Origin of the sequence: Avibacterium sp. 20-132 (genome assembly GCF_023611925.1) — a bacterium.
In the GTDB taxonomy this organism is placed as follows: domain Bacteria; phylum Pseudomonadota; class Gammaproteobacteria; order Enterobacterales; family Pasteurellaceae; genus Avibacterium.
Genome location: NZ_CP091456.1, coordinates 864321 through 979663, shown reverse-complemented (window position 1 = coordinate 979663; position 115343 = coordinate 864321). Strand labels below are relative to the sequence as shown.

The window sequence follows — 115343 nt, the reverse complement described above, 5'->3', positions numbered from 1 at the left end:
CCAAGACAAAAAACCAATTTTTATTAAAAATAAAAAAACAATGGTTGATAACCTGATTTTTTTGACTTAGTATATACACCATCAAGCAGATTACAAACGAGGTCTTCTATGAACACCATCACCGCTGAACAGATTAAAGAGGCAATCAACGCCTTTTTAACCGCCCAATACCACAAGAAAAGCGAAAAAGAACAAAAACAGCTTGCCAAAGCTGAGCAAGAAAATGATCCCATCGCCATTGCCGAAGCCCGTGAAGCCCTGCGTCCGATTCAAGAAAAATACCAAGCAGACCATTGGTTTCAGGCTGCTGAAAAAATGGCGGGGCAGTTAAATTTTGGCACCCACACCTCTAAAGGCATTCACAGCGATGCCAAAGGCGACAACATTATCTTTAGCGGCAGCTCAGTACACAGCTATATCGGCACGCACAGCATAGACAGTACACAGCTTGATGCCAGCGGTAATGCCGCCGCACTGCCGTTAGCCGCCTTTTTTGAACAGCCCGTCAGCGGGTCATACCTGATGCGTGATGTGATTCTTGCCCAACTGCCTGCACTTCACGGCTGTTTTGGTACAGATGCTGAACACTCCAAGCACTATCAGCAAGTATTTTACCGCTGCTTAACCGCCCAGCCCGATACGCCAAGTACCCACGAACGCAACAAGCAAATCCTCTGGGCAATCCACCCCGATGAAAACGAATATTGCACACTGGTACCGCTGCACCCTTCCAAATTAACCCATGAGGTCTATCTCAACATCAATCACCGCCGTTATAGTGATGAGCAAAAAACCGCACGCGAAAACCGCTACAAACACCCAGACAAACCGCAAGCCCCTTATCAAGAACTGCAAAATCTTGCCGCAACCCAGCTTGGCGGTACTAAGCCGCAGAACATCAGCCTGCTTAACAGCCGTCAGGGCGGCCGCCAATATCTTCTGCCGTCTATTCCGCCTATTTTTCAAAAACGGGCCTTTGGAACGGTGCAGCTTACCAAGCACGACAGCAGCTTATTTAAAAGCCGTGCTTACCGCCATAAAATGCGTTATAAAATCAAAAGGCTGGCTGAAATTATCAAAGACAGACGCAACAACGTTTCTTTGCGTGAACAACGTGATGATTTACTTGCCGAAATCCTGATGGAAACCTTTGCCATCGCAGCCGCCATACAGCAGCAGCCTGCAGGCTGGAGCGAGGATAGCAAACTTAATTTTGAGCAAAGCCTCTGGCTTGATCCAAACAATCCCGATGAAGACCACCAGCAAGACCGTGAAGAAGAGGACTGGCAAAATGTTGTTGCTACACAATTCGCCGATTGGTTGCAAAGCAGCCTGAAAGAAATCTTTGAAAAAGACGGCCAAATCCAAAGCAGTGATTTTGGTACACCAGAATATCTGTATTGGAAAACTGCGATTGAAGATGCCATTAAAGCCTCACAGCGTCTTGGTGAAGGAGTATTTCAATGAGCCACATTTACCCCAATTATCCGCAGGCAGGCTACCTGATTATTAAAAATTTGCGTATTGAGAATGCCAATACCCTGTCAAGTCCGCTCACCTATGGATTCCCTGCCATCAGCGGCTTTGTCGGTGCCGTACATGCCTTAAGCCGCACCCTTGCCCAAAGCCAAGATTTTTCCCATCTGCGGTTAGATGGCACGCTGATTGCCTGCCGTGATATCCATATCCAGCGTTACCGCGACAGCCGTTACAGCAACTACAGTTTTAACCAAACACGCAATCCGATTTTAAAAGACGGCAGCAGTGCCGCCATTATTGAATCAGGACGCTGCCATCTCACCGTCAGCCTTGCCATTGGCATTTACGGCAACTTTGAACAGCAGCAGATGGACGGCTTAAAACGTTTTATCGCTGAAAAAATTCAGCAGCAACGGATAGCTGGCGGCAGCGTGGTTGGCATTGATGCCAAAGCCCCTGTTAGCTACAGCGAAACCATCAATGAATGCAAAAAAGATTTTCTGCCTGCTTTCATTTTGATGAATGCCCACGAAGAACTGACCACCATTTGCGAAGAAAAACAGCTCTCGCCCCTTGATGCGCTGATTGAAACCGCTGTTATCCACCAAATTCCAGATGATGACGGTACATGGCACAGTGAAAGCATTAAAACAGGACGTGGCTGGCTTGTGCCGATTCCTGTTGGCTATCAAGGCATCAGCCCTGTGATAGCAGCAGGCAAACTCAACAACAGCCGCAACCCCGAATACCCAGCTCAATACGTTGAAACCATTTACAGTCTTGGCAAATGGGTCTTCCCGAACCGTATTGCCGACTTACAACACGCCTTTTGGTATCAAACCTATGATGCCGAACACAATCTTTATCTTGTCCAACAGCCTTAAGAGGAAAACATCATGGCAAAAATTGACAGCAAAGTTACCGTACTCGCCTTTGAACGCAAAATTGATATTTCTGACGCCTATCTCTGGCAAACGAACAGCCAAAAAGAAAATGCGGTCAAAGAACCCGTTATCGTGCGGGAAAAATCCGTACGCGGCACCATCAGCAACCGCTTAAAAAATGCGATTGCCAGCAACCCTGCGAAACTTGATGCAGAAATTGAAAAAGCCAACCTGCAGCGTGTAGATGCCGCCTTCTTAAATGAAGACTGCGATACCCTCATTGCCAGCTTTACCTGCAAAATCTTACCCTTTACGGGCAAACCCAGTGTCTGCAACAACCAAGACTTTCAGGCAGCATTAGAAGAAACCGTTGCCCAGTACAAACAAGAACAAGGTTTTGCCGAACTTGCCAAACGCTATGCCATCAACCTGATTAACGCCCGTTGGCTGTGGCGTAACCGTATCGGTGCCGAAAGCATCACCGTAACCATCAAAAACGGTGAGGACACCTTAACCTTTAACCAAGCCCGTGATATTTCGCTCAATGATTTTGACTTTGCAAGCCCAGATTTGACAAAGCTTGCCGCTTGGATAGAAGCAGGATTTAACGGCGAAGCCTTTACCCTCTTGCAGGTTGAAGCCCAAGCCAACATCGGCAACGGACAAGAAGTCTTCCCAAGCCAAGAACTGGTGCTAGACACGGGCAAAAACAAAAGCAAAATCCTCTACACCGTCGGACGTGAACAAAATCAAGCAGGTATCCATTCGCAAAAAATTGGCAACGCCATCCGCACCATAGATAACTGGTATCCCAACGCAGCATTCCCCATTGCCGCCGAACCCTATGGTGCGGTTACCACACTGGGTACCGCCTACCGCCAGCCAAAAGACAAACAAGATTTTTACAGCCTGTTTGACCCTTGGATAAAAGAAGGCAAAGCCCCCAAAAAAGATGAGCAACACTACGTTATCGCGATTCTTATCCGTGGTGGCGTCTTTGGTGAAAGCGGTAAGGAGTAACCATGATTTACCAAGAGCTTACCCTGCTTCCCTCAGCAGAAATACCGCTGCACGCCCTTTGGGAAGCCCTCTACAAACAACTGCACATTGGTTTGGCTGATGTGCAGAACCGTGAAGGCATGAACCGCATCGGGGTGAGTTTTCCCCGCTATGAACTGGGGCAACATAGCCTCGGCAATCAAATCCGCCTCATCGCTCCAGATGAGGCGACCCTTGCAACGCTGAATTTAGAAAAATGGCTGGCAAGATTGACGGACTATATCCACATCAAAAAGCCAGCTGCCGTGCCTAACCACGCAGTGCCAGTTACGGTTAAACGCTACCGTTTCCGCCCAATTGACCAGCAGGCCAAAGCCCACGCAAAACGCCGCCAAATCAGCTATGAAGAGGCACTGACACATTGCAAAACCCACCGCAGAGCAGAGCTTCACCCGCCCTTTATCAGAATGACGAGTGAGACCAACGCCCAACCCTATCCGCTTGTAATTCTGCAAAAACCAGCTGATGCCGCCGTTCATGGCAGCTACAACAGCTATGGGCTTAGCCATCAAGGCAGCACCGTACCGCATTGGTGAGCATTTCAGGCAGCAGACCCTTTTTTGCGAGCAATTTAACAAATCAAACAAAAACAATGAGTTAAAAATAAGGAGAAAAATATGGGGTAAACACAATAAAATCGGGGCAAACCTTTGCAGCTAGGGCATTTGCACGGCAAAAATTGCAGTTATCCGCCGCATAGGCGGCTTAGAAATTTCCCCTGTTCAGCAGGGGAAATTTTGATAAGTTATCCGCCGCATAGGCGGCTTAGAAATTAATGAGATAACCACAGACGGCAATTATTATGTTATCCGCCGCATAGGCGGCTTAGAAATTGCCACAGGCGCACGTTGGAGCGAAGCAGAAGTTATCCGCCGCATAGGCGGCTTAGAAAATAGCCACAGTGAAAAACGGCAAGCTATTATTGTTATCCGCCGCATAGGCGGCTTAGAAATGCGGGCAATGGTAATGTTTGATTGTGATTGAGTTATCCGCCGCATAGGCGGCTTAGAAAAATGCGATTAATTCAGCAAGTAGCGACACAGTGTTATCCGCCGCATAGGCGGCTTAGAAACCATTGGGCGACCGTAGGAATCGCCCCACCAGGTTATCCGTCGCATAGGCGGCTTAGAAACAAATATATCCAGCTTATCCACATCGCTAAGCGTTATCCGCCGCATAGGCGGATTAGAAATACAAGCCACCTTAACCCGTGATTTGGTTTACCGTTATCCATCGCATAGATGGCTTAGAAAGAAAAAATTATCCGTCATTTTGGCGGGATATGATTATCCATCACATAGATAGCTTAGAAATCATAATTATTATGGGGCTGCCCTAGATAACGACTAAAAACTCTGTTTAGGTTAAAATGACCAAATGAGAAAAAGTCGCTTAAGTCAGCATAAACAAAATAAACTCATTGAGCTGTTTGTCGCAGGTGTTACTGCAAGAACAGCAGCTGAGCGAGTAAATGTAAACAAAACGACGGCAGCGTATTACTTTCATCGCTTGCGATTACTTATCTATCAAAACAGCTCCCATTTGGAAATGTTCGATGGCGAAATTGAAGCTGATGAAAGCTATTTCTGTGGCATTCGCAAAGGCAAGCAGGGGTGAGGCGCAGCAGGTAAAACGGCTGTATTTGGGCTTTTAAAGCGCAATGGTAAGGTTTACACCGTCGCGGTGCCAAATACTCAATCTGCGACATTGTTGCCAATCATTCGTGAGCAAGTAAAGCCTGATAGTCTTGTTTACACTGATTTCTACCGAAGTTATGATGTACTTGACGTGAATGAATTTAACCGTTTTCGCATCAATCACAGTACACACTTTGCAGAAAAACAAAATCACATTAACGGAATTGAGAATTTCTGGAATCAAGCGAAACGCCATTTACGCAAATTTAACGGTATTCCTAAAGCGCATTTTGAGCTTTATTTGAAGGAATGCGCATGGCGTTTTAATAACAGTAACTTAAAATCTCAAATTTCTATTTTAAAACAATTAGTTAAAGGGGATTTAGCCTAGTTATCTAGGACAGCCCCTAATTAAATATTAAGGGATACCTAGTTTGATATTTAGAAATTTTACGTAATGTAACAGTAATGAGAAATAATATAACAATAACTATGAAAATAATAAGATAGATATTATTATTTATTCCACTTTGAATAAAGGTGCCATTATTTACTAAATATAATATAGGCTCAACTATCAATTTATAAATAGGCAATATCCCTATTAAAGAAATAAGAAAACTAGCCCATGTGAGTCACGCCATTGTAACAGGACTTCTCCAAATTGGTTCGGGAGTGTATGTGGCTATTTCATTTGTTTGAGCAGATTCATTCTGGATGTTTACATTATGAACATCCCCGTTAACTATTTGAGTGTTCCCATAAAAATTAGCATTTTTAAAATTATTTTTCTGTATCATATTTTTTCCGCATTAGATTTCAAATGATTAGTCAATAAACTATAAAACCATTCTATGAAAAATCCCCCAACTCTGTCCCCAAAAAATCCGCCACATCACGGACGCTTTGGCTATGGCGGACGTCTTCGTGCATGATGAGATAAAGCGGTGTGCTAAGGCTTGGCATGGTGGTAAGTTCGGTCATCGCCTCTGTGTGGTAATCACAAGGCAAAAGCCCAATGCCAAGTTTGTGGACAATGGCGGTCTGCATTATCTGAAAATCATTGCACACAAAGCAAACAGGCTTTTCCGCCAGCTGTTCCTCCACCCATTTGACCTGCGTACCGCCTAAGTGCAAGCCCAGATATTGCCAAGCATCTTTGGGCGTGTCGGCAAGATAATCTTGATGCCCATACCAGCGGTAATCAATATCGCATAGACGGCGGGCAACAAGGTCGTTTTGCTCGGGCTGGGTAATCCTTAGGGCAATGTCTGCCTGACGCTGATGCAGGCTGCTTAAGGTCGGGTCGCTGGTCAATACCAAGCGAATATGAGAAAAACGCTGATAAAAGAGCGGCAACAGCGGGGCAATCAAGGCATGAGCAACAAAGGGCGAAACCGACAGCAACACCTCGCTGACCGCCTGCTGGCTATCTTCGGCGGTTTGGTGGAACTGGCGGATATTAAATTGCAGTTTTTTCGCTTCAGGATAAAGCCGTTCCCCTGCTGCCGTGAGCAAATAGCGTTTATTGATGCGGTCAAAAAGATGCAGATTGAGCTGTTTTTCCAAGCGTTCAATACGGCGGGCGACCGTGCTGTGCTCTACACCCAAAGCCTCGGCGGTGGCGGTGAGCGTCTGTTTTTCAACCAGCAACAAAAAATAGTGAATATCGTTCCAATCAAGTTGCATAAGAATGTGCATAAATCGTCATTGTTTTGCATTTTATCCATATTATTGAACAATAACAAGCGGTAAAATAACCCCACATCAAATAATTTTTGGAGAAAAAACCATGAAAAAACCGCTGATTACCGCTGCCTTACTGTTTGGATTGACCGCTTTGCCTGCGATGGCACAGCCCGTCCATCAGCCCAAAGCCAACCTCGTTCCCATGCAAAAAACACAGGTTGCAGGCTACTTTCGCCAAATGGTCGGCGATTACGAAGTTACCGCCCTTTATGACGGCGTAGGCAATCTGGACACCGCCCTGATGGCAAAGCACACCGACCTTAGCGAACAAACACTCAACCAACTGCTTGATGATGCCTTTGTTCCCCGAACCCATCTTGGCGGCATGGAAGGCACCATCATTGGCTTTTTAATCAACACAGGCCGCCACCTTATCCTCATTGATGCAGGCAAAGGCGAAGTCCAAGCCCCCATCTTTTTGGACAAACAAGGGAGGCTCCTTGACAGCCTGCGCGCCTCAGGCTACCGCCCCGAACAAATCGACATCATCTTGCCCACCCACATGCACGCCGACCACCTAAACGGCATCGTCCACAAAGGCAAACGCACCTTCAAAAACGCAACCCTCTATCTGGCAGAACAAGAAAAAGCCTTTTGGCTTGACACACCCATAAACAGGCTGCCTGAAACCGTCCGCCCCTATGTTGAACTGGCACGCCAAGCCGTCCGACCCTATGCCAAAGCAGGGCGGGTCAAATACTACCCATCGGGCAAAGAAATCTTTGAAAACCTAACCGCCATACCGCTCTTTGGGCATACCGCAGGGCATAGCGGCTTTCTCATTGAATCCAAAGGCGAAAAACTGCTTATCTGGGGCGACCTCATGCACAGCCCAGCCATACAAATGCCGCACCCAGAAGTCGCCATAGACTTTGATGCCAATGCCGAGCAAGCCCGAAAAACCCGTCAGACCATGCTCAAAAACATCGTGGCGGAAAAAACACTCATCGCAGGTGCACATCTGCCATTTCCAGGGCTTGGACACCTACAAAAAGACGGCGAAGGCTACCGCTTTATCCCCGTACAATACCGCCCCCTTGACCAACACTAAACACCCAAGGAGAACACCATGAACGACCGTTACGCACCGCTCTTTACCCCCTTTACCCTTAATAACGGCATCACCATCAAAAACCGCCTTGCTGTTGCCCCGATGACCCACTTCGGAGCCAACCCAGATGGCAGCCTAGGCGAAGAAGAAGCCCGCTTCATTGAAGGCAGAGCCGCTGACTTTGGACTCTTCATCACCGCCGCCACCCTTGTCGCCGAAAACGGCAAAACCTTTCCTGGCCAGCCCCACGCCATCGGACAAGAAAACCTGCCACGGCTGACCGCTCTTGCCGAACGGATTAAAAAACAAAACGCCAAAGCCATCTTACAAATCCACCACGGCGGAGCTCGTGCAGCAGACTTTGGACTCATCAAACACCCCCTTGCCCCAAGTGCCATCAACCAAGCCAAAGCCCTAGAAGACAGCGAAATTCACGCCATCATCAACGCCTTTGGACAAGCCACCGAACTTGCCCTGCAAGCAGGCTTTGACGGCATAGAAATCCACGGTGCCAACGACTACCTATTGCAACAATTTTACTCAGCCAAAACCAACCGCCGCACCGACCAATGGGGCGGCAGCCCAGAAAACCGCATGCGGTTTCCGCTTGCCGTGATTGACGCTGCCGTTGCCGCCAAACAACGCCATCAGCGAGACGACTTCATCATCGGCTACCGCTTCTCACCCGAAGAAGCAGGCGAAGACGGACTCACCATGCACGACACCTTGCAGCTCATCGACCGCCTCCTTGACAAACCCCTGCAATACCTGCACGTATCCCTATGGGACTTCTACAAAAAAGCCCGCCGAGGTGCCGACACAAACCAAAGCCGCATGCAGCTTATCCACGAACGCATTGGCGGCAAACTCCCGCTTATCGGCGTAGGCAACCTCTTTACCGCAGACGACCTCATCGCCGCCTACCAAACAGGCTGGGCAGAATTTTTGGCGGTAGGCAAAGCCTCGCTCATCAACCCAAACTTTGCCACCCTTATCAAAACAGGCAAAGAAGAGCAAATACAAACCGCCATTGACCCCGAAAGAAAAACCGCCTACCGCTACCCAGAAGCCCTATGGCAACAGCAACTGCAAGGCCCATCATGGCTGCCGCCGCTAAAAGGTGCCGACTGGCAGCCAAGAGATGTGTAAGCGGTGATGGGATAAGGAGATTGTGTTAGAAAAGGCTGCCTGAAAGTCAAATGTAAGTTTTCAGGTAGCCTTTTTATTGTTGAAGAATAAAAGAGCGGTCAAAAATCTTGAAGTTTTTATCGCTCTTTAAGGGAAAGCATGGCTTTTGCCATAAAAACTTATCTAAAAACTTTCACCCAGCCCCTTCATTTAGCCTTGATGCTTTTCGCCCCATCACAAAGCTAATCGGCAAGCATTTCAATCAGAAAATCGGCCACCGTCCGCACTTTTTTTGACGCACGAACGTCCTCATGCATCACCAAATAAAGCGGGGCGGTGAAGTCTTCCATCTCCTCAACGGCAGCAAAATCAGGGTGGTCGGCATGGCAAATCGGCAATAAACCAATGCCCATTTTTTGGGCAATCGCCGCCTTCATCACCTGAAAATCATTGCAGGCAAAGCGAATCGGCTTGCTGTTAAGCTCGGTTTGCAGCCATTTTTCGTGCGTGCCAGCAAGCTGTAGGCTTAAGTATTGCCAGCTTTCTTGCGGCTCGTGCTGAAGATAGGAGCGATGGGCAAACCAGCGGTATTTGACGTAGCACAAACGGCGTGCCACCAAGTCTTCTTGCAGCGGCTCGGCAATCCTTAGGGCGATGTCGGCTTGGCGGGCGTGCAGATTGCTGATGACCGAATCGCTCTGGATAATCAAGCGGATATGCGAAAACCGCTGATAAAAGACGGCAAGGGTGGGTGCCAGCAGGCTGTTGGCGACAAAGGGCGGTGCCGAAACCGCCACTTCACCCACCGATTCCCGCTTATCCTGTGCCGTTTGGGCAAATTGCTTGATGTTTAGCTGCAATTTTTTGGCTTCTTGGTACAGCTCTCTGCCATCATCGGTCGGCAGATAACGCTTGTTGATGCGGTCAAAGAGGTGTAGTCCAAGCTGTTTTTCCAGACGTTCAATCCGCCGTGATACCGTACCATGTTCGACATTTAGGGCATTTGCCGCCGCCGTTAAGGTCTCTTTTTCCATCAGTAAGATGAAATAATGCACATCGTTCCAGTCTAAATTCATCGCTTAATCGTGAAAAAATAAACATTACTGTCAATTTTAAGTCTATTTATGTGAAAAAACAACGGATAAAATACGCTTAAATCTTTGATTGTTCTAGTCGCTTAAATTCAAATGAAGACAAGGCGAAGGCGGTCGAAAGTGTACAGATGGTCCATGAGGAAGCTTTAAACGCCGTATTTGCTTGAATTTAAATGACGCTACTGAAAAACAGGAAAAACCATGTTCTTAAAACATTATTTTACACATTACCGTGGTGAGTGGATTTTGCTGCTTGCCACCCTTGCCGCCGCCTTTGGCTGGCTGTTTTCCAAAAGTGCGATCGCCGAATTGCCAGCGGTAACCTTTGTGAGCTTGCGTTTTGGTGCGGCGGCCCTTATCTTTTTTCCCTTTGCTTTTCGTGGACTTGGGCGGTTAAGCCGTAAACAGTGGCAGCAAAGCCTGCTTGTTGGCTTATCTTTTAGCCTGTATCTTTTTTTCTGGGTGCTTGGTGTCAAGCACACCCAAGAGCTCGGCAAAGGGGCGTTTTTGTTAAGCCTTGCGATGCTTGCCGCCCCGTTGATTGCGTGGCTGATTTATCAAGAGCGACCCGTAAGGCGGTTTTGGCTTGCCCTGCCGATTGCCGTTTTGGGCATGATTTTTTTGGCATCAAGCGGTCTTTCTTCGGGCGGCGGATTTGGGCTTGATACGCTGTTCTTTTTATTGACGGCACTTTGGGCGGGTATTCAGTTTGTGTTAAACAGCCGCTACGCAAAGTCGGTGCCGATTTTACCGCTGACCTTTATCCAGCTTGCGATGGTTGGGCTGTCAAGCGGTTTTTATGCACTGTTGGCAGAAGATATGCCGTCTTCTGTTGGCTTGATGACGTGGCTTTGGCTTGCCCTTAGCGTCTTGATTGGCACCAATGCCCGCTTTTTGCTGCAAACCTTTGGGCAAAAATTAAGCGATGTCGGCAATGGGGCGTTAATCATGATTTTAGAACCCGTTTGGACAATGCTGCTTAGCGTGATGTTTATGCAAGAAATGCTTGGCACGTCAAAAATCATCGGCTGCGTGCTGATTTTGCTTGCGTTGCTGCTCTACCGTGTGAAACGGCTGCCCAAAGCTGCAAGCCTGCATGGCAAAAAATCCCGTAAACAAGTGGGCATTTCGCTCTCTTCAGCAAGCCCTTGTATCAAAAAAGGGGATTAAAAGTGCGGTCAAAAATCTTTAAGTTTTTATCCTGATTTGATGGATTTTTGGCTCTTATCTTTAAACCCTTTTTCTAATCACTCGGGTGGAAATTCCTATTGAATAAAACCGCTATTTAAAAGCATTTTCTAAATCAGGCTGCCTGAAAGTTTGATATTTTCAGGCAGCCTTTTTATGGCCAAAACTTGGGCATTTTATACGGCTGCCATCAGCTGGTTAATCAGCTCTTTGACCGATACGATGCGGTTGATTCTGCTCACACCTGTGCCAACGGAAACATAGCCCTGTTCAAAATCGCCCTCCAGCATACCAAGACGCATACCTGTACCGCCATTCATCAGCTTGGCAATCTCGGCACGGCTTGCTCCCTCTTCGCTCATGGCGTGCAGTTTTTTGCCAAGGGCGGTCGGCAGTGAGCGATAGTAGTAAGGCTCTGTGCGATACAGCAGCAAATCGTCCGCACTGGCTTGAGTCAGCCATTCTTTGACACTTTGGGCGGCACGGCATTCATGGGTGGCAATAAAGGCGGTGCCAACATAAACACCCTCTGCACCCAAAACCATGGCCGCACGCACGCTATCGGCATCGGCAATACCGCCAGCCAGCATCAAGGGCAATTTGACTTTGCCGACAAAATCCGCCAGCGCGCTAAAGCTGCCCACCTCTTTTTGCGGCAGCGTACCGCCTTCATCAAAGCCTGTAACAACCAAAATATCTGCCCCCAGTGCTTCGGCTTTTTGGGCATCTTGAAGGTTTGGGTTGCCAAGACGGCAGATGATGGTCATGCCAGCATCTTTAAAACGCCGATACAGTGTTTCATCTAAATAACCATTATCAAGCACCACAGGCACCTGCTCTTCAATCAGCAAATCGGCCATACGTGGCATCAAAGACAAATCATAAGAAACCACCACAGGCACGCCAAAGGGCTTGTCGGTCAAAGTCCGAACCTTGGCAATTTCGGCACGCATACGGCTTAAGACTTCATCGTTTGAGCTTGGATTGCTGTTTTGTCCCGCATGGGGAGCCAAAAAGCCAAGCCCGCCCGCTTCATTGACGGCGGCAACCAGCTTGGCATCGGTCAGCCACGACATGGGGGCTTGGATAATGGGGTGGGTGATGTGCAGAAGGTCGCAAATACGGTTCATGGGAAGACTCCTTGTTGATGTAGATGATTATGATGAGATTATATATTCTTGAAATTAAAAAGATAACCCATTAAAATAAGAACCAAATTTTCATTTATGGAAAGATAATGGATTTAAATGCTCTGCGTTTATTTGTGGCGGCGGTGCAGTGCGGCAGTCTTTCTAAAGCCAGTCAGCAGCTTGATATTCCGCTTGCGACCTTAAGCCGTCAGATTGTCAAATTGGAAGCTGCGTTGCAGGTGCAGCTATTTAATCGCTTTAAGGCAGGCGTTAAGCCGACTGAAGCGGGTTTGAGGCTTTATGAACAGGTGCATTTGCCGATGGATAATCTGCTCAACGCCCAAGAGGCCTTGTTTCACGAACAAAACGAGCTGGCAGGCAGGCTACGGCTTTCGGCGATACCGACCTGCACCCCTTTGCTTGCGTGGGTTGATGAATTTTGTCAGCGTTATCCCAAGGTGCAGGTGCATTGCCAATTGACCGAGAGGGTTTTGGATTTGGCGGCCGATGGCATTGACATTGCCTTTCGCGTGGGCAATTTGCAGGCCGATCATCTGATTGCCAAGCCCATTTTGCAAAGCCGTGCCAAGCTGGTTGCCCACCCAAGTCTTTTGGCAAAATGGGGTGTGCCTCAAGACCCGCAGGCCTTGAGCCGCTTGCCTTGTGCAGGCTGGGGCAGGGGTGATGCCATGATGACTTGGCAGCTGGGCGATGAGCGGTTAAACCTTAACTATCGCTTTGCAAGCAATGATTCTTACGCTTTGGTTTTTGCGGCCAAAGCAGGCATGGCGATTTGTCAGCTGCCTGACTTTCTTGCCGATGATTTGATACAAAAAGAGGGGTTGGTCGAGGTGTTGGTGGATTATCCGCAGCCTGCCCATGAGCTGTATATGCTTTATGCCGCCCACCGCTACCCATCAAGAACGATTAAGACCTTTATTGATTTTGTCAAACACAAAAGCCCGCTCTATAAGCAAAAGGCTGCTTACTAAAGCGGGGATTGGCTTGGGTAAGTGTTTGGATTAAAGAGCGGTCAAAAATCTTGAAGTTTTTATCGCTGTTTTGATGATTTTTTTAATAACTTGGGTGAAAATTCCTACTGAATAAAACCGCTATTTAAAGGCGTATTTTTTTAATTAGGCTGCCTGAAAGTTTGATATTTCCAGGCGGTTTTTTTATGAAATGAAATAAAAAAATCAGTGAAAAAACGGGTATTTTTCGCTTTAATCTTTAACCCCTTTTTCTCATAACTCGGGTGAAAATTCCTATTGAATAAAACCGCTATTTAAAGGCGTATTTTTTTAATTAGGCTACCTGAAAGTTTTTATTTTAAGTTTTCAGGTAGCCTTTTTTATTGTCAAAGGATAAAAAATCGGTCAAAAATCTTTAAGTTTTTATCCTGATTTGATGGATTGTTGGCTTTTATCTTTAACCCCTTTTTCTAATAACTCGGGTGAAAATTCCTATTGAATAAAATTCCCGTTTAAAAGTATTTTTTTAATTAGGCTGCCTGAAAGTTTACATTTTCAGGCAGCCTAAAATCCTAAACAATCCTGCCAAACTGCATTTCATTGTCTTTGAGCCGCTGTATATCACGGTGGGGCGGTTCGCCAAACAGTCGGGCGTATTCACGGTTAAATTGGGTCGGGCTTTCATAGCCCACGGCAAAGGCGGCGGTGGTGGCATCTTGATTTTCTTTAAACATCAGCCGTCTGGCGTGCTGGAGGCGAAGCTGCTTTTGGTATTGCAAGGGGCTTACGCCTGTCAGTTTTCTAAAGTGCTGGCGAAAGGACGATGGGCTCATGTGTGCCTGTTCTGCCAGTTGGTTGATGTCGGTCTTTTGGGTGTAATGCTCGTTAAAATAGGCAATAATTTTGGCAATGTTGCGTTCGGCACTGCCTTGCATCAAGAGCCTTTTTAGCATGGGCTGATGCACGCCGTTTAAGAGGCGTACGGCGATTTCACGTTCAATCAAGGGGGCAAGGTGCGGCTGCCATTGGGGTTCGTCAAGCAGGGCGGTGTAACGCACCACCGCATCAAGCAATCCCTCATCAATCGGGGCGACCGATAGGCTATCCGAAAGGCTTGATTGCTTGGTCTGCCAGTCGGTCTGTTCGGCAAGTTCACGCAAGAGCATCACATCAAGTTCAATTCTTAAGCTGAGGTAGGGCGTGTTTTGGCTTGCCTGCAAAACGTGCGATACCACAGGCAAATCAAGGGTGGTCAATGCGGCATCGCCTTGGGCAAGCTGCATGATTTCGTTGCCAAAATTGACGTGTTGCACGCCTTGCACGACCACAAACAGGCTAAGCGGATAGATGCAAGGCACGGGGTGGGTGCGGTGGTTGCGGCGGCAGAGGTTTAAGGCGGGCAGGGCGGTGTCAGAAAAGCTGCCTTCTTTCTGGGTGAAGCGTTTGATGAGGCTGGCAAGTTTTTCCCATGGGTCTTGATACATGATGCGGCTTCCTAAATGTTTTTAGGGTGATTTTAAGGGAATTTGTCAAATTAGGCAAGAATTGGCTTCGTTTTGGCAAATATGGCGGCAGGATTTAACCGATAATAACGCCATCAAAGCTTTTCAACATGAAAGCTTTTCAACATCAAAACTTTTTAAGCGGAGTATTTTTTATGATTTATGCCACAGACAAGACCTTTTCTGATGAAGTGTTAAATGCAAACACGCCCGTGCTGGTTGATTTTTATGCCGATTGGTGTCCGCCTTGCCAAATGATTGCCCCTTTGCTTGATGAATTGGCAGAGGATTACGCAGGCAAGGCCAAGGTGGTGAAAGTCAATGTTGATGACAATCCTAAGCTTTCTGCCCAATATGGCATTCGCAATATCCCAACGCTGATGACCTTTAAAGCAGGGCAAATGACAGCACGCCACGCAGGTGCGATGCCCAAATCTGCCCTTGCACAATTGATTGATAAAGAACTTTAAGGAGAACACGATGACCCCTTTTGCTGATGTTACAAAAATTAACGAGCTTGCCGCCCGTATTCAAAACGATGCCAAACTTGGCGAATTTACCCTGCACATGAGCAGTGAATCAAACGGCGGTGTTGGCGTAAAAACCGCAACAGGCATCACGGTGCAAGGCGGTGTTGCCGATAACAGCCGTGTGAATAAATTCATCACGCTTGGCGATGAACCGCAGGCGGTGCTGGGCGAAGACCGTGCCTTAAGCCCGATGGAGTATGTTTTGCAGGCGTTGGCAGGCTGTTATACCGCAACCCTCACGCTGCTTGCTGCTGGCAAGGGCATTGAATTAAGCCGTATTGATTTAAAGCTTAGCGTGGATTTTGATTTAAATGGCTTTTTGAAGTTTAAAGACGTTCGCAGCGGTGCAAGCCAAATCCGTGTGGATATTCACCTAGAAAGTCCAAATACCGATAAAGAAAAGCTTGATGCCTTGGTTGATGAAATCGCCAATCATTCGCCCGTGTATGACACGCTGGTCAATCCCGTTAACGTGATTAACCGCTCGGTGTAAGGACAATAAAGAAAGCCTGAGCTTGGCTTTGGCTTTCTTTGCCGATGGCTTTTTAACTTTTATCGTGTGAACTTTTATCACGTGAACCTCATATTTTTTTAAGGAAAATCATGTCAAACCGTATTGTATCGCTGCTTAATATTGAAAAACCCTTTATCCAAGCCCCGATGTCTTGGGTAACCAATGCCGAATTTGTCGCCGCCGTCAGCAACGCAGGCGGACTGGGCGTACTTGGGCCCAACGCAGGACAAACCACCTTGACCACAAGCCCCGAAGAGACGGCAGAACGTATGCGTCAAGAAATCCGCAAAACCAAAGCCTTGACCGACAAGCCCTTTGGCGTCAACCTCGCCCCCAATGCCGACCAAGCCAAAGACCCATGGACACGCCCCATTCTCAACGTCATCAAAGAAGAAGGCGTTCATGCCGTGGTGTGGATGGGCATGGGCGAAGGCACGGTGCTGCCTGAAATCTTTGCCGAACTCAAACAGGCAGGCATCAAAATACTCTATCGGGCCATCACCCCAACCGTCCAAAACACCCGTCAGGCAGAAGAGGCAGGTGCCGACATCATCGTTGCCACAGGCTTTGATGAAGGCGGATTGATGCCAGAACGTGCCATTGGCACCTTTGCCATTGTGCCCATGATTGCCGATGCCGTGCGTCAAGCCCCCGTGCTGGCAGCAGGCGGTATCGCCGATGCACGAACCGCCAAAGCCGCCTTTGCCTTGGGGGCAGAAGGCATCTTTGTTGGCACCGCCCTGCTGGCAACCCACGAAAACCCAGCCCACCCCAAGGTCAAACAAGCACTCATAGACAGCCAGCCGACCGATCTCTTGCTCTTTCGGGCACCGCCAAGCTTTGTCCGCTCAACCGCTGGCAAACTGGCCAAAGAACTTGCCGAAAAATCCCTAAACGGTGCAGATGATGCCGAAATCAGCCAGCGTCTGGCAGGTTTATCAGGATTTGGCACAGGCATGATGCAAGGCGACCTTGACAGCGGTTGGGGCAGCTTTGGCTTAGGCGTTGGCCATATCCACCGCATTAAAAGCGTGGCAGAGGCGATGGCCGATATGCTCTCATGGCAGAATACATGAAAAAAGCCACAAGCCTTGCCGAGGTTGAGCGTCATATCACGGAGCATGATTTAAGTCTTGTTTATATCACTGCCCCAAAATGCGGCGTGTGCAGCGTCTTGCATCACAAGCTCAAAAACTTTGCCGAACGTGAACAGCTTGCCGTCATAGAAGCAGACATCGCACAGTTGCCAAGTCTTGCAGGGCGGTTTTTGGTCTTTACCGCCCCCACGCTGCTGCTTTTTTGGAAGCAACAAGAAATCTTACGGCAGGCACATTTTATCCGCCTAAACGACTTTGGAGCAAAACTTAGCAGCTACCAAGATTTATCATATTAGGCAAGAAAAAGCTTCTTTTGGGCAAATCAAGATAGCAGAAAAACGCTATTATAGCCGCTTAAATTCACACGAAGACAAGGCGAAGGCGACCGAGGTGTACAGGCAGTACATGAGGGAGCCTTCAACTCTGTATTCGTTTGAAGTTAAATGACGAGATTTGACCCTAACGCAGATAACACATCTGCCAAACATCACTTACTTTTAAGAGGAATAACCCATGAAAAACTTTGAAAACCGCAAATTATTGGTCGTTGGCGGCACAAGCGGCGTAGGACTTGCCATTGCTGAAGCCATTTTGGCACAGGGCGGTAAAGCCGTTATTTTAGGCAATAATCCCGACAAAGCCGAAACCGCCCGTCAAACCTTAGCCGAACGCTACGGACAAGAAAAAGTCAGTGCCTTAACCGCCAACCTGCTCTCAATGACAAGCGTGCAAGCATTGATAGCCAAGCTCAACGCCGAACACAGCGACATAGATTTATTGGTCAATAGTGCAGGCGTGTACTTCCCCAACCGCTTCTTGGAAACCGATGAAGCCCAGTATGACGGCTATCTAGGCATCAACAAAGCCATCTTTTTCATCACCCAAGCGGTTGCCAAACTGATGATTGACAACAAAAAAGCAGGCTCAATCGTCAACATCACCGCCGCCTTATCGCACTTGCCCATCAAATCCACACCGATGGCGGCCTACTCCATGGCCAAATGGGGGCTTGAGGCACTCACCAAAAACGCCGCCGCCGAACTTGCCGAATACGGTATCCGTGTCAATGCTCTGCCGATTGGCATCATTGAAACCCGCATTTTTGAACGCTTTGCAAGCGGCGAACAGGTAAAAGACACCCTAGAAAACTTCAAAAAATACCACGCCTTAGGACGCAACGGCACGGTAGAAGATGTTGCGGCTACAGCTGTTTTCCTGCTCTCCGACCAAGCAAGCTGGGTTACAGGCAGCATTTGGCATGTGGACGGCGGTGCCATGACACGCCGTGATGACGTATAGCAAGCCCCGCAAATTGCCCTTTGCTGCAAAAAGCTGCCTGAATGTTTTAGGATTTTCAGGCAGCGTTTTTATTGGGAAAGGGGGATTAAAAGTGCGGTCAAAAATCCTGCTATTTTTGCCGTAATTTGATGGATTTTTGCTTTTATCTTTAAACCCTTTTTCTACTGACTCGGGTGAAAATTTATATTAAACAAAACCGCTGTTTAAAAGCGTTTTCCAAATCAGGCTACCTGAAAGTTTGATATTTTCAGGCTGCATTTTTATTGGAAAAAGGGGATTAAAAGTGCGGTCAAAAATCTTCAAGGTTTTTAGCCTGATTTGATGATTATTTCTAATAACTCAGGTGAAAATTCCTATTGAATAAAACCGCTATTTAAAAGCATTTGCCCAATCAGGCAGCCTGAAAGTTTGATATTTTCAGGCTGCATTTTTATTGGAAAAAGGGGATTAAAAGTGCGGTCAAAAATCTTCAAGGTTTTTAGCCTGATTTGATGGGTTTTTGTTTTGATTTTTGAATGATTTTTCTACTGGCTTGGGTGGAAATCTTGTGTTTTGATTGAATAAAAGGCTACTTGAATATCCTAAACTTTCAGTAAAGCATTTTCTATATCGGAAGCATCTTATCAATAAACTTTCTCATCAAAAAATCAATCGCTGCCTGCACAGGTTTGATTTGTTGCAGATTTGCGGGTAGTAGATAGACTTTGGGGCTATGTCGCTAATGATGTTGCATAGGAGTATAAAGACTAATTATCAAACAAAACGATCCTCAAAAAAACATATTTACAAATCTATTTTTATAGATATAATATTCCCCATCAACTAACTAATCAGACAACACTATGCCAATTACCGATACCCTTAAAGTGCTTGCCAACGAAGGCCGCCTGCAAATGCTGCAATGGCTCAAATCACCGCACGCACATTTCACCTCTGCTGAGTTTTCCGCTGAAGCCATCAATGCCGAAGGCGGTGTCTGCGTGCAGGCGGTGGTCATCAAAAGCGGTTTGGCACAATCAGTGGTTTCTGCTTATTTAAACAGCTTAAAACAAGCAGGGTTGCTGACCATGAAACGAGAAGGCAAATGGACGTATTACCGCTATGATGCGAGCGCCGCCACACAGTTTTTAAGTCAGTTACAGCAAGTTTTGTAAGCATTTAACCGCCCTTTACGGGGCGTTTTTACAACCTAATATTCAAACAAATTTAAAGTAAGACAAGGAAAACGAGCGAAGCTGTATGCCGTAATACTGCAAGCGAGTTTGACACCGTATTACTTTAAATTTGGCAGAATATATCTAAATTTCTAGATTTAACGAATTAAAAAATACAGGAGCAACCCATGCAAATCACCCTCTTTTCCGACTATGCTTGCCCTTTCTGCTACATCGGCAAACGCTATCTTGAACAGGCACTTGCCCAATTTGAGCATGCCGACCAAGTGCAAATCCATCACAAAGCCTTTGAACTCTATCCGCAGGCAGGCAAAACCGTTACCAACACCACGCAAGGACGGATTGAATGGAAATACCAAAAAAGCCCAAGCGATGCCCTCGCGATGATTCGCGGCATTGAACAAAAAGCCAATCTCGCAGGCATCAATATGCGCTACGCCGAAGCCCAAAACACCAATATGTTTGATGCACACCGCTTAACCAAACTGGCCGCCACGCTGGGTAAAGAAGAACAAATGGCCGAACGTCTGTTTGCCGCCTATTTCACCGACAGCCTGATTCTTGCCGACCACGAAACGCTCTGCCGCCTTGCCGAAGAAGTGGGCATTGAGCGCAGCCGTGTGGAGCAAATGCTTGCCTCTGATGAATTTGCCGAAGCGGTGCGTGCCGATGAAACTGCCGCCCAGCAAAAAGGCGTACACGCGGTGCCATATTTTGAAGTGGACGGCATACCCATCAACGGTGCTTTGCCAGTATCACATTTCTTGGCGGTACTGCAAGACGCTTGGCAGCAGCAAAATCAGCAAGCTATTGAAGGGGCTTCATGCGGAGTAGATGGATGCCATTAATCCCACGTACCGAACCGCTCGTCATTGCCCCTGACGCTGCTCAATCCTGCGTGATTTTTCTGCATGGATTGACCACAAGCGGACAACATTTCCGTTCGCTGGCTGAATATTTGCAGCAAAAACTGCCGCATACCGCCTTTATCCTGCCGCACGCCCCGATTCGCCCAGTTACTTGGGCTGGCGGCAACACTTCAGGCTGGTATGACTTACGCGGTGATAATTTTTTGCAAAATGAAGATAAAGACGGATTGCAAGAGGCAGCCGCCTACGTGCATCGCCTGATTGCAGAAGTGCAGCGGCAAGGCATTGCCAGTCAAAACATCGTGCTGGGCGGTTTTTCGCAAGGTGGTGCGGTTTCCTTACTGGCAGGACTGACTGCCATACAGCCGCTTGGCGGATTGTTTAGCCTATCGGGCTACCTGCCGCTTGCAGAATCCCGCAAAGATTATGAAACGGACGCCAATCTGCACACGCCGATTTTTATGGCACAGGGGCAATACGATAAGCTTATCACTGAAACGCAGATACAGCCTGCCGTCAATGCCCTTGCCAAACGGGAAAACTTCAGCTTCCACAGCTATCCGATTGGTCATGAAATCAGCCAGATGGAAATTGATGATTTAGCGGCGTGGCTAATAAATATCACGCAGTGATCTTAAATCATACGGAACAGGCTTGCTTTGCTATTTTTCACCATAACAGCAAGCCTTATTGGGTTATTTCAAATAACAAAAAATCGAAAACGCAACTACATTAACACCAAAAGTTGATTATCTTATAAGATGAACAATGAACTTTGATTTATTACCGTTTATCCCAAAAGCAGAGAAACCAGTACGATTTAAAAGGCACCGCTAATACATCAGGAACAGAAAACAGCCTTGCTAAGCAATCGCCTAAAATGTAAAAAAATCTCTCAAAAAACCACCGCACTTGATTTTAATCACAAAACGTCACTAGAAGCGAGGAAAGAAACAACGTACAATCATCACGCTTTTAGTGAACATCAAAAGGAGAAAAAAATGGATAGACGACATTTCTTACGCGTAGGGGCATTAAGTTTATTTGCGATAAATAGTTTAAAATTAAGCGCGGCTGAACAAAATAATGCGTTGTCTTTGCGCATTATTGCGACAACAGATATTCACGGTTTTTTAACCGATTTTGATTATTATAAAGATGCACCAACCGATAAATTTGGTTTTACACGTGCTGCCAGTTTAATCGCAGCAGCACGGCAAGAAGTGAAAAATTCCGTGTTAGTCGATAATGGCGATTTAATTCAAGGCAACCCGATCGCAGATTATCAAGCCGCAAAAGGTGATAAAGAGGGGAAACCTAACCCCGCTATTTTAGCCTTAAATGCGATGCATTATGATGTGGGAACAATTGGTAATCACGAATTTAATTATGGTTTAGCCTATTTAGATCGCGCCATTAAGCAAGCTGATTTTCCAATTATTAATGCAAATGTCGTCAATGCCAACGATGAAAAACCGTATTTCCAACCTTATTTTATTCAAGAAAAAACCGTGACAGATAATGCCGGAAAATCGCATCAGATTAAGATTGGTTATATTGGTTTCGTTCCACCACAGGTTATGGTGTGGGATAAAGCAAATTTAGAAGGTAAAGTCAAAGCCTATGATATTAAGAAAACCGCAGAACACTATGTCCCTATTGTAAAAGCAAAAGGGGCAGATATTATTGTGGCGTTGGCACATACAGGGCCTTCCGATGAACCTTATAAAGAAGGGGAAGAAAATGCCGCATTCCATTTAGCTGATGTAAAAGGAATTGATGCGATTATCTTTGGGCATTCACACCGTTTATTCCCGAATAAAGAATTTGCCCACAGTAAAGGCGCAGATATTGAAAAAGGCACAATGAACGGCGTACCTGAAAGTATGGCGGGTTACTGGGCAAATAATATCAGTGTGGTTGATTTAACCTTAAACCAACATAATGGCAAATGGTTTGTGACTGACGGTAAAGCGGCATTGCGCCCAATTTATGATGCGGATAAAAAGAAAGCCCTCATAGGCAACCATCCTGAAATTGCGGCATTACTTGCACCTATTCATCAAGCAACGCGTGAATTTGTTGCACAACCGATTGGTAAAGCATCAGACAATATGTATAGTTTCCTCGCGCTATTCCAAGATGATCCAACGGTACAAATTGTTAATCAAGCACAGAAAGCCTATGCTGAAAATGTCGTTAAAAACCTACCAGAGCTGGCAGGAATTCCCGTGTTAAGCGCGGCTGCCCCTTTTAAAGTTGGCGGACGTAAAAACGATCCAACCGCCTATGTTGAGGTAGATAAAGGGAATTTAACCTTCCGCAACGCCGCCGATCTCTACCTTTATCCCAACACCTTAGTGATCGTAAAAGTGAGTGGGGCAGAACTTAAACAATGGCTTGAATGCAGTGCGGGAATGTTTAATCAGATTGATCCACAGAGTGATAAAGCACAACCTTTATTAAACTGGAATGGCTTCCGCACCTATAATTTTGACGTCATTGATGGGGTTAATTATCAAATTGATGTGAGCCAACCCGCACGTTATGATGGAGAATGCAAACTCATCAATCCTACCGCCTCGCGCATTGTCAACCTGACTTACCAAGGTAAGCCCGTGCAAGAGAGCGATCAGTTTTTAATCGCAACGAATAATTATCGCGCATATTCTGGCAAATTCCCGGGAACGGGGGATGCGCATATTGTCTTTGCCGCACCAGATGAAAATCGCCAAATTTTAGCGAACTATATCAGCCAAACCACAAAAGAAAAAGGCGAGGTGATACCTTCAGCAGACAATAACTGGCGATTAGCCCCTATTGCAACAAAGATACCACTCAATATCCAAGTGGAAACGTCACCAAGTGAGAAAGCCAATACGTTTATCAAAGAAAAAGCCCAATACCCTATGGATTATATCGGTCAAGATGAACTTGGTTTTGCAGTCTATAAAATAAATTTAAGCCAAAAATAGACCGCACTTTCTAATATGGCGATGTTTTCGCATCGCCATATACACTTACATATTGATTAAGGTGATTCTTCCCTCTCAGTAATCAATAACGATTAAATCTAAAGTGCGGTGAAAATTTTCCACATTTTCAATGAGTAATTTTTCAATCTGTGATCTACATCACAGGCACTTTATGATTCTCATCATATTTCCTCTCTTACCATTTTCTCTAAACTGCTATTAGCGATGAAAAATATCGTCAGGCAATGTTGAAATAAAACACACTTAGATCGCGTTGTTTTATTCCCAACTTCAACAACTATAGTTTCTATATATCACAGGGAGAAAAATATGCAATTTAACTGGAGTATAGATGGCAGTATTGTTGGACTTTATATTTTATTAAGTCTTGTTGTCGGCATTATTGTGCGTAAATATGTCAAAAATGTGAATGATTTCCTCGTTGCAGGTAGAAATGTAGATTTACACGTAGGGATTGCCTCTTTGGCTGCCACGGAATTTGGCATCATTACCTGTATGGCTGCAGCTCAACTAGGCTATAAATATGGTTTTGCGGGGGCAACGGTGGGATTAATTATGACTATCGTGATGTTCACTGTAGGGAAAACAGGATTTTGTATTGAACCTTTACGTAAAGCAGGCGTGGTAACTATTCCCGAGTTCTTTGAGCATAAGTTTGGTAAAAAAGTGCGATGGGCTGCTGGTGTCGTTATTGTTCTTGGTGGCTTACTTAATATGGGCGTTTTCTTGCGTACAGGCGGGGAATTTTTAGTTGCGGTAGCAGGACTTAAGCCTGAATATTTAGAAATTACGATGACGATTTTATTACTTGTTGTTGCGTTATATACCATATTGGGCGGTATGCTTTCTGTTTTAGTGACAGATTATATGCAATTTATTTTAATGAGTGTTGGCTTAGTTCTTACCACTTGCACTATTTTTTATCAAATTGGTTGGGATACTTTATTTGATACGGCTATTTCAAATTATGGTATGGGAGGAATTAACCCTTTTGTTAATCCAAATTTAGGTTGGCAATATGTGCTTTACACCGCTTTAGTCTTAACTGCCACCGTGCTAACTTGGCAAACGATGGTTTCACGTGTCCTGTCAGCAAAAGATGAGAAAGTGGCGAAACAAATGTACACCCGTACAAGTTTATTTTATATCGTTCGTTCTTTAATTCCTGTGATGTGGGGTGTTGCCGCTTTATCATTAGTTAGTTTAGAAAGTGTAGGAGGCAAACCGATTCAAGCGATGCCAACAATGCTATCCATTGTGATTCCAACAGGTATTATCGGTTTGCTTGTTGCGGCTATGTTGGCGGCAGATATGTCCACGAATTCATCATATTTATTAGGTTGGGCAAGTGTTATTTATAATGATGTTTTGATCATTTTCCATCAAAATAAATGGTCCGAACGTAAATCTATTGCCGTGAATCGAGTATTAGTCGCTTTAATTGGTATTTTCTTGCTCTTTTATGGATTATGGTATCCATTGAAAAGTGATCTTTGGGTCTATATGACCTTAACGGCGACAATCTATTCTGTGGCGGTATCAACATTACTTATTTCAGCTTGTTATTTCAAAAAAGCCAATAACTGGGGGGCGTATGCAACAATTGTGGTCGGTGCATTAACGCCACTTTCATACTTAGTTGCACAGCAAATTCCCGCCCTTGAACCGATTGCGAGTCAAATTGGTCCTTATTATTCAGGTATTGCAGCATTTGTTTTTGCTTGGATTGCAATGATTGTGGGTTCATTGCTAAAAAATGCATTGCGTAAATAGGGGGAAATATGACAGAGATACTCATTTTATTTTGGAAAGGATTAATTCTTTGTGGATTAATTTGGTATGTATGTACTATTTTTATCGTAGGTAAAAAAGGATTTCAAAATATTAAAACAATGTTAGGGGTCAGCAAAGATGAAAAAAACGAATGTTGTAATGATAATCGCTGATGATTTGGGGTATTGGGCATTAGGTTGTTATGGCAATAAAGACGCGATTACCCCAAATATTGATCGCCTTGCTCAGCAAGGAAAAAAATTTGAAAACTTTTTCTGCGTATCGCCAGTATGTTCTCCAGCTCGAGCATCTATTTTTACGGGGAGAATACCTTCCCAGCACGGTATTCACGATTGGTTAGAAGAATGGGAAAATGGCGCTACCACAGAACATTATTTAAAAGGGCAATCCACTTTTGTTGATCAATTAAAACAGCACGGATACCACTGTGCAATGAGTGGAAAATGGCATTTAGGAATGGCAGATATGCCACAATGTGGTTTTGATCATTGGTATTCCCATCAGCGTGGTGGTGGTCCTTATTTTAATGCGCCAATGTATCAAGATGGCGTATTCATTGAAGAACCTGAATATATTACGGATAAAATTACCGACTATGGGCTAGACTTTATTGAAAAGGTACATAATGCGAAACAGCCATTTTTTCTTAATTTAAGTTATACCGCACCGCATTCTCCTTGGGATAGAAAAAATCATCCACAGGAAATGCTTGATCTTTATGCTGATTGTCAATTTGAATCTTGCCCACGGGATCCTTATCATCCATGGAAAATTTATGAAACCTTTGAAGGTGATGAAACAGCACGTTTAGAGATATTACGCGGCTATTTTGCAGCATTGACTTCAATGGATTTTAATATTGGACGAATTCTTCATTCGCTTGAAGAAAAAGGAATTTTAGAAAATACACTGATTATTTTTACCAGTGATAATGGTATGAATATGGGGCATCACGGTATTTTTGGTAAAGGCAATGGCACAAGCCCTGTGAATATGTTCGATACCTCTGTAAAAGTACCGTTTATTCTCTATCACAAAAATCATTTATCCACAGATACCGTAGATAATCTGTTAAGCCATTATGATTTCCGCCATACCTTGTTGGAATATCTCAATATCAATGATGAACAGCAAGCACAGGTACGCTATCCCGGAAAAAGTTTTGCTTCCCTACTGAAGCAAGATTCCTCAAATCCGTTAGAAGAAAATCATCTAGTGATCTTTGATGAATATGGACCAACTAGAATGATCCGTAATCGCTCGTTTAAATATATTCATCGTTATCCTGATGGGCCTTATGAATTTTATGATCTGCGTAATGATCTTGATGAACGTCATAATCAAATAAACAATCCCGATTATCAACAACAGATCACTGAAATGCGGCGAGAATTAAACAGGTGGTTTAATCAATATATTAATAAGGAAATAGATGGGGCCACCTTGCCTGTTTATGGCGGTGGACAGCGTACGTTTGCGGGAGAATGGGGAGGCTATGCAGAAAACACGTTCAACAAATACACCAGTAAATTTATTTTTTCTGCAGAAGCGGAATTGCAGGAAAAAGTGGATGTAAAGGTGAAAGAAAAAATTCAGTAAACTGATAGCATAAATGCAAAAAATAAAAAGTAGGAAATCATTTCCTACTTTTTTATTGTGTCATAGCACTATTTTATCACCAATGCCGCTGCCCCTTTTACGCCTGCGGAATCAAGTAATTGGCTTGGTTTGATTTGTAAGTTTTGTAAGGAAACGCCTAGGGCATAGTGCGGTAGAAATTTTTGTACTTTTTCAATGATGAACTCAGCGGATTTTGCGACTCCACCAGCGAGGACGATAAGTTCAGGGTTAAAAATATTGATCAGCACGCCTAAACCGTAAGCTAAATATTTTGCAAAATTATCCACCACTTGTAGGGCTAGTTCATCTCCTTTTTTGGCGTATTCAAAAATATGATGTGCTTGAAGGGCATCTAAATCAGTGGAAAAACGCTGAAAAAACTCACCGCACTTCATTTCAAGTAATAATTTTTTTGCTTCTCTAACTAACCCCGGTGCAGAGGTATAGGTTTCTAAGCAACCTGTTAATCCGCACCCACATTTCATTCCTTGTTCGTTCACCATTATATGCCCAAATTCGCCTGCGCAGCCGCCAGAACCAGACAATACCTTGCCATTTAACAAAATACCTGAAGCAATGCCAGTACCAATGGGGACAACGATAAGATTCGCAATTCCTTTTCCCGCACCAAATAAATGTTCTCCTAAGGTAATGGCGCGTACATCGTTTTCCACCACCACATTTTTATGAGAGATGTCTTCCATTAATTGTTTGGCATTAAAATCATCTCCCCAAGAAAAGTTAGCCGCAATTTTGACTACCGCTTGATTCACTACGGGGCCGGGAATGCCCAAACCAATCCCTTCTAATTGGGTTTCTGAAAGCTGGTTTTGTGCAAGCAAAGCCAAAATAGTCTGCCAAATGCGAGAAAAAGTGGTTCTTGCACCTTGCTGAGATAGTGTTGCAATGCTTTGTTCTGCGAGAATATTAAAATGGCTATCTAAAATACCAATTTTTGTGTTTGTACCGCCAATATCCACACCTGCGTAATATTTCATCCTCAACTCCATTTATTTTATAAACCTAAATTCCAACATAACTGATTTACCCAAAGCAGACTATGATAAATATCATAGTTATGCAGTGATAGGGATCACAATTTTGCAAACTTGTGTGCGGAATTTGTTTTAAATGCTTAAAGGCTAGACTTACTGTGTAAGTAAAATTGAGAGATAAAAAAATCTGCCCGAGATGAGCAGATTTAATGAAAAGGAAAATGGAATTAGTTTTTTGCCGCCGCAGCTGCTTTTACAATCACCGCAAAAGCAGGGGCTTTTAGTGAAGCACCACCAACTAATGCACCATCAATATCTGGCTGAGTAAATAATTCCGCCGCATTGGCATCATTTACTGATCCACCATATTGAATAATTACTTGATCGGCAACAGCTTGTGATTTGGCAGCAATATGCCCACGAATAAAGGCGTGAACCGCTTGTGCTTGTGCAGGCGTTGCTGATTTCCCTGTACCGATCGCCCAAATTGGTTCATAGGCAATCACCGCACCATTAAAGGCTTCTACGCCTAGCGCATTGATCACAGCATCAATTTGGCGAGCACATACTTCTTCTGTTTTGCCTGCTTCATTTTCAGCCTCTGATTCCCCAATACATAACACAGGGATTAAACCAGCTTCTTTTAATGCCGCAAATTTTTTCGCAATAAATTCATCGCTTTCTTTGTGATAAGTACGGCGTTCAGAATGTCCGATAATGATGTACTTCGCGCCAAAATCTTTTAACATTGCGGTTGAAATATCGCCTGTAAATGCACCTTGCACGTTCACATCAACGTTTTGTGCGCCTAACGCAATTTGGCTACCCGCTAACGCCGCTTCCGCTTCCGCTAAATACATCACAGGTGGCGCAATTGCCACATCACAACCATTCACACCGGCAAGTTCCGCTTTTAAACCCTCAATTAATTCTTTGGTAAACGCTTTACTACCATTTAATTTCCAGTTACCCATAACTAAAGGACGACGTGCCATAATTTTTCTCCATAGTAATTAATAAAAAATAACCGCATTACTATATCAAATTTTTTATGTTCTACCGTTGATTTTAGGCAAATTTGAAAAAAATTTTTCCGAAAAGATGATTATTTTGTGTTAAAAAGATACAATTCACTGTATAAATTTCACAAAAAATCATCAATATGAAAATATTTAAAGCTGAACAATGGAATCTAGAGCTATTGCTCCCCCTCTTTGAGCAATATCGTCTTTCACAAGGTATGGTGGAAAACCCAGAACGAACCTTAATTTTTCTGACCAATCGAATTCGCTTCAGTGAAAGTATTTTTTTCCTTGCTGTCGATGAACAAAATCAAGCACTGGGTTTTATTCAACTTTACCCGCGTCTTTCTTCGTTACAACTTCAACGTTATTGGCAACTTACCGATATTTTTGTACAGCAACACGCAAATTCATCAAAAATTTATACCGCACTTATTGCGAAAGCAACGGAGTTTGTTCGTTATACGCAAGCCACTCGACTTATTGTAGAACAACGTAGTCAACAGCATAATTTGTTAGAAATGGCAGGCTTTAAAGTAAACCCAGATAAACAAATTTTTGAACTTCGTTTGTAGGGCAAAGTCTAACAATAGGCTTATCAAAAACACATTTAGGAGCTATTTATGAAAGCGATAAAAACCTTGGCTTCAGCCATTGTCATTGGTTCAGCCATTTTAGCAACGGTACCAAGTTATGCGGCTGATTGTCCTGTTACCAATGTGAAATTTAAAAAGGGTGCGTCTTCAGCCAGTTACAATGGAAAAATTAAAGGCTGGCAATGTCGCACTTATGCGTTTTATGCCAAAGCAGGGCAAACCTTAACCTTTAACTTAAACACAAAAGGCGCAGCGGAAGCGATTATTTATGGTAACGATGATTTTGTACAAAATGAACCTTATACGCTACCAAAAACAGGACGTTATGAAGTCCGCGTACTCCAGCCTAAAGCTCAATCCATTAAAAATTTAACTTCACGTTATAAAGTGAATATTCAAATCAAATAAGAGGATTTATGGAACGAAAAAGTGCGGTGAAAACATACCGCACTTTTTGTTATTCTTCAGGTTTAAGCTTAATAAGCTACTAAGATTTCTTTTTCACTGATGGTATCACCATAAACAGGCAACAAGGTTTTATCATAAGCTTGTTTTAAAATGCCTTCTTTGCTTAATTTCTCGATTTCCTGATCTAGCCACGCACGCAATGCGCTGTCCCCTTTTTTCACTGCAGGCGCAATAACATCTTGATCACCCAGGTTTTTTATCCCAACGGTAAAGCCCGGATTTTCTTTTGCCCAAGCAAAGAGCAAGGTGTTATCGTGGGCAAGTGCATCGCCACGTCCATCTCTTAAAGCGTCAAAGGTTTCTGTATTTTGTTCAAATTTTAATAATTTGATATTGGGGTAGTTTTTGCTGAAGTAAGCATCTGCCGTTGTGCCTTTATTGACTAACAAGGTTTTGCCTGCTAATTGATTGATGTCAGTGATAACCGCGCCATCTTTTGATACCACGCCCAACGCGACTTGCATATAAGGTTTGGCGAAATCCACCGCTTCTTTTCGAGCTGGGGTAACGGTAAAGTTGGCGAGAATAATATCTACTTTGTTAGACTGTAAATATTCCACGCGATTTGCCGCTTCCACTAAAACATATTGCACTTTGTTTTCATCACCAAGCAAATCTTTTCCAATGGCTTTAGCAATTTCCACATCAAAACCTTGGCTTTTACCTTGATTATCTACATAGCCAAAAGGCGGTTTATCACTAAAAACGCCAATGCGTATGCTATCAGCTTTCTGTAACTGCTGAAGACGATTTTGTGCGTTATTACTTTCGTTGTCATTACACGCCGTTAAGCTAACTGCAAGCAATGTGGTGGCAAAAAGTGCGGTGATTTTTTTAAATGTTTTCTGCATAGTCTATTCCTCTTGGTTCATAGTTTAAGATGTTTAAAAAGGCTTTTGCCCGATCGGAAGTCGGGTTAGTGAAAAATAAGTCTGGCGTGTTTTCCTCCACAATTTTTCCTGCATCCATAAAAATAATGCGATCCGCCACTTGGCGAGCAAACGCCATTTCGTGCGTAACAATGAGCATTGTCATTCCTTCTTTAGCAAGTGCTAAAATCACATCTAACACTTCACGCACCATTTCGGGATCAAGGGCTGCGGTAACTTCATCAAACAACATAATTTCTGGGTTCATACATAAAGAACGTACAATCGCGATACGCTGTTTTTGCCCACCAGAAAGCTCACGCGGATAGGCATTTTTGCGATCTTGCAACCCTACTCGTTTAAGTAATTCATCAGCCTGCTTTTCTACTTCCGTACGCAAGCGTTTCTGAACTTTTATTGGCCCAAGCAAAATATTGTCAATCACTGAAAGATGAGAAAATAATTCATAGTTTTGAAAAACCATTCCAATATGCTGGCGCGCTTTTACCCAAGGCACGTGTTTGCCTAATACACCTTGATCTTGCAAGGTAATTTCGCCACTTTGAATGGATTCCAGCCCATTAATGCAACGTAGTAAGGTGCTTTTTCCGCAGCCTGAAGGCCCAAGCAAAACCACAACTTCGCCCTTTTTTATAGCTAAATTAATTCCTTGAAGTGCGGTAGTTTTTTCATATTTTTTTATCAGTTGTTTTATTTCTAATAATGCCATTTTGATTTCCTTTTACTGTTCCCAATGATTTTCCATATAGCGAGAAAATCGAGATAAGGGATAACAAATTGCGAAATATAAAAGAAAAATAAGTCCATAAATCCAAAATGCAGCAGAAGGATCAGTAAATAAGGAGGTTTCGATAATTTGTTGCCCTACTTTTACTACATCTAACACGCCAATTAACATTGCTAATGAACTGGTTTTAATCATTCGGGTAAATAAATTAATTGCACTTGGTGTAACCCGTTTTAAACTTTGCGGAAGCAATACATATAGGAAGGTTTGTGTTGCGTTCAATCCTAGGGCATAAGCAGATTCTCTTTGATGTTTTTCAATAGAACTTAATGCCCCACGCATTAAATCGCCCATTTCAGCAGTTCCCCAAAAAATAAATACTAAAATACATACTGCCATTCCATTTAAATGAATATTGAACCACTTAGCTAAACCAAAATACGCAATAAATAACCAAACTAATAAAGGAATAATTCGCACTATTTCCAAATATAAACGACAAACTCCTCGTATTATTTTTTGCTGGCTTGTCATTGCAATGCCAAGTAATATGCCTAAAACGCAAGAAAATAATACGGAAAGAAATGCAATTTCTGCGGTTACGGCTAAACCATTTAATAACCGTTGAAGGTTATTTCCATCTAATAAAATAGCTAATCCCATTAAATCCTCCCATATTTAGCGTAACGGCTACGTTTTTCTAAATAATGAATAAAAAATGAAACTGGCAATAAGATAATGAGATAAAAGGTGACTAATAAAAATAATGCTTCGTTCGTTTTATAATCTAAGCCAATTAACTCTTTTGCCATAAACATTAATTCTGCAATGGCAATCGCACTGGCAATAGAGGTTTCTTTCATTAAAAAAAGACAGTTTGCCCCAATCGCAGGCAGTGAAAGGCTTAAGGCTTGCGGCGTGATGACATAAATAAAAGCTTGTGTGGGTGTTAATCCTAAGCTCAAAGCCGATTCAACTTGCCCTTTTGGAACACCTTCAATCCCCGCTCGAATCGCCTCAGCCATATAGCTTCCCCCAAGAAAACTTAAGCCCACAACGGCGCAAGTAAATCCCTCTAACTTAATTCCTAATTTGGATAATCCAAAATAAAGGAAGAAAAGCTGGATCAACAATGGGGTATTACGAGAAAGTTCAATATAGACTTTAGCGAAGGAATGCAAAAAACGAACGTTATAGCTGGTTACCACAGCACACAAAAACCCAATAAGGAGAGAACACACAATACTCAAAAACGATAGCTGTAAAGTGATAATGCTGGCATCAATAAATTTTGGAATATTGTCAAAAACATACTGCCAATTCATTTTTCTTCCCTATTGAAGTCATAAACGAGCAATCATTTTAAACAATAAAATTGCTGATTGAAAAAGAATAAAAATTTATTGGTTAGATTTTTTAGTTATATAAAAAGTGCGGTGAAAATATACCGCACTTTTGTTTCGTAGAACAAATCCTCTGTTGCTCAATTCCTCAATATCATCCTTCATTAACTTTCACGACCGTTTAGTGTGCCATTCAATAATCATATCTTTGTAATGTATTATTCTCTTATATTTGATATCTGATGCACAAAAATAAAAAATCGTTTTATTTTTATTGTGATCTTGTTCATATTTTCAAAACAGAGAAATTGAGTTCTCTTTTTCATCCGCGTAGCATAACGTGCATTACTACTATTAGTTAAGGAGAAAAAAATGCCTCAATTTCGTTTATCAAAAGTGATGTGTATGCTAGCTCCCGTGATGTTAGCCGCCATTCCAACTTTCCCTGTCCAAGCTGTAACAAATTCTGTTTTAACCGTAGAACAGGGCAAAACACAAAATACCTATGATCAAATCTTGCAAAACTGGAAAACTCACCTTACAGGGATATCAGTAGATACCACAAATAATATCGCTAGCAATGCACAACAGGCATTATTAAATAAGGATACGTTTGATTTTAGTGAACAAAAAACAGCTGGCGCAAAAATTCGCTCAACAGTGAATACAATCAGAGATTTAGCCGTAGGCTATAATAAATCTGGTTCACAATTTTACCAAAACCAAGAGACTAAACAGTTAATTATTTCTTCTTTGGAAAAAATTCATACGGGCGGTTATCAAGTCGGCGGTAAAGAATATGGTAACTGGTGGCACTGGGAAATTGGTATTCCCAAATCGTTAAATGATGTCTTAATTTTGATGAACGATGACATACCAGCTGATTTGAAAGAAAAATTAATCGCTGCGACAACGTATTTCCAACCAGATCCAACAAAAAGTGGCGCAAATGCTGAAGCGGCGAAATATTCCACATCAAAATATGAAAGAACAAGTACAGGTGGAAACCGCACGGATACTTCAACTGTATCACTGGCACGCGGTTTATTAACTCATAATAATGCGGAGGTTCAACAGGCTATTCAAGCAATTTATGATGTGGGCGAGCTTAAAAATGGAATCAGAGATACAGATGATGCAACATTAAATGATGGATTTTATGCTGATGGTTCATTTATTCAACACTCTTCTGTGGCTTACAATGGCACTTATGCCTCTGTCTTAATTGAAGGATTAGGACTTTTTGCTTATATGCTTAAAGATTCACCAAACTTTGTTTTTAGTGATCCCAAAATGGATAATATTTATGAGTCACTTCTTAAAGGATATAGCTGGTTATTAGTAAATGGAGGAATGAATGACGCTGTAAATGGACGTGCTATAACCCGAGAAAATAGTAGTGATATTACCCGTGCAAAACGCTTTATTAGTGATATTTCCTTATTAATTGATAGTGCGCCAGAAAAATACAAACCAGCATTACAAGGACTATTAAAGCGCACGCTACTTGAACAGCATTATTCTATTGAGGATGCGCCAAACAATACAGTGCGGAATATTTTAAAAAATATCCTTGATAACCCAAATATTAAACCAACCGAAACCATTGGGGTAAAACGCTTTTCTTTTATGGATCGTGCTGTGCAAAAAAGTCCTAAGGGAACAGTGATTATTGCAATGCATTCTAATCGGACTGCTGCCTATGAAAGTATGAATGGTGAGAACCTTCAAGGTTGGTACACTGGTGATGGAATGACCTATATTTATGATAACCAACGTACCGATTCATTTACAAATTATTGGCATAATGTCGATACCTATATGCTACCGGGAACGACCGAAAGCACCGCTATTCGGAAAGATGGCTCTAAGCAACGTCGATATTTAAAAGATCGTAGTAGTAAAACCTTTGTAGGTGGTGTAGATAATGGTATTAAGGCAGATGGTTCACAAGGCAATGCCACTAAAGCCATTATTGCAATGGATTTCACGTCTTATAATGATAAGACGACTGCGAAAAAATCTTGGGTTCTGCTAGGTGATATGGTACTCGCGCTAGGCTCAAATATTGCTAGCACAGATAAAGGTGAAGTATTAACAACAATTGATAATAGAGTCATCAATGGCAAGCAAACTTTATCTCAGGTTGGTGATACCATTTCTTTTACCGATCCTGACACGCAACAAACTATCAGTTATAAAATCCTTGATAAGCAGCAACCCTATACGGCTATTGAGAAGGGTAAAGATGGTTCAACAGAATTTGCTAAAATTTGGTTAAACCACGGAACAAAACCAAAAGAGGCGAGTTATGCTTACCTCATTATGCCGGGTTATCGTGCAGATGAAGCAAACCATTTTGATACAAATTCAATCCAAATTCTACGACAAAATGCCCAACAACACGCAGTAAAAGTAGGCCATAGCCTCTTTGCTAATTTCTTTGAGGCAGGCGAGGTTGATGGTTTAACGGTGAATCATCCTCTTTCTGTTATCAAAACAGAAGAAAATGGGCGATTAGATGTGTATGTTGCTGATCCAACTTTGACACTTAATGATGAAATTAATTTGTCAGTACTTGGTAAATATATCTTACAAGTTGGTAATAATGTCACTGCCACAATTTTAGGAGAAAAAACAGAATTTACCTTTAAGCTTGATAATCACCAAAAATATTTCTCAGCTATTGAGGAAAGCCAGTATAAGGAAAATAACTCCGTAGAACCCCCAAAAACAGAAACCACATCTGAAAATTCTGAAGATAATCCAGCGGTAACATCAAATAACAATACGGATACACTCTCGGATACATCAGACAATGCCGTTGAATCTAATGTGGATAAGGATGATAAAGGCAGCACAACTCCTACACCAACTCAAATTGAGGATAATAATCATACTGTAACCTTAGAAGAAACGGTGGAATCTAATGATGAAGAAGAAAATCTTACCGCTCAAACATCTTCTGAACAGGTTGCGTTTAGCCAAGATTATCTTGATAAATATGCGAAAACCCTAAGAAATCTAACCGATATAGATGTTTCTATCATTGATAACTTCAACTATGATCATTATTTCACAGCGACATTAAGTGAAAGCAATAAACAGGGGTTAGGTGGAAAATTCCAAACAGGGTTTAACCAATCCTTGAATGATCATACAAAAGTCGGGGCGTTTGCAGAATATCGTTATAATGATATTCATCAGTTAGGTATTGGTGCTAACGCGAAATGGTATGATTTTTCTAGCTTTATTCGTTATCGTCACGTTTTTGATAGCACTGTACACGCAGATTATCTCGACCTTTATCTTGGTTATGATAAAACCTTTGCTATTAACCAATTTACCATTCAACCACGCGTTGGTGTGCTAGGTTCTTATCTACTAGATAGCAAACTGCCAGATAATGGCAAACTCGCCCATCATTTTGCTGTTCAAACACAGCTATCAAGTAAATTTAGCTACCATATTGGTGGCATAGCACTTTACCTTGAGCCAGCTTGGAAAGTAAACTTAGATGAACCATATCGTCTTCAATTAAATGGACAAGAATACAAACTCACTCGTTCAAAACAAGAATGGATAGGCAAACTCGGAATTGCCAAAAATATTGGTAATTACACCTTTGATTTCAGTGTACAAACTAACAACCATCAAGAACGCAAGATGATAGCAACCTTTAATTATCAATTCTAAAAAATAAAAATGCTCTCACGAATTGAGAGCATTTTTCTTATCACAATAACGTCAAAACCTGTTCAGGAATAATTTTGGGTGCAGGAATAAAAATTTGTTTATGGCGGTTGAGTTCGCCTTTTTCGATAATAATACTGCTTTTGGGGACTTTAAACAGTTTGCTTAGGAATTTAACTAAATGGGCGTTGGCTTGACCATCAATGGGCGGAGCGGTAAGGGTAATTTTTAGCTCGTTGTCGTGTAAGCCAACAAGTTGGTCTTTACTTGCTTTCGGTTGCAGAAAAATCCGCAACCGAATTCCTTTCTCTGTTTGTCCGGCGGCATTCATCAGGCGAGTTGCCATAAGATAGGGGCAATATCATACATAACACGGTTGGCATAAAATAACAAAAATGCCAACAACATTGGGGAAAAATCAATCATTCCTGTATTCGGTAAAATACGGCGAATAGGATTAAGCAAAGGCTCAGTCAGTTGATAAAGGGTATATTGCAATGGATTTTGCCCACGATTAAACCAGCTCAAAATGGCTTGGATAAATAACACATAAATCACCGCTTCCCCGAGTGTGCGTAAGGTATGTAGCAAGCCAATAAAAAGATAAGCTTGTGGGCTTGCCGCAAGTTCTGCTGAACCCAATAAATCAATCAAAGGGTATTTTATTGTACCTAAAATAATACATAGCACTAATGCCGCAGTATTTAATCCTTTAACCGTAGGAAGAAATTTTTGTAAAGGCGCAACCACTGGCTGTGTAAATTTGACTAAGGTTTGCGAAAAAGGATTATAAAAATCCACACGGCTATATTGAAACCAAGTGCGTAAAATTAAGACGAAACTAAACACATTAATTAATGTATAAACTAAAAATTGAAGGGAATTTAAACCCATTATTTCCTCCTTAAAAATTATAACCAGCCTTTACGTTTAAAATAAATATAAGGCGTAAGCGCGGCGACGATCATTAAGCCAATTGCCATTGGATAGCCATATTTTAAATGCAATTCTGGCATAAATTCAAAGTTCATTCCATAAGTTGATGCGACAAGTGTTGCAGGTAAAAACATTACCGAAACAACTGAGAAGAATTTCATAATCTTATTCTGTTCAATATTGATATAACCCATTGCCGCTTGCATTAAGAAATTCACTTTTTGGAATAAGGATTCATTATGCGGTTGGAGAGATTCAATATCGCGTAAAATATCACGCGCCTGTTCTAACTGATTGGCGGGCAAACGTGTTTTGCGCACTAAAAAGCTCAATGCACGTTGCGTATCCATCAAACATAAGCGCACTTTGGAACTGGCATCTTCTTGTTCCGTTAAGGTTGCCAATGCCTCATCAAACGCCTCACCTTGTTTTCCCTCTAAGATAACACGGCTTAATTTTTCTAAATCCGCATAGACGTTTTCAATAACATCAGCAAGTTGCTCGATTTTTGTCTCAAATAAATCTAATAACACTTCATAAGCATTACATTCAATTAAACGCTGGCTACGTGAACGCATTCGATATAAACGGAAAGCAGGAAGTTCACGATCACGCAGGGTGAATAAGCGTCCATCACGCAAGGTGAACGCCACGCTAGCCAAGTCAGCGTAATCATTTTCATCTTCACAATAGAAAAACGAGTGCAAATGTAAGCCATCTTCATCTTCAAAAAAACGTGCTGATGCCTCAATATCTTCCAATTCGAGGAAGGATGCCAAACTTTGTCCTAAACCTTGTTGCAACATTTCACGTTCTTCACCTGAGGGTTCGAGTAAATCAATCCAAATGGCAGCATTAAGATTTTCATCACCGTCATCTAGTCGAATTAAACGTGCATTTTCTAGTGCAAAAGCATTAATCATTTTGTCATACTCCTTGGGGGATTATGAACAAACCCGATGAACAAAAGAAAACTAAATAATCAACACAAAAGTGCGGTACAAAATTTTTGATTATTTAATTAAAGATACCTAATAATTGAGGTAATGAAACTTACCTGCGAAATCTCGCCGATAAGTGGAGGACGAGATTTAGATCAACGATAAATTGGGTATCGACTATGACTGTCCAAAGTGTGTGTCCTCTTGTTGCTAAATCGTGCGGAATGTTACGCTTCAATGGCGTATTCGTCAAGGGGATATGTGGGAAAAGAACGAGATCAAAGTGCGGTGAAAAAATGAAGAATTTTCCACCGCACTTGAAAGAAAAGCTATTTCACCACCGTAATCGTCCATTTCGCATCGCCAATTTGATCGAAATGGGTCACGTCATAACCTTCCTCAGCTGCCCAGTTGGGTATCGCCTCTGTGGCTTGAGTACAATCAAATTCAATTTCAATGCCATCACCAGCATTTAATTTTGCCATTACCGCTTTAGCCTCTTCCAATGGAAATGGACAAACCAACCCTGCTGTTTCTAATTTTACGATCATCTTAATCTCCTTCTCTGTCAATGATGCTTATGCTGAGGCGTTCACCAACGCCAATTTACGCGGGCGAATAAATAAAATGTGAGCCATTGTCCATACGCCCAAAATGGTGAAAGCAAGGGCGATCCAACCTTTAGAACTCATCACCGCCGTCGCTGTTAAACCATTACCAATAGTACAACCACCCGCTAGTGATGCGCCAACGCCCATCGAAAATCCACCTAGCACACTGTGATAAAGTGTTTTAGTATCGGGCAAGCGCCATCTAAACTCACGGCTTCCTTTTGCAGCAAGATAAGAACCGATAAAAATACCTATCACCAAAAACACGCCCCAATTTAACCGCTTTTCATCACCCGTTACTAAAAAATGAATCAGGTTTGCAGAAGGCGTGGTGATCCCCAATCCACCGGCTCGCCCCGTGCTTTCACTCGCTGGCCAAGCGACCAACGCAATAATGCCAATTGCTACCGCGGCAACAAAGGGGTGATAACGCTTTTCAAAGAGCCAATGGCGTAATCCTTGGTATTTTTGCGGTAAGGTTGCCACTTTATTTTTAGGACGTTTACTTAACGTGCGCGAGATGCCAAATACCACCGCGATCGCCAATAACCCCACTAACCACCAAACAGAAATCCCCAATTGGGCCGCAAGGTTATCATTCATTCTGGTATAGCGGGTGACACTGTTTTTGAACTCTACCAACACGCCATATTTCATCATCGCCGCGCTCAGCATATACATTGCCAACGCCAGCCAGCTTCCGATTAACCCTTCGCCTGCACGATACCACGTCCCCGTAGCACAACCACTAGCAAGTACAATGCCAATACCGAATAGGTAAGATCCCAAAACCGTGCCTAGCAAAGAAAAATCTTCGTAAGGCGATGAAACATAACCTAGCTCTACAAGCGTCAGCACCCCCACGCTTTGAATTAAAATCGCCAGTAAAAAGGCATAAAACATTTTGTTATTTTTCGCCGTGTACATATCACGAAAACCACCCGTCATACAAAAACGCGTACGCTGCAATACAAAGCCAAAAATAACACCGAGAATTCCTCCCGAAAAAATCGTCCAAAGCATAAACTTCTCCTCTCATTTCTTTATTAAGCGCAGGTATTATGCGAGAAATTTTTTATGGCTAGCCAATAATTAATTGAGAAGAGATATTTCTTTTAGTTATAAGAAATCGGTTTGCAAATTTTTGTATCGAATAGAAAATAATGGAAAGTAAGTAGAAATAAAGGAGAGGGCTATCCCTCTCCTCCGCTTGGCTGGCGTCGTTTGCCAATATTTTTCGTATCTTTATGGCGGAGTTTGGTTTTTTTCTGTTGTGCCGATTTTTTCTTTTCTGTACGTTTTTGTTTAATACGTGCTTTTTGTTTTTTGCTGACACTTTTTACTTCACCATCTTTCGGGGCTTTAGTGCGAGGTTCTAACCCTTCAATAAGGCGTGGTTTGAGTAGCTCTTTAGTATAACGTTTAATTTTGCCAAGCAGCTTATAATCGTGGGCTTCAACAAAAGACACGGCGACGCCTTTTTTACCTGCTCGAGCAGTGCGTCCAATACGGTGTAAATAGGTGTCTGCACTGTAAGGCAAATCCATATTCATCACGTGGCTGATGTCATCAATGTCAATACCGCGTGCTGCAACATCGGTGGCAACTAGCACGGTAACGACGCCATTTTTGAGTTTATCAATGGCATTATTGCGTTGCGTTTGCGCCATTTCCCCTTCTAAATAGGTGCTACGAATGCCGCGTTTCCGCAAGGTATCAGAAAGCTCACGCACGGTTTCACGGCGACGAACGAAAATAATGCCTTTACTCACTTTTTCTTGTTCAATAAAACGGGCAAGCAATTTTACTTTATGTTCATCGCTATCTGCGTGATAGTACCACTGTTGAATCTTTTTGCGCTCACGGCGACTTGGTTCGGCATCAATCTGTACGGGATCATTGAGTAATCGCCCCGCAAAATCCCTCAATAGTTCACCTTCTAAAGTGGCTGAGAAGAGTAAAGTTTGTTTGCGCCAGCGCGTTTCCGCCGCAATTTTTTCCGCATCTTGCCCAAAGCCCATTTGTAACATTCGATCCGCTTCGTCAAAAATCAGTATTTCTACGGAACGGCAATCAAAATTTTCTTCTTGAATATATTGCAATAAACGTCCGGGAGTGGCGACGACCAAATCTTGATTATCATTAAACACCTCGCCGTGATTTTGATAAGCGACGCCACCGGTGATCGTAGTGATATCAAGAGAGGTAAATTGTGCCAATTGCTCCGCTTGTTCTGCCACTTGCATCGCTAATTCGCGGGTTGGCGTGAGAACCAACACCCTTGGCGTGCCGGGTTTGCGACGTGGATTATCAAGCAAATGTTGCAACGCAGGTAATAAAAAAGCGGCAGTTTTTCCTGTGCCAGTTGGCGCTGAACCTAGCACATCTCGTTCCGCCATCGCTGCTGGAATGCTTTCTAACTGAATGGCAGTAGGGCGTTGATAGCCTTTTTTTGCCAAGGCTTTTAATAATTCAGGGGCGAGATCCAATTGTTCAAATTGTGCTAAGTTCATATTTCTTGTTACTATTAAGGAAAATTATCGCGAATTATACCGCACTTTGCGTTTAAAGTGCGGTCAATTTTTAGGAAGTTTATGACAAAGGAAAATCAGGGCTTTAGCTTTAAACAATTTCACGTGAATCACCATCGCTGTGCGATGAAAGTCGGAACAGATGGCATTTTGCTTGGGGCTTGGGCAGATATCCAAGAGGCTCAGACGCTGTTAGATCTTGGCACAGGCACAGGGTTGATCGCCTTAATGTTAGCCCAGCGTACCGCACAACATTGCCAGATTAGTGCCGTTGAGCGAGATCACGCAGCCGCAGAGCAGGCAAAAGAAAATCTTGAACATTCCCCTTGGGCGAAAAAAATGACCTTATATCATACAGATATTGCAACATTCGCACAAAATCCCCCACATCTTTTTGATTTAATTGTAGCCAATCCGCCCTATTTTTCCCCTGCACAAGATTGCAAAACACCCCAACGCAATCTTGCTCGCTATACACTTGAACAGAGCCATAATGATTGGCTAAATATCGCAGCACAATGTTTGAATGAACAGGGCAAAATCCAATTTATTCTTCCTTATAACGCAGGAAAAATCTTGCAAAAAAGCACCGCACTTTACTGTACAAAACAATGTGATGTGATCACCAAAATCGGCAAGCCCGCGCAACGCCTGTTGCTTACTTTCCGCAAACACCCCGCGCCAATGCAACATTCCCAACTGATTATTTATGACGAAAATAATCAATATCACCCTGATTTTGTGGAATTGACGAAGGCGTTTTATTTGAAGTTTTGAGAAAAATAATAATAGACTTTTAGGCGTGATATTGTGTTTTAAAAGGGCTTTGTTAGAATGTTGTTCATATTTATTAATTCAACTGTAAATCTTGATTGTTTCACTATTAAGGAGAATACAATGACTAATCCGCAATCCGCAATCCGCAATCCGCAATCCGCAATCCGCAATCCGCAATCCGCAATCCGCAATCCGCAATCCGCAATCCGCAATCCGCAATCCGCAATCCGCAATCCGCAATCCGCAATCCGCAATAAACTAATATTCTCAACTCTCTTTGCAAGCTTATTTTTAACCGCTTGTAATGATCCTAAAGAAGCCAATAAAGAGAATTTCGCAAAAGCGATTGAAGAACAATTGGCATTACAAAAAAGCCCAGCTATTTGTATTTCGTTACCTTCTGGTACATACGTTTCTGACCAATCACCACTTCATAATGCTGCATTGATTTTAAACACAGATGTATCTGATCAGCGTATACAACAATCACTTGCTCAGGCAGATTATTTCGTCAAAGCAGGACTGCTTACTTCAAAAGCAGACAAACTTGAAAAACTAGATTGGGGAAAGAAAAAAATCCTTAACGTGAATGTTTATGAAGTTACTGAACAAGGTAAACCATTTTTCAGCACAGGGATGTTTTCGCGAACTAAATTTTGTACGGGGGCATTAAAATTAGATTCTGTGGGTACATTCACTGAACCTAATGAACGAGCATCAGGGGGAAAACTTTCTCAAGTAAATTATACGGTAAGCTATGAAAATGTTGCTTCTTGGGCAACAAATAACGATGTAGAAAAATTATTTGGACGCCTGTTTGATAAAGCGAAAAATCAACAACGTACGGTGTTAATTCTCACTAATGAAGGTTGGAAAAGTATAACAGTATTAAATCAAGCTAATAAATAATTTTAAATTTATTGTTATTTTAGTTTGAAAGAAAATGCCGTAGCATCATTACAAAATTAAAGCGTAATAAACAAAAAGCCACATCACACATAATAAAGTGGCTTTTTGTTATTTAATGAAAATTACTCCGCAAATTCATCTAACATATCTAACGTTGGGACGAAGAAAAGTGTTCCTGTGCGGGTGCGGCTGAAATCAAGCAAGCGGTCATAATTACCAGCGGGGTTACCAATAAACATATTGTTTAGCATTGCTTGCACTGTGGTAAAGGTATTTGCGTAAGCAATAAAATAGGTTCCCACCTCGCCGTTTGCGGAGAATGGCATATTGTCGCGAATGACTTTGCGATCATCGCCCACATTGGCTAATGCACTGTGGCTGTTGCTTGGCTTGCTATCATCGTCCATTTCAATGTCATCGGCTTTAGAACGACCAAATACTTTTTCTTGCTCATTTACAGGTAATGCACGCCACGCTTGCATATCGTGTACATATTTTTGTACGAACAAATAACTACCGCCTTGGTAAGCGGGATCTTCTTCACCGATGGTACCGAATAATATGCGTTCTTCTGGATCGTGCGGGTTTTCTGTGCCGTCCACAAAACCGAGAATACTACGCCCGTCCCAATAACGAAACCCTTGAATATCGACCACACATTTTGCCACATCGCGCAACACATCTGCGATATTTTGTGCAATATCAAAGCAATAACTTGGTTGATCGCAACGGATATGAAAATGTAAATCACCACGCGTTGCCACCGCAGTGTATTTTGATCCCTTTATTGGTTCAAAAGGGGCAAGTTCTTTCGGTAATGGTTTAGGTAAATCAAGGCGTAGCCACGCATCGTGTCCAATGCCCATCACCACGCTGGCTTTCGCATCGGGAAAACGTGTTTTTGCTGTATTATTTAAGTTACCCACTAAACCACAAAGCTGTTGGAATGCGGGTTTAATATCGAGATTATCGTGAAAATTCCACACCATAAAAATGGTATTTTTATTTGGTTCATCAAGAACATTTTGTAAAGTCGCCATACTATTTCCTTCGTTAGAGGCACTTTAATAAGTGCGGTTGTTTTTTATTCCGTTTTTAAATATTGCAATCCATTCACTTGCATCATTTTGCCTGCTGGCGCACCAATTGCATTTGGTAAGTTATGAATAAGTGAATTGGCAAAATCGCCAGTATATAATTTTGCCCCTTGGTGGGTAAGATTAGACTGGCAATCAATATATACTTTGCCGCCCATTTTACGCCATAAATAGCAAAAACCGTAATCTTCAGAAAGATAGCGGTGAGTCTGTGGATCAATCATTACATCAAAAAAACGATAATGTAGCCCTAAATCTTGATAGCCAATGCTATCTGGCACATATTGTAATTCGGGATAATACGCGATCATTTTCTCAAAGACTTCACGTTTTATGCACATAAATCCTGTTGGGGCTTCATCCATTTCCATAAAACCATCAGGTAAAATTTCTAATTGCACTTTATCGCCTTCTACACCTCCAGTATTTACCGTGTATCTTGTGCTGGCAGATTCAAATTCTTGCTTTGTCATTCCAGCAGGAATTTCACTTGGAAATTGTTCGTATTTTAGGGGATAAACTCCCGCGGCAATATCATAGTCCGAAAGTAGTAAACGCAAAGCTGCATCAACAGAGAAACCAATATCGGAGTCAATCCAAAATAAATGTGTCCACTGTTTATTGGCTAAAAATTCTGCGACAGCATTATTTCTTGCTCGTGTAATTAAACTTTCGCCACGCTGTAAAGAAATCTGTAAGTGCAAACCAAGGTTTGCTGCTGAGCTTGTTAAATTAAGTAATGAAATCACATAATTATGAAAATATTTCCCGTCGTGGCTTGGCGTCATAATAACGGGACGCATTGTTTTTAGTGCATCAAGGTTTAGCATTAGTTTTCCTTCTTATTCAATCAAACCAGATTTTACAAGAAAATTATATATACCGTCTTGTTCAATATGATCGGTAACGTGATTGGCAACAGCTTTTAAGGTATCGTGTCCGTTTCCCATTGCTACGCCAACGCCAACTGCGCTGAGCATTTCGAGATCATTTAAGCCGTCTCCAAATGCCATAACATTTTCCATCGAAAAGCCAAGATGATGGGCAATCGCTTCAATTCCTCTCGCTTTTGAGCCTTCCGCATCAAAAATATCGACAGAATTTTCGTGCCAACGCACGGTTTTGAGATCGTCCAAAATATGTGCCTGCGCGACGAGTTCATCTTTGTCTTCTGCATAAAATGCTAACACTTGGTACACATCATTTTGTTGATAATAGGTTTTATCCACTTGATAATCTGTGGTGATTGGATCAAGGGCGTGTTTTAACATTGGCGTCATTTCAGAAACACGAATTTTATCATTAGAAACAAACGCATAGGCAATATGATGAAGATCAAAGAAATTCACTAGCCGTTGCACTTTTTCTGTTGGAATAGGGTGTTTTTCAATCACTTCTTCATTATGCACAGCAAATTGTCCGTTGGTTGTGACGAAAGTGTGAATCCCTTCTTGCGCCACCATTTCATTAATTTTAGCGGGAAAACTGCAACGTGCGCGCCCTGTTGCTATGCCGACTAAAATCCCGTTCGCGTGCAATTTTTGAATGGCAAGTCTGCCACTTTCTGGAAAATGAACTTTATTTTTTACAAATAAGGTTTCATCAATATCAAAAAAAACGGCTTTAATTTGCTTGCGATAGTTAGGTACGGTCATTTTTATCCTCTTTTACTAAATTTTGAGCAAATTTTACCATTTTTTGCGATCAAGATCGGAAAATTGATCAGAAAAAGTGTTTTTCTTAGAAAAATCAATTATAGTGGGTTCAACCAAAAGAGAAGTGCGGTGGAAAAATTGGTGAATTTTTTCGGTTTTCGTTGTGTCTTATGCCATCAAGTTTTATCGCAAGAGAAACAGGGTATATGCACAACTTGCAATAAAGCAATGAAACGTTACGTCTATTGTGGTTGTTGCGGAATGCCAACGCCAAGTTACGTTAAACATTGTGGACATTGCACAGCAACTCCTCCTCGCTGGGATCAAATTGTTATGGTTAGCAAATATGATCCACCTTTATCGAAATTAATTCAGCAATTTAAATTCCACCATCTCTTTTGGTTAGACAATACCCTAGCACGCTTGCTTTTATTAGCGGTTTATGAGGCAAGGCGACAACATTCCCTTCACTTTCCAGAAGCCATTTTTCCTGTGCCACTGCACCATTTTCGCCAGTGGAAACGAGGCTATAATCAGGCTGATTTAATCGCCAAGCGTTTAGCAAAATGGTTAGCTATTCCTTGTCATTCATCATTTATTCAACGCATAAAACACACGCCCCCTCAGCTTGGTTTAAACGCTAAAGCGCGTAAACAAAATTTAAAACACGCCTTTAGGTTTGAAAACCAAACATTCAATTACCGCTCTATTGCATTGATTGATGATGTGATCACCACTGGCTCAACCTTAAATGAAATCGCTCAACATTTTCGTCAATTAGGCGTGGAAAATATTCAAGTTTGGGGATTAGCGCGGGCTTTCCACACCGAGTAGTATCTTGTGTATAGAAAATACCGAATAAAAGAAAAGGTGGAAAAAAAATCTATCTAGGGGTATGATGCCTGACTATCTAGCTCAAGTATTACTGAGGAATAAATAATGCAACAAATTACGATTTCTGATGCGGCGCAAGCTCATTTTCGCCGTTTATTAGATCAACAAGAAGAAGGCACGAATATTCGTATTTTTGTGGTTAATCCGGGAACACCAAGCGCGGAATGTGGGGTGTCTTACTGCCCGCCAAACAGTGTAGAAGCTACCGATACCGAAATGAAATACGATACCTTTTCCGCCTTTGTTGATGAGGTGAGCTTACCGTTTTTGGAAGACGCTGAAATTGATTATGTGACAGAAGAATTAGGCTCTCAGCTTACGCTCAAAGCACCCAATGCGAAAATGCGTAAAGTCGCAGATGATGCGCCTTTAATTGAGCGTGTAGAATATGTCATTCAAACCCAAATTAATCCGCAACTGGCAGGACACGGTGGGCATATTACGCTGATTGATTTAACCGAAGAGGGCTATGCTATTTTACAATTTGGCGGCGGTTGTAATGGTTGTTCAATGGTTGATGTTACCCTTAAAGATGGGGTTGAAAAACAATTAGTCAGTTTGTTCCCTGATGAATTGAAAGGCGCTAAAGATGTAACCGAGCATCAACGCGGTGAACATTCTTATTATTAATCGTAAAACAAATAAAAAGGCACGAATTATTTCGTGCCTTTTTATTATCATTCGGGATCAAAATTGATCGCCCCAGAATAATTAAGTTGCCGCCACGCTTCATAAACCGCTACCGCAACAGAATTAGATAAATTCATACTGCGACTATTTTCTGTCATTGGAATGCGAATTTTTTGTTCCATTGGCATTTCATCTAAAATCGCCATTGGAATACCACGGGTCTCTGGCCCAAACATTAAATAATCCCCAGCTTGAAACGAAACTTGGCTATGTGCTAAACGCCCTTTGGTTGTCATTGCAAATAAGCGTTTAGGCTGTTCTGTGGCAAGAAAATCCGCAAAGGTTTTGTGCTTTTTAATTTCGGCAAATTCATGATAATCCAAGCCAGAACGGCGCAAACGTTTATCATCCCAAGTAAAGCCAAGTGGCTCAATTAAATGCAAACGAAATCCCGTGTTCGCACATAGGCGAATAATATTTCCTGTATTTTGGGGAATTTCTGGCTCATATAAGACAATATCTAGCATCATTTTTTTCTCGTTCAATTTCCGTATGCGAATTTTACCGCTGAATAATGAAAGATCAAAATAATAAAAAAAGCACCACACTTTAATATAAAGCCCTCACAAGGAGGGCTTAATGTTAGGCAGAAACGTTTTTTGTTTTAAATAGCGTGCAGAGCATCATCATTGCTAAGGTTGGCAATAACCACGTTAGGCCTTCCTGATGGAGCGGTATATGCGCTAATAGGTTCTGAATAAAGTGCGGTAATAATTCCATATTTTTTAGGCTATCGGTTACGCTAAATAAGGCAGTAATCCCCATAATAAAGTTGTACCCTGTGCGAGTAATGCCTAACTTATGACGTAATAACTGCATTACAACCAGCATAATGGCGATAGGATAAATTAATAACAATGCTGGAATGGTAACGCGTAATAACGTGTTCAATCCTGTTTCAGAAATAATAATGGTACAAATGGTAAATAACACCACGAAGAAGGTGTAATTTAAACGAGGATGGAATTTTGAAAAATAATCTGCACAAGCACTGGTGACGCCCACAAGGGTTGTTAAGTTAGCTAACAGTACGATAGCACTCATAATCCAAGATCCTTCACGCCCAAATAACGCATTCACATATTGCGCAAAAAGTTGTCCACCATTGGTTGATGTTTGAGCCACTTGTTCACCCGTCGCGCCTAAATAGAAGAGACATAAGTAAAGTAAACTCAATAACACCACTGAGACAGCGCCCGCCGTCAGGGTATAACGTAAAATCGCACGTTTATTTGAAACCCCTTTCACCGCTAATGCTCGTGCGACAATGCCGCCAAATGCCATTGCGGAAAGCACGTCCATTGTTTGATAGCCACCAATCAACCCCGTTGCAATCGCAGAATGATCTTTATAAGCCTGACTTGGTTCAACAATATCTGAAAGTGGTGCATTCACCACTTCAAACCCAACAATGGTTAATAGTACCAGTAATGCAGGCGCCATAAATTTCCCAATGCTAGAAATCATTGTACTGCGCCCTAGCATAAAACTCATTCCGATTAAGTTAAATACCGTCACAAAAATAATATGGGAATACTCACCAGACAATAAATTCAAGGGCTGCCACGCCATTTCATAAGCAACATTTGTGACTCTCGGCATTGCAAAGGTTGAGCCAATGACTAAATATAAAATTGTCCAGAACGCCACCTGAGCCCACTTAGGTAAATCGAGGGAAAGTTCTTCCCCACAGCCTTTTAAGGTTACGACAATTAAGGTAATAAAAGGCATAAGTACGCCTGTTAATAGAAACCCTAACGCCCCCCAAAACCACAGACTTCCAGCATAATATCCTTCCATTGGTGGAAAAATAATATTCCCAGCACCTAAGAAGAGAGAAAAAATCATCATTCCCAAAATCGCAACATCTTTTCCAGATAACATTTTATTAACCTCTTAAAACTCAGCATTTAATATTATATTAATAAATAATCAAAATGATTTTCCACTAGAAAATGGGAAAGTTATAGAGTTTTATGATTTTATTGTCAAGCGGGAGAGGGGATTTCTCAGGAATTCGCGTGGAGAATATTAAAATCACTTAAAAATAAGGGGAAATTTTTGACAAAATTTAAATATACAAGAAAAATAAAAAAGGAATGATGTTTAACCCTCATTCCTTTACTGAATAAAAACGATCAAAGCGTTTTAACAAATTGCTTCAAATAAGCACTAAATTCACTGCCCAGTTTAGGATGATTTACGCCATATTCCACAAAAGCTTGCATATAGCCTAATTTATCACCACAATCGAAATTCCCCCCAGTCTGATGAAAGGCTTCAACCTCTTCTTTTTCAATTAACATATCAATAGCATCTGTTAATTGAATTTCATCACCCACACCAATAGGGGTTTTAGCTAATAAATCCCAAATGCTCGCTGAGAAAACATAACGTCCCACCACAGCTAGATTAGAAGGAGCATCTTCCACCGCGGGTTTTTCTACGATTCGTTTAATCTTTGCACTTTCACCCGGGTTAAACTGCACACCTTGGCAATCTACGATACCATAGCTACTAATATCCTGTTCAGAAACTGGCTCAACCAAAATTTGGCTCGCATTGGTTTCTTTAAAACGTTTGATCATTGCCGCCAGATTTTCTTTGCGTTGATCTGCACTGAAATCACTTAATAACACATCAGGTAACACGACCGCAAAAGGCGCGTCCCCTACCACTGGACGTGCGCATAATACGGCGTGTCCTAACCCTTTGGCGTTACCTTGACGAACGTGCATAATGGTAACATCTTTCGGGCAAATGGAACGGACTTCTTCTAATAACTGGCGTTTTACCCGTTTTTCCAGCATTGTTTCCAGCTCAAAAGAGGTGTCAAAGTGGTTTTCAATCGCATTTTTAGAAGAGTGGGTAACCAGGACAATTTCTTTTATCCCCGCTGCGACACACTCATTCACTACATATTGGATCAAGGGTTTATCCACTAACGTCAGCATTTCTTTAGGGATGGCTTTTGTCGCAGGTAACATTCGCGTACCAAGACCTGCAACAGGAATAATGACTTTCATTGGTTTTCCTTTTCTAAAATTTCTAAAAAAACAACCGCACTTTAATAATAGGGTTGTTGTGAAAATAGCAAAGCGGCTATCTCAGATAGCCACGTTGATATGCGACACCGTAAACCAAAGAGCGGTGCTTTTTTACATATTATTGACGTAATAACGCCAGAATTTCTTCGGTTTTTTCTGTCATTAATTGCTTATCACCTCGTGTTTCAAGGTTTAAGCGTACGACTGGCTCCGTGTTTGAGGTACGCAAATTGAAACGCCAAGTAGGATATTCAATACTAATGCCATCAATTTCATTGACCGAAATGGCGTCTTTTTCATAGGCCGCCCGTACACGATCAATCGCTGCCTTAGCATCCGTCAGTTTGCTATTAATTTCTCCCGGTGATGGGAAAGTATTAATACTTTCGTTCACTAATTCACCAAGAGACTTGCCTGTGGTACAAACTAATTCCATTACGAGTAACCAAGGGATCATTCCACTGTCGCAATAGAAGAAATCACGGAAATAGTGATGCGCGCTCATTTCCCCACCATAAATAGCATCAACAGCACGCATTTTTTCTTTAATGAAAGAATGGCCAGATTTAGATAATACTGCCTCACCGCCATTTTCTTCCACTAATTTGATGGTATTCCAAATCAGGCGTGGATCATAAATGATTTTCGCCCCTTTATTTTTTTGTAAGAAAGCTTGACCAAGCAACCCAACAATGTAGTAACCTTCAATAAAATGGCCTTTTTCATCAAATAAGAAACAACGGTCAAAGTCGCCATCAAAAGCAATCCCCATATCTGCATTATGCGCAAGCACCGCATCAATAGTATCTTGACGATTTTCGTGCAAAATGGGGTTTGGAATCCCATTTGGGAATGTGCCGTCTGGATTATTATGAACTTTCACAAATTCCACTGGCACACGTTTTGCTCGGAATTGCGCTTCAATCGCATCAATAACGTGTCCTGCTGCGCCATTTCCTGAGTTAATCACCAATTTCATTGGTTTTAAATTATCTAAATTGATATAAGACAATAAATGCTCAACGTAATCACCTAACACGGAAAGTTGCTTATATTCTCCTCGTTTTTCTACAGGTGGAAAATGATTTTCCTCTGCTAAACGCTGAATATCCGCAAGACCAGTATCCGCACTAATTGGACGCGACCCCTCACGCACCAATTTTAAGCCGTTATAATCCATTGGATTATGGCTTGCGGTAACTTCAATTCCGCCATCGGCTTTAAGAAAAGAAGTGGCGAAGTAAACTTCCTCAGTTCCCGTTTCACCCAAATCAATGACGTTCACACCAGAATCTAATAAGCCATTTGTGACGGCACTTTTTAATTCTTTACTGGTTAAACGCACATCACCACCAACAACGATAGTTTTAGGCTTTAAAAACTGTCCAAATGCTCGACCAATGCGATAGACAATATCCACATTCAATTCATCGCCTAAACGACCACGAATATCATACGCTTTAAAACAAGTTAATTTACCCATAACATCCACTTCCTTTTCCTAATTAAGATGATTGCTCATCTTTTGCTTCTCTAATACGTTGGTAAATTTCTTCTCGATAGACAGATACTTCTTTTGGTGCATTCACACCAACTTTAATCTGATTACCACGAACACTTAATATCGTAATAGAAATCTCATCACCAATGAGTAAGCTTTCGCCAACTTTTCTGGTTAAGATTAGCATACAACCTCCTCATTTCCTTTCTTCGACATCCCTATCGATCATTTACCCCTTATATCCTAGGGTACATCTCCCCAAAATATTACCGTACTTACGCTCACAACGTGATGACTGAAATGCAAAGTTGTGAGCTACGACACAAAATTTTTATTTTATAAGTGAGAATTTAGCCATTCAGAACAAACAGCAAGGGCTTTCTCTGCATTTTCAGGCTGTGAGCCACCAGCCATTGCCATATCTGGACGACCGCCGCCTTTACCGCCTACTTGTTGTGCCATTAGATTAACTAACTCACCCGCTTTTACTTTTGCAGTTAAATCCGCTGTTACACCAACAACTAAATTGACTTTACCGTCAAAGACAGAAACAAAGGCAATCACGGCTGAACCGAGTTGATTTTTTAAATCATCAACCATCACACGCAGTGATTTTGTTTCTATACCATCGAGTTGCTGTAATACCACAGAAACACCATTAATTTTCACCGCACTTTTTGCAATATCCGATCCAGCTTGCATTGCCGCTTTTTCTTTTAATTGCTGCAATTCTTTTTCCGCTTTCTTCGCTTTATCTTGCAATTGGTGAATTTTATCCGTCAGTGAGGAAACATCAGATTTCAATAAATCTGCACTTTGATTTAACACACCAAGCTGTTGGTGAAGCCAATCAATCGCAGTTTCTCCCGTTACGGCTTCAATACGGCGAATTCCTGCCGCAATTGCACTTTCAGTGATGATTTTGAATAACCCAATTTCACCTGTATATTGGGCGTGAATTCCGCCACAAAGTTCAATAGAAAAATCGCCCATTGTCAAAACACGCACTTGTTCGGCGTATTTTTCGCCAAATAATGCCATTGCACCTTTTGCTTTCGCGGCCTCTAGGTCCATAATGTCAGTTTGAATAGGGTGATTCGCACGCACTTGTTGGTTGACTAATTTTTCCACTTCAAACAATTGTGCTTTAGAAATGGCTTCAGGTTGTGCAAAATCAAAGCGTAATAAATTGTCTGACACCAATGAGCCTTTTTGTGCAACGTGGTTACCCAACACTTGGCGTAATGCGGCGTGTAATAAGTGAGTGGCACTGTGGTTTAAGGAAATTTGTTTACGACGTGCTACATCCACCACGGCATTTACTGATTGTCCAACACTTAACGTGCCTTCGGCTAATTCACCAATATGTCCAAACACTTGACCATATTTTTGCGTGTCTGTGACGTTAAATAAGACATTTTGCCCTTCTAAACGCCCCTTATCCCCGACTTGACCGCCAGATTCTGCATAAAATGGCGTATTTTCTAAAATGACTACCGCACGTTGTCCTGCGCTAATTTGTTCTACAGATTTTCCCTCACAGAAAAGTGCGGTGATTTTTGCGAGACTTTCTGATTCGCTATAACCTTCAAACGCCGTTGAACCGTCCACACGGATAACGTTGTTATAATCCATACCAAACTGACTTGCCGACTGCGCACGTTGGCGTTGTGCTTCCATTTCACGTTCAAAGCCCGCTTCATCAATCACGATATTGCGTTCACGGCACACATCTGCGGTAAGATCCAATGGGAAACCAAAGGTATCATAAAGTTTGAAGGCAACTTCACCAGAAAGCACGTTATCTTTCACTTGGCTTAACGCCTCATCTAATAACGCTAAGCCACGCTCTAAGGTACGTGCAAATTGTTCTTCTTCTAAGCGTAAGATTTTTTCAATATGTGCTTGATTTTCTTTAATCTCTTTACCTGCTTCAGCCATTACTTCTGCAAGAGTTGGCACAAGCTTGTAGAAAAAGGCGTCTTTCGCACCAAGTAAATGCCCGTGGCGCACTGCTCGGCGAATAATACGGCGTAACACATAGCCTCGCCCTTCATTAGAAGGCAACACGCCGTCTGCAATTAAATAAGCACAAGAGCGAATGTGATCGGCGATGACACGTAAGGATTTATTAGTTAAATCTTTCTCCCCCGTTAATTCTGCCGCTTTTGCAATCAATACTTTGAAAATATCAATATCATAGTTGGAATTAACGTGTTGTAATACCGCCGTAATACGCTCTAACCCCATTCCCGTATCCACTGACGGTTTTGGCAATTTTTCCATCGTGCCATCTGCTTGGCGGTTAAACTGCATAAATACGATATTCCAGATTTCAATATAGCGATCGCCATCTTCTTCTGGTGAACCCGGTGGACCTCCCCAAATGTGATCACCGTGATCGTAGAAAATTTCTGTACAAGGACCGCAAGGACCTGTATCACCCATTTGCCAGAAGTTATCCGAAGCATAAGGTGCGCCTTTGTTATCGCCGATACGAATAATACGCTCTGCTGGTACGCCTACTTGTTTATGCCAAATATCATAGGCTTCATCATCGGTTTCATATACGGTTACCCAAAGTTTTTCTTTTGGTAAGCCTAACCACGCGCTTGAAGTTAAATATTCCCAAGCAAAAGTGATCGCATCTTGTTTGAAGTAATCGCCAAAGCTGAAATTACCTAACATTTCAAAAAACGTATGATGGCGCGCGGTATAACCCACATTTTCTAAATCATTATGTTTTCCACCTGCACGCACACAACGTTGAGCGGTGGTTGCACGGGTATAAGCGCGTTTATCTAAACCAAGAAATACATCTTTAAATTGGTTCATTCCTGCATTGGTGAATAATAATGTTGGATCATTTTCTGGAACCAGTGAACTACTTGGGACAATTTGATGCCCTTTACTATGAAAAAAATCAAGAAATGATTTTCTAATTTCTGCGGTTGTTTTCATTAAATTGCCTTATTTTATCTTCATTAAATTCGTTACGAATCTTGCTATTTTGGCACATTTTTAACATTTAGAAAAAACTTTTTTCAATTCCCAAAATAAAAAGGATCTGCACTTTTTCCGATGATGTTTTTCATCGCCAAAGTACAGATCACAAATCAGAATAAATCAGCTAAATCGCTATTCTTCGCGTAATGGAACAACTAACATATCAACATTAATTGTGTTCATCACTTGACGAGTGGAAGACATCAATTTACTCCAAAAATCTTGGTGATGACCTGTCACCAATAAATCCACATCATATTTATCAATGGCATCCGCTAAAACCTGCCCTAAATCACCGCTACCACTTAGTTTCTCTGAAACAGGATAGCTAGATTGCTCCGCTAATTGAACTAAGGCTTGATGGGTTTCGGTGGAAATACGATCCTGCATTGAAGACATATTCACATCAATTAACCCCGTATAAAGATCAGAGAAGTTTACATCAACGTGGATAATGGATAACTTCGCCTCATTGCGTTTGGCAACGCCTGCCGCTTTTTCCACCAAGAATGCACTTTCTTCAGAAAGATCAACAGCAACTAAAATGTGTTTATACATAACTAACTCCTTATTATCTTAGAGGTTAATCAATTTCTTTTGGTGTAATACTAGCACTAGTCAAATAAAAAAAATTTGCACTTGATCACGTTTTAGAAAAAACATTTATTTTTATTTGTAAAAAAATCGCAATTCGCCATAAAATTTTACTTAAGCCCACTAAACATTGTGCTATTATCGCCCCATTTCTTGCGTGCCAACCCTGATACATAAAGGATAAAAATGAACTATTCTATTCAAGATTTTGTACAACTCATTGCCAAATTGCGTGATCCAAATGGAGGCTGTCCTTGGGATCTTGAACAAACCTATCAAACAATGATCCCCCACTTATTAGAAGAAAGCTATGAAGTGGTGGAAGCAATCGAACAACAAAATACGGACAATTTACGCGAAGAACTCGGCGATTTATTGCTCCAAGTGGTCTTTTTCAGCCAACTTGCCAAAGAAGATAATTTATTCACCTTTGATGAGGTTATCAATGAGGTGGCAGAAAAAATTTTGCGTCGCCATCCACACGTTTTCGGTGAAGCAAAAGCACACAACGAGCAAGAAGCTCTGCGTCATTGGAATACAATCAAAGCACAAGAAAATAAAAATAAAGCCTACCAATCCATTTTGGATAATATTCCCCAATCCTTCCCCGCCTTAATGCGAGCAGAAAAATTACAGAAACGCTGTGCAAAAGTCGGCTTTGATTGGGATAACATCCAACCTGTTATAGCTAAAGTGCAAGAAGAACTGCAAGAGGTACAAACTGAACTTGCTCGTCCACAACAAGAACAAGCAAAAATTGAAGAAGAAATTGGTGATTTACTTTTTGCTGTGGTGAATTTAAGCCGCCATCTGCATTGCTGCCCAGAAGAAGCCTTACGCAAAGCGAATCAAAAATTTGAACGCCGTTTTCGTCAAGTAGAAACGCGTGTCAAACAACAAGGTAAATCGTTGCAAAGCAGCACACTGACAGAACTCGACCTATTGTGGGACGATGTGAAAAAACAAGAAAATTGCTAAAAAAGCACCGCACTTCAATCTCTCTTCTACACTATGAGAAAAGAGGGAATATGATTTCTTCATTGTATCTATCCGACGACAAACAAAAACGGTGTGTTGTTAAACACACCGTTTGATTTAAAAGCGACCTTTGATGCAATTAGAAACCCGCTTGTTTCTCTAATTGTTCAACTAAAGCATCATCAAGATTTAATGCTGTGGCAAGATTGGCTAGAAAGATAATTTCTTTACGATCTAATTCACCGCACACGACACGGGCGGCCAAATAGACTTGTGAAGCTAATGCGGTATCGTTGCCGACTTGTTGAGCGATCTGAGCAATAGAAATCGGTTGGCTGATTTGTTGTTCTAACCAATGATACACCTCGGGATCATTCCCAGCCTCAGTAATGATGACTTGTTTTTCCTCATCAGTAATAGCACCATCAGCTGCCGCAGCGGCAATCATTGTTTGTAAAATTAATTGTCCTGAAGTCGCCTTTTCTACGGTATCGACAAAGATTTCTTCGCTAAGTGCGGTAGAATTTTGCGAATTTTTTTGTTGATATTGTTGATAAGCCTGATACGCCAAGCTACCAAGTGCGGCAAGAGAACCTAACTTGGTCAGACTTGCCCCACCATTACGTCCTAAAATCATAGAAAGCAATCCAATTGCTGCAGCACCGCCGCCCGCTTTAGTAATTTTGTCAGCGGTGGAATTACCATTCATTGTTTTACCTAGTTGATCTTTAGCAACGTTAAATACTTGATTTAAAATTTGGTTAAAATCCATAAGAACTTCCTCAATAGTTATTTCCTTAATATGGCAATTTATTTAGCAATTAGTTCATTTTATTTTGCCACCTAGTAAAGTGCGGTGCATTTTTATAACATTTTTTATCAACAAAAAAGCCAGCAATTATGCTGGCTTTCTAGTTCAAGCAACGACTTATCCTTGTGAAGAAATGCGTTTCATATCTGTCATATAACCACGCAATTCTTGACCGATTAACTCAATTGGGTGGTTGCGGATTGCATCATTCACATCACGTAAGGTGATATTGTCAATTTCTACGGTTGGGGTTGGTTCACCCAAATCACCACGTTGTAAATGTTGCATTACTGTTTTCGCTAAAATTGGTGCTGCAACATTAGCAAAGAGGTAGTTTCCATATTCTGCCGTATCTGAAATAACTACATTCATTTCATATAAGCGTTTACGTGCAATGGTGTTTGCGATTAATGGTAATTCGTGTAAGGATTCATAATAAGCAGATTCTTCAAAGATGCCCGCTGAAACCATCGTATCGAACGCCAACTCCACGCCTGCTTTTACCATTGCAACCATTAATACACCGTTATCAAAATATTCTTGTTCGCTGATTTTGATTCCTTCTGCTTTTGGTGCATTTTCAAAGGCGGTTTTTCCTGTTTCTTCACGCCATTTTAATAGATTAGCATCGCCATTTGCCCAATCTTCCATCATCACACGGGAAAATTCACCGCTGATAATATCGTCCATATGTTTCTTGAATAAGAAATCCAACTCTTGTTTAATTTCTTCTGCAAGTTCAAAGGCACGTAATTTAGCGCTGTTGGATAGACGATCCATCATAAGTGTGATACCACCTTGTTTTAAGGCTTCGGTGATGGTTTCCCAGCCATATTGCACTAATTTCCCAGCATAAGCAGGATCTTTACCGTCAGCCACTAATTTGTCATAACAAAGAATTGACCCCGCTTGTAACATACCGCAAAGGATGGTTTGTTCTCCCATTAAGTCAGATTTCACTTCTGCGACAAAGGAAGATTCTAATACACCGGCACGATGTCCACCTGTCGCCGCAGCCCAAGCTTTTGCGATCGCCATACCTTCACCTTTTGGATCGTTTTCAGGGTGAACGGCAATAAGCGTTGGTACACCAAAACCACGTTTATATTCTTCACGCACTTCCGTCCCCGGACATTTAGGTGCAACCATCACAACGGTAATGTCAGGACGAATTTGCTCGCCCACTTCAACAATGTTTAACCCGTGAGAATACCCTAGTGCCGCACCTTCTTTCATTAATCCCATCACATCGGCGATCACTTTACTATGCTGTTTATCAGGCGTTAGATTAATGACTAAATCGGCACTTGGAATCAGTTCTTGATAAGTCCCAACATTAAACCCATTTTCAGTGGCACGTTGGAAAGACGCACGTTTTTCTGCAATGGCTTCTGGGCGTAACGCATAACTGATATCTAAACCAGAATCCCGCATATTTAACCCTTGGTTTAAGCCTTGCGCACCGCACCCGACAATAACAATTTTCTTACCTTTTAAGAAATTCGCTTCATCAGAAAATTCTTCGCGATCCATAAAACGACAACGACCTAATTGATCTAATTGTTGGCGTAAGTTTAATGTATTGAAATAATTAGCCATTTTGTATCCTTATGTTGAGATATTGTGTTTGTTACTTATTGTGGTGGAATTATACCGTTTCTTTACATTGCGTAAATTGATATTATTAAAATTAAATATTGCATATTTTGCAACAAAACCTAGCATAGTCCTTATAAAAGAGGGTAATCCAATAAAAAATAACAGCAAATAAATATGTATATTTATGGCTTGAAGTAAAAACATTATTACAAAGGCTATAACTCGGCAACTAAACCAAAGATACAATCAAACTTAAATACCGAAAGATTATCAGCAAGCAGACTCAAAAACGTTGGCGTTATTGAGTTCCAGTTTTTTAATAATGGGCTAAATAGGCAATTTAAGCCCCTTTCTCATACAATAGTGCTGACTAGGGGGCTTACTTAAAAGTATAAGGTAGATGGTATTATTTTGGTGATAGTGATGAATTTAATGAGCCGTATAACATTAAGGGGAGAAATCATCCTCCCCTAAATCAAAATATATCCGCAAAGGGATTACATACGCTTATTAACAACAAAAAATAAACTTTGTTTATAATCCCATTATTTTGCTGGATATTCCCACCAAATATCAAACAGTTCGCTAATTTCAATTTGCTGTAATCCATTGGTTTCTAACCAGTTTTTCACTAACTCGCGGTGATTTTCATCACATTTTCCAATTTTTTCTAAACAGACTAAACCTTCCCAATGCAAATAACCACTACCTTCATAAGCTAAGCCATTTGGGCGAATCACTTCGTTGATAAAACGATCAACAACCTCGTCAATTGTATCAATTGGCGTATTTTCAGGAAATTGCCAGTTTACTAAAAAGCCTAATTCTTGGAATTCGGCAAGGTGCATTTTTTTGCGTTGTCTTCTGTTACGTTGAATTGCCATTGTTTTCTCCTCGTATTATTTGAGTGATATTATTCAGTTTTAATAAAATATAAATCCCATACACCGTGTCCTAAGCGGTGACCGCGCTGTTCAAACTTCGTCAGCGGACGGCTTTCTGGGCGTGGAATATAATCATTGGTGGCAGATGTATTGCGTAACTGCGGATTATTTTGCAACACGTCTAACATTTGTTCTGCATAGTTTTCCCAGTCTGTTGCCATATGAATAAAGCCTTGACTAACAAGCTTTTGGCAAACTGTTTGCACAAAATTTGGCTGTACAATACGGCGTTTGTGATGCTTAGCTTTATGCCAAGGATCAGGGAAAAAGAGCTGTAAACCAGCAAGGCTACTGTCTGCAATGCAATCGCGTAAAATTTCTGTGGCATCGTGGCAAATAACACGTAAATTTTTCACGTTTTTTTCCACCACATAAGCAATGCAAGCCCCCACGCCGGGAGTATGCACTTCAATACCGAGATAATTTTTATCTGGATTTTGTTCCGCCATTTCAACAAGGGATTTTCCCATCCCAAAGCCAATTTCTAAAATAACTGGCTTATCATTGCCATAAATATGTTTAAAATCAAAAGGTTCTGTTTGATGTGCTAAACCATAAGTTGGCCAATTCTCATTCATCATATTACGTTGAAAATCACTTAATCGTCCTGTACGCAATACAAAACTACGCACTTTACGTTTGTAGCGTCCATCTGCGGTAAATTCAGCGGTTTCAACGGTTTTGCGTTTTTGATCCGCAAAGCTGGTTTGTTGTTCAGTCATTAAAAATCTACTACTCAATATCGTTTACAAAATGAGCTAATCTCATTTTTACGAGGGCTATTCTATGTTTTAGGGCAAGATCGCGCAAGGAAAAAGTGCGGTCGGAATAACGGGAGAATTTCAGTCAAACATATAAAAAAAGTAAGGGCATTAAAATGCCCCATTTATCTCTATTCACTTACAACAATTCGGGCATTCATTGGTTGTACGGGGCGATTGTTATGACCTAAAGTACGTGAGAATAATTGAAGTTGCTCACTACTTGCATTAATAGGTTGTTGTAAAACGACCCAATTTACTCCTTCACTACAAGGCGGAGTTGTGAGTGAACCATTAAGACGATAATGTCCTTTACTTTGCGGCAATAATTTTATAATGTCTAACGGTCGTGCCAATACCTTTTTTTCATTAATATTCAAGGGATTATGCAATAATTCCTCCAACACCGGATTTGCATTCCCTTCTTTTACCATTACCGCAAGTACAGCCAGCTCACCTGTTGCAGATTTATGTACAAAATGGATTTCTACAGGGAAGTGATTACCTTGGAATTGGTGTTCACTTGGGCTATGAAAATGAAATTGCTGTAAAACAAAAACTTTTTCATCAATCTTTAGTTGATTATTTTCTGTTTGTAACGAAGCTTGTAAAGTATGCCCATTATTCACTAGGCTAATATGACTCGGCTGATATTGGTATTTTACGCTGTTATATGAAGTTACTGCTTTAGTAAAATTAACTGGCGATTGATTTTTACCTCGTTCACATAATTGATAGTCGACACTTAGCTCTCCCCAATGCTGTGGATCAGTTTCACCGCTATATCCCCAGTGGGGATGTATTTTTGCTTGGTATGGAGTTTGAGAACAACCCGCTAACAATGCAACTAAAATACTTGAAATGATTAATTTTTTCATTTTTGCCTCTATTTTGATGAATAATTCACATAATAAAATAATTTTGATTATACGCTTGATTAATTATTAAACGCTGATCTATATCATTTTTAGTTCATCAAAATGAATAAAAATAATCAAAAGAAGTAAAATCCGTACTTTTCGTTAGTTTTTAGGCAAAAAATTGGGCGACTTTTGCCGCCCAATTCCGTTATTTAGTATTTGATTTGTTGTTTCACAAATTCGACTAATTGATCTTTGTTGATCATCTGTTTTTCACCTGTTCGGCGATTTTTGTATTCTATTTCGCCATTTTGCAGGTTTTTCTCACCAATCACTAACATATGCGGTACACCAATGAGTTCCATATCTGCAAACATTACACCCGGGCGTTCTTTACGATCATCAAAAATCACTTCAATTCCTTCAGCAAGTAAAGTGCGGTACAAATTTTCTGCAAATTCTTGCACGCTTTCTGATTTGTGCATATTCATTGGGACGATAGCAACGGTAAACGGTGCAATGGCATCTGTTGGCCAAATAATGCCACGCTCATCGTGGCTTTGTTCAATCGCTGCGGCAACCACACGGCTCACGCCAATGCCGTAACAGCCCATAATCATCGTTTGTGGGCGACCATCTTCGCCTTGTACAGTGGCTTTCATTGCTTCAGAATATTTTGTACCCAGTTGGAAAATATGTCCGACTTCAATACCACGTTTGATTAATAATGACCCTTTACCATCTGGGCTAGGATCACCTTCTACTACATTGCGCAAATCTGCAATTTCTGGCATTGGCACATCACGTTCCCAGTTGATATTAAAATAATGTTTGCCATCAATATTTGCGCCAGCTGAGAAATCACTCATTAATGCCACACTACGATCAATAATGGCTGGGATCGGTAAATTTACAGGCCCAAGAGAACCAACACTTGCACCAATTTTCGCTTTAATGTCAGCTTCATCAGCAAATTCGAGAGGATCAGCCACTTGTGCTAATTTTTGTGCTTTGATTTCGTTTAAGTTGTGATCGCCACGGATGATTAACGCAATCAATGGTTGAGCGTCATTTGCACCTTTGACAATCAGCGTTTTCACGGTTTTTTCTATTGGCACATTAAATTGCTCAATAAGTTCATTGATTGTTTTGGCATTAGGCGTATCAATTAATTCCATTGCTAATGTTGGAACGGCTCGTTCACCTTGAGCCACTGCTTCTGCGAGTTCAATATTCGCTGCAAAATCAGATTCTGTGGAAAACACAATATCATCTTCGCCACTTTGTGCTAGCACTTGGAATTCGTGCGAGGCGCTACCACCAATAGAACCCGTATCCGCCTGAACAGCACGGAAATCTAAACCTAAACGGGTAAAAATGTTGCTGTAAGTTTGGTACATCACCTCATAGGTTTCTTGCAAACTTTCTTTTGTTGTGTGGAAAGAATACGCATCTTTCATTAAAAATTCGCGACCGCGCATTACCCCAAAACGTGGACGCACTTCATCACGGAATTTGGTTTGAATTTGGTATAAATTAAGCGGAAGTTGTTTATAAGAACTCACTTCACGGCGAACTAAATCCGTAATCACTTCTTCGTGGGTTGGGCCGAGGACGAAATCACGTTGCCCACGATCCTGAAAGCGTAATAATTCTGGACCATATTGTTCCCAACGTTGGGATTCTTGCCATAATTCAGCGGGTTGAACAACGGGCATTTCTACTTCAATTGCACCACTTTTATTCATTTCTTCACGTACAATATTTTCCACTTTTTTGAGTACGCGCAACCCTGTTGGTAGCCAGTTATAAAGCCCTGAGGCTAAAGGGCGTACCATTCCAGCACGTAGCATTAATTGATGGCTTACCACCTGTGCATCATTTGGGGTTTCTTTTAAAGTAGCAAATAAATATCGACTCGCTCGCATTGTTGTTTCCTATATTCATTATTTAAGAAAAAATTGGCGTTAGTTTATCATTGAGTGAGGTTCACTCAAAGAAGAAAGGGCTATTTGTGCAAATATTTTGTAGAAAAGAAAAGGCGCTGAGTCAATCTTATTTCTTTCAGTAAAAATCATCTTCCCCCGCACCGACTAAATCAGCAAATTCTTCACGTTGAAAACCGTGTGAAAGCATATAACGCCAGATTTTTTGTTTCATTTTAAAATCTTGTTGTTGGGCGTACTGAGGAAATTTTTTGCGTAAAACAGTCTGTGCAATCTCAGGCCAATTAATCTCCGTTTCAGCAAGGGCATCATTTAACGTCTCTGATGAAATCCCTTTTAATTGAGTAAGCTCTTGCTTAATACGGTTTAATCCATAGCCTTTTTGTGATCGGTAATGTAAATAATTTTCTGTAAAACGGCGATCACTTTGCCAATTTTTCTCCTGACAAAAAGCCAAAGCCTGTTCAATTTCCTCTTCACTGAAGGCTTTTTCTTGCATTTTACAACGTAATTCATATTCGCTATATTCACGACGAGCAAGTAAGTTCACCACATAATTTAACGCCAATGAAGTCATTTTTCCTCGCTTTATTATTAATATGTTAAATAAAGTTATTGATTTTACTAAAATCAATGAGGCGGAACAAATACTAGCAAAAAACAAGGTGCTTTATAATAATAAAAGTTTTAAAGCAAAATTTAAGGATGCCCAAAATATAATAAAATACGAACTTGACAAATTGAGGAAAACCGGATTAACAAGCCGAAGACTAGAATATTTATGGGAAATGAATTATAATCGCCCAGATCGCGATCGTATAGAAAACGCACCAAGCATCATCTGCATAGATGATTACAACGAATAAAAACAGATAGGGGGGAGTTATGTTTGCTGTACTTTTTGCCGGTTTACCGTTAATAATCTTTATTTTGTCGTTGTTAATTGTTCCTAAGGTTGTAATTATTTTAGTAATAACGCAATTATTTTTTTTGTTTTTGTTCGGGGTACATAAGCCCGAATATTGGGAAGCTCAAGCAAAATTTAAAAAGAATTTGCAAGATCTAAAAAATGGTAAAAAATAAAGTTCTGAAAGGGGAATGTTATGAAAAACGAAGATATAGGTCAATTATATTTAGAAAAAGTGCGGTCAAAAATTACCGCACTTTTTTAATATTACTTAATCGAAAGGTTTAAAATTCAGAATCTATTTCTGCCATCTCTGCATTTTGATCGGCTTCAATATCTGCAATGAGTGATTTATCTGGATTAGCTAAAAGCTCTTCACGTAATTTATTTTCTAATTCTTGAGCTTGTTCAGGGTGTTCTGCTAACCATTTCATCGCATTCGCTTTGCCTTGACCAATTTTTTCACCGTTATAAGAGAACCAAGCGCCCGCTTTATCAACTAATTTGTGTTTTACACCTAATTCAATTAATTCACCGTTGCGTGAAATTCCTTCACCATAAAGGATTTGGAAATCCACTTGACGGAATGGTGGCGCCACTTTATTTTTCACCACTTTGACACGTGTTTCATTACCGATGATTTCATCACCATCTTTTACTGCACCTACTCGACGAATATCTAGACGCACAGAAGAATAGAATTTTAATGCGTTACCACCCGTAGTGGTTTCTGGGTTACCAAACATTACACCAATTTTCATACGAATTTGGTTGATAAAAATCACCAAACAGTTTGAGTTTTTGATTTGCCCCGTTAGTTTACGCAAAGCTTGCGACATTAAGCGCGCTTGTAAACCAACGTGTGCATCGCCCATATCTCCTTCAATTTCTGCTTTTGGTGTAAGTGCAGCGACAGAATCCACAATCACCACTTCAATCGCACCAGAACGAACCAAGGCATCACAGATTTCTAATGCTTCTTCACCATTATCTGGTTGAGAAACGAGCAATTCTTTTACATCAACCCCGAGTTTTGCCGCATAGATAGGATCTAACGCGTGTTCTGCATCAATGAAAGCACAGGTCTTACCTAACTTTTGTGCTTGTGCAATAACAGAAAGGGTTAATGTGGTTTTTCCTGAAGATTCTGGCCCATAAATTTCTACGATACGTCCCATTGGCAAACCACCAATACCTAAGGCGATATCTAAACCAAGAGATCCTGTAGAAATAGATTCAATATCTAATTCTTGGGTTTCACCCAATTTCATAATAGACCCTTTACCAAATTGCTTTTCAATTTGACCAAGTGCGGCCGCAAGCGCTTTTTGTTTTTCTTCTTGAGTGGTAATTTGTGGTTTCTCGCTTTTTTTCGCTTTCTCTTCTTTAGCCATTTTGCTTATCCTTATATAAATTCATCATCAGAATTGCTGTATAATATAGCTGTATTGATATACAGTATCAAGTAAAATTTTTCTTTTTCTCATAGAATTTCATAATTAAATAAACATCAATCTAACTGCCCCCGCATCTGCAGCAAACCAGACACATCTAAACCGACGGTTTTAAGTGGATAGTTTAGTTATTTGCTACCCGTAATATTTAATCAATCATAAAATGGTAAATCAAAAAACTTCCAGTTATTCTTGAAGAAAGTAAAATTTCCGTTTAAGGTTGATACGATCAAACTATAATAGTTAATGTTTTATAAAATAACTAGAAAGGAATCTCAATATGTCTCTCTCCCCTGAAATTTTAAAACTTATCCATACGATTGCGGAAACAGGAAATTTCTCTATTGCAGCAGAGAAATTATATAAAGTACCATCTGCAATTAGCTATACAATAAAAAAAGTAGAAGATGAGCTTGGCGTGATCTTATTTGATCGCTCAGGACGACAAGTTAAACTCACCGAAGCAGGGACATATTTTATTCATCACAGTCAATGGTTACTTAACGCTTATGAGCATTTAATTACACAAACTAGAACCATTGAAAATGGAGTGGAACGAACTTTTACCATTGTTGTCAACAATATTATTAACTACGATGCTCTTGCAAAATTAACAGAAAAAATCACCGCTCTTTTCCCTGCGACACAATTGTCAATCCACACTGAAGTTTATAATGGATGTTGGGAAGCTTTATATAAGCAAAAAGCGGATCTTGTGATTGGCGCACCACATACTGCCCCTAAGATAGAAAACATTGTCTATCATCCAATTGGTAAAATAGAATGGGATTTTGTGGTCGCACCTCACCACCCAGTTGCTCACCTCACAACTGTTCTAACCTCAGAACAATTACGCCTACATCCTGCAATTGTTGTTGAAGATACATCATTTAATATGGATAAGCAGGTTGCTTGGTCATTGGAAGGGCAAAAAGTGATTTATGTTTCTGAGCTTTCAACTGCTATTAAGCTTATTACAGCGGGAGTAGGTATCGGATATATTCCTCATCACAGAATCAAGACTCAACTTGATCAAGGAAGAGTGCTAAAAAAAGCCATTTCAGAACAAAAACAACCAACGCAGCTATTTTATGCTTGGAACACTCAAATGCAAGGAAAAGTATTAACTTGGTGTCTAGATTATATTATGCAACCTCATATACAAACAATTTGGTGTCAATAATATTCAATTAATATATTTTGACTTTACTATTCAATTATTTTGAAAAAAAGAAATATCTTGTGATTCACATCACAAAATATTTTTTCATTTATAAGATATTCTGTTTATTTCAATAAAATTCCTTTCTACTCATCAATTTATTTTCCTATGATTGATGAAGTTTTCTTTATATTATCCCTTCAAAGAAAATAGATTTTTTATCAACAAAAGGAAATACTGACTATGTTAAAACAATTTCAAGCGGAACCATTCCCATTAAACTTTACCCCTCAAACAACCGCATTATTAATGATTGATATGCAACGTGATTTTGTAGAACCTGGCGGTTTTGGAGAGGCACTAGGTAATGATGTCAATCTCGTTCGTTCAGCTATTCAACCCTGTGAAAGTGTTTTAGCTGCAGCACGACAAGCAGGATTATTTATTATTCACACGCGTGAAGGACACCGAGCAGATTTAAGTGATTGCCCTCCAGCCAAATTAACACGTGGCGGAAAAACCTTTATTGGTGAACAAGGTCCTAAAGGGCGCATACTCATCCGCGGTGAAGAAGGACACGATATTATTCCTGAACTATACCCTATCGCAGGAGAACCCATTATTGATAAACCTGGTAAAGGGGCTTTTTATCAAACAGACTTACACTTAATTTTACAAAATCAGGGCATTAAAACCCTTATTGTTTGTGGTGTAACAACGGAAGTATGTGTAAACACAACCGTTCGTGAAGCAAATGATCGTGGATATGAATGTATTATCCCTGAAGATTGTGTGGGATCTTATTTTCCTGAATTTCAAGAATATGCACTGAAAATGATTAAAGCACAAGGCGCAATCTTTGGCTGGGTTTCTCATTCAACAGCAATTATTAAGGCATTAACTTCATAGGTGGAAATATGGCTGTCGAATATTTAATATTGCCGAATCTTTACCAAGATTCGGTTTCACTAATGCAGCTCTCAGCGAAGCTTTCAAACATTAACGGTATAGAACAAGCTTCTGTGATTATGGGTACTCCTGCAAACTTGACTCGCTTAGTCGATGCTGGATTTCCAGCTATTGAAGCAAATCCGAATGACTTAGTCATTATCGTCAAAGGAAACAAAAATGAATGTGAACAAGCCATTCATTTAGCTAAGCAATCACTTCTTTCTTCACCAAAGCAAACAATAGCAAATAAAAGTACTACCAAAATAACAAGCCTATCAAATGCAGTAGAAAAAAATACCGCACTAAATTTAGCGCTTATTTCTGTACCCGGTGAATATGCAGCAGCTGAAGCTATTAAGGCATTAAATGCTGGATTAAATGTAATGCTTTTTAGCGATAATGTTTCTCTCCAAGAAGAGAAACAAATAAAAACCCTCGCACAACAGAAAGATTTATTAGTAATGGGGCCTGATTGTGGTACAGCCATAATCAATGGCATTCCTTTAGGTTTTGCTAATATCGTGCGTGCGGGTAATATCGGTATTATTGCAGCCTCGGGTACAGGTTTACAAGAAGTCACCTGTAATATAGATAAACTTGGAGAAGGAATTTCTCAAGCTATTGGTACTGGAGGACATGATTTACACCAAGAAATTGGTGGCATATCTATGCTATATGCAATGGATTTATTAGAAAAAGATAAAAAAACAGAAGTCATCGTTTTAATTTCTAAGCCACCAGCATCAAATATTGCAGAAAAAATTAAAAAACGAGCAATGCAGATAAATAAACCTGTTGTATTTCATTTTTTAGGACAGCATTCTGCAAAAAATCAGGAAGATAATCTTTATTATGCCAAAACTTTAGCACATACGGCTGAAGTAGCAGTTGCTGTATTAAGGAAACAACGTATTCCTCCTCATATTCCATCAAGGATGAAAAATTCCCCTTGTTCATTAAAAATAGAACAACAATATATACGTGGTGTTTTTTCTGGTGGAACATTTTGCTTTGAAGCACAACAAATCCTACATCGTGCAGGATTGCGTTTGTTTTCTAACACTCCTATTGCTGAGGGTATGAAGCTAAAAGAGGCTAATCAAAGCCAGCAACATACATTATTAGATCTCGGAGATGATTTCTTTACTCAAGGCAAACCTCATCCTATGATTGATCCAACTTTACGTAATCAACGTCTTTTACAAGAAGGACTTGATCCTGAAGTTGCCGTTATTCTTTTTGATCTGGTCTTGGGTTATGGGGCAAATTTAATCCCCACAGAAACATTACTTCCTATTCTGCAAAAAATTCAGCAACAAAATTCGCCACCATATTTAATTGCGCATATTTGTGGTACTCCTCAAGATATTCAAAATAAACAATTAATCCAAGAACAATTACAAGATATTGGTGTATTTGTTGCCAATAATAATGCTGAAGCTACCTATTTTGCACTAGAAATACTGCAAAGGAGAAATACCAATGAATAATCTTTTTCAACAACCACTTTCTGTCGCTAATATTGGGTTAGAAAGCTTTGCCAAAAATATTCAACAAGCAGGGGCTACCGTACAACATTTACATTGGCAGCCTCCTGCACAAGGTAATAAAGAAATAGGTCTAAGGTTAGCAGAACTTAGTCATTGTCCAAAGATTGAACAAGCTAATCAAATAGCTCTATCTCGTTATCTAACCTCACAGCCTGCTTTAGTTGATGTTGTACCTGCTTACAAAGCAATTCCACAATTAATGAATCAAAAGCGGATTCTTCATGCTGGACCGCCAATACAATGGCAAGAAATGTGTGGACCAATGCAAGGAGCAATTATTGGCGCAATTTTATTTGAAGGTTGGGCAAAGACTACAGAGTCTGCCCAATTGCTCATAGAACAAGGGGAAGTTTTTTTTGAACCTTGCCACCACTATAATGCAGTAGGTCCAATGGCAGGCATCATTAGCCCATCAATGCCTGTATGGGTTGTAGAAGATATGGGGGATAAACATCATCGTTGCTTTAGTAACTTTAATGAAGGGTTAGGCAAAGCATTACGTTTTGGGGCAAATAATCCTGAAGTAATTAAACGTTTGCATTGGATGCGAACAGAACTTGCTGATAGCTTATCTGCCACACTCAAATTAAGTGGTCCAATTGAATTAAAACCCATAATGGCACAAGCACTACATATGGGAGATGAAATTCATAATCGTAATGCAGCAGCAACAAGCTTATTTCTTAAAAAGCTCCTTCCATTCTTACTTAAAGTCAAGCAACCTTTAGAACAACTTGAACGTGTTATCCAATTTATTACGAATAATGATCATTTTTTCCTCAACTTATCAATGGCTGCTTGTAAAACAATGCTATCTGCAGCGGAAGGGGTTCCTCACAGCACAATGGTAACAGTGATGGCAAGAAATGGCGTAAATTTTGGCATTCAAATTTCATCATTAAAACAACAATGGTTTCAAGCTCCTGCAAATGCGGTAAAAGGGTTATTTTTTCCTAATTTTGGGATAAATGATGCTGCTGCCGATCTTGGTGATAGCGCGATTACAGAAACAGCAGGAGTTGGTGGATTTGCAATGGCTTCTGCACCAGCCATTGTAAAATTTGTTGGAGGAACCACCGACGATGCTCTTAATCATAGCGTAATGATGCAGAATATTAGCATAGGAAAAAATCCTGCATTTACATTACCAACATTAAATTTTACCTCAACTGCTGTTGGTATTGATATTAGAAAAGTCATAGACACGGGGATTTTACCTATTATAAATACTGGTATTGCCCACAAATTACCGGGGATAGGTCAAATAGGTGCTGGCATTACAACGGCTCCAATGCAATGTTTTACGCAAGCTTTACAAGCTTTCTATAAAACCTACGCTAATTGTAAATAAGGAGATCAATATGAATGAACATATTTTATTTGCAGTAAATGGAACATTAATGAGAGGGTTAGCACTTAACCATAATTTACTTAATGTTGGGGCAAAATTTATTCGAGAGGATAAAACCGATGAATATTATCGCTTATGGTCAATTAATGATATTCATCCTGCGATGCAAAGAACACGGGAAAAATCTTATTCTGTTGAGTTAGAAATTTGGGCAATAAATCCCACCGCACTTGCAACTATTCTGTTAAATGAACCAAATGGTTTAACAATTGGAAAAGTTCATTTAACCAATGGTGAGCAAGTATTAGGAGTATTAGGTGAAAATTGGCTTACCCAAGGACAAATAGAAATTAGTCACACTGGTGGCTGGCGTAATTACTTAAGCCAACGGCAAAATAACCATAAGGAAAGACATTATGACAAATAGAAACAATAACGCTGATGCACCTTATGCCTCGGCAATTCAGATTGTAATGATTTTACTCGGCATTTTAATCACACCTGCCTTATTAGCCTCTTCAAGTTTAGGGAGCCAGCTCCCTTTTTCTAAAATGGTATTTGTAATTATGGTAGGAAGCATAATATTATCCTTACTTGCCGCAATCAATATGTCGATCGGAGTTAAAGCTCGTCTCCCCACCTATGGTCTTATAAAATTTAGCTTTGGTTCACAAGGCGCTATCGCTATCAACCTGATTATGGCAATAAGTTTATTAGGGTGGATTATTGTTACTGCCAATATGTTTGGGCATACTGTACAAGATTTCTTGTCCACACAATTCCAACTGATGCTTCCTTTACCTTTACTGGTTTTACTAGGCTGTTTAATTTTTGTAGGAGCTACCGCATTTGGTTTTGAATTTTTAAGTCGAATTGCAAAATGGGCCGTTCCAATAATCACATTATTAATGTTCTTCATTTTATACCTTACGTTAAAAAGTAATTTTTCCCCAAGTAAAGTGGTTCATACGATGAGTATTGGCGAAGGTATTTCCTCAGTCGTGGGGACAATAATTGTTTTAGTCACCACATCCGTAGATTTTGGGAGTTTTACAAAAAATAAAAAGCACGCTTGTATAGCTGGAATTCTAACCTTCGCTATTGCTTACCCTTTACTTTTTCTTATTGGTGCAGTTCCAAGTGCATTAACTGATAAAAATTCTTTATTAGATGCAATGTTAATCATAGGTAGCTTACTACCTGCTTATATTATTTTGATATTTGCGTGTATTACTGGTAACGCAGGTAATATGTTCCAAGGCACGTTAGTTTTTTCCACTCTTTTACCTCAGTTTCCAAAATGGAAAATCACGCTTACTTTAGGGGTTATTACCGCTCTTGTTGGTAGTATTGATATTATGGGATTATTCATTCCATTTTTATTATTTCTTGGTATTGCAACACCACCGATTTGTGGAATTTATATTACTGATTATTTTATCAATAGAAAAAATGGCTACAATGAGGACCATATTAACGATGAAGAGAAAATCAAATATCCTGCCTTTATCGCTTGGGCTGTGGGTGCATTAGTTGGATTTCTTACTGTAAAAGGTTTTTTTACTCTCACTTATATTCCACCTATTGATTCTATTTTAGTTGCATCATTATGTTACCTATTATTAATCAAAATAGTTAAAAAATAAAAGTTAAAAAGGTTTCGAAAGAAACCTTTTATACTCTCTTAAAAACATCTCTATTATTAATATAATCAAAGATGCCATATAAAACATCAACTCCAGAGGAAGAGCCAAAACTTAACATATTATTAATATATACGTTATTTTCTGGTGATTTCATTAAATCTAAAATCTCTTGCTTAAATAATCTACGGCTAGCATTTTCAATATAGTTTGCACTGATCTCGTTAGTATAATCTTTTGCTATCGCAGCAATTTCTCTAAATGGCTCGAAAATCCCTTCATTTTCAGCGTAATATGCTGCCATATAACCAACAATATAATCATCGCCGCTAGGCGTAAGTCCTCGTCCTAAACCAAGCATTTCCTTAAGCTTTGCATTCATTCTTCTTTGCTGAAAAGTAATTTCAAAAAAATCTTGTGGCCTTACTATGTTATCCAAAGCCTTTAAAATATTTTTAGAAGTTAGTAATTTCCTACTAGGAGAAAGTTTGCAATTAATTTCCTCTACAGCAAAGTAAGGAATAAAAACATTCTTAGAAATATGCTTCATTATAAATAAAAATAACTCATTTTCTAAAATTAAACTATAAGGGGATGGGCTTATATCCTCATTCATTATTGCATAAATTTTATTACCTTTTTTTATATTAATCACATTTTTAAAAACACTTACAACCTTATAATTACAATTCAATTCAAAATTTTTGTCTTTATAGTTCATATTTTTTCACTCGTCTTTTTATTAAAAAAATATATTATCACTATAATAAATCTAGTTTAAAAAAGATATAAAGATCTAATAAAAAAATAGTTAAGGAGAAAAAATGAAAAAAACACTTATTATCGCATTAGGTGGAAATGCCTTATTACGTCGAGGGCAAATATTATCCTATGAAAATCAATTACAAAATATACAACAACTAGCAATATCAATAAAGAAGCTCTCCCATCTATACCGCATTGTTATCGTGCATGGTAATGGCCCTCAGGTTGGATTACTCTTACAACAAAATGAAACCTATACAAATGTCCCATCTTATCCTTTAAGCTGCTTAGTTGCAGAAACACAGGGAATGATCGCAACAATGTTAATGCAAGAGCTTAGAAAAGAAATCGAAATCCCCATTGTTTCTATTCTTACTCACGTCGAAGTCAGTCCCGAAGATTCTGCTTTCCTAGCACCAACAAAATTTATTGGCGCTGTTTATAATGCTGAAGAAGCAAGAAAACTAGCTCAACAATATAACTGGATGCTCAAGCCTGATGGGAACTATTTTAGGCGTGTTGTTTCCTCTCCCTTACCTTTAGATATCCAAGAAAAAGCGATCATTCAAACAGCACTTCAACAAGATCACATTGTAATCTGCTGCGGTGGCGGAGGTATTCCAGTTGCTCGCCATCAAGGTAATTTTATTAATATTGATTGTGTTATTGATAAAGATGCTACCGCATCGTTATTAGCTCAACAGATTCAAGCGGATTATTTTTTGATTCTTACTGATGGTGACGGTATTTACTTAAATTGGGGAACAGAATATCAACAAAAACTAGAAAACGTCACCATAGATGAGCTTTCAAGATACCAGTTTGACGAAGGTTCTATGCAGCCTAAAGTTGATGCGATGATTAGCTATCTCACTCAAGTCCACCAAGGTATTGGAATTATTGCAGATTTACATCTCGCGCAAAATGCTATTGAGGGGAAAGCTGGCACACGAATTTTCAAAAATTAATCTCTATTTAAATTATGGGATATATCAATAAAAAATATATCCCTACTTTTGTCCTTTCTAATCTTAGATAGCATTTTTATTTCATTCCCCCTACAATATCAGTCTTTACTAATGATAAAACCACTCGTTAAGTAACATCATAAATAAGAAAAATTAGAATTTAGGTAATATAATGAATTTACAAGATCAAAATAGCCAACACACCCCAATGATGCAGCAATATTTACGCTTAAAAGCGGAAAACCCAGAGATTTTGTTGTTTTACCGAATGGGGGATTTTTATGAATTATTTTATGATGATGCTAAAAAAGCGGCGGCATTGTTGGATATTTCCTTAACTAAACGTGGGCAGTCAGCAGGGCAACCGATTCCAATGGCAGGCGTACCCTATCACGCGGTGGAAGGTTATTTAGCAAAATTAGTTCAGCTAGGTGAAAGTGTGGCGATTTGTGAGCAAGTTGGCGATCCTACCACAGCAAAAGGGCCGGTAGAACGTCAAATTGTACGCATTGTTACCCCGGGAACAATCAGTGATGAAGCATTATTACCTGAACGTCAGGATAATCTGATTGCCGCTGTTTATCAGGAAAAAGACAAGTTTGGTTTGGCAACATTAGATATGACCTCAGGGCGTTTTCAGTTAAGTGAGCCAGCGAGTAAAGAGAGCTTACAAGCAGAATTACAACGTATTCAACCTGTTGAACTCTTATATTGTGAAGATTTTGAGGCGTTTCATTTAATTGAAAATATGAAAGGCTTACGTCGTCGCCCTGTTTGGGAATTTGAATTAAAAACCGCAATTGAACAACTCAATCGTCAATTTGGTACGCAAGATCTGCGTGCGTTTGGTGTAGAAAAAGCGGTGCTTGGACTTTGTGCAGCGGGCTGTTTATTACAATATGCAAAAGAGACCCAACGAACCGCGTTACCTCATATTCAAAGTCTGAGTTTACTGCAAAATACCGATAATATTCAGTTAGATGCCGCAACAAGACGAAACCTAGAGCTTACGCAAAATCTTGCTGGTGGCACAGAACATACATTAGCTTCCGTATTAGATAAATGCGTAACACCAATGGGCAGTCGTTTGTTGAAACGTTGGATTCACCAACCCATTCGCGATCGTGAAAAATTAACCTTACGCCAACAAACCATTAGCCAAATTTTACAGCAAGATTTAATCGCAGAATTTCAACCGCACTTACAACAAGTCGGGGATATGGAACGTATTTTAGCACGCGTAGCATTGCGTTCAGCACGGCCAAGAGATCTCACTCGTTTACGTACGGCATTGGCACAAATTCCCGCCATTCAACATTATCTTAATCAACAAAACTGTCCGCAATTTACTGCATTTTCTCAACAGATTGCTGACTTTTCACCACAATTAGATTTATTAGAACGCGCGATTATTGAAAATCCCCCTTTATTAATTCGCGATGGTGGCGTGATTGCGGAAGGATTTAATGCAGAGCTTGATGAATGGCGCGCCCTTTCTGACGGTGCAACCCGTTATTTGGAAGAACTGGAACAACGAGAACGAGAAACTACCGGGATTGATAGCCTAAAAATTGGCTTTAATGCCGTACACGGCTACTATATTCAAATTCCGCAAGGGCAAGCACACAAAGCCCCCATTCATTATGTACGCCGTCAAACCTTAAAAAATGCGGAACGTTACATTATTCCCGAATTAAAAACCTATGAAGATAAAGTACTGAAGGCAAAAGGGGCTTCCCTTGCTCTGGAAAAGCAACTTTATGAGCAAATTTTTGATGAATTATTACCGCACTTAGGTGCATTGCAGTTGGCGAGCCTTGCCTTAGCAGAGCTAGATGTGCTAACCAACTTGGCTGAAAGAGCGGAAACCCTAAACTATGTTGCCCCCACTTTTAGTGATGAAATCGGCGTGAATATCGAAAATGGTCGCCACCCAGTGGTGGAGCAGGTATCAAAAAGCCCTTTTATTGCAAACCCAGTAAATCTGAGTGCTAATCGCCATTTATTGATCATAACAGGGCCGAATATGGGGGGAAAAAGTACCTATATGCGTCAAACCGCATTGATCGCATTAATGGCTTATATAGGCTCTTTCGTGCCAGCAGAAAGTGCGGTGATTGGACCGCTTGACCGCATTTTCACGCGTATTGGCGCCTCAGATGATCTTGCATCAGGGCGTTCAACTTTTATGGTTGAAATGACAGAAATGGCAAATATTTTGCACCAAGCCACCGCAAACAGCTTAGTACTTATTGATGAAATTGGACGCGGCACATCCACCTATGATGGGCTTTCTCTTGCGTGGGCTTGCGCGGAATGGCTAGCACAAAAGGTCCGCTCACTCACCTTATTTGCCACCCATTATTTTGAGCTTACCGTCTTGCCTGAGCAGTTAAAGGGGATCGCCAATGTGCATTTAGATGCGGTGGAACATAACGACACCATCGCCTTTATGCACGCAGTGCAAGAAGGAGCGGCAAGTAAAAGTTACGGCTTAGCAGTGGCAGCACTGGCAGGTGTTCCCAAAGCCGTAATAAAATTAGCGAAGCAAAAATTAACCCAATTAGAAAAATTATCAGAAAATACACCGCACTTAACCAATCCGATAAATCAGCAATTACAAGGCGAATTGCATTTGATAGACGAAGAGGAAAATCAAAGTGCGGTGCTAAAAATGTTAGAAAATCTCGATCCTGATGAAATGACACCAAAACAAGCCTTAGCCTATTTGTATCAATTAAAGAAAATGGTCTAATACACATTTCGCTAGCGCAGTATCGCCACAAGAAAAAGAAAGGGGCGTTCTTCCACGCCCCTGATTTAACTGCTTAAACTTAAACGCCCTACCTATTTTTTGCTCATCGCCTTAGCAGGTTGCAGGCCCCAGCAAACAAGGAAAAATTAATGATTTTTATGGCTGGTGCTATACAGAATTTTATCGGTATAAGCCATTGCGATGGCAGAAACCAAAAAGCCTAAATGGAGCAATAATTGCCACTTCATCGTTTCTTCTGGCATATTTGCTGCATTGACGAAAGTTTGTAGCATATGAATAGAGGAAATACTGATAATTGACATAGAAAGTTTTACTTTCAACACGGAAGCATTAACGTGGCTTAGCCATTCAGGCTCATCAGGATGCCCATCTGTGTGTAGCTTAGAAACGAAAATTTCATAACCGCCCACAATCACCATAACCAATAAATTCGCAATCATTACCACATCAATTAAATTTAACACGGAAAGCATAATGGCGTTGGAATCTAGCTCTTGCAGATTTGAGATAAGTTCCCATAGCGATTTCATAAATTTATAGGCATAAATCCCTTGTACGACAATTAAGCCGAGATAAATGGGTAATTGTAACCAGCGGCTAGCAAAAATAATTTGGCTAAATATGACGGGGGTTCTATATTTTACCGATTCTTTTGATGTCATAGATTGATGTTCCATCTGTGTTTACTCTTCGTTCCTTCATCATTTTATGTGGGCGATGAAATTACCTGTTTTTTACCAAAATATCAATGATTTTCGGGTTTAATCTGATCCGCTGAAATTGCGCTGAGTTTCGCTAAATCAAGATCATTGTGTAATAGCTCAACCTGTGGCATCACTTTGTTAGCTTTGGCAGAGAAATCTTTAAATCGCTCAATTTTTCCCGCTAAACCTTGTTGCCCTGCAAAGGCGGTAACGGCGTGATTATAATGCCCGCTTACCGTTGCCAAGCTATTACCCAATTTAGCAAGACGTTCTGCCACCAAGCACATTTGATTATAAATATCCCCCGCCTTACCACTGATTTCTCGTGCTTCCGCATTACCTCGTTCAATCCGCCATAAATTTGCGACGGTGCGTAAAATCGGCATTAAGGTGGTGTGAGAAACTAAAATGACGTTTTTTTCATAGGCGTAATTAAACAAATTGCTATCCTGTTTCATTGCTTCAATGTAAGCTGGCTCAACCGCAATAAACATCAGCACAAAATTAGGGCTATGCACGCCAATTAAATTGCTGTAATCCTTGCGTGATAGCTCATCAATATGATTTTTGATCGCCTTGTGGTGTTCACGCAAAAATTGCTGTTGGCTTTGCTCATTGTCCGCACTCACCGCATTTTCATAGGCAACAAGGGACATTTTGCTATCAATAATCAAATGTTTGTTATCGGGTAAATACACCACAAAATCAGGATAATTCGATTTGCCTTCTGCATTGCGGAAATGATCTTGTGCTTTATAGTGATCATTTTCTACCAAGCCCGCTAATTGCAAGGCGCGTTCAAGCTGAATTTCCCCCCAATTGCCTAGCGTTTTCTTTTCCCCTTTTAAAGCAGAAGTGAGATTATTCGCCTCTTGCGACATTGCAAGTCCCACGTCTAACACTTTTTTAATTTCACTTTCAAGGCTGGCATTGCCCTTTAAGGATTCCGAGTGAATTTCATTTACGCGTTTTTGGAAACCTTCAATTTGCTCACGGAATGGCTTTAACAAGGCATCAAGGCTGGCTTGATTGGTTTGATCGAACTTTTGGCTCTTTTCTTCCAAAATACGATTCGCCAAATTTTGAAACTCAACACTGAGTTGCTGTTTTGTTTGAACAAAATCTTCCTGTTGCTGAGTAAAATGTTTTTCTTTTTCCGCTAACGTGGTTTTGAGTTCGGTAAATTGTTGTAAAAGTGCGGTGGATTTTTCGTTTAAATCGGCATACTCCTGCTGCTTGCTTTTTAATTCTGCACGACTTTGATTTAACTGATGTTGTAAACTATGCACTTGTGCAGTGGCGATACCAAATTGTTCTTTAAGGCTTGTGATTTTCTCTGCAATATTTCCGTGGCGAGCTTGTTCTTCGTCCAATTCTTGTTGTAAATATTGGATTTTTTCATCACGTTCATTCAGTCGTGTTTGCAACCCTTCCGCGCGTGTTTGCGCTTTCACACTGTCCTGCTCAAGCTGGTAACGCAGTTGCGACAAGGCTTCATACTTTTCCAATAACAGGTTAAAATCATTGACGTTTTTATTCAGTTCTTGGGCAAGTTGTTGCTTATCTCGTTGATATTTGATGCTAATAAAAAACAGCACCAAGGATAAAATAAGCAATAGGACGGTTATCCCAAGCCATTGAGATTGTGTAAATTCGATCATTATTTTTCCTAAAAATTAACAAAATTTTCCCCGCGCTTTTTTCTTCGTTCAAATTAAGATCAACAATGAAACAAAGTGCGGTAGATTTTTCAGATGAAATCTTTGCAGAACTATAATAAAGTATAATGCAATTTTTGTTTAATCAGCGGAAAAAATGTCAAAACAACCTCAACTTTATCTTGCCTCGCAAAGCCCTCGCCGTTTACAACTGTTACAACAGTTGGGGCTGGAAATGGAAATCTTTAATGCGGATATTGATGAAACCCCAAATGCCGATGAACTGCCTGCGGATTATGTACGCAGAATGGCGCAAGAGAAAAATCACGCCGCACGCCAACAACTTGAAAAACGTGCCAATTTTGTACCGCACTTACCTATTTTATCCGCAGATACTAGCGTGGTTTGCGATGGGGAAATTTTAGGCAAGCCACAAGATGAAGCCCAAGCGGTACAAATGCTTAGCTTGCTTTCAGGTAAAACGCACCAAGTGCTAACTGCTGTGTGTGTCAGTTTGCCTAATCAAATCCATAGCCTTGTACAAACGAGCCAAGTTACCTTTAGCTCATTAACTAAACAAGATATTTTGGCTTATATCGCCACTGGTGAGCCAATAGATAAAGCGGGGGCTTATGGGATTCAAGGGCTAGGTGGACGATTTATTTCGCGTATTGATGGCAGTTTTAGCGGTGTGATGGGGTTGCCCGTGTTTGAAACTGCCCAATTGCTTCGCCAAGTTGGGATAAGTTTATTCGCATCAAGTGAGAAATGTGATGAGTAAAAGCCTATTTCAAGCCAGCAAACACGAGGAACATTGCCCACAATGTGGTTCGCTATTACAGATTAAAAAAGGCAAAAAAGGGTTATTTTTAGGTTGCAGTGCCTACCCACAATGCGATTTTATCAAGCCTTTACACCCCACTCACGAAACAAAAGTCTTGAAAGAATTAGCCCAACATTGTCCAAAGTGCGGTCATTTTTTACAATTAAAACAAGGGCAATTTGGTATGTTCATCGGGTGTAGTGATTATCCGCAATGTGATTATATCGTTCACGAAGAGCTTGAACCCGAACAAGAGCATCTGCCTTGTCCTGCTTGTGGAAAAGGTAGCCTTGTGCCACGACGCGGACGCCAAGGCAAGGTGTTTTATGGCTGTAATCAGTTTCCAAAATGTAAATTTACCCTTGCCAGCCAACCCTATGCAGTGCCTTGTCCTCAATGTGGTTATCCGATAAGTACGCTGAAAAAAGAAGAAAAAACCGACCGCACTTTGCGTCGCATTTGGTTATGTGCCAACAAAGCGTGTCGTCATCAATTTGAAACAGACAATGAATAACGAACAGAATATCGCTCAACTCGTTGAGGTATTAAAACAAAATGAAGTCATCGCTTACCCCACTGAAGCGGTGTTTGGCTTGGGCTGTAATCCACTCAGTGAAAGTGCGGTGCAAAAATTATTGCTTTTAAAACAGCGTCCTGTGGAAAAAGGGTTGATTTTAATCGCACCGCAGTTAGATTTTCTGCTGCCTTTTATTGATGAACGTAAGCTTAATGAAACGCACTGGCAACGCTTGAATGCCCATTATGATCACCCGACCACGTGGGTGGTACCGGCAAAGCCAACAACACCGAAATTTCTCACGGGACAGTTCTCTACCATTGCCGTTCGTATTAGCGATCACCCTGCGGTAAAACAGCTCTGCGAACAAGCGGGCTTTGCACTCACCTCCACCAGTGCCAATTTAACCGGCTTACCGCCTTGTCGCACCTATCAAGCCGTGAAAGCCCAGTTTGGCGAACACTTTCCTGTGTTAGAAATGGCGGTGGGAAAGGCAACAAACCCTTCAGAAATACGCGATCTGTTTACACAACAACTTTTCCGTCAAGGTTAATAAGGATTTTTATGGATAAATATGCTGTTTGGGGAAATCCCATTGCTCAAAGCAAATCACCACAAATTCACCGAATGTTTGCCCAACAAACTCAGCAAACATTAGACTATGTGGCAATGCTCGGTGATGAACAACACTTTGAACAACAACTCCTCGGCTTTTTTGCTGAAGGGGCAAAAGGTTGCAATATCACCGCCCCATTCAAAGAGCGTGCATTTCAATTGGCGGATCAATATAGTGAACGTTGTTTGCTCGCCGCTGCCTGTAATACGCTGAAAAAATTACCCGACGGTACACTTTATGCTGACAACACAGACGGTGCCGGCTTGGTGAGCGATTTACAACGCTTAGGCTGGCTCAAACCGCAACAATCAGTACTCATTTTAGGCGCAGGTGGCGCAACCAAAGGCGTGCTGTTTCCTCTATTACAAGCGGAACAAAAGATTTTGCTGGCTAACCGCACCTTAGCTAAAGCAACTGAATTAGCGAAAAAATTCAACGCCTACGGCAATATTCAAGGTTGTACCCTTACTGATATTCCCGTGCAAAAATTTGATCTTATTATCAATGCCACTTCTTTAGGCTTACAAGGTCAAACCGTAGCCATTGATCCAACCATTTTGCAACAAGCAGGCGCGGTGTACGATATGCAATACAGCAAAGGCGAAGACACGCCCTTTATTGCCCTTGCCAAACAGCAAGGTGTACAGCATTATAGCGATGGCTTTGGAATGCTTGTTGGTCAAGCAGCCCACGCCTTTCATTTATGGCGAGGGGTAATGCCCGACATAACGCCCTTGCTTAAATGTCTTTAATCCGATTAAACCGAATAAAATACCTCGCTAAATAGGCGAGGTTTGTTTTTATGGCGGAAAGATAAAGAAAAGTGCGGTCATTTTTTATAAAATTTTTTGAATTTTTCTACTAGTTTTTTATTCGGCAATATGTTGGCATTTTTAGCACGATTATTTATCAACCCACTAAAATAAGCATATAAAACTAAAAATAAACAAATTTACAAAATAAAAAACTAGCTTAATTCAAAAACAACGATATAAATATCCAATTTTGCGTATTTTTTGCTATTGACTAAAATTGATATTCCGCTATATTCCTAGCCTTTACATTTCTTTAACGTTTAATCAGGTGGTACTATGACACAGTCAGCAAAACGCGAAACCTTTTCAGGAAGCCGCGCATTTATTCTTGCTGCTATCGGTTCTGCTGTAGGGTTAGGAAACATTTGGCGTTTTCCTTATACTACATACGAAAACGGTGGTGGTGCATTCATCATTCCTTATCTTGTTGCCCTTTTAACTGCGGGTATTCCACTTTTATTCCTTGATTATGCTATTGGACATCGCCATCGTGGTGGTGCGCCGTTATCCTATCGTCGTTTTAACCGCCATTTTGAAACCTTTGGTTGGTGGCAAGTTATGGTGAACGTTATTATTGCCATTTATTATGCTGTTGTACTTGGCTGGGCTGCTAGTTATACCTATTTCGCAATAAGTGGTGCATGGGGAGATAAACCAATAGATTTCTTCTTACATGATTTCTTGCAAATGGGGGATATTTCCCAGGGCGTTAGTTTTGAATTTGTTGGAATGATTGTTGGACCATTAATTGCAGTATGGTTAGTAGCATTAGGAGTACTTGCTCTAGGCGTACAAAAAGGTATAGCCAAAACGTCATCAATTTTAATGCCTTTATTAGTGGTGATGTTTATTATTCTTGTTGTTTCCTCGCTATTTTTACCCGGTGCAGCAAAAGGATTAGATGCACTCTTTACACCAAATTGGTCAAAACTTTCTGACCCAAGTGTGTGGATTTCGGCCTATGGACAAATCTTCTTCTCCCTATCAATCTGTTTCGGCATTATGATTACCTATGCCTCTTATTTGAAAAAAGAATCGGATCTAACTGGGAATGGGCTAGTTGTTGGCTTTGCAAACAGTAGTTTTGAACTATTAGCTGGAATTGGGGTTTTTGCAGCGCTAGGCTTTATGGCAACAGCATCAGGACAAGAAGTGAGTGAAGTGGCAAAAGGGGGAATTGGTTTAGCCTTTTTTGCCTTCCCAACGATTATCAATAAAGCCCCATTTGGTGAAGTATTAGGGGTATTATTCTTTGCCTCTCTCACCTTTGCTGCATTAACTTCTTTTATATCGATCCTTGAAGTTATTATTGCTGCTTTACAAGATAAGCTTAGAATGCGCCGTGCCAAAGCGACATTTATTGTTGGATTACCGATGATGTTTATTTCTACCGCACTATTCGGTACAACAACAGGCTTACCAATGCTTGATGTATTAGATAAATTTGTTAATTATTTTGGTATTGTTGCTGTTGCATTTGTTTCATTAGTTGCAATTGTTGCAAATGAAAAGCTTGGTATTTTAGGTAAACATTTAAATGAAACCTCCTCCTTCAAAGTAGGGTTCTTTTGGCGCCTATGTATTGTACTTACCACAGGTATCTTAGCATTTATGCTATTAAGTGAAGGTGCAAAAGTCTTTACAAACGGTTACGAAGGCTACCCATCTTGGTTTGTGAATACCTTCGGTTGGGGAATGGCAGTTGCCCTTGTTGTCATTTCATTCCTTCTTTCACGATTAAAATGGAAAGATGAAGAATTATTCAATCTTAAAGAACACGGAAAAGGAGAACAATTAAATGAGCAATAGTGCAATTATTATGATGGTCATCGCTTTAGTCATCATTTGGGGAGGATTACTTTTCTCCATAAAAAGATTACCTAAAGAAAAATAAAAATACGCATAAAAAAATAGCCACAAATAATGTGGCTATTTTTAACACTCATTTTATTGTCCTGTTAAATAAGATTATCCCATTTTAAAATAATGCCAAATTATATTCACGCTGAGCATTCCCATTGCATTACCTCGTCTTCTTTTAAACCGAAAGAACCATAGAAAACAGCAAATCATATATCTAAAAATAGAATAAGGCGTATCTTAAAATAATATACGCCTTATTAGCTTAAAATTAAGCGGCTATATCATTCTTGTTCAGTCTGTTTTTCTTGTTTTGTATGATAAAAATAAAGAAAAACTAAGCCAATTGGCGCAATTATCCAACTAAACATAAAACATATTAACATTGTTACCATTTTTGTTATTAATAACAAAATGGCATTCACAATAAATACATTCTCTCCGAAAATATAACCGACTATACTTTCATAAACAAAACGAGAATAAGGATACAATAGCGTAAAAATCAAGAACATTAATGTTGAAAGAATGAATTTATGATCAATAATCCCCTTTCCTGCATTAAAGATTAGTAGTTCAAGCAATATAAATATCACTACTCCAAAGAAAAGATGGCGAAAATAATATGCTTTATTTAACCCTCCAAAGGTTTTACTGATAAGTGACATCGTATTCTCCTAATTAGCACCTAAAACAGGTTCATTCTATACCGAACCTAAAATAGGTGCAATGAAAAAATTACGAACCTCAATTCACTCAGAGGAACAACAATTCCTTCGCCAATTATTTATTTCTCAACGAAAATCACTGGGGTTATCACAACGTGCCTTAGCAGAGCGTTTAGGTGTGATCTATTCTTTGATTGGGAAAATTGAGACAGGGGATCGCCGTCTTGATGTTATAGAATTTATGGATTACTGCTTTGCTTTGGAACTTGATCCTAATGCGGTATTACAACAAATAAAAGCAAAATTTTACTCATAACTAAAGTGCGGTTGTTTTTTTGGCTTTTTTATATTCCTACTATTTAGACTAAAAATAATGCAGTGTGTCTATATCATACTTTATTATTTTAATAATCAAACAATTATAAATAACCACACAAAAATTATACCTATTAAATCTATAGAATTTACCAATGAAATTTATTGATTTCTATCAATATTCCTTTCTTAATAATTGTTAATACTGTGCGAGATGTTTCCTAACTTACTATTCTATAAAGGAGAATCTTATGAAACCTCAATCGTGGTTATTTACATTTATTGGTGCAAGTGTCGCCACTTACCTAGGGACGGTGGCATATATCCACCATTTTGATAAACAAGAAACACAACGCCGTTTGCAAGAAAGTCAAACGACTGATCAACAGCAACGTGCCGTTGAAACAGTGTTATATAATAATGGCTGTCAATATTGCCATAGCAGCAACACTAATATGCCATTTTATGCTAAATTACCTATCGCTAGCAGTCTAATGGAAAAAGACATTCAACAAGGACAAGCTCATTTTTTGTTGGATAACATCACAGATTATCTTAATCAACCTCAACGCATTTCTGCCACAGCGTTAGCTAAACTTGAAAGTGTCATTCAAAATAACGAAATGCCTATTCATTCTTTCAAAATAGTACATTGGGGATCCGGTTTAAATGAACAAGAGAAAACAACCTTGCTTGATTGGATTCATAAAGTTCGTCAAGAATACCAGCTTCCTGCAAATACCTCTGGCACATCAGCCGAACGCTTCGTACAACCTGTACCACAAAATGTGCCAGTTAATCCTGCCAAAGTTGATTTGGGTAATACCCTTTATCATAGTACCTTATTATCAGGTGACGGTACCATTGCTTGTGCCACTTGTCACGGTTTGAATACCGGCGGGGTGGATAATCTTGCCACTTCTACTGGAATTAAAGGGCAGAAAGGAGGAATTAATGCACCTACTGTCTATAACGCAGCTTTCAATGTTGTTCAATTCTGGGATGGGCGTGCTGCAAACTTAGCAGAACAAGCAGGAGGACCGCCTTTAAACCCCGTAGAAATGGGGGCAGAAAATTGGCAACAAATTGTTAATAATCTCAATAAAGATGAAGCACTCAAACAAGCTTTTGAAAAAATTTACCCTGAAGGCTTTAACGAAAAAACGATTACAGATGCCATTGCAGAATTTGAGAAAACCTTAATTACCCCAAATAGCCCTTTCGATCGCTATTTACAAGGTGATGAAAGTGCCTTAACTGCAACACAGAAAAACGGTTATGCCTTATTCCACCAATATAAATGTGATACCTGTCATACTGGCATCAATTTAGGTGGTCAATCTTATGAACTGATGGGCGTGAAAGCAGATTATTTTGCTGACCGTAATAAACCATTAACAGAAGCCGATGACGGTCGCTTCGCACAAACAAAAAATCCTTATGATAAACACCGTTTTAAAGTACCAACATTACGTAATATTGCGCTTACTGCCCCTTATTTCCACGATGCAAACGCACAAGATTTAACCCAAGCTGTGGAAATGATGTTGAAATATCAACGTGGCGTAAGTTTGTCAAAAGAACAAGTTAGCGATATTGTTGATTTCTTATATAGCCTAACGGGAGAATACCAAGGCAAACCGTTAACAAACGATAATATGAAAAAATAATCTTCAGTTAAATAGCAAAATATAAAATGGGCAATTATTGCCCATTTTATAAAAAGAAACAAAACTTAAGAAATTCGTCCATTTGCAATCTCAATGACTTTATCACAAATAGCCATTGTAGAGGCTCGATGGCTCACCAGAATAATCAGTTTGTCTTTTTTGACGTTTAGTAATGAGTGCAAAATTATTGATTCATTTAGACTATCTAAATTACTTGTTGGCTCATCAAGCAAAATGATTGGCGCATTATGTAAAAAAGCTCGAGCAATACCGATACGTTGTTTTTCACCATCAGATAAACTGCTCCCAAGTTCTGAAACCTTTGTTTCATACCCCTGTGGTAATCCCATAATAAAATCATGAATCGCGGCTTTTTTTGCTGCATTAATGACCTCTTCTCGGCTTGCATTTCGCTTAGCAAGCAAAATATTTTCATAAATACTTTGGTTAAAAATGTAGGTTTGTTGTGTAATATAGGCAATATTATCACGCAATGCCTGAGTATTAAGTGCGGTCAGATTTTTCCCATTAATTTGAATTATGCCTTTTTGAGGATCATAAAACCTCATTATTAATTTTAGTAAGGTGCTTTTTCCACTTCCACTTCGTCCATGAATGCCTAAAATTTGTCCCTTATTTAAACTAAATTCAATATTTGATAATATCACTTCATTTTCATAACAAAATTCAATATTTTTTCCACTTAATTGTTCGATATTATTTAAATCTAGCCCTGTTTTTACTTCCTCTAAATAAGGCTGTTCTGACAATAATGTGAGAACACGTTCTCCACTTGCAAGTGTCTGTAATAAATTGTTTGATAAATTACTTAATGCAATTACAGGTCCATAACTAGACATTAATAAAATAACTGCAATTAATAATTCACTAAAATCTATTTTATGAAGATACCAAAGCAATATTCCGACAAACAAAATGGTAAGATTAAATAAAGATACCGCGATATCAGTATAACAACGTACTTTAGCTTCTTGTTGTTTAATTTTAAAAAAAGCTTGATCAATAGCTTTACTTCGCTGATTTATTGCATTCAATCTTGTAGTAGCTTGGTTAAAAAGTTGAATTTCTTTCATTCCTTGCAAACTATCAAGAAAATAGTCGTTCATTTCCCCTACCAATTCTCGATATTGACGTCCTTCTTCTCTTGCCATTTTAGTGGTTAAAATTGGCAAGATAACACCGATGGTACAATAAGCTAAAAACGCTATTAGCATAAACCAAAGGGAAATATGCCCAAAAATAGACAATAATATACTTGATGTAATGAATGCTATCATAATAGGAGCGATAGTATGAGCATAAAAAACTTCGAGTAACTCAATATCATTGGTAACAAGCGAAAGTAATTGACCCGATTGTTTATTTTGTAACTTAACAAAGGCTAATTTACGTAGCGCACCAAATACCTTATCTCTTAATAAAGCAAGTAATTTAAAAGCTATATAATGCCCTGACATTTGTTCCAAATAACGTAAAATACCTCGTGCCACGGCTAAAACTAAAAGTGCGGTAAGAATTTGGCTTAAATTTAAATAGGTACTGAACCCAATGAGATTTGCTAATCCCATTGCACCAAGCGCCATAATAAAAATTGCGGAAAGAAAACCAAGCACTCCCATAATAATCGTAAAACTCATAATATGCGCTAATGGTATGACCAATTTAACCAGATGCCACATTATAACAAACCCATTTTTATGCATTTTTCTCTCCCTTTCTCACCGCTTCTAATTGTTTTTGTTGGCTAAACATTTGATGGTACAAACCATTTTTTTCTATTAATTGTTGGTGCTGACCTTGTTCAACGATTTCCCCTTTTTGTAAAACATAAATATGATCCGCTTCTATCGCATTAGCTAAACGATGAGAAATCATAATAATCGTTTTTTTATCCTTTAATTTTTGAATTAGCTGTAAAATAATTTCTTCGCTTTCTATATCAATATTACTGGTCGCCTCATCAAAAATGTATAAATTAGCATTATGCAACAATGCCCTTGCTAGAGCTAATCGCTGAATTTGCCCACCAGATAAATTACTACCACGGCTTAATAATGGCATATCTAAACCACCTTGTTGTTTTACAAATTTATCAAGATTAACTTGTTGTAAATAGTAATAAATTTCTTCATCAGTTGTCTCTGGCTTTGCTATTTGCATATTTTCTCGTAATGACCCTTTAAAAATATAACTACTATGACTTACAAGGCTAATATGTTGATATAATGATGCACGTTTAATATCAGCAGCATTTTGTTGATTAAATAAAATATCACCTGATTGTTGAGAATAAAATCCCATTAATAAAGACACTAAAGTAGATTTACCACATCCACTCTCACCAACAAAAACGGTTAATTTATTTGCAGGAATAGTTAAATTTAATTTTTTAAATAGTTGTTTTTCATTATTATAAGAAAAATCAAGATTTTTGATTGAGACACTAATTGGATTTTTATCGTTAAAATCCACCGCACTTTGTAAACCTTCAACAGGAAGATCAAGTAAAGCGAAAATTTTATCTGATGCCGCTTTACCATTCATTGCTACGTGAAAAAACGATCCTAATAGGCGTAATGGAATAAAAAATTCTGATGAAAGCAAAATAAACAAAATAACACCAAATAGTGTCAAATTCCCTGCTTCAAATTGCAATAATGCAGTTAAAATTCCAATAGCTGCCCCGCCATAAGCGAGTAAATCCATAATAGAAACAGAATTAAGCTGCATTGTCAGGACTTTCATTGTGATTTTACGAAAATGCTCTGCTTCAAGCTCCATTTGCTTCGCTTTATATTCATCATCTTGATAAATTTTTAGGGTAATTAAACCTTGTAAATTGTCTAAAAAAGAACTACCTAATCCAACATAAATAGACCAATATTTATGTAATAAACGCTTAGCAATTTTATTCACAACAATAATAGAAAAGGGAATAAGAGGAACGCAGAGTAATAAAATAAATGAAGTAGAAAAATTAAGAAAAACTAAAATACTAAATAAAGTTAAAGGCGCAAGTAAGCTATAAAATAATTGTGGTAAATAACGTCCAAAATAAATTTCAAGCTGTTCTACCCCTTCAGATGCAACTTGGATAATAGAGGACGTTGATTGCTGATTAACTTGACTTAGTGGCATTGAAACCAGCTTTTGATAAATTAATGTTCTTAATTGATGTTTCACTTGTGTACTGGCACGATAGGAAGCATTTACTGCCATTTTCCCTGCTAATACACGCAAAATTAATGCCAATATTAAAATAACAAAAAAAAGTACCGCACTTGTTATTCCTAGCTTTTCTTGCCAAACCCATTGTAAACATAGAGCAAAAACGGTGGCACTAATTATTCCACCAACTAAGGCGACCCAATTCCATAGCACTGCTTTGGCAATCCATTTTTTACTTTCAGAAACAGTATTAATAAGCCTTTTATCAATCATCATAATATGAATATCCTAAAATAGTTATCTAACTAAGCGCGATAAAGAAAAACGATTAAAAACGAACTTCAATTGATGCACTATAATTTCGCCCTGGTGCATAAAAACGTTCCAACCCTAATCCATCACGATCTACGGTATTCGTTGTACTATTTGCGTTGATCCCTCGCAAGGCATCCCAAGTTTGATAACGACGATTAAATAAATTATATATTCCGGCTCTTAAAGTGATATGTTGATTTATTTTATAATACCCAAATAAATCAAAAACATAGGCTGATTTATTCAAGTATTTATAGGTATCAATTGTTTGATAAAGTTCATCTTTTACGCACATATCTCTGTCATACCAATAATCATATTCCCAGCGTACACAACGCGTTTTATTTTCAAATACTTGAGCATCTTTTGCTTTTTTATTTGCTAAATAGGTTAAGCGACTGAATAGTCCCCATTTTCCTTGCGGATGCTCATAATCTATACCAATAACCATTTTCATTGGCTGAATGGAAAGTAAGCTCGCATTATTAGATAAATGTCCTTTACTATATCCCAATGCACCAAATAGCGTTAATCCTTCAGGAGCAGGTAAAAGCTGTGCTAAATTTAATCTTCCTTTAATTTCAATACCATGAATTTTAGCTTTATCTACATTTACCATTTGTTGCATTTGTGATTGAAAAGTACGCCCATAAGCTGTTTCTTCAATAATACTTTCCTGCTCAAATAGAAAATTGCGATAGTGGTTTTGATAGAACATTACATCTAATAATCCTGCTTTCCCTTCACCTTTTGCAAAAAAGGTATGATTTAAACTTTTTTCTGCTTTTAAAGCAGGATTAGACTTCCATTTACCATAAGCATTAGTAAATGTGAAATAGCGTTCTGTGGCAGTGGGTAAACGGTAGCCTGTTGTAAGTAAATAGCCAAATGTCCAATTATCTGTAACTTGGGCATCAATTCCAGCTAAACCGCTCCAATTTGCAAAATGGCTTTTTTGAGGTGCGCCTTCTGCTAAACAAGCTGTGCTACAAGGTGCATTTAAACGTTGTGGGTTATACTTCGTATAATCATAACCAGCACCTAAATGTGCCATAATTTTCGGCGTCCATTGGTCAAAGGTTGGAAACCAAGTAACATCATCTTTTAATGCTAAACGATATTGCTTAGTTTTAATCGGATATTGAATAGTGTAGTGTGAATCTAAACCAAAGCGATTAGTATCATGATTAATATTTTCAAATTGACGTTCACTTGCAGCCATTTTTAGCCCTAGTATATGAGAGCCTAAAAAGCTTAAAGGCTCACTTTCAACATAGAAGGAAGCACGTTTAAATGTTGTTTTCATCCGTCTATCAAAAACTTCATCTAACTCTTTTTCGTCTGTTTGCCAATGCCGGCCTCCTTTATAATTTACCGCTGCAAGATCGGTTTTTTGATAATCAACATCAAATTTTGTAAATGCCAAATATTCAGACTGTGGCGTATAAAGATAATAAAGATTGACATTTAAACGTTTATTTTGATCATCTGCTTCACGCCATTGTCCGCCAAACAATGCATAGCTACGTTCATCAGTATAACGATGTCCTTGTTGTCCATTCATACCGATTCCAACTTTATGATGATCATTGAGTTGAATCCCTAATTTGGCAAGATAGCTATGATAACGATGAGTAGAAGGATCAGGATGTTGACTACTTGAAGATTGATCTATCTCGCCACGTCCATTACTTTTTAATTCGTGTCCCGTCCGTTGAGAATATAGTAAAAGGGCATCTACTTGCTGGCCAACATAACCTACCCCAAAGGTTCTTACCCATTCCTTATTTTTACTCGCATAACCTGTACGTAATAATGCACCAAAACGATTCTCAGCTAAAACTAAATCTTGCGGTTCTAACGTTTGGTAATTAACCGTTCCACCTAATGCGCCACTACCAGAATGAAAACTATCAGCGCCTTTAACTATATCAATATTATTTATAAGTTCTGTATCAATGCTTAATCTTGAAGAATTAAAATTACCATATCTGGCATATAGTGTATTTTCTTCACTGTCGGGTAAATTCACCCCATCAATACTAATGCCAACGCGGTTACCTTCAACCCCACGCATAGAAAAACCTTTTATAAAACGACCATTATCAACAATGCCAACATCAGGGCTATAACGGACTAAATCTTTTGTATCGCGAATAAGTTCATTTTGAATAATTTTCTCTGTTTTCTTTTCTGTAGTTGGAATTTTATTGGTTGTGTTTTCTGTGGAAATAAGAATTTCATCAAGTGTTTCTTCAGCGTAGGAAAATGTAGTGCAGCCTAAACAAACGAGTAATACGGATAGTGCGGTCGTTTTTTTATCCATTTTTACCTCTCCCTTTATCTAATTAATTTAAGGTTAGATTATAGGATAAAAACATATTGTTTTAAATAAAAATAATTCTCATTTAAAATAAAGATAACAAAAAAGCCACTCACATTTTTTGTAAGTGGCTTTTTCTATTAGAAGATATTAAATATCTAAGTTAGCTCGTAATGCATTAGATTCAATAAACTCACGACGAGGTTCAACTTCATCCCCCATTAAGGTAGTGAAGAGCTGATCGGCTGCCACAGCATCTTTAATGGTAACTTGCAACATTGTACGTGTTTCAGGATCCATTGTGGTTTCCCAAAGCTGCTCTGGATTCATTTCACCTAACCCTTTATAACGTTGTACCATTAAACCGCGACGCGATTCTTTTACTAACCATTCTACCGCTTGTTCAAACGTTGTTACTGGATATTGACGTTCACCGCGTGCGATATAAGCATCAGGCTCAAGTAAGCCGTTGAGCTGTGAACCCAATTTCACAATGCGGGCATAATCATTACCATTGATAAATTGGAAGCCAAATACATATTCTGTATCAATGCCGTGAGTACGCACGGTTAGCACAACTTCGTGTAAATGGCGTTCGCTATTGAAATGCAATTTATAACTATAATGATTACCGCTGCTTTCTTTTTCCGTTAAGTTTTCAACCAAAGATTTTGCCCAAAATTCCACCGCACTTTCATTTTGCATTAAAGCGACGGTTAATTCAGGTTGATAAATCAAGGTTTTTAAAACACTTTCTGGATAATGGCGGCTTAAACGTGCAATCATTTTTTGCACGCTGTTATATTCAGACACCAATTTTTCTAATGCCACCCCACTCATTGCAGGAGCATCTTTCGTGGTATATAACGCTGCGCCATCTAAAGCAATATTCAATTCATATTGCGCCATTGCTTCATCATCTTTAATGTACTCTTCATTTTTACCTTTTTTCACTTTATAAAGTGGCGGTTGAGCAATATAAATATGACCACGTTCAATTAATTCAGGCATTTGACGATAGAAGAAAGTGAGCAATAAGGTGCTAATATGCGCACCGTCCACATCAGCATCGGTCATTATAATAATACTGTGATAACGCAATTTATCTGGATTATATTCATCACGCCCAATTCCACAGCCAAGCGCAGTAATTAATGTTCCCACTTCTTGGGAAGAAAGCATTTTATCAAAACGGGCTTTTTCTACATTTAGGATTTTCCCTTTTAATGGCAAAATTGCTTGATTTTTACGATTACGCCCTTGTTTTGCTGACCCTCCTGCAGAATCCCCCTCCACAAGGTAGAGTTCAGATAAAGCAGGATCACGTTCTTGGCAATCTGCTAACTTACCGGGTAACCCTGCAATATCCAATGCCCCTTTACGGCGTGTCATTTCCCGGGCTTTGCGTGCGGCTTCGCGGGCGCGCGCTGCATCAATAATTTTACTTGCAATCATTTTGGCGTCATTTGGATTTTCTTCCAAATATTCTTGCAAGCGCTCATTCATGGCGGATTCCACCGCCCCTTTTACTTCGGAAGAAACCAATTTATCTTTAGTTTGTGAAGAGAATTTTGGATCAGGTACTTTCACTGAAATAATCGCGACGAGCCCTTCACGTGCATCATCACCTGAGGTTTCCACTTTATCGTTCTTGCCTTTTTTATTCAGCCCTGATTTTTCCATATAAGCATTTAAGGTTCGCGTTAAAGCGGCACGGAAACCAGCTAAGTGAGTTCCTCCATCACGTTGTGGAATATTGTTGGTGAAGCAATGAATATTTTCCGATTGATAGCCTTCATTCCACTGCAAAGCAACTTCAACACCAATATCATCTTTTTCTGTGGAAAAATAAAATGGTTTTTGATGAATTGGATTTTTATTTTTGTTTAAATATTCCACAAAGGCTTGGATTCCGCCTTCATAATGAAAGTGATCCTGTTTATCATCACGTTCATCAATTAAACGAATGGATACCCCTGAATTTAAAAAAGAAAGCTCACGCAAGCGTTTAGCCAAAATGTCATATTCAAATTCAATATTGGTGAAAATGCTTGGACTTGGCCAAAAACGCACCGTCGTTCCCGTTTGGCTAGTTTCACCAATAATGGTTAAAGGCGCTTGCGGATCACCTAAATGATAGAATTGTTCGTGAACATTGCCTTGACGACGAATGGTGAGCTGTAATTTATCAGATAGCGCATTAACTACGGACACACCCACACCATGCAATCCACCAGACACTTTATAAGAATTATCATCAAATTTTCCGCCTGCGTGCAATACTGTCATAATCACTTCTGCGGCCGATACCCCTTCTTCAGGGTGAATATCCACTGGAATACCACGACCATCATCTTGCACTGAAACAGAATTATCAGAATGAATAGTCACAATAATATCAGAACAATAGCCCGCCAATGCTTCATCAATGGCGTTATCTACAACTTCAAAAACCATATGATGTAACCCTGTTCCGTCATCGGTATCACCAATATACATACCGGGGCGTTTACGCACTGCATCAAGGCCTTTTAATACTTTGATACTACTTGCACCATAATTTTCTGGGACATTATTCGACATAACAATTCTCTGTTTTTATTGATAAAAAATTGGGCAGATTATAGCAAATTTTTAGGCTTTTGGCTAATTTCGCAAAAATCTCAGGCAGGTAAATAATAAATTGAAAAATAATGAAAAAAAGCACCGCACTTTAATTTGCGGGAAACCCCATTAGGCGGAGAACTTCCGCCTAGATGAGCATAAAACAAATAAAACGCGGTTAGGCATCAATTAAACGATAAAGTGCGGTGTCTTTTCTATCCAAATAATGCACAGATTGAATACGACGAATGGTACGTGAACGGCCACGAATCAGTAAGGTTTCCGTTGTCGCTAAATTACCGCGACGATGAATACCTTTAAGCAAATCACCATTAGTAATACCTGTGGCAGAAAAAACAAGATTATCATCACGCACTAACTCTTCTAATTTCAGCACTTGATTCACTTCAATGCCCATTTCTTGGCAACGGCGAATTTCATCTGCCGCAATGGATTGATTTTCTGGTGAACTGCCTTTTACTTGATGACGAGGAATTAAACGTGCTTGCATTTCTCCCCCTAAGGCACGAATAGCTGCCGCAGCCACCACGCCTTCAGGCGCGCCGCCAATGCCATACAGCATATCTGCGCCACCATCAGGCAAACAGCATAAAATTGATGCGGCAACATCACCATCTGGAATCGCCAAGACTTTCACTCCAAGTAGCTGCATTTTTTTAATGACTTCAGTGTGACGCGGTTTATCTAGGGTAATCACCGTTAATTGAGAAAGTAATTTTCCCATTTTTGATGCCACACGGCGCAAGTTTTGTTCCAATGGTAAGTTTAAATCAATCATTCCTTTTGCTTCAGGACCTACGACCAATTTTTCCATATACATATCAGGCGCTCGTAAAAAGGTCTCTTTTCCCCCTGCGGCTAACACAGAAAGTGCATTAGGTTGCCCCATTGCCGTCATTCTTGTCCCTTCAATAGGATCAACAGCAATAGAAACCTCTTCGCCGATTCCTGTACCAATTTTCTCACCAATATAGAGCATCGGCGCTTCATCAATTTCGCCTTCACCAATCACCACTTCACCACGCATTTCAATTTGATTTAACATCAATCGCATTGCTTGCACAGCGGCATCATCGGCGGCATTTTTATCCCCACGCCCCAACCAAGCAAAACCAGCAAGCGCAGCAGCTTCGGTAACTCGAGAAAATTCAATGGCTAATGCTCTATTCATTTTTTGATCCTTTGGTTGTTTAAAAATCGGCGTATTCTATCATTTCTGCAAACGATTGCGTTATAAAAAGATAAATTTTTTTGCGAAATCAATAAACTCAGGTAGAATAAGCATACATCTATGTTCATTAACCATTTTTTTAAAAGGAATCCACTATGTCGTTAGAAATTTTAGACCAACTTGAAACAAAAATTAAACAAGCCGTTGAAACGATTGAATTACTTCAATTAGAAGTTGAAGAATTAAAAGAAAAAAATAATCAAGCGCAACAACAAAACGAAACATTACGCAATGAAAATGAACAACTCAAGAGTGAACATGAAAACTGGCAAGAACGTTTGCGTTCTTTGTTAGGTCGTATTGATAACGTTTAATTTTATTAATAAAAATAGAGGCTTAGGTGATTATCTAAGCCTTATTTTTTAGGAGTAAAAATGAATAATAAAGTATGCTTAATTAGCGGTAGTACATTAGGTGGCGCAGAATATGTCGCAGAACATCTACAACAAGTATTAGAAACACAACAAATTTGTACCGCACTTTTTCACGGGCCTCATTTTGCCGAGGTGGCCAATGAACCCCTTTGGCTTATTGTAACCTCAACCTACGGAGCGGGAGAATTACCCGATAATTTGAAACCATTATTTGATGAAATTAAGCTACGAAAGCCAGATTTATCCCATTTGCGCTTTGCGGTGATCGGGTTAGGAAATTCCGATTATGATACTTTCTGCAATGCGGTAAACATTGTACAAGACCATTTAACCGAACAAAGCGCGCAACAAATTTGTGATCCTTTAACAATTGATGTTCTTGCTGTGGACGATCAAGAACAGTATGCCGAAGATTGGATCCCGACTTTTTTATCTCATCTTTAACCTTAGATCTGATGATCATTTCATCAGATCGCTTTCTTGTTTTTTATGATCTCTTTAAATTTCATCTGTGGATAACTAAGAAGAAACTTGTCTAAATATTGTATTTACTCTGTAAATAAAAATATCTTAACGATTATCTGTGGATAACTTTTGCTTTTACTCACAAGATATACAGCAAGATCAAGTGGTGATCTAAACAGCTTTAAAAAGGATCTAACTCATTTATTTTTAAATGAATTTTACCCTTATTCACAAAGATCAGCGATCCTAATAATTATCATAATAAGATCTTTATATATAAAAAGAGATCTTATATTTATAAGCAACGATCATTTTTCTTGATCCTTTGATCTTGTAAACAAAATTCACGGGATCTTCAATCTTCGATTTAAGCAATGATCAATTTGATGTAGAATACGCGGTTACTTTTATGAAGATCAAATTTATCACGCAATTAAGGTTATTATGTTTTATACGGAAAATTATGATGTGATTGTTATTGGTGGTGGACACGCAGGAACTGAAGCAGCGCTTGCTCCAGCACGAATGGGATTAAAAACCTTATTATTAACCCACAATGTGGATACATTAGGGCAAATGTCTTGTAACCCTGCTATTGGTGGTATTGGTAAAGGCCATTTGGTAAAAGAAATTGATGCAATGGGAGGCTTGATGGCAACGGCTGCGGATCAAGCCGGTATTCAATTTCGTACGTTAAATAGCAGCAAAGGCCCTGCGGTACGTGCTACCCGTGCGCAAGCGGATCGCGTGTTGTATCGCCAAGCAGTTAGGATCGCACTTGAAAATCAACCAAATTTAGATATTTTCCAACAAGAGGTTACGGATATTTTGATCGAACAGGATCGTGTATCTGGTGTAGAAACCAAAATGGGATTAAAATTTCGAGCCAAATCCGTGATCTTAACTGCGGGAACATTTTTATCAGGTAAGATCCACATTGGAATGGAAAATTATGCAGGCGGTCGTGCTGGGGATCCAGCTTCAGTGAGTTTAGCTCATCGCTTGCGTGATCTTAACTTACACGTAGATCGTTTAAAAACAGGTACACCACCGCGTATTGATGCGAGGACAATTAATTTTGATGTACTCGCAAAACAACATGGCGATGAAAAATTACCTGTTTTTTCCTTTATGGGATCGGTGGATCAACATCCTCGCCAAATTCCTTGCTATATCACCCATACAAATGAACAAACGCATGAATTGATCCGGAATAATTTAGATCGTAGCCCAATGTATGCTGGCGTGATCGAAGGCATTGGCCCACGTTATTGTCCTTCTATTGAAGATAAGGTGATGCGTTTTGCTGAACGTAATTCTCACCAAATTTATCTTGAGCCTGAAGGTTTGACTTCAAATGAAGTTTATCCAAACGGCATTTCAACCAGTTTGCCATTTGATGTGCAAATGGGCATTGTGAATTCAATGAAAGGGCTGGAAAATGCGCGCATTATCAAACCGGGTTATGCCATTGAATATGATTATTTTGATCCGCGTGATTTAAAACCGACCCTAGAAACAAAAGCCATTAACGGGTTATTTTTTGCCGGACAAATTAACGGTACCACAGGTTATGAAGAAGCTGCTGCACAGGGCTTATTAGCGGGCATCAATGCGGGACTTTATGTTCAGGGCAAAGACAGTTGGTATCCACATCGTGATCAGGCTTATATTGGTGTGTTAGTTGATGATCTTTGTACCTTAGGAACAAAAGAGCCTTATCGAGTGTTCACTTCTCGAGCAGAATACCGTTTATTACTACGTGAAGACAATGCGGATATTCGATTAACCCCAACGGCGCATAAACTTGGCTTAATTGATGAAAAGCGTTGGGTGCGTTTTAATCAAAAAATGGAAAATATTGAATTAGAGCGCCAGCGTTTACGTAGTATTTGGTTGCACCCTCGTTCTGAACATTTAGCACAAGCGAATGCGTTGCTCAATAGTCCATTAAGCCGTGAAGCAAGTGGTGAAGATTTATTACGTCGCCCTGAAGTGAATTATCAATCTCTTACGCAATTAACCCCTTTTGCCCCTGCGATTGAAGATAAAGAAGCCGCTGAGCAAGTAGAAATCGCGATCAAATATCAAGGTTATATTGAACATCAGCAAGAAGAAATCGCACGTCAAAAACGTTATGAAAATACAGAAATTCCCGATAATTTTGATTATGATGCGGTATCTGGATTATCTAATGAAGTGCGGTCAAAATTAATCCAACATCGTCCTACTTCTATTGGACAAGCAAGCCGTATTTCGGGGGTAACTCCTGCGGCAATTTCTATTTTATTGGTGAACCTGAAAAAACAAGGTATGTTAAAGCGTGGTGAATAATGGCTAACATTGAAGAACTTAAAGAAAAATTAAATTTTCTGCTAAAAAGCACCGCACTTTCTGTGAGCGATCAGCAAAAAGCGCAGTTAGTTAAGCTCGTGGCTTTGCTAGATAAATGGAACAAGGCTTACAATCTCACTTCTGTGCGAGATCCGCAAGATATGCTCGTCAAGCATATTATGGATAGCCTTGTTGTCAGTCCTTACTTACAAGGTGAACGTTTTATTGATGTCGGAACAGGCCCGGGCTTACCCGGTTTACCTTTAGCCATTATCAACCCAGATAAAACCTTTGTGTTGTTAGATAGCTTAGGCAAACGCATTAGTTTTATTCGTAATGCGCTGCGAGAGCTAGGCATTACCAATGTTACGCCAGTATTGAGTCGAGTGGAAGAATATCAGCCTGAGGAACTTTTTGATGGCGTATTAAGTCGCGCGTTTGCCTCGCTTAAAGATATGACGGATTGGTGTATTCATTTACTCAATCAACAAGGCATTTTTTATGCTTTGAAAGGTATTTATCAACCTCAAGAAGCATCAGCGTTAAGCCCATCAATTCGGGTTAATAAGATCGTGCCTTTAGTCGTACCTGAATTAGTCGGGGAACGGCATTTGGTTTTACTAACAAAGAAAGCGTGATCGGGATAAAAAAACCATAATAACCTCTGACAGAATATTTAGCATTGCTGTGCTTTTTTGTCAGCTTAGCTATTGCATAAAATCGTGGGAATTGTATAATTTATTTCGATTTTATAAGATGATTTTTTATAAGTAATCAATACGATGTCAAAAATTCTACAACAAACAAGAAAACAATATTATCGTATTTTAGTCATTGAAGGATTACTCATTAGTTTGCTCACGTTGAGTGCTTTTTTATTACTTACTGATGCACAGTTTTTATCCTTATTTGCTGGAATGATATGTGCATTTGTTCCGCAACTTTGCTTTTTGTGGATAATGTTTAGTAAAAACAAAAAAGACTTATCGCAACAAGTAAAACGTTTATACCAAAGTGAAGGGATCAAATTTGGCATAACGGTGATTTTATTTTCAATTTGTTTATTGAACTTACACCCTATATTGCCCTTGCCATTATTTTCTGGCTACTTCGGCGTTATTATTGCCAATAATTTGCTTCCGTTGCTTTTTAGTCATCACACTACAATAAATTCATAGGAAAACATATGTCAGCGGAAGGTTCATCTCAAACATCGATTGAATATATCCAACACCATTTAACTTATCTTTCATCGGGAGAAGGTTTTTGGTCATTTAATCTTGATTCTCTTCTTTTCTCAATTGTTACTGGAATTATTTTCTTGTATTTATTCCGTCGTGTGGCAAAAAAAGCAACAACCGGAGTTCCAAGTAAGTTACAAGCCGCAGTAGAAATTTTAGTTGAGTGGGTTAATGGTGTGGTAAAAGAAAATTTCCATGGAAGTAGAGATTTTGTTGCACCTTTAGCACTTACTATTTTCGTCTGGGTATTTATTATGAATACCATTGATTTATTGCCAGTAGATTATTTACCACAAATTGCTGCAATGCTTTCAGGTGATCATCATATCCCATTGCGTGCGGTGCCTACTACGGATATGAACATTACTTTTGCGCTAGCATTAGGTGTTTTTTGCTTAATTTTATATTACACAGTGAAGTCAAAAGGTTTTTCTGGGTTAGTCAAAGAATATACGATGCATCCATTCAACCATTGGGCATTTATTCCAGTCAATTTTGTTCTTGAAACAGTAACATTAATTTCTAAACCTGTTTCTTTAGCATTACGTTTATTCGGTAATATGTATGCAGGGGAATTAATTTTTATTCTTATTGCCGTAATGTATTCAGCTAATATGTTTGTAGCGAGTTTGGGAATTCCATTACATCTTGCGTGGGCTATTTTTCATATTTTAGTTGTTACACTACAAGCCTTTATCTTTATGATGTTAACGGTTGTTTATTTAAGCATTGCTTATAATAAATCAGACGCACATTAATTTCTTTTAACTTTAACGGGCTCAGCCCATTTTTAATCAAACGGAGAAAACTATGGAAACTGTAATTAGTGCAACAATCATTGCTTCTGCAATTATGTTTGCTTTTGCTGCATTGGGAACGGCAATTGGCTTTGGTATTCTTGGTGGTAAATACCTAGAATCAGCTGCTCGCCAACCTGAATTAGCTAACTCATTGCTTACAAAAATGTTTATTGTTGCTGGTTTACTTGATGCTATCGCAATGATTGCTGTAGGTATTGGTTTATATTTTGCATTTGCAAATCCATTTGCTTCATTATTAGGCGCATAACGGATAATTCTTTACTAGGTAAAGGGTTAATAACTAATAAGTTAGGAGGACCGTTGTGAATATTAACGCAACATTAATCGGGCAAACTATCGCCTTTGTGCTTTTCGTATTATTTTGTATGAAATACGTTTGGCCCCCGATTATTAAGGCGATTGAAGAACGTCAAAGCCAAATCGCAAATGCGTTAAGCTCGGCAGAAGTAGCAAAAAAAGAACAGGCTGATGTAAAAGTTTTGATTGAACAAGAAATGAATCAAGCGAAACTTCAAGCTCAAGAAATTGTGGATTTAGCGAATAAACGCCGTAATGAAATTCTTGAAGAAGTAAAAGCAGAAGCTGAAGCATTGAAAGCAAAAATTATTGAACAAGGTCATGCTGAAATTGAATCAGAGCGTAAGCGTGTTCAAGAAGAATTACGTGCAAAAGTTGCTTCTTTAGCCGTTGCTGGTGCTGAGAAAATTGTGGGTCGTACAGTTGATGAAGCGGCAAACAATGACATTATTGATAAATTAGTTGCAGAATTATAGGAAGGTTGAGCTTATGTCAGAATTAACTACCATAGCTCGCCCTTATGCAAAAGCAGCATTTGATTTTGCCGTTGAACAGCAAGCGCAAAATAAAAGTGCGGTAGAAAAATGGACAGAAATGTTAAGTTTTGTTTCTCAAGTGGTTGAAAATCAAGAGATGCAAAATTTTCTTACTAGCGATTTATCTGCCAATAGCGTTGCTGATACGGTGATTTCAATTTGTGGCGACCAACTTGATCAATATGGGCAAAATTTGATTCGGTTAATGGCTGAAAATAAGCGTTTAACTGTACTTCCTGCAGTATTTGCACAGTTCCAACATTATGTCAGAGAACATCAAGCCATTGCAGAAGTGAATGTTGTCTCAGCTCAACCATTAAGTAAAGAGCAACAAGATAAAATTGCTGTAGCAATGGAAAAGAAACTTGCTCGTAAAGTTAAATTAAATTGCAGCATTGATAGTACCCTGATTGCAGGTGTAATTATTCGTACCGATGATTTTGTCATTGACGGAAGTAGCCGAGGTCAATTGGCTCGTCTAGCAAATGAGTTGCAATTATAAGAGGAATAAAAGATGCAACTAAATTCAACTGAAATTAGTGAATTAATTAAAAAACGCATTGCCGAGTTTAATGTAGTAAGCCAGCCTCGTAATACGGGAACCATTGTTTCTGTTAGTGATGGGGTTATTCGTATTCATGGGCTAAGCGATGTAATGCAAGGGGAAATGATTGCATTACCCGGTAATCGTTATGCTATGGCACTTAACTTAGAACGTGATTCAGTAGGTGCGGTAGTGATGGGACCTTATGTTGATCTTTCAGAAGGAATGGAAGTTCAATGTACAGGACGTATTCTTGAAGTACCAGTAGGTCGAGGTTTATTAGGCCGAGTAGTGAATACGCTTGGTCAGCCAATTGATGGAAAAGGTGAAGTTGAACATGATGGCTATTCACCAGTAGAAGTGATTGCGCCGGGTGTTATCGATCGTAAATCTGTTGATCAGCCTGTTCAAACGGGTTATAAAGCAGTGGATTCAATGGTACCAATTGGTCGTGGTCAGCGTGAATTAATTATCGGTGACCGTCAAACAGGTAAAACTGCATTAGCGATTGATGCCATTATTAACCAAAAAGACTCTGGTATTAAATGTATCTATGTGGCGATTGGTCAAAAAGCCTCAACCATTGCAAACGTTGTGCGTAAATTAGAAGAACACGGCGCATTACAAAATACGATTGTTGTTGTGGCATCTGCATCTGAATCTGCTGCACTCCAATATCTTGCCCCTTATTCAGGCTGTGCAATGGGAGAATATTTCCGTGACCGTGGTGAAGATGCTCTCATTGTTTATGATGATTTATCAAAACAAGCGGTAGCTTATCGTCAAATTTCATTATTATTACGTCGTCCACCGGGTCGTGAGGCCTTCCCGGGTGATGTATTCTATTTACATTCTCGCTTACTTGAACGTGCATCTCGTGTTAATGCAGAATATGTTGAGCGTTTCACGCAGGGTAAAGTAACAGGTAAAACAGGTTCTTTAACGGCATTACCAATTATTGAAACCCAAGCAGGTGACGTATCCGCTTTCGTTCCAACCAACGTAATTTCTATTACCGATGGTCAGATTTTCTTAGAGTCTAACTTGTTTAACTCAGGGATTCGTCCTGCGGTAAACCCAGGTATTTCGGTATCTCGTGTAGGTGGTGCGGCGCAAACTAAAGTCATTAAAAAATTGGCTGGCGGCATTCGTACCGCACTTGCGCAATATCGTGAATTAGCCGCCTTTGCTCAATTTGCTTCAGATCTTGATGATGCAACCCGTAAACAACTTTCTCACGGTCAGAAAGTAACAGAATTATTGAAACAAAAACAATATTCTCCATTAAGCGTTGCACAACAAGCATTAGTTCTATTTGCCGTTGAATTCGGTTATTTAGAAGATGTTGAGTTAGATCGTATTGCATCTTTTGAATCTGCCCTTTTAGAGTATGCAGCACATAATTATGCAGACTTTATGAATGGTTTAACCAAAACTGGCGATTATAACGATGAAATCAAAGCGACATTGCAAGCAATTTTAGATAATTTCAAAGCAAACAGCGCTTGGTAATTCACATAACGGAGAAAATCAATGGCAGGTGCAAAAGAGATAAGAACCAAAATTTCCAGTGTTCAAAGTACACAAAAAATTACTAAGGCAATGGAAATGGTTGCTGCATCGAAAATGCGTAAAACGCAGGATCGAATGTCATCTTCACGTCCGTATTCAAATGCAATACGCCGTGTAATTAGCCACGTGTCAAAAGCCAGTATTGGTTATAAACATCCGTTTTTGGTAGAACGAGAAGTAAAAAAAGTAGGTATCTTACTTGTCTCAACAGATCGTGGATTATGTGGCGGTTTAAATATCAACTTATTTAAAACCGCACTTCAAGAAATTAAAGGTTGGAAAGAAAAACAAGTGGAAGTTTCACTAGGCTTAATTGGTGCGAAAGGTATCGGTTTTTTCCAATCTCTTGGCTTGAATATTGAGGCTCAACATTCTGGTATGGGTGATACGCCTTCTGTTGAAGAGTTAATTGGTACGGCAAATCAAATGTTTGATGCTTATAGAGAAGGCAGATTAGATGCTATCTACATTGCTTATAATAAGTTCATCAACACAATGTCGCAAAAACCTACTTTAGAAAAACTTGTTCCTTTGCCTGAATTAGACAATGATGATTTAGGTGAACATACCCAATCTTGGGATTACATTTACGAACCTGAACCAAAAATATTGTTAGATAGTTTATTAGTTCGTTATTTAGAATCTCAAGTTTATCAAGCGGTGGTTGAAAATTTGGCTTCTGAACAAGCAGCTAGAATGGTGGCGATGAAAGCAGCAACTGATAATGCAGGTAATTTAATTAAAGACTTGCAATTAGTTTATAACAAAGCTCGCCAAACAAGTATTACAAATGAATTGAATGAAATTGTTGCTGGTGCAGCAGCAATTTAAGTAGAGAGGATCGATAATGGCAACTGGAAAAATTGTACAAATCATCGGTGCGGTTATTGACGTTGAATTTCCACAAGATGCTGTACCAAAAGTATATGATGCGTTAAATGTTGAAACAGGCTTAGTACTTGAAGTGCAACAACAATTAGGTGGTGGAATTGTACGTTGTATCGCAATGGGTTCATCAGATGGTTTAAAACGCGGTTTATCCGTATCTAACACAGGTAAACCAATTTCTGTTCCAGTAGGAACAAAAACACTAGGACGTATTATGAACGTACTTGGTGAACCTATTGATGAACAAGGCCCTATTGGTGCGGAAGAAGCGTGGTCTATTCACCGTGCCGCCCCAAGTTATGAAGAACAAGCAAACAGCACGGAATTACTTGAAACAGGGATCAAAGTTATCGACTTAATCTGCCCATTTGCAAAAGGGGGGAAAGTTGGTCTATTCGGTGGTGCGGGTGTTGGTAAAACCGTAAATATGATGGAATTAATCCGTAATATTGCGATTGAACACTCTGGCTATTCCGTATTCGCAGGGGTAGGTGAACGTACTCGTGAAGGTAACGACTTCTATCACGAAATGACAGAATCTAACGTATTAGATAAAGTCTCTCTTGTTTATGGACAAATGAATGAGCCACCGGGTAACCGTCTGCGTGTTGCATTAACGGGTTTAACGATGGCAGAAAAATTCCGTGATGAAGGACGTGATGTTTTATTTTTCGTAGATAATATCTATCGTTATACTCTTGCAGGGACAGAAGTATCCGCATTACTTGGACGTATGCCATCTGCGGTAGGTTACCAACCAACACTTGCAGAAGAAATGGGTGCATTACAAGAGCGTATTACTTCAACCAAAACAGGTTCTATTACCTCTGTGCAAGCTGTTTATGTTCCTGCTGATGATTTGACTGACCCATCACCAGCGACAACCTTTGCTCACTTAGACTCAACCGTTGTATTAAGTCGTCAAATTGCTTCATTAGGTATTTACCCAGCGGTAGATCCACTTGATTCAACCTCTCGTCAATTAGATCCACTCGTTGTTGGTCAAGAACATTATGATGTCGCTCGTGGCGTACAAGGTATCTTACAGCGTTATAAAGAATTAAAAGATATCATTGCTATTCTAGGTATGGATGAGCTTTCAGAAGAAGATAAACTTGTGGTTGCACGTGCGCGTAAAATTGAACGTTTCTTATCACAACCATTCTTCGTTGCAGAAGTATTCACAGGCTCACCGGGTAAATATGTATCATTAAAAGATACCATTCGCGGTTTTAAAGGTATTTTAGAAGGTGAATATGACCATATTCCAGAACAAGCGTTCTATATGGTTGGTTCTATTGATGAAGTGCTAGAAAAAGCCAAAAATATGTAATCACTTCAAGCCAGATTAAAACTTGAAGGAGAATCACAATGGCAACATTAAATTTAACGGTTGTAAGTGCAGAAGAAAGTATTTTTACAGGTAAAGTAAAAAGCATTCAAGCCACAGGGATTGAAGGGGAGCTTGGTATTTTACCGGGCCATACCCCATTATTAACGGCAATTAAACCAGGTATCGTCAAATTGACCTTAGAAAATGGCAATGAAGAAGTTATCTATGTTTCTGGTGGCTTTTTAGAAGTTCAACCGAATGTCGTTACTGTCCTTGCGGATGTGGCAATTCGAGGTAAAGAGCTTGATGCAGATCGTATTTTAGCAGCAAAACGTCAGGCAGAAGAGAATATTGTTTCTTCAGCAAAAGATGCTAATTATGAATTGCTTGCAGCTAAACTTTCTAAAGAATTAGCTAAACTCCGTGCTTACGAACTGACCGAAAAATTAGTCAAAAACAAACGCTAATTTAACCGCATTTAAAAAAACCACCTTTGGGTGGTTTTTCTTTTTCTATCCAAAGATCCCCTGAAAATATTTTGTGAAACATATCTCAAAATAAAAAGTTTGAAGTTTTTATATTTTGAAATATATGTTCTAATTTCATTGAATGTGAAAAAAGGGGGAATATATGAATAACCATATACAGCAGCGTTATGTTTTTGCAAAAGAACTCATTAAGAATGTGGGGGAAATAGCGCTCTCATTTTACTTAAATAGAGATAAACTTAATATTCAACATAAAAAGGGCGAAGCGCAAGATTTAGTAAGCATAGCTGATCAAAATGTTGAAAAAGAGATAAAAACAGCATTAAAAATTCACTTTCCAAATGATGGTTTTTTAGGCGAGGAATCAGGAGCGGATGGACTTGATAAGGACTTTTGTTGGGTGGTTGATCCCATAGATGGCACAAGTCCTTTTTTATATGGTTTACAAGCGTGGTGTATTTCCATTGCGGTGCTTTACAAACAGGAAATCGTCATTGGACTCATTTATGATCCATTACACAAAGAACTTTTTCACACAATGAAAGGTGAAGGGGCTTTTGTGAATGAGGTTCCTTTATCGACATCAAAAGTGATTTCTTTACAAGAAGGATTAGTCGGGTTAGGAATGTCTCATCGTGTTCCGCCGAGTATGTTTGTGCCGGTTATCGATCAGGTATTAAAAGAAGGAGGGATGTTTGTCCGTAATGGTTCAGGCGCATTAACTTTGGCCTATGTTGCCGCAGGTAGACTCATTGGATATTTTGAACCGCATATTAATGCATGGGATTGTCTTGCTGGTATTTTATTAGTTCAAGAAGCTGGTGGCCAAACCAATGATTTTTTAGCCAATGATGGATTACTAAGAGGAAATTATATCCTTGCCAGTTGTCAAGGCATATTTAATAAACTTGAATCTATTCGAACCTTAACTTTTTAGGAGAAAAATACAATGTCTATTTTAAACTTCTTTAAAGCAAGCCCAGCTATTCCGCTTAAAGGTTATACTGAAGCAATGTTTAAAAGCACAAGAATGAAAAGTTTCTGGGCATTTTCTTTTGCTTATGCTATTTATTATGTTTGTCGTTTATCTTTCAATGTCGCTAAACCTGCCTTAGTAAATAATAATATTTTGACCCCAACGGAACTTGGCGTGATAGGCTCTGCTATTTTTATTACCTATGCTGTTGGTAAGTTTGTAAATAGTGCCGCAGCAGATCATTCTAATATTGTACGTTACCTTTCTGTAGGATTATTTTTCTCTGCACTATGTAATTTTGCAATGGGAATGACGACAAGTGCAATTTTTCTTACCATTATTTGGGGATTTAATGGCTGGGTACAATCAATGGGAGTTGGACCTTGTGTAGTTGCACTTTCACGTTGGTATGATGACAAAGAACGAGGTTCTTACTACGGATTTTGGTCTGTAGCCCATAATGTTGGTGAAGGAATAACTTTCGTCGTTACTGCCGCAATTATTACCACTTTCGGTTGGCGCTTTGGCTTCAGTTTTGCTGGGATTATGGGATTACTGGGTGTGCTAGTTGCAATAATGTTTATGAAAGATTCACCCGCTGCTTGTGGCTTTAAACCTATTATTACAATGGATAAACAAACCAAAGAGTTAGACAATAAAGAAGTATTGAAACATCAATGGGATGTGATTAAAAACCCCGCTATTTGGGTGTTAGCAGTGGCTTCTTGCTGTATGTATATTGGTCGTTATGGTGTAAATAGCTGGGGGGTATTTTTCCTTGAAAATGGAAAAGGTTATACAACATTAGAAGCCGCATCAATCATTAGCGTAAATAGTATTGTTGGAATTTTAGGGACGATCGTTTCAGGTTGGTTATCAGATCGTTTCTTGCAAGGTAAGCGAAATATTATGACGGTCGTAGTGAGTTTACTTAATGCACTTTCTCTTGCCGCATTTTTATTTGCACCAGCAGGTAACACTTGGCTTGCTATTGCCGCACTTTCTGTTTTTGGTATTACTTTAGGTATTCAACTTTGTTTCTTAGGTGGTTTATTAGCAACAGATATTTCCCACAAATCAGCGTCAGGAATTGCATTAGGAATGATGGGCGTTTTTGGTTATGCGGGGGCAGCGGCTGGTGAATTTTTAACAGGTTATATGATTGATAAAACTACGGTGATTGATTCGGCTGGTAATAAAATTTATGATTTCGATTCTCTCTCATATTTCTGGGTAGGGGCTGATTTACTGTCCGTTATTGCTGCAATTATTTTCTCAATTTTGGTTGTATATCAAACGAGAAAATCGAAAGAATGAGTTTAATTTTTTAAATAAAAAGTGCGGTAAAAAATATCCAAATTTTCCACCGCACTTATGTTTTAATGAATTACTTCACTTCCGCTAAAATTTTGGTGAGTAATTGCCAGTAGGTTTGTACGGCAGGGATATGCACTTTCTCATCAGGAGAATGGGCGTTAATGATGGTTGGGCCGATAGACACAACATCTAAATTTGGATAGATTTTTTTCAATAATCCACATTCTAATCCTGCGTGAATCACTTTAATTTCAGGTTTATAACCTAAAATGTCAGCATAAATTTGGCTTGTTAAGGCTAAAATTTTGCTTTCTGGCTGAGGTTCCCAACCGGGGTAATCACCAGAAAATGCCACTTCCGCATCACAAAGTTCAGTTAAAGATTGTAAGGTTTCTTGCACATAGTGTTTACCACTTTCAATTAATGAGCGGATTAAAATTGTTGCGTGAAGGTGGTTATTTTCACTCTTTATTAAACCTAAACTTAACGAGGTTTCCACCACATTTTCTAAGGCATCACTATTGCGGATTACACCGTTTGGTAGGGCGTTTAATAAATTAATAACCTTATTTTGTGAAGTGCGGTCTAAAATTGTTTGTGGTTTTTCTGTGGGTTGTAAAAATAATTGGAGATGAGGTTCGGCAATGGCTAATTCCGTTTTTAATAATGTTGCAAAATTTTCTACCGCACTTTGTAATGGCGCTATATCACCATCAAAACATAAGGTAACAAATGCTTCACGAGGAATGGCATTACGCACTGAGCCCCCATTAAGCTGGCTAATAGCAACATTAATTTGTGGGTAATGTTGTTGTAGATGAGCAAGAAAACGCACTAAAGTTTTAATTGCATTAACACGCCCAGTATGAATATCTACGCCAGAATGCCCACCGCGTAAGCCTTTTAGTACGAGTTGATAGCTGTGCGTATAAGTATTTTCTGTTTGTTGGATCGGAATATTAAGATCAGCATTAACCCCACCGGCACAACCAATATAAATTTCACCATTTTCTTCAGTATCGGTATTGATCATAATTTGGCTTTTGAGCCAATTTGGACGTAAACCAATTGCGCCTTCCATACCTTGTTCTTCGGTCATTGTGAGCAAAACTTCTAACTCTGGGTGAGCAAGGTTTTCCTCTTCTAAAGCGGCAAGCGCAGAAGCAAGACCAATACCATTATCTGCACCTAAGGTTGTGCCTTTGGCAGTAACCCATTCACCATCAATATAAGGTTGAATGGGATCGGTTTGGAAATTGTGTGGGGTGTCTTCGTTGGCTTGTGGCACCATATCAAGATGAGCTTGCAGCACCACGGTAGGGCGATTTTCCATACCAGCGCTTGCAGGCTTGCGAATTAAAATATTGCCGACTTCATCGCGCTCGACAAAAAATTGTTTTTCTTTCGCCCAATTTACGATGAAATTAGCCAGTGCTTCTTCGTGATAAGATGGGTGAGGAATGGCACAAATTTGATCGAACCATTTCCACAACAAGGTAGGTTGAAGTTGTTGGATTTCAGACATAGTTTTTTCCTCAAATGAAAAAAATTCATCAAAATAATAGCATAAAAATTGGTTTCAAGTTATCCTAACGCAATTTTATTTATTGGGCGGTTTCCGCTCCTTTCTTAAGTTAAGGTGAGTTATGAGTGAAAAATATGTTGTGACTTGGGATATGTTCCATATGCACGCACGCAAATTATCTGAACGTTTATTGCCAGCATCACAATGGAAAGGCATTATTGCAGTGAGCCGTGGGGGATTGTTTCCTGCTGCGGTATTGGCGCGTGAATTGAGCATTCGCCACGTTGAAACCGTGTGTATCGCAAGCTACGATCATAATCAGCAAGGCGAATTAAATGTTTTACACGCCGCGCAAGTGCCTAATGGCGGCGAAGGCTTTATCGTGGTTGATGATTTAGTAGATACTGGCAACACGGCGCGTGCCATTCGTGAGCTTTATCCAAATGCACGTTTTGTTACTGTTTTCGCAAAACCGGCAGGGGCGGATTTAGTGGACGATTATGTGATCGATATTCCACAAAACACTTGGATTGAACAGCCTTGGGATATGGGCATCACTTTCGTTCCACCATTGGCGAGAAAATAATTTGTGATAAACGCTGGGCTTGCCAGCGTTTTTTATAGAAGTTAAAAGATGAGCGTGTTTAATCATTATCTGGAAATGCAAGAGCATTTTCTTTATGTGCCTTATTACCATCATCACCGCCGTGTGCGTGTGTTGTTGCCAAAAGATTATCACAACGAACCTTGGCAGCATTACCCTGTGCTTTATATGCACGATGGGCAAAATGTGTTTTATAGCAAAGAATCCTATTCAGGTCATTCGTGGAAAATTATTCCTACCATTAAGCATTATCAGCATTTGCCGAAACTCATTATTGTCGGCATTGATAATGCAGGGGCAGAACGGCTGAACGAATATGCCCCTTGGCGGACGGATGTGGGCAATAACGATGACGTGCGCAATGTGGGCGGACGTGGTGCGGAATATGCGCAATGGGTGGTTAATGAGGTTAAAACATTTATCGATAAAACCTACCGCACTTTACCAAATGCAGAAAACACCTTGCTTGCAGGTAGTTCAATGGGCGGCATTATCACCGCTTATATGGGGGCGGCTTATCCGCACATTTTTGGCCATTTGGGCGTGTTTTCCCTTGCTTCTTGGTTTAGTGAACCTGCGTTTATGCACTTTATTCATCACTACCCTTTACAACCACAAAGCCGCGTATTTATCCAAGTTGGTACAAATGAAGGCGATGAAATGGATTCGCAATTTATTTCTAATATGAACCAAGCCTACATTGATTGCACCCTGCGTTATTATCAGGCTTTGCTACGCACAGGGCATCCGCTCGATCATATCCGCTTACGCATTATGGCAAATGAAATCCATCACGAAATGCACTGGGCAGATCATTTTGTCGAGTTTTTGCATTTTGCGTTGTTGGATGATTATTAGCTTATATGAATTTTAACTCAGTTTATATATACATATAACATTTTATAAAAATATGAAGGAATTAATTTTATGATAAGATTATCAAACTTTTATCGTAATGATGATATTTTCAAAAAAGTAAGCGAACAAGTAAAGAGCACAAAGTGGATTAATATAGATTCTATAAGCCCTTTCTCTAGGGAAGAAGAGTTATTAGCTATTTATTATAAAGAAGAATTGATTGGCTATATTCATATTGAGGATGTAACTGAAGATACACAGAAATGTTTTGGTATCACTAAATTTTTTATTTTTCCAAATTTTCAAAATCAAGGATATGGTAAAGAAGCTGCGCTAGCTTTATTTAAAAAACAATCAGAAGAAGGGTATACTAATATTATTATGCAAGTAGAAAATAAAAATAGTATCCAAAATTTTTGGAAGAAAGTTATAACATTACAAGAATTATTTAATGAAGAGAATATTGAAATAATCATATTTTAACTTTTATCATATAAAATTTATGTTTTATGAAGTAAAATTCATATGAAATTTGTTTTTCTGTAGGATATTGAGAAAATATGAATCTCAGAAATATGTGAGGGTTATTTTAACCACTCTTGCTCTTCCAACTTCTCTAAGAAATAAGGCATTTGTACGCGCCACCAAGGCCAGTCGTGATCCACATCTGTTCCCCAGAAGTCAAACCAAGCTGGAATATCTTTAGCTTGGAAGGCTTGTTGTAAGCGTGCGGTGTCGGCGATGTGTTGTTCTTCCCAAGCGCCTTGCCCAACGGCTACTATGTAATGGTTTTGGCGGTAGCGCTCTAAAAACCACGGATCGTTTTGATTCCATAAATAATCAATGGGGGAATTAAAATAGACTTCCGCGTTGCCGTGAAATTCTCCTGTGAAGAAACGGGCATCATACACGCCACTTAAGGCGATGGCGGTGTCAAAAAGATCAGGGTGGCGTAAGGCGAAGTTAATGGTGTGGAATGCGCCCATACTACAACCTGTGGCGATCATTGTGCCTTGCCATTGGGACTCAAAGCGAATTAATGGCACTAACTCATTGATAATATAGCGATCATAAGCATTGTGTGCCTGCGCCATATCTTGCCCTGATTTGTGATCCGCGAGCCAAGATTCCTTATCAAAAGAATCAGGGGTGTAAAATTTGATTAAGCCGCGTTCAATGAAAGAACGGCAGGCATCAATCATTCCAAAATTGCCATATTCATTTTCATTTCCCCCCGATGAAGGAAAAACAATCACGGGTTTGCCACTGTGTCCATACACATTGAAGGGCATTTCTCTGCCTAATTCACCGCTCCAGTGATGACGAGCTTCAAAAAACATTGTGCCTCCTACTGCTTTTGATGTGCAAATTGAATAATTTCACGCATTTGTTCAAGGCTTGGCGTGCGCGCCAATATTCCTTCTTCCCCCATAATTTTGGCAAATACGCCCGGCACTTGCTGTACGCTAATGATATTGCGTGGGAATTTTTCGCACACTTCAGCAATGGAATGAGCATAATGCTGATTTGCCTTGCGAGAGATATACACCACATTCCAAGGGTGCGAAATTTGCGCGTGGAATTGGTTGTCTTTCACAATATGCGCATATTCATTGAATACATCAAAATCATTGGCATAATTCCACATATCAATGGTTAAACCACCCGGTGGGCGACAATTCACTTCTAATGGCAATAATTCGTTGGTTTTCTTTACACGGAAAAACTCGAAATGAAAGAACCGCTCTTTAACATTAAAGGCTTTGACGCATTTTTGACCTAGTTCCACCAATTTTGGCGAAATTTCACGAGGAACGTAATAGAACATATCGCCATCTTTTTCTACGGTATCCAGCACCGCTTCGGAATATTCAAGGCTGGAATAAAACACAATATTGCCATCGCGATCCGTTAAGCCGTCAAAGGTAACAATATCGCCGTCAATAAATTCTTCCATAATGTATTCCACATTGGGATTTTTATGGCTGAAGAAGTTTTCCAATTCTTGTGCATTTTTAATCTTATAGGTATCGCTCGCGCCTACGCCAGAATTGGGTTTGATAATCACGGGATAATGCAATTCGTGTGCTAATTTTCTGGCATCTTCATCGCTTTCAAATACACGTCCTTTCGCCACTTTCAAGCCTGTTTGACGGAAAATTTCTTTCATTTTTGATTTGGTTTTAATGGATTTCATATCGTCATTTTTATAACCAAATACATTGAAATCCGTGCGAAGTTTCGCATCTAGCTCAAGCCAATATTCATTGTGTGATTCAATGCGATCAATACGCCCATATTTATGCACAAAATAGCCCAGCGCACGATAAACCTGATCGTAATCTTCCATATTATCCACACGATAATACTCCGTCAGCGCATTGCGCAGATTTTCACTCAGTTGATCATAAGGCGTGTCGGCAATGCCTAAGGTGTTGAAACCATTTTCCCGCAAACGCACGGCAAAGGTTTCAAAATTGGTCGGGAAATGGGGTGAAATCATCACAAAGTTTAGTGGTCTTGACATAGACTATCCCTCAATCTAAAAAATAACGAAAACGATTGCATTATACAAAAAATCATCAAGTGATAAAAGCAACAACATATAAATTTGAATAAATTGGATTATTTATTCTTTATTTTTTAGATGTAAACAGAGAGTAATAAATGTAAATATCACTACGATAAGTAATACGTTTACAATGATTTTCTCTATCGTATTTTTA

At 39.9% G+C, this 115343-nt stretch carries 109 protein-coding genes, 1 pseudogene and 1 CRISPR repeat array; of the genes and pseudogenes, 64 read left to right on the top strand and 46 right to left on the bottom strand.

The window, feature by feature from the left end:
• Positions 1 to 108: 108 nt before the first annotated feature.
• From csy1 to L4F93_RS04545, 5 genes and pseudogenes are all read left to right on the top strand, one after another.
• A complete protein-coding gene (gene csy1, locus L4F93_RS04565) occupies positions 109 to 1467 on the top strand; it encodes a type I-F CRISPR-associated protein Csy1 (protein WP_250351328.1) in 1359 nt (452 codons plus the stop codon).
• On the top strand, positions 1464 to 2363 hold the full coding sequence (csy2, locus tag L4F93_RS04560) for a type I-F CRISPR-associated protein Csy2 (RefSeq protein ID WP_250351327.1): 900 nt from the start codon (positions 1464 to 1466) through the stop codon (positions 2361 to 2363). Before csy1 ends, csy2 begins: the two co-directional genes overlap by 4 nt.
• 12 nt (positions 2364 to 2375) lie before the next feature.
• Entirely contained in the window at positions 2376 to 3383 is a 1008-nt protein-coding gene (gene csy3, locus L4F93_RS04555; RefSeq protein ID WP_250351326.1) for a type I-F CRISPR-associated protein Csy3, read from the top strand.
• A 2-nt stretch (positions 3384 to 3385) separates the two neighbouring features.
• A complete protein-coding gene (gene cas6f, locus L4F93_RS04550; protein ID WP_250351325.1) occupies positions 3386 to 3958 on the top strand; it encodes a type I-F CRISPR-associated endoribonuclease Cas6/Csy4 in 573 nt (190 codons plus the stop codon).
• A 148-nt stretch (positions 3959 to 4106) separates the two neighbouring features.
• Positions 4107 to 4675: a CRISPR direct-repeat array (repeat unit 28 nt; unit sequence GTTATCCGCCGCATAGGCGGCTTAGAAA).
• A 124-nt stretch (positions 4676 to 4799) separates the two neighbouring features.
• Positions 4800 to 5450, top strand: a pseudogene (locus L4F93_RS04545) (IS1595 family transposase).
• Positions 5451 to 5911: 461 nt separating this feature from the next.
• Here L4F93_RS04545 and L4F93_RS04540 read toward each other — a convergent pair.
• A complete protein-coding gene (locus L4F93_RS04540) occupies positions 5912 to 6748 on the bottom strand; it encodes a LysR family transcriptional regulator (RefSeq protein WP_250351324.1) in 837 nt (278 codons plus the stop codon).
• Between the two features lie 103 nt (positions 6749 to 6851).
• Between L4F93_RS04540 and L4F93_RS04535 the strand changes: the two genes are divergently transcribed.
• Entirely contained in the window at positions 6852 to 7859 is a 1008-nt protein-coding gene (locus L4F93_RS04535) for an MBL fold metallo-hydrolase (protein ID WP_250351323.1), read from the top strand.
• A gap of 18 nt (positions 7860 to 7877) precedes the next feature.
• Entirely contained in the window at positions 7878 to 9008 is a 1131-nt protein-coding gene (locus L4F93_RS04530) for an NADH-dependent flavin oxidoreductase (RefSeq protein ID WP_250351322.1), read from the top strand.
• Positions 9009 to 9229: 221 nt separating this feature from the next.
• Here L4F93_RS04530 and L4F93_RS04525 read toward each other — a convergent pair whose 3' ends face one another.
• A complete protein-coding gene (locus L4F93_RS04525; protein WP_250351321.1) occupies positions 9230 to 10063 on the bottom strand; it encodes a LysR family transcriptional regulator in 834 nt (277 codons plus the stop codon).
• Positions 10064 to 10282: 219 nt separating this feature from the next.
• On the opposite strand from L4F93_RS04525, the gene L4F93_RS04520 reads away from it, so the two are divergent.
• Positions 10283 to 11251 (top strand): DMT family transporter, encoded by a 969-nt coding sequence (locus tag L4F93_RS04520; protein ID WP_250351320.1) that lies wholly within the window; start codon positions 10283 to 10285, stop codon positions 11249 to 11251.
• Between the two features lie 194 nt (positions 11252 to 11445).
• Here L4F93_RS04520 and L4F93_RS04515 read toward each other — a convergent pair whose 3' ends face one another.
• Positions 11446 to 12399, bottom strand: a complete 954-nt coding sequence (locus L4F93_RS04515) for an NAD(P)H-dependent flavin oxidoreductase (protein WP_250351319.1) — start codon at positions 12397 to 12399, stop codon at positions 11446 to 11448.
• Positions 12400 to 12506: 107 nt separating this feature from the next.
• Between L4F93_RS04515 and L4F93_RS04510 the strand changes: the two genes are divergently transcribed.
• Entirely contained in the window at positions 12507 to 13391 is an 885-nt protein-coding gene (locus L4F93_RS04510; RefSeq protein WP_250351318.1) for a LysR family transcriptional regulator, read from the top strand.
• A 551-nt stretch (positions 13392 to 13942) separates the two neighbouring features.
• Here L4F93_RS04510 and L4F93_RS04505 read toward each other — a convergent pair.
• Positions 13943 to 14854, bottom strand: a complete 912-nt coding sequence (locus tag L4F93_RS04505) for an AraC family transcriptional regulator (protein ID WP_250351317.1) — start codon at positions 14852 to 14854, stop codon at positions 13943 to 13945.
• Between the two features lie 173 nt (positions 14855 to 15027).
• Here L4F93_RS04505 and trxA point away from each other — a divergent pair, with 173 nt between their 5' ends.
• From trxA to L4F93_RS04450, 11 genes are all read left to right on the top strand, one after another.
• Positions 15028 to 15342 (top strand): thioredoxin, encoded by a 315-nt coding sequence (trxA, locus tag L4F93_RS04500; protein ID WP_250351316.1) that lies wholly within the window; start codon positions 15028 to 15030, stop codon positions 15340 to 15342.
• A gap of 10 nt (positions 15343 to 15352) precedes the next feature.
• The gene (locus L4F93_RS04495; protein WP_250351315.1) at positions 15353 to 15895 is read left to right on the top strand and encodes an OsmC family protein; all 543 of its coding nucleotides are present in this window, start codon (positions 15353 to 15355) and stop codon (positions 15893 to 15895) included.
• 110 nt (positions 15896 to 16005) lie between these two features.
• The gene (locus tag L4F93_RS04490; protein WP_250351314.1) at positions 16006 to 16992 is read left to right on the top strand and encodes an NAD(P)H-dependent flavin oxidoreductase; all 987 of its coding nucleotides are present in this window, start codon (positions 16006 to 16008) and stop codon (positions 16990 to 16992) included.
• On the top strand, positions 16989 to 17309 hold the full coding sequence (locus L4F93_RS04485; protein ID WP_250351313.1) for a thioredoxin family protein: 321 nt from the start codon (positions 16989 to 16991) through the stop codon (positions 17307 to 17309). Before L4F93_RS04490 ends, L4F93_RS04485 begins: the two co-directional genes overlap by 4 nt.
• Positions 17310 to 17526: 217 nt before the next feature.
• A complete protein-coding gene (locus tag L4F93_RS04480; RefSeq protein ID WP_250351312.1) occupies positions 17527 to 18312 on the top strand; it encodes an SDR family NAD(P)-dependent oxidoreductase in 786 nt (261 codons plus the stop codon).
• 842 nt (positions 18313 to 19154) lie between these two features.
• On the top strand, positions 19155 to 19466 hold the full coding sequence (locus L4F93_RS04475; RefSeq protein WP_250351311.1) for an ArsR/SmtB family transcription factor: 312 nt from the start codon (positions 19155 to 19157) through the stop codon (positions 19464 to 19466).
• Between the two features lie 188 nt (positions 19467 to 19654).
• Positions 19655 to 20335 carry a DsbA family oxidoreductase gene (locus L4F93_RS04470; RefSeq protein WP_250351310.1) on the top strand — a complete coding sequence of 227 codons (681 nt, stop codon included), beginning with the start codon at positions 19655 to 19657 and terminating at the stop codon, positions 20333 to 20335.
• Positions 20311 to 20988 carry an alpha/beta hydrolase gene (locus L4F93_RS04465; protein WP_250351309.1) on the top strand — a complete coding sequence of 226 codons (678 nt, stop codon included), beginning with the start codon at positions 20311 to 20313 and terminating at the stop codon, positions 20986 to 20988. Before L4F93_RS04470 ends, L4F93_RS04465 begins: the two co-directional genes overlap by 25 nt.
• 369 nt (positions 20989 to 21357) lie before the next feature.
• Complete coding sequence (cpdB, locus tag L4F93_RS04460) at positions 21358 to 23331, top strand: 2',3'-cyclic-nucleotide 2'-phosphodiesterase (protein ID WP_250351308.1); 1974 nt, start codon at positions 21358 to 21360, stop codon at positions 23329 to 23331.
• A 330-nt stretch (positions 23332 to 23661) separates the two neighbouring features.
• A complete protein-coding gene (locus tag L4F93_RS04455) occupies positions 23662 to 25125 on the top strand; it encodes a sodium:solute symporter family protein (protein WP_250351307.1) in 1464 nt (487 codons plus the stop codon).
• Positions 25126 to 25263: 138 nt separating this feature from the next.
• On the top strand, positions 25264 to 26745 hold the full coding sequence (locus L4F93_RS04450; RefSeq protein WP_250351306.1) for a sulfatase-like hydrolase/transferase: 1482 nt from the start codon (positions 25264 to 25266) through the stop codon (positions 26743 to 26745).
• 68 nt (positions 26746 to 26813) lie between these two features.
• On the opposite strand, the gene L4F93_RS04445 is transcribed toward L4F93_RS04450, so the two are convergent.
• Entirely contained in the window at positions 26814 to 27764 is a 951-nt protein-coding gene (locus L4F93_RS04445) for an ROK family protein (RefSeq protein WP_250351305.1), read from the bottom strand.
• A 224-nt stretch (positions 27765 to 27988) separates the two neighbouring features.
• Entirely contained in the window at positions 27989 to 28756 is a 768-nt protein-coding gene (gene tpiA, locus L4F93_RS04440; protein ID WP_250351304.1) for a triose-phosphate isomerase, read from the bottom strand.
• A gap of 167 nt (positions 28757 to 28923) precedes the next feature.
• On the opposite strand from tpiA, the gene L4F93_RS04435 reads away from it, so the two are divergent.
• Positions 28924 to 29358 carry a GNAT family N-acetyltransferase gene (locus tag L4F93_RS04435; RefSeq protein ID WP_250351303.1) on the top strand — a complete coding sequence of 145 codons (435 nt, stop codon included), beginning with the start codon at positions 28924 to 28926 and terminating at the stop codon, positions 29356 to 29358.
• Between the two features lie 48 nt (positions 29359 to 29406).
• A complete protein-coding gene (locus L4F93_RS04430; protein WP_250351302.1) occupies positions 29407 to 29787 on the top strand; it encodes a hypothetical protein in 381 nt (126 codons plus the stop codon).
• Between the two features lie 68 nt (positions 29788 to 29855).
• On the opposite strand, the gene L4F93_RS04425 is transcribed toward L4F93_RS04430, so the two are convergent.
• The 4 genes from L4F93_RS04425 to L4F93_RS04410 are packed head-to-tail and all read right to left on the bottom strand — an operon-like array spanning position 29856 to position 32789.
• A complete protein-coding gene (locus tag L4F93_RS04425) occupies positions 29856 to 30698 on the bottom strand; it encodes a cysteine ABC transporter substrate-binding protein (RefSeq protein WP_250351301.1) in 843 nt (280 codons plus the stop codon).
• Positions 30682 to 31446 (bottom strand): amino acid ABC transporter ATP-binding protein, encoded by a 765-nt coding sequence (locus tag L4F93_RS04420; RefSeq protein WP_250351300.1) that lies wholly within the window; start codon positions 31444 to 31446, stop codon positions 30682 to 30684. Before L4F93_RS04420 ends, L4F93_RS04425 begins: the two co-directional genes overlap by 17 nt.
• 12 nt (positions 31447 to 31458) lie before the next feature.
• Complete coding sequence (locus L4F93_RS04415) at positions 31459 to 32127, bottom strand: amino acid ABC transporter permease (protein ID WP_250351299.1); 669 nt, start codon at positions 32125 to 32127, stop codon at positions 31459 to 31461.
• A complete protein-coding gene (locus L4F93_RS04410; RefSeq protein WP_250351298.1) occupies positions 32127 to 32789 on the bottom strand; it encodes an amino acid ABC transporter permease in 663 nt (220 codons plus the stop codon). Before L4F93_RS04410 ends, L4F93_RS04415 begins: the two co-directional genes overlap by 1 nt.
• Before the next feature lie 390 nt (positions 32790 to 33179).
• Here L4F93_RS04410 and L4F93_RS04405 point away from each other — a divergent pair, with 390 nt between their 5' ends.
• Entirely contained in the window at positions 33180 to 36503 is a 3324-nt protein-coding gene (locus tag L4F93_RS04405; RefSeq protein ID WP_250351297.1) for a polysaccharide lyase 8 family protein, read from the top strand.
• A gap of 40 nt (positions 36504 to 36543) precedes the next feature.
• Here L4F93_RS04405 and yggU read toward each other — a convergent pair whose 3' ends face one another.
• From yggU to srmB, 6 genes are all read right to left on the bottom strand, one after another.
• Positions 36544 to 36831: a DUF167 family protein YggU gene (gene yggU / locus L4F93_RS04400; RefSeq protein WP_250351625.1), complete on the bottom strand. Its 288-nt coding sequence runs from the start codon at positions 36829 to 36831 to the stop codon at positions 36544 to 36546.
• Positions 36831 to 37394: a YggT family protein gene (locus tag L4F93_RS04395; RefSeq protein ID WP_250351296.1), complete on the bottom strand. Its 564-nt coding sequence runs from the start codon at positions 37392 to 37394 to the stop codon at positions 36831 to 36833. Before L4F93_RS04395 ends, yggU begins: the two co-directional genes overlap by 1 nt.
• A 17-nt stretch (positions 37395 to 37411) precedes the next feature.
• Entirely contained in the window at positions 37412 to 38359 is a 948-nt protein-coding gene (corA, locus tag L4F93_RS04390; RefSeq protein WP_250351295.1) for a magnesium/cobalt transporter CorA, read from the bottom strand.
• Between the two features lie 347 nt (positions 38360 to 38706).
• Positions 38707 to 38928, bottom strand: coding sequence for a sulfurtransferase TusA family protein (locus L4F93_RS04385; RefSeq protein ID WP_250351294.1), 222 nt, complete (start codon positions 38926 to 38928; stop codon positions 38707 to 38709).
• A 27-nt stretch (positions 38929 to 38955) separates the two neighbouring features.
• On the bottom strand, positions 38956 to 40011 hold the full coding sequence (locus tag L4F93_RS04380; protein ID WP_250351293.1) for a YeeE/YedE family protein: 1056 nt from the start codon (positions 40009 to 40011) through the stop codon (positions 38956 to 38958).
• Positions 40012 to 40181: 170 nt separating this feature from the next.
• On the bottom strand, positions 40182 to 41501 hold the full coding sequence (srmB, locus tag L4F93_RS04375; protein ID WP_250351292.1) for an ATP-dependent RNA helicase SrmB: 1320 nt from the start codon (positions 41499 to 41501) through the stop codon (positions 40182 to 40184).
• An 81-nt stretch (positions 41502 to 41582) separates the two neighbouring features.
• Between srmB and L4F93_RS04370 the strand changes: the two genes are divergently transcribed.
• Both L4F93_RS04370 and L4F93_RS04365 read left to right on the top strand, forming a co-directional pair.
• A complete protein-coding gene (locus L4F93_RS04370) occupies positions 41583 to 42296 on the top strand; it encodes a tRNA1(Val) (adenine(37)-N6)-methyltransferase (protein WP_250351291.1) in 714 nt (237 codons plus the stop codon).
• 120 nt (positions 42297 to 42416) lie between these two features.
• Positions 42417 to 43205 carry a hypothetical protein gene (locus tag L4F93_RS04365; RefSeq protein WP_250351290.1) on the top strand — a complete coding sequence of 263 codons (789 nt, stop codon included), beginning with the start codon at positions 42417 to 42419 and terminating at the stop codon, positions 43203 to 43205.
• 122 nt (positions 43206 to 43327) lie between these two features.
• Here L4F93_RS04365 and L4F93_RS04360 read toward each other — a convergent pair whose 3' ends face one another.
• Genes L4F93_RS04360 through L4F93_RS04350 form a run of 3 tightly spaced genes read right to left on the bottom strand, consistent with a single transcriptional unit; the run spans position 43328 to position 45957 of the window.
• Positions 43328 to 44245, bottom strand: coding sequence for a Dyp-type peroxidase (locus L4F93_RS04360; protein WP_250351289.1), 918 nt, complete (start codon positions 44243 to 44245; stop codon positions 43328 to 43330).
• Between the two features lie 44 nt (positions 44246 to 44289).
• The gene (locus tag L4F93_RS04355) at positions 44290 to 45132 is read right to left on the bottom strand and encodes a hypothetical protein (protein WP_250351288.1); all 843 of its coding nucleotides are present in this window, start codon (positions 45130 to 45132) and stop codon (positions 44290 to 44292) included.
• A gap of 12 nt (positions 45133 to 45144) precedes the next feature.
• Positions 45145 to 45957: a Cof-type HAD-IIB family hydrolase gene (locus L4F93_RS04350; protein WP_250351287.1), complete on the bottom strand. Its 813-nt coding sequence runs from the start codon at positions 45955 to 45957 to the stop codon at positions 45145 to 45147.
• Positions 45958 to 46098: 141 nt separating this feature from the next.
• Here L4F93_RS04350 and L4F93_RS04345 point away from each other — a divergent pair, with 141 nt between their 5' ends.
• Positions 46099 to 46791 carry an amidophosphoribosyltransferase gene (locus L4F93_RS04345; RefSeq protein ID WP_250351624.1) on the top strand — a complete coding sequence of 231 codons (693 nt, stop codon included), beginning with the start codon at positions 46099 to 46101 and terminating at the stop codon, positions 46789 to 46791.
• Positions 46792 to 46896: 105 nt separating this feature from the next.
• Positions 46897 to 47481, top strand: a complete 585-nt coding sequence (gene nfuA / locus L4F93_RS04340; protein WP_250351286.1) for a Fe-S biogenesis protein NfuA — start codon at positions 46897 to 46899, stop codon at positions 47479 to 47481.
• A gap of 47 nt (positions 47482 to 47528) precedes the next feature.
• On the opposite strand, the gene trmL is transcribed toward nfuA, so the two are convergent.
• The 7 genes from trmL to uspA form a co-directional block, all read right to left on the bottom strand.
• The gene (gene trmL / locus L4F93_RS04335) at positions 47529 to 48008 is read right to left on the bottom strand and encodes a tRNA (uridine(34)/cytosine(34)/5-carboxymethylaminomethyluridine(34)-2'-O)-methyltransferase TrmL (RefSeq protein ID WP_250351623.1); all 480 of its coding nucleotides are present in this window, start codon (positions 48006 to 48008) and stop codon (positions 47529 to 47531) included.
• A 115-nt stretch (positions 48009 to 48123) separates the two neighbouring features.
• A complete protein-coding gene (brnQ, locus tag L4F93_RS04330; protein WP_250351285.1) occupies positions 48124 to 49425 on the bottom strand; it encodes a branched-chain amino acid transport system II carrier protein in 1302 nt (433 codons plus the stop codon).
• Between the two features lie 254 nt (positions 49426 to 49679).
• On the bottom strand, positions 49680 to 50567 hold the full coding sequence (galU, locus tag L4F93_RS04325; RefSeq protein WP_250351284.1) for a UTP--glucose-1-phosphate uridylyltransferase GalU: 888 nt from the start codon (positions 50565 to 50567) through the stop codon (positions 49680 to 49682).
• 139 nt (positions 50568 to 50706) lie between these two features.
• On the bottom strand, positions 50707 to 52071 hold the full coding sequence (locus tag L4F93_RS04320) for a phosphomannomutase CpsG (RefSeq protein WP_250351283.1): 1365 nt from the start codon (positions 52069 to 52071) through the stop codon (positions 50707 to 50709).
• A gap of 22 nt (positions 52072 to 52093) precedes the next feature.
• Positions 52094 to 52276, bottom strand: coding sequence for a carbon storage regulator CsrA (gene csrA, locus L4F93_RS04315; RefSeq protein ID WP_103854347.1), 183 nt, complete (start codon positions 52274 to 52276; stop codon positions 52094 to 52096).
• 149 nt (positions 52277 to 52425) lie between these two features.
• Complete coding sequence (gene alaS, locus L4F93_RS04310; RefSeq protein WP_250351282.1) at positions 52426 to 55050, bottom strand: alanine--tRNA ligase; 2625 nt, start codon at positions 55048 to 55050, stop codon at positions 52426 to 52428.
• 177 nt (positions 55051 to 55227) lie between these two features.
• Entirely contained in the window at positions 55228 to 55653 is a 426-nt protein-coding gene (gene uspA, locus L4F93_RS04305) for a universal stress protein UspA (RefSeq protein WP_250351281.1), read from the bottom strand.
• 222 nt (positions 55654 to 55875) lie between these two features.
• Here uspA and mazG point away from each other — a divergent pair, with 222 nt between their 5' ends.
• Positions 55876 to 56667: a nucleoside triphosphate pyrophosphohydrolase gene (gene mazG / locus L4F93_RS04300; protein ID WP_250351280.1), complete on the top strand. Its 792-nt coding sequence runs from the start codon at positions 55876 to 55878 to the stop codon at positions 56665 to 56667.
• 139 nt (positions 56668 to 56806) lie between these two features.
• Here mazG and L4F93_RS04295 read toward each other — a convergent pair whose 3' ends face one another.
• From L4F93_RS04295 to recX, 7 genes are all read right to left on the bottom strand, one after another.
• A complete protein-coding gene (locus L4F93_RS04295; RefSeq protein ID WP_250351279.1) occupies positions 56807 to 57439 on the bottom strand; it encodes a tellurite resistance TerB family protein in 633 nt (210 codons plus the stop codon).
• Between the two features lie 156 nt (positions 57440 to 57595).
• Positions 57596 to 59077: a ketol-acid reductoisomerase gene (ilvC, locus tag L4F93_RS04290; RefSeq protein ID WP_250351278.1), complete on the bottom strand. Its 1482-nt coding sequence runs from the start codon at positions 59075 to 59077 to the stop codon at positions 57596 to 57598.
• 545 nt (positions 59078 to 59622) lie between these two features.
• Positions 59623 to 59961, bottom strand: a complete 339-nt coding sequence (locus L4F93_RS04285; RefSeq protein ID WP_250351277.1) for a YggL family protein — start codon at positions 59959 to 59961, stop codon at positions 59623 to 59625.
• Between the two features lie 29 nt (positions 59962 to 59990).
• The gene (gene trmB, locus L4F93_RS04280) at positions 59991 to 60743 is read right to left on the bottom strand and encodes a tRNA (guanosine(46)-N7)-methyltransferase TrmB (protein WP_250351276.1); all 753 of its coding nucleotides are present in this window, start codon (positions 60741 to 60743) and stop codon (positions 59991 to 59993) included.
• A gap of 170 nt (positions 60744 to 60913) precedes the next feature.
• Entirely contained in the window at positions 60914 to 61660 is a 747-nt protein-coding gene (locus L4F93_RS04275; RefSeq protein ID WP_250351275.1) for a carbonic anhydrase, read from the bottom strand.
• Between the two features lie 194 nt (positions 61661 to 61854).
• A complete protein-coding gene (gene proS, locus L4F93_RS04270; protein ID WP_250351274.1) occupies positions 61855 to 63570 on the bottom strand; it encodes a proline--tRNA ligase in 1716 nt (571 codons plus the stop codon).
• 136 nt (positions 63571 to 63706) lie between these two features.
• The gene (gene recX / locus L4F93_RS04265; protein ID WP_250351273.1) at positions 63707 to 64165 is read right to left on the bottom strand and encodes a recombination regulator RecX; all 459 of its coding nucleotides are present in this window, start codon (positions 64163 to 64165) and stop codon (positions 63707 to 63709) included.
• Positions 64166 to 64187: 22 nt separating this feature from the next.
• Here recX and L4F93_RS04260 point away from each other — a divergent pair, with 22 nt between their 5' ends.
• Both L4F93_RS04260 and L4F93_RS04255 read left to right on the top strand, forming a co-directional pair.
• Positions 64188 to 64454 carry a hypothetical protein gene (locus L4F93_RS04260; RefSeq protein ID WP_250351272.1) on the top strand — a complete coding sequence of 89 codons (267 nt, stop codon included), beginning with the start codon at positions 64188 to 64190 and terminating at the stop codon, positions 64452 to 64454.
• 19 nt (positions 64455 to 64473) lie between these two features.
• Positions 64474 to 64671, top strand: coding sequence for a hypothetical protein (locus L4F93_RS04255; protein WP_250351271.1), 198 nt, complete (start codon positions 64474 to 64476; stop codon positions 64669 to 64671).
• A 108-nt stretch (positions 64672 to 64779) separates the two neighbouring features.
• On the opposite strand, the gene recA is transcribed toward L4F93_RS04255, so the two are convergent.
• A complete protein-coding gene (gene recA, locus L4F93_RS04250; protein WP_250351622.1) occupies positions 64780 to 65847 on the bottom strand; it encodes a recombinase RecA in 1068 nt (355 codons plus the stop codon).
• Between the two features lie 382 nt (positions 65848 to 66229).
• Between recA and L4F93_RS04245 the strand changes: the two genes are divergently transcribed.
• From L4F93_RS04245 to L4F93_RS04220, 6 genes are all read left to right on the top strand, one after another.
• Positions 66230 to 67132, top strand: a complete 903-nt coding sequence (locus tag L4F93_RS04245) for a LysR substrate-binding domain-containing protein (protein ID WP_250351270.1) — start codon at positions 66230 to 66232, stop codon at positions 67130 to 67132.
• 222 nt (positions 67133 to 67354) lie between these two features.
• Positions 67355 to 68020, top strand: a complete 666-nt coding sequence (locus L4F93_RS04240; RefSeq protein WP_250351269.1) for a cysteine hydrolase family protein — start codon at positions 67355 to 67357, stop codon at positions 68018 to 68020.
• Positions 68021 to 68028: 8 nt separating this feature from the next.
• Positions 68029 to 69552 (top strand): acyl-CoA synthetase FdrA, encoded by a 1524-nt coding sequence (gene fdrA, locus L4F93_RS04235; protein ID WP_250351268.1) that lies wholly within the window; start codon positions 68029 to 68031, stop codon positions 69550 to 69552.
• Positions 69545 to 70963 (top strand): DUF1116 domain-containing protein, encoded by a 1419-nt coding sequence (locus L4F93_RS04230; RefSeq protein WP_250351267.1) that lies wholly within the window; start codon positions 69545 to 69547, stop codon positions 70961 to 70963. Before fdrA ends, L4F93_RS04230 begins: the two co-directional genes overlap by 8 nt.
• Positions 70964 to 70973: 10 nt before the next feature.
• Positions 70974 to 71390: an allophanate hydrolase-related protein gene (locus L4F93_RS04225; RefSeq protein ID WP_250351266.1), complete on the top strand. Its 417-nt coding sequence runs from the start codon at positions 70974 to 70976 to the stop codon at positions 71388 to 71390.
• Positions 71380 to 72609, top strand: coding sequence for a cytosine permease (locus L4F93_RS04220; protein ID WP_250351265.1), 1230 nt, complete (start codon positions 71380 to 71382; stop codon positions 72607 to 72609). The genes L4F93_RS04225 and L4F93_RS04220 overlap by 11 nt, the downstream gene beginning before the upstream one ends.
• A gap of 28 nt (positions 72610 to 72637) precedes the next feature.
• On the opposite strand, the gene L4F93_RS04215 is transcribed toward L4F93_RS04220, so the two are convergent.
• A complete protein-coding gene (locus L4F93_RS04215) occupies positions 72638 to 73327 on the bottom strand; it encodes a DUF2877 domain-containing protein (RefSeq protein ID WP_250351264.1) in 690 nt (229 codons plus the stop codon).
• Positions 73328 to 73430: 103 nt separating this feature from the next.
• Here L4F93_RS04215 and L4F93_RS04210 point away from each other — a divergent pair, with 103 nt between their 5' ends.
• Both L4F93_RS04210 and mutS read left to right on the top strand, forming a co-directional pair.
• A complete protein-coding gene (locus tag L4F93_RS04210; protein ID WP_250351263.1) occupies positions 73431 to 74339 on the top strand; it encodes a carbamate kinase in 909 nt (302 codons plus the stop codon).
• Between the two features lie 172 nt (positions 74340 to 74511).
• Positions 74512 to 77094, top strand: a complete 2583-nt coding sequence (gene mutS, locus L4F93_RS04205; protein ID WP_250351262.1) for a DNA mismatch repair protein MutS — start codon at positions 74512 to 74514, stop codon at positions 77092 to 77094.
• A 146-nt stretch (positions 77095 to 77240) separates the two neighbouring features.
• On the opposite strand, the gene L4F93_RS04200 is transcribed toward mutS, so the two are convergent.
• Positions 77241 to 77792 carry a TIGR00645 family protein gene (locus L4F93_RS04200; protein WP_250351261.1) on the bottom strand — a complete coding sequence of 184 codons (552 nt, stop codon included), beginning with the start codon at positions 77790 to 77792 and terminating at the stop codon, positions 77241 to 77243.
• A 68-nt stretch (positions 77793 to 77860) separates the two neighbouring features.
• A complete protein-coding gene (gene rmuC, locus L4F93_RS04195) occupies positions 77861 to 79480 on the bottom strand; it encodes a DNA recombination protein RmuC (protein WP_250351260.1) in 1620 nt (539 codons plus the stop codon).
• A 154-nt stretch (positions 79481 to 79634) separates the two neighbouring features.
• On the opposite strand from rmuC, the gene L4F93_RS04190 reads away from it, so the two are divergent.
• The 6 genes from L4F93_RS04190 to L4F93_RS12440 all read left to right on the top strand — a co-directional run bounded on the left by L4F93_RS04190 (position 79635) and on the right by L4F93_RS12440 (position 84142).
• Positions 79635 to 80258 (top strand): Maf family protein, encoded by a 624-nt coding sequence (locus L4F93_RS04190; protein WP_250351259.1) that lies wholly within the window; start codon positions 79635 to 79637, stop codon positions 80256 to 80258.
• A complete protein-coding gene (locus L4F93_RS04185; RefSeq protein WP_250351258.1) occupies positions 80251 to 80814 on the top strand; it encodes a DNA topoisomerase family protein in 564 nt (187 codons plus the stop codon). The genes L4F93_RS04190 and L4F93_RS04185 overlap by 8 nt, the downstream gene beginning before the upstream one ends.
• A complete protein-coding gene (locus tag L4F93_RS04180; RefSeq protein ID WP_250351257.1) occupies positions 80807 to 81370 on the top strand; it encodes a Sua5/YciO/YrdC/YwlC family protein in 564 nt (187 codons plus the stop codon). Before L4F93_RS04185 ends, L4F93_RS04180 begins: the two co-directional genes overlap by 8 nt.
• A gap of 11 nt (positions 81371 to 81381) precedes the next feature.
• Entirely contained in the window at positions 81382 to 82185 is an 804-nt protein-coding gene (aroE, locus tag L4F93_RS04175) for a shikimate dehydrogenase (protein WP_250351256.1), read from the top strand.
• Positions 82186 to 82524: 339 nt separating this feature from the next.
• Positions 82525 to 84057, top strand: coding sequence for a sodium-dependent transporter (locus tag L4F93_RS04170; protein WP_250351255.1), 1533 nt, complete (start codon positions 82525 to 82527; stop codon positions 84055 to 84057).
• Positions 84047 to 84142 carry a methionine/alanine import family NSS transporter small subunit gene (locus L4F93_RS12440; protein ID WP_265756063.1) on the top strand — a complete coding sequence of 32 codons (96 nt, stop codon included), beginning with the start codon at positions 84047 to 84049 and terminating at the stop codon, positions 84140 to 84142. Before L4F93_RS04170 ends, L4F93_RS12440 begins: the two co-directional genes overlap by 11 nt.
• A 250-nt stretch (positions 84143 to 84392) precedes the next feature.
• Here L4F93_RS12440 and L4F93_RS04165 read toward each other — a convergent pair whose 3' ends face one another.
• Positions 84393 to 84776 carry a hypothetical protein gene (locus L4F93_RS04165; protein WP_250351254.1) on the bottom strand — a complete coding sequence of 128 codons (384 nt, stop codon included), beginning with the start codon at positions 84774 to 84776 and terminating at the stop codon, positions 84393 to 84395.
• Positions 84777 to 84837: 61 nt separating this feature from the next.
• Here L4F93_RS04165 and L4F93_RS04160 point away from each other — a divergent pair, with 61 nt between their 5' ends.
• Together L4F93_RS04160 and L4F93_RS04155 are read left to right on the top strand one after the other, a co-directional pair.
• Positions 84838 to 85092, top strand: a complete 255-nt coding sequence (locus L4F93_RS04160) for a helix-turn-helix domain-containing protein (RefSeq protein ID WP_250351253.1) — start codon at positions 84838 to 84840, stop codon at positions 85090 to 85092.
• A gap of 250 nt (positions 85093 to 85342) precedes the next feature.
• Positions 85343 to 86761: a cytochrome-c peroxidase gene (locus L4F93_RS04155; protein WP_250351252.1), complete on the top strand. Its 1419-nt coding sequence runs from the start codon at positions 85343 to 85345 to the stop codon at positions 86759 to 86761.
• 65 nt (positions 86762 to 86826) lie between these two features.
• Here L4F93_RS04155 and L4F93_RS04150 read toward each other — a convergent pair whose 3' ends face one another.
• The 5 genes from L4F93_RS04150 to glpX form a co-directional block, all read right to left on the bottom strand.
• Positions 86827 to 88485 (bottom strand): amino acid ABC transporter ATP-binding/permease protein, encoded by a 1659-nt coding sequence (locus L4F93_RS04150; RefSeq protein ID WP_250351251.1) that lies wholly within the window; start codon positions 88483 to 88485, stop codon positions 86827 to 86829.
• Positions 88478 to 90226 carry an ABC transporter ATP-binding protein/permease gene (locus L4F93_RS04145; RefSeq protein ID WP_250351250.1) on the bottom strand — a complete coding sequence of 583 codons (1749 nt, stop codon included), beginning with the start codon at positions 90224 to 90226 and terminating at the stop codon, positions 88478 to 88480. Before L4F93_RS04145 ends, L4F93_RS04150 begins: the two co-directional genes overlap by 8 nt.
• Before the next feature lie 52 nt (positions 90227 to 90278).
• Positions 90279 to 92591, bottom strand: a complete 2313-nt coding sequence (locus L4F93_RS04140) for a TonB-dependent hemoglobin/transferrin/lactoferrin family receptor (RefSeq protein ID WP_250351249.1) — start codon at positions 92589 to 92591, stop codon at positions 90279 to 90281.
• 147 nt (positions 92592 to 92738) lie between these two features.
• Positions 92739 to 95171, bottom strand: coding sequence for a DNA topoisomerase (ATP-hydrolyzing) subunit B (gene gyrB, locus L4F93_RS04135; protein WP_250351248.1), 2433 nt, complete (start codon positions 95169 to 95171; stop codon positions 92739 to 92741).
• A 199-nt stretch (positions 95172 to 95370) separates the two neighbouring features.
• Complete coding sequence (gene glpX / locus L4F93_RS04130) at positions 95371 to 96384, bottom strand: class II fructose-bisphosphatase (RefSeq protein WP_250351247.1); 1014 nt, start codon at positions 96382 to 96384, stop codon at positions 95371 to 95373.
• 155 nt (positions 96385 to 96539) lie between these two features.
• On the opposite strand from glpX, the gene L4F93_RS04125 reads away from it, so the two are divergent.
• From L4F93_RS04125 to L4F93_RS04055, 15 genes are all read left to right on the top strand, one after another.
• Positions 96540 to 96758, top strand: coding sequence for a cell division protein ZapB (locus L4F93_RS04125; protein ID WP_250351246.1), 219 nt, complete (start codon positions 96540 to 96542; stop codon positions 96756 to 96758).
• Positions 96759 to 96818: 60 nt separating this feature from the next.
• Positions 96819 to 97262: an FMN-binding protein MioC gene (mioC, locus tag L4F93_RS04120; protein WP_250351245.1), complete on the top strand. Its 444-nt coding sequence runs from the start codon at positions 96819 to 96821 to the stop codon at positions 97260 to 97262.
• 465 nt (positions 97263 to 97727) lie between these two features.
• Positions 97728 to 99617 (top strand): tRNA uridine-5-carboxymethylaminomethyl(34) synthesis enzyme MnmG, encoded by a 1890-nt coding sequence (mnmG, locus tag L4F93_RS04115; RefSeq protein WP_250351244.1) that lies wholly within the window; start codon positions 97728 to 97730, stop codon positions 99615 to 99617.
• Complete coding sequence (rsmG, locus tag L4F93_RS04110; RefSeq protein WP_250351243.1) at positions 99617 to 100255, top strand: 16S rRNA (guanine(527)-N(7))-methyltransferase RsmG; 639 nt, start codon at positions 99617 to 99619, stop codon at positions 100253 to 100255. Before mnmG ends, rsmG begins: the two co-directional genes overlap by 1 nt.
• Before the next feature lie 144 nt (positions 100256 to 100399).
• Positions 100400 to 100795: an ATP synthase subunit I gene (locus tag L4F93_RS04105; RefSeq protein ID WP_250351242.1), complete on the top strand. Its 396-nt coding sequence runs from the start codon at positions 100400 to 100402 to the stop codon at positions 100793 to 100795.
• An 8-nt stretch (positions 100796 to 100803) separates the two neighbouring features.
• Positions 100804 to 101616, top strand: coding sequence for a F0F1 ATP synthase subunit A (gene atpB / locus L4F93_RS04100; protein WP_250351241.1), 813 nt, complete (start codon positions 100804 to 100806; stop codon positions 101614 to 101616).
• Between the two features lie 52 nt (positions 101617 to 101668).
• Positions 101669 to 101926 (top strand): F0F1 ATP synthase subunit C, encoded by a 258-nt coding sequence (gene atpE / locus L4F93_RS04095; RefSeq protein ID WP_250351240.1) that lies wholly within the window; start codon positions 101669 to 101671, stop codon positions 101924 to 101926.
• A 55-nt stretch (positions 101927 to 101981) separates the two neighbouring features.
• Positions 101982 to 102452: a F0F1 ATP synthase subunit B gene (gene atpF / locus L4F93_RS04090; protein ID WP_250351239.1), complete on the top strand. Its 471-nt coding sequence runs from the start codon at positions 101982 to 101984 to the stop codon at positions 102450 to 102452.
• A 13-nt stretch (positions 102453 to 102465) separates the two neighbouring features.
• Positions 102466 to 103014, top strand: coding sequence for a F0F1 ATP synthase subunit delta (gene atpH, locus L4F93_RS04085; RefSeq protein WP_250351238.1), 549 nt, complete (start codon positions 102466 to 102468; stop codon positions 103012 to 103014).
• A 12-nt stretch (positions 103015 to 103026) separates the two neighbouring features.
• The gene (atpA, locus tag L4F93_RS04080; protein WP_250351237.1) at positions 103027 to 104568 is read left to right on the top strand and encodes a F0F1 ATP synthase subunit alpha; all 1542 of its coding nucleotides are present in this window, start codon (positions 103027 to 103029) and stop codon (positions 104566 to 104568) included.
• Positions 104569 to 104589: 21 nt separating this feature from the next.
• Positions 104590 to 105459, top strand: a complete 870-nt coding sequence (gene atpG / locus L4F93_RS04075; RefSeq protein ID WP_250351236.1) for a F0F1 ATP synthase subunit gamma — start codon at positions 104590 to 104592, stop codon at positions 105457 to 105459.
• Positions 105460 to 105475: 16 nt separating this feature from the next.
• Positions 105476 to 106849 carry a F0F1 ATP synthase subunit beta gene (gene atpD, locus L4F93_RS04070; protein WP_250351235.1) on the top strand — a complete coding sequence of 458 codons (1374 nt, stop codon included), beginning with the start codon at positions 105476 to 105478 and terminating at the stop codon, positions 106847 to 106849.
• Between the two features lie 38 nt (positions 106850 to 106887).
• Positions 106888 to 107316, top strand: a complete 429-nt coding sequence (locus L4F93_RS04065) for a F0F1 ATP synthase subunit epsilon (RefSeq protein ID WP_250351234.1) — start codon at positions 106888 to 106890, stop codon at positions 107314 to 107316.
• Positions 107317 to 107479: 163 nt separating this feature from the next.
• Positions 107480 to 108274, top strand: coding sequence for an inositol monophosphatase family protein (locus L4F93_RS04060; RefSeq protein ID WP_250351233.1), 795 nt, complete (start codon positions 107480 to 107482; stop codon positions 108272 to 108274).
• A gap of 12 nt (positions 108275 to 108286) precedes the next feature.
• Entirely contained in the window at positions 108287 to 109630 is a 1344-nt protein-coding gene (locus L4F93_RS04055; RefSeq protein ID WP_250351232.1) for an MFS transporter, read from the top strand.
• A gap of 70 nt (positions 109631 to 109700) precedes the next feature.
• Here L4F93_RS04055 and L4F93_RS04050 read toward each other — a convergent pair whose 3' ends face one another.
• On the bottom strand, positions 109701 to 111155 hold the full coding sequence (locus L4F93_RS04050; RefSeq protein WP_250351231.1) for an aminoacyl-histidine dipeptidase: 1455 nt from the start codon (positions 111153 to 111155) through the stop codon (positions 109701 to 109703).
• A 121-nt stretch (positions 111156 to 111276) separates the two neighbouring features.
• On the opposite strand from L4F93_RS04050, the gene gpt reads away from it, so the two are divergent.
• The 3 genes from gpt (at position 111277) to L4F93_RS04035 (ending at position 113100) form a co-directional block, all read left to right on the top strand.
• Positions 111277 to 111741: a xanthine phosphoribosyltransferase gene (gene gpt / locus L4F93_RS04045; protein ID WP_115248727.1), complete on the top strand. Its 465-nt coding sequence runs from the start codon at positions 111277 to 111279 to the stop codon at positions 111739 to 111741.
• Between the two features lie 48 nt (positions 111742 to 111789).
• The gene (locus L4F93_RS04040; RefSeq protein WP_250351230.1) at positions 111790 to 112617 is read left to right on the top strand and encodes an alpha/beta hydrolase; all 828 of its coding nucleotides are present in this window, start codon (positions 111790 to 111792) and stop codon (positions 112615 to 112617) included.
• Between the two features lie 69 nt (positions 112618 to 112686).
• The gene (locus tag L4F93_RS04035; protein ID WP_250351229.1) at positions 112687 to 113100 is read left to right on the top strand and encodes a GNAT family N-acetyltransferase; all 414 of its coding nucleotides are present in this window, start codon (positions 112687 to 112689) and stop codon (positions 113098 to 113100) included.
• Positions 113101 to 113201: 101 nt separating this feature from the next.
• On the opposite strand, the gene L4F93_RS04030 is transcribed toward L4F93_RS04035, so the two are convergent.
• Entirely contained in the window at positions 113202 to 113957 is a 756-nt protein-coding gene (locus L4F93_RS04030; RefSeq protein WP_250351228.1) for an esterase family protein, read from the bottom strand.
• An 8-nt stretch (positions 113958 to 113965) separates the two neighbouring features.
• Positions 113966 to 115144, bottom strand: a complete 1179-nt coding sequence (locus L4F93_RS04025; protein ID WP_250351227.1) for an ATP-grasp domain-containing protein — start codon at positions 115142 to 115144, stop codon at positions 113966 to 113968.
• Between the last annotated feature and the right edge of the window lie 199 nt (positions 115145 to 115343).

Bases quoted from the DNA above. Each gene is read 5' to 3' on its own strand.
- L4F93_RS04485 (WP_250351313.1), top strand. From the start codon at position 16,989: ATGAAAAAAGCCACAAGCCTTGCCGAGGTTGAGCGTCATATCACGGAG.
- L4F93_RS04170 (WP_250351255.1), top strand. From the start codon at position 82,525: ATGACACAGTCAGCAAAACGCGAAACCTTTTCAGGAAGCCGCGCATTT.
- csy3 (WP_250351326.1), top strand. From the start codon at position 2,376: ATGGCAAAAATTGACAGCAAAGTTACCGTACTCGCCTTTGAACGCAAA.
- atpA (WP_250351237.1), top strand. From the start codon at position 103,027: ATGCAACTAAATTCAACTGAAATTAGTGAATTAATTAAAAAACGCATT.
- L4F93_RS04230 (WP_250351267.1), top strand. From the start codon at position 69,545: ATGAATAATCTTTTTCAACAACCACTTTCTGTCGCTAATATTGGGTTA.
- L4F93_RS04285 (WP_250351277.1), bottom strand. From the start codon at position 59,961: ATGGCAATTCAACGTAACAGAAGACAACGCAAAAAAATGCACCTTGCC.
- trmB (WP_250351276.1), bottom strand. From the start codon at position 60,743: ATGACTGAACAACAAACCAGCTTTGCGGATCAAAAACGCAAAACCGTT.
- L4F93_RS04125 (WP_250351246.1), top strand. From the start codon at position 96,540: ATGTCGTTAGAAATTTTAGACCAACTTGAAACAAAAATTAAACAAGCC.
- L4F93_RS04450 (WP_250351306.1), top strand. From the start codon at position 25,264: ATGAAAAAAACGAATGTTGTAATGATAATCGCTGATGATTTGGGGTAT.
- L4F93_RS04140 (WP_250351249.1), bottom strand. From the start codon at position 92,591: ATGGATAAAAAAACGACCGCACTATCCGTATTACTCGTTTGTTTAGGC.
- L4F93_RS04410 (WP_250351298.1), bottom strand. From the start codon at position 32,789: ATGAATTGGCAGTATGTTTTTGACAATATTCCAAAATTTATTGATGCC.
- rmuC (WP_250351260.1), bottom strand. From the start codon at position 79,480: ATGATCGAATTTACACAATCTCAATGGCTTGGGATAACCGTCCTATTG.
- L4F93_RS04240 (WP_250351269.1), top strand. From the start codon at position 67,355: ATGTTAAAACAATTTCAAGCGGAACCATTCCCATTAAACTTTACCCCT.
- tpiA (WP_250351304.1), bottom strand. From the start codon at position 28,756: ATGGCACGTCGTCCTTTAGTTATGGGTAACTGGAAATTAAATGGTAGT.
- L4F93_RS04445 (WP_250351305.1), bottom strand. From the start codon at position 27,764: ATGAAATATTACGCAGGTGTGGATATTGGCGGTACAAACACAAAAATT.
- L4F93_RS04505 (WP_250351317.1), bottom strand. From the start codon at position 14,854: ATGTATCAAGACCCATGGGAAAAACTTGCCAGCCTCATCAAACGCTTC.
- rsmG (WP_250351243.1), top strand. From the start codon at position 99,617: ATGGCTAACATTGAAGAACTTAAAGAAAAATTAAATTTTCTGCTAAAA.
- L4F93_RS04480 (WP_250351312.1), top strand. From the start codon at position 17,527: ATGAAAAACTTTGAAAACCGCAAATTATTGGTCGTTGGCGGCACAAGC.
- csrA (WP_103854347.1), bottom strand. From the start codon at position 52,276: ATGCTAATCTTAACCAGAAAAGTTGGCGAAAGCTTACTCATTGGTGAT.
- L4F93_RS04295 (WP_250351279.1), bottom strand. From the start codon at position 57,439: ATGGATTTTAACCAAATTTTAAATCAAGTATTTAACGTTGCTAAAGAT.
- L4F93_RS04395 (WP_250351296.1), bottom strand. From the start codon at position 37,394: ATGGGTTTAAATTCCCTTCAATTTTTAGTTTATACATTAATTAATGTG.
- mioC (WP_250351245.1), top strand. From the start codon at position 96,819: ATGAATAATAAAGTATGCTTAATTAGCGGTAGTACATTAGGTGGCGCA.
- csy1 (WP_250351328.1), top strand. From the start codon at position 109: ATGAACACCATCACCGCTGAACAGATTAAAGAGGCAATCAACGCCTTT.
- glpX (WP_250351247.1), bottom strand. From the start codon at position 96,384: ATGAATAGAGCATTAGCCATTGAATTTTCTCGAGTTACCGAAGCTGCT.
- atpE (WP_250351240.1), top strand. From the start codon at position 101,669: ATGGAAACTGTAATTAGTGCAACAATCATTGCTTCTGCAATTATGTTT.
- L4F93_RS04200 (WP_250351261.1), bottom strand. From the start codon at position 77,792: ATGGAACATCAATCTATGACATCAAAAGAATCGGTAAAATATAGAACC.
- L4F93_RS04050 (WP_250351231.1), bottom strand. From the start codon at position 111,155: ATGTCTGAAATCCAACAACTTCAACCTACCTTGTTGTGGAAATGGTTC.
- L4F93_RS04065 (WP_250351234.1), top strand. From the start codon at position 106,888: ATGGCAACATTAAATTTAACGGTTGTAAGTGCAGAAGAAAGTATTTTT.
- L4F93_RS04155 (WP_250351252.1), top strand. From the start codon at position 85,343: ATGAAACCTCAATCGTGGTTATTTACATTTATTGGTGCAAGTGTCGCC.
- L4F93_RS04150 (WP_250351251.1), bottom strand. From the start codon at position 88,485: ATGCATAAAAATGGGTTTGTTATAATGTGGCATCTGGTTAAATTGGTC.
- L4F93_RS04540 (WP_250351324.1), bottom strand. From the start codon at position 6,748: ATGCAACTTGATTGGAACGATATTCACTATTTTTTGTTGCTGGTTGAA.
- L4F93_RS04515 (WP_250351319.1), bottom strand. From the start codon at position 12,399: ATGAACCGTATTTGCGACCTTCTGCACATCACCCACCCCATTATCCAA.
- proS (WP_250351274.1), bottom strand. From the start codon at position 63,570: ATGCGAGCGAGTCGATATTTATTTGCTACTTTAAAAGAAACCCCAAAT.
- L4F93_RS04055 (WP_250351232.1), top strand. From the start codon at position 108,287: ATGTCTATTTTAAACTTCTTTAAAGCAAGCCCAGCTATTCCGCTTAAA.
- L4F93_RS04180 (WP_250351257.1), top strand. From the start codon at position 80,807: ATGAATAACGAACAGAATATCGCTCAACTCGTTGAGGTATTAAAACAA.
- L4F93_RS04160 (WP_250351253.1), top strand. From the start codon at position 84,838: ATGAAAAAATTACGAACCTCAATTCACTCAGAGGAACAACAATTCCTT.
- L4F93_RS04220 (WP_250351265.1), top strand. From the start codon at position 71,380: ATGACAAATAGAAACAATAACGCTGATGCACCTTATGCCTCGGCAATT.
- corA (WP_250351295.1), bottom strand. From the start codon at position 38,359: ATGATTAATGCTTTTGCACTAGAAAATGCACGTTTAATTCGACTAGAT.
- L4F93_RS04025 (WP_250351227.1), bottom strand. From the start codon at position 115,144: ATGTCAAGACCACTAAACTTTGTGATGATTTCACCCCATTTCCCGACC.
- L4F93_RS04145 (WP_250351250.1), bottom strand. From the start codon at position 90,226: ATGATGATTGATAAAAGGCTTATTAATACTGTTTCTGAAAGTAAAAAA.
- alaS (WP_250351282.1), bottom strand. From the start codon at position 55,050: ATGAAAACAACCGCAGAAATTAGAAAATCATTTCTTGATTTTTTTCAT.
- L4F93_RS04245 (WP_250351270.1), top strand. From the start codon at position 66,230: ATGTCTCTCTCCCCTGAAATTTTAAAACTTATCCATACGATTGCGGAA.
- fdrA (WP_250351268.1), top strand. From the start codon at position 68,029: ATGGCTGTCGAATATTTAATATTGCCGAATCTTTACCAAGATTCGGTT.
- L4F93_RS04510 (WP_250351318.1), top strand. From the start codon at position 12,507: ATGGATTTAAATGCTCTGCGTTTATTTGTGGCGGCGGTGCAGTGCGGC.
- L4F93_RS04405 (WP_250351297.1), top strand. From the start codon at position 33,180: ATGCCTCAATTTCGTTTATCAAAAGTGATGTGTATGCTAGCTCCCGTG.
- L4F93_RS04225 (WP_250351266.1), top strand. From the start codon at position 70,974: ATGAATGAACATATTTTATTTGCAGTAAATGGAACATTAATGAGAGGG.
- L4F93_RS04530 (WP_250351322.1), top strand. From the start codon at position 7,878: ATGAACGACCGTTACGCACCGCTCTTTACCCCCTTTACCCTTAATAAC.
- L4F93_RS04520 (WP_250351320.1), top strand. From the start codon at position 10,283: ATGTTCTTAAAACATTATTTTACACATTACCGTGGTGAGTGGATTTTG.
- cas6f (WP_250351325.1), top strand. From the start codon at position 3,386: ATGATTTACCAAGAGCTTACCCTGCTTCCCTCAGCAGAAATACCGCTG.
- atpH (WP_250351238.1), top strand. From the start codon at position 102,466: ATGTCAGAATTAACTACCATAGCTCGCCCTTATGCAAAAGCAGCATTT.
- L4F93_RS12440 (WP_265756063.1), top strand. From the start codon at position 84,047: ATGAGCAATAGTGCAATTATTATGATGGTCATCGCTTTAGTCATCATT.
- uspA (WP_250351281.1), bottom strand. From the start codon at position 55,653: ATGTATAAACACATTTTAGTTGCTGTTGATCTTTCTGAAGAAAGTGCA.
- aroE (WP_250351256.1), top strand. From the start codon at position 81,382: ATGGATAAATATGCTGTTTGGGGAAATCCCATTGCTCAAAGCAAATCA.
- L4F93_RS04420 (WP_250351300.1), bottom strand. From the start codon at position 31,446: ATGGCATTATTAGAAATAAAACAACTGATAAAAAAATATGAAAAAACT.
- srmB (WP_250351292.1), bottom strand. From the start codon at position 41,501: ATGAACTTAGCACAATTTGAACAATTGGATCTCGCCCCTGAATTATTA.
- L4F93_RS04355 (WP_250351288.1), bottom strand. From the start codon at position 45,132: ATGCTAAACCTTGATGCACTAAAAACAATGCGTCCCGTTATTATGACG.
- L4F93_RS04105 (WP_250351242.1), top strand. From the start codon at position 100,400: ATGTCAAAAATTCTACAACAAACAAGAAAACAATATTATCGTATTTTA.
- L4F93_RS04470 (WP_250351310.1), top strand. From the start codon at position 19,655: ATGCAAATCACCCTCTTTTCCGACTATGCTTGCCCTTTCTGCTACATC.
- L4F93_RS04415 (WP_250351299.1), bottom strand. From the start codon at position 32,127: ATGGGATTAGCTATTTTATTAGATGGAAATAACCTTCAACGGTTATTA.
- atpG (WP_250351236.1), top strand. From the start codon at position 104,590: ATGGCAGGTGCAAAAGAGATAAGAACCAAAATTTCCAGTGTTCAAAGT.
- mutS (WP_250351262.1), top strand. From the start codon at position 74,512: ATGAATTTACAAGATCAAAATAGCCAACACACCCCAATGATGCAGCAA.
- L4F93_RS04260 (WP_250351272.1), top strand. From the start codon at position 64,188: ATGTTAAATAAAGTTATTGATTTTACTAAAATCAATGAGGCGGAACAA.
- L4F93_RS04495 (WP_250351315.1), top strand. From the start codon at position 15,353: ATGACCCCTTTTGCTGATGTTACAAAAATTAACGAGCTTGCCGCCCGT.
- L4F93_RS04030 (WP_250351228.1), bottom strand. From the start codon at position 113,957: ATGTTTTTTGAAGCTCGTCATCACTGGAGCGGTGAATTAGGCAGAGAA.
- atpD (WP_250351235.1), top strand. From the start codon at position 105,476: ATGGCAACTGGAAAAATTGTACAAATCATCGGTGCGGTTATTGACGTT.
- L4F93_RS04320 (WP_250351283.1), bottom strand. From the start codon at position 52,071: ATGGGTAAATTAACTTGTTTTAAAGCGTATGATATTCGTGGTCGTTTA.
- L4F93_RS04455 (WP_250351307.1), top strand. From the start codon at position 23,662: ATGCAATTTAACTGGAGTATAGATGGCAGTATTGTTGGACTTTATATT.
- mazG (WP_250351280.1), top strand. From the start codon at position 55,876: ATGAACTATTCTATTCAAGATTTTGTACAACTCATTGCCAAATTGCGT.
- L4F93_RS04525 (WP_250351321.1), bottom strand. From the start codon at position 10,063: ATGAATTTAGACTGGAACGATGTGCATTATTTCATCTTACTGATGGAA.
- trxA (WP_250351316.1), top strand. From the start codon at position 15,028: ATGATTTATGCCACAGACAAGACCTTTTCTGATGAAGTGTTAAATGCA.
- L4F93_RS04165 (WP_250351254.1), bottom strand. From the start codon at position 84,776: ATGTCACTTATCAGTAAAACCTTTGGAGGGTTAAATAAAGCATATTAT.
- mnmG (WP_250351244.1), top strand. From the start codon at position 97,728: ATGTTTTATACGGAAAATTATGATGTGATTGTTATTGGTGGTGGACAC.
- L4F93_RS04190 (WP_250351259.1), top strand. From the start codon at position 79,635: ATGTCAAAACAACCTCAACTTTATCTTGCCTCGCAAAGCCCTCGCCGT.
- nfuA (WP_250351286.1), top strand. From the start codon at position 46,897: ATGCAACAAATTACGATTTCTGATGCGGCGCAAGCTCATTTTCGCCGT.
- L4F93_RS04275 (WP_250351275.1), bottom strand. From the start codon at position 61,660: ATGAAAAAATTAATCATTTCAAGTATTTTAGTTGCATTGTTAGCGGGT.
- trmL (WP_250351623.1), bottom strand. From the start codon at position 48,008: ATGCTAGATATTGTCTTATATGAGCCAGAAATTCCCCAAAATACAGGA.
- L4F93_RS04425 (WP_250351301.1), bottom strand. From the start codon at position 30,698: ATGCAGAAAACATTTAAAAAAATCACCGCACTTTTTGCCACCACATTG.
- csy2 (WP_250351327.1), top strand. From the start codon at position 1,464: ATGAGCCACATTTACCCCAATTATCCGCAGGCAGGCTACCTGATTATT.
- L4F93_RS04370 (WP_250351291.1), top strand. From the start codon at position 41,583: ATGACAAAGGAAAATCAGGGCTTTAGCTTTAAACAATTTCACGTGAAT.
- L4F93_RS04475 (WP_250351311.1), top strand. From the start codon at position 19,155: ATGCCAATTACCGATACCCTTAAAGTGCTTGCCAACGAAGGCCGCCTG.
- cpdB (WP_250351308.1), top strand. From the start codon at position 21,358: ATGGATAGACGACATTTCTTACGCGTAGGGGCATTAAGTTTATTTGCG.
- brnQ (WP_250351285.1), bottom strand. From the start codon at position 49,425: ATGTTATCTGGAAAAGATGTTGCGATTTTGGGAATGATGATTTTTTCT.
- L4F93_RS04380 (WP_250351293.1), bottom strand. From the start codon at position 40,011: ATGCTTTGGACGATTTTTTCGGGAGGAATTCTCGGTGTTATTTTTGGC.
- L4F93_RS04465 (WP_250351309.1), top strand. From the start codon at position 20,311: ATGCGGAGTAGATGGATGCCATTAATCCCACGTACCGAACCGCTCGTC.
- L4F93_RS04535 (WP_250351323.1), top strand. From the start codon at position 6,852: ATGAAAAAACCGCTGATTACCGCTGCCTTACTGTTTGGATTGACCGCT.
- yggU (WP_250351625.1), bottom strand. From the start codon at position 36,831: ATGAATGCCGCCGGACAAACAGAGAAAGGAATTCGGTTGCGGATTTTT.
- L4F93_RS04430 (WP_250351302.1), top strand. From the start codon at position 29,407: ATGAAAGCGATAAAAACCTTGGCTTCAGCCATTGTCATTGGTTCAGCC.
- L4F93_RS04490 (WP_250351314.1), top strand. From the start codon at position 16,006: ATGTCAAACCGTATTGTATCGCTGCTTAATATTGAAAAACCCTTTATC.
- atpB (WP_250351241.1), top strand. From the start codon at position 100,804: ATGTCAGCGGAAGGTTCATCTCAAACATCGATTGAATATATCCAACAC.
- L4F93_RS04185 (WP_250351258.1), top strand. From the start codon at position 80,251: ATGAGTAAAAGCCTATTTCAAGCCAGCAAACACGAGGAACATTGCCCA.
- L4F93_RS04350 (WP_250351287.1), bottom strand. From the start codon at position 45,957: ATGACCGTACCTAACTATCGCAAGCAAATTAAAGCCGTTTTTTTTGAT.
- L4F93_RS04435 (WP_250351303.1), top strand. From the start codon at position 28,924: ATGAAAATATTTAAAGCTGAACAATGGAATCTAGAGCTATTGCTCCCC.
- L4F93_RS04365 (WP_250351290.1), top strand. From the start codon at position 42,417: ATGACTAATCCGCAATCCGCAATCCGCAATCCGCAATCCGCAATCCGC.
- L4F93_RS04385 (WP_250351294.1), bottom strand. From the start codon at position 38,928: ATGATCGTAAAATTAGAAACAGCAGGGTTGGTTTGTCCATTTCCATTG.
- L4F93_RS04060 (WP_250351233.1), top strand. From the start codon at position 107,480: ATGAATAACCATATACAGCAGCGTTATGTTTTTGCAAAAGAACTCATT.
- galU (WP_250351284.1), bottom strand. From the start codon at position 50,567: ATGAAAGTCATTATTCCTGTTGCAGGTCTTGGTACGCGAATGTTACCT.
- L4F93_RS04255 (WP_250351271.1), top strand. From the start codon at position 64,474: ATGTTTGCTGTACTTTTTGCCGGTTTACCGTTAATAATCTTTATTTTG.
- L4F93_RS04040 (WP_250351230.1), top strand. From the start codon at position 111,790: ATGAGCGTGTTTAATCATTATCTGGAAATGCAAGAGCATTTTCTTTAT.
- L4F93_RS04035 (WP_250351229.1), top strand. From the start codon at position 112,687: ATGATAAGATTATCAAACTTTTATCGTAATGATGATATTTTCAAAAAA.
- gyrB (WP_250351248.1), bottom strand. From the start codon at position 95,171: ATGTCGAATAATGTCCCAGAAAATTATGGTGCAAGTAGTATCAAAGTA.
- ilvC (WP_250351278.1), bottom strand. From the start codon at position 59,077: ATGGCTAATTATTTCAATACATTAAACTTACGCCAACAATTAGATCAA.
- L4F93_RS04210 (WP_250351263.1), top strand. From the start codon at position 73,431: ATGAAAAAAACACTTATTATCGCATTAGGTGGAAATGCCTTATTACGT.
- recX (WP_250351273.1), bottom strand. From the start codon at position 64,165: ATGACTTCATTGGCGTTAAATTATGTGGTGAACTTACTTGCTCGTCGT.
- L4F93_RS04360 (WP_250351289.1), bottom strand. From the start codon at position 44,245: ATGGCGACTTTACAAAATGTTCTTGATGAACCAAATAAAAATACCATT.
- gpt (WP_115248727.1), top strand. From the start codon at position 111,277: ATGAGTGAAAAATATGTTGTGACTTGGGATATGTTCCATATGCACGCA.
- L4F93_RS04215 (WP_250351264.1), bottom strand. From the start codon at position 73,327: ATGAACTATAAAGACAAAAATTTTGAATTGAATTGTAATTATAAGGTT.